Below are 112,173 nucleotides of genomic sequence, written 5' to 3'. Positions count from 1 at the left end.
TCTTCATTGGTTGTTCTTTTGTTGCCATTCCCCTTCCTATCCATGACTACCACGCTTCCCTACGCCCAGCTTTTCACCTTTGCCGAATCCGTATTCCGCGCCATGGGCTGCCCCGAGGAAGATGCCACGCTGGCCACCGAAACACTGCTATCGGCCGATTTACGGGGCGTTGATTCGCACGGCGTGGCCCGGCTGATTGGCTACGTGCGCCTCTGGGAAGCCGGCCGCATCAACGCCACGCCGCGCGTGGGCGTTACGTACGAGACGCCCAGCACGGCCGTAGTGGATGGCGACGGGGGCCTGGGGCTGGTGGTGGGCCCCAAGGCCATGCGCGTGGCCATGGAAAAAGCCCGGCAAGTGGGCACGGGCTGGGTATCGGTGAAGAACTCCAACCACTTCGGCATTGCCGGCTACCACGCCATGCTGCCGCTGGCCCACGACATGCTAGGCGTGGCCATGACCAACGCCTCGCCCCTGGTGGCGCCCACCCACTCGCTGGAACGGCTGCTGGGCACCAACCCGATTGCCGTAGCCGTGCCCGCCGCCGAACAGCCCGATTTCGTGCTCGATATGGCCACCACCACCGCCGCCAACGGCAAACTCGAAATTGCCCAGCGGAAGCAGCAACCCATTCCCGAAGGCTGGGCCCAGGACGCGGCCGGCACGGGCTCGACCGACCCCAACGCCGTGAAAAACGGTGGCGCGCTGCTGCCGCTGGGCGGGGCTACCGGCTCGCACAAAGGCTACGGGCTGGGCGCGGTGGTCGATATATTTTCGGCCGTGCTGAGCGGGGCCAACTACGGGCCCTGGGTGCCGCCATTCGTGGCCTTTCTGCAGCCGGCCGCCAACCCCGTGGGGCAGGGCCTGGGCCACTTTTTCGGGGCCATGCGGGTCGATGCCTTCCGCCCCGCCGCCGAGTTCAAGGCCGATATGGATAACTGGATTGCCACCTTCCGCGCCGCCCGCGCCACGGAGGGCCAGCGCGTGCTCATCCCCGGCGACCCGGAGCGCGAAACGGCTGCCGTGCGTCTGCTGGAGGGCATTCCGCTGCTGGAGCCGGTGCTGCGCAATTTGGAAAGCCTGGGCCAGAAGTTCGGCGTGCAGCTGTAACGCGAAGCTCTGCTTCGCGACCGAGCGTGCTAAATGGACAAAACTGGCCTACCGCTACGTGCTGTTCTCGCAAGCGCGAAGCAGAGCTTCGCGTTACAGTTGCCCGCTTGGCCAGCATCAGCAACAATGCGACGCAACTAGTTTTTCCGTAGTTTCTGGGCTGATTCTTGTTTTGCCCGCTTTTATGAAACGCTTTCTTCCGCTGTTGCTGCTGCCGTTGCTGGGGGCGGCCCCTGTTACGGCTCCCGTTCCTACGCCCGCGCCCGTCCGTCACCTCACGCTGCGCATCGACGGCAAAATAGTGCCCACCGATACGCTTAGCTCGCGCTTTTTCCTCAGTGAAGACCGGGCCCTGCGCCTCAACATCGTGCGGGCTGATGACCCCGACGGGCAGGGCCTCAACATCATCATCGACCGGTTTCCCATCAAAGTGGGCGCCTACAAGTTCCAGGAAATCCTGAGCGGCCGCAACCGGGATGCCTCCTACCGCTACGGGGTCGTGTCGGCCTACTCCAAATCGTGCTCCGACAACCCCGGGCAGGTCGTAATTACGGGCGTGAATGCCGAGCGGCACTGGCTGCGCGGCACCTACCGCTGCCAGGTGTGCGAGGTCGGCCGCGGCGCCCGGCGCTTCACGCTGGAAGGCGAGTTTGAGTTTCCGGTGGAGAAAGAATAGGTCGGGATAAATGAATACATGCACGTCATGCAGAGCGGAGCGAAGCATCTCGCCCGCTTCATTGCAGTAGTAAACCAATTGTCAGGGGTTACTTTTACAACGAAGCGGGCGAGATGCTTCGCTCCGCTCTGCATGACGTGCTTTTCCATTCAAGATTCCTTTATGCCCTCTCCCACCCTCCGTCGCCTAACCACCGCTGCTCTGCTGCTTGGCGCTGCTACCGCTGCCCAGGCCCAAACTACGGCTCCGGCCGCGCCCAACCGTTTTCTCACCGACAGCCTCGACAGCTATGTGCAGCGCGGCATGCGGCTCTGGAACATTCCGGGGCTGGCCGTGGTGGTGGTGAAGGACGGGCAGACGCTGGTGCAGAAAGGCTACGGAGTGCGCGAGGTGGGCAAACCGGCCCTCGTGGATGACCAGACGCTGTTCATGATTGCCTCCAACACCAAACTGTTCACCGGCACGGCCCTGGCCAAGCTCGATGGGGAGAAGAAAATCAGCCTCGACGACCGCGTAACCAAATACCTGCCCGATTTCCGGCTCTACGATTCCACCAGCACCCGCCTCGTCACGGTGCGCGACCTGCTGAGCCACCACCTGGGCTTCAAAACGTTTCAGGGTGACTTCACTTTCTTCAAATCCAACCTGGAGCGGGCCGACATTGTGCGCCGGATGCGGCTGATGAAGCCCACCCGCGAGTTCCGCAAGGATTACGGCTACTGCAACTCGGGTTTCGTGGCAGCCGGCGAGGTGATTCCGGCCGTGACCGGGGGCACAAGCTGGGAGGAGTACGTGCGCCAGAATCTGCTGCAACCGTTGGGCATGAAAAACACCTTCGTCTCGTCGCTCGAATTCGCCAAGCAGCCCAATATTGCCACGGCCTACTCCAATACCTTCGGGCCACTAGCCAAGGTGCAGTTCGACAACTGGGACAATATGGGCCCCTGCGCCAGCATGGCCTCCAACGTGAGCGACCTCACCCATTGGCTGCGTTTCCAGCTCGATAGTGGCCGCTACGAGGGCCGGCAGGTGCTGCCCTGGGCCGCGCTGCGTAAAACCCGCGACGCCAACACCATCATCAGCAGCCGCAAGTCGCCGCTGTTCCCCACGCACTTCGTAACGTACGGGCTGGGCGTGGAGGCCGCCGACTACAACGGCCGGCAGGTGTTCTGGCACACGGGCGGCGCCTCGGGGCAGGTAAGCAACGTGTGCTTCGTGCCCGAGGCCGGCCTGGGCCTGGCCGTGCTCACCAACAACGACAACCAAAGCTTCTTCGAGGCCCTGCGCTACCAGATTCTCGACGCCTACCTCGGCGTGCCCTACATCGACCGGAGCGCCCAGCTGCTGGCCCGCCGCCGCGCCGGCGAGCTGGCCGCCGGCCCCGACCCCACGCTGGCCCTGGCTGCCCGCGTGGCCAAGAAAGCCAAGGCCCCGCTGCCCCTTAAAGCCTACGTAGGCGAGTACAACAACGCCCTGTTCGGCCGCATCCAGGTCACGCAAAAAGGCAAGCAGCTGCTCGTCACGCTGCCCACCCACCCCGGCCTCACCGCCACCCTCGACTACATGGACGGCCAGGAGTTCCGCGCCACCTATTCCGACCTCGTGTTCGGCGTGCTGCCGGCCAAGTTCGAGGTAGAAAACGGCCGCGTGAAGTCTTTGGAGATGCGCGCCAATGACTACGTGGAAGCCGATTCGTACGTGTTTGGGAAGCTGTAAGAAGCTACAAGCCGCAAGCTTCAAGCGGCAAGCTGACTACCATAGGGCTTACGCAAAAGGGGGCCGTAGGCTTGTAGCGCGAAGCTTCCGCTTCGCGCACCGTTGAATATAACCATCTAACAATGAGCAACAATACGCGAAGCAGAAGCTTCGCGCTACAGTCGTTCTGCGTAAGTCCTATACCAGTAATCCTGAGCACAGCGAAGGACCATATCACGCTAGGGTAACCGTAACAACGGCCTGTTCTAGCGTAATAAGGTCCTTCGCTGTGCTCAGGATTACTGGTAGTCAGCTTACCGCTTGAAGCTTGTGGCTTGTAGCTTTAAAGATTACCCTTTCAAACTCGCCATGTCAATCACGAAGCGGTACTTCACGTCGGACTTCATCATGCGCTCGTAGGCTTCGTTGATGTAGTCGATGTTGATAACTTCCACGTCGCTCATCACGTTGTGCTCGGCGCAGAAATCCAGCATATCCTGGGTTTCCTGGATGCCGCCGATGAGCGAGCCGGCAATGCGGCGGCGCTTGGCAATCAGGTTGAAGGCGTGCAGCTGGGCCGCTTCGGGCGGCACGCCGAGCAGCACCATCGTGCCGTCGAGGCGCAGGCTGGCCACGTAGGGCATCAGGTCGATGGGAGCCGATACGGTATTGATAATCAGGTCGAAATAGTTGTTGATGCCTTTCATGGCATCTTTCTCCTTGGTGACCACGAATTTGTGGGCGCCGAGGGCTTTGGCGTCGGCTTCCTTGTCGGGCGAGGTGCTGAGCACGGTGACTTCGCAGCCCATGGCGGCGGCAAACTTCACGGCCATGTGGCCCAGCCCGCCGAGGCCGATTACGGCTACCCGGTCGCCGGCCTTGGCCTTCCACTGCCGCAGCGGCGACCAGGTGGTGATGCCGGCGCACAGCAACGGGGCTACGCGCGACAAATCGAGCTTCTCGGACACGTGGAGCACGAATTTCTCGGTGACCACGATGGTGTTGGAGTAGCCGCCCTGGGTGATGGAGCCGTCCTTGTCCTTGGCGCTGTAAGTGCCCACGAAGCCATTGTCGCAGTACTGCTCCAGGCCTTCGTTGCATTCGGCGCAGTGCTGGCACGAGTCCACCATGCAGCCGACGCCGGCCAAATCGCCCACGCTGAAGCTCTTCACGTGGGAGCCAACCTCCGTCACGCGGCCCACAATTTCGTGGCCGGGCACCATCGGAAACATCGAGCCGCCCCACTCGTTGCGGGCCTGGTGAATATCGGAGTGGCAAACGCCGCAGAACAGAATTTCGATGCGCACATCGTGGGGGCCCACATCGCGGCGCTCGAAGCTGAAGGGGGCGAGGGGTTCGTTGGCGGCGGGCGCCGCGTAGCCTTGGGCTGCAATCATAACAAAAGAAGAAGTAAGCGCCGGAGCCGTGCGCTCCGAGCGTGGGGAGTAAAACCGCTGCCGGCCCCGAATTGTTGCGCGGCGGCCGGTTTGCGTAGGTTGCGCACGAAAATATGCCGGCCGTGGCGTACCTTCCCCAACCAATCACCGTCTCATCCCTTTTACCCCCGCTATGGCCCCCATCCAGCCCGTTTCAACTTCCTCTACCACTACCGATGGCCCCAAGCACAACTCGCGGGGCCTGCGCATCTGGCACTGGTCCAATGCGGGGCTGGTGCTGTTTCAGCTGATGACGATTCTGTTTTTGTTCGTCATTGTGAAGGTAAAAACGCTGGCCCCCGAGTTCAGCCAGGTGCTGGCCGAAAAGGGCGTAAACCTGCCGGCCGCCGAGCTGCGCGGCCTCACGCGCATTGTGTCGCACCGCATCTGGGACTGGCACATCTGGGCGGGCATTGCCATTTCGTGCCTGCTCGCTTTCCGCGTTTTTGTGAGTTTCCGGCAGCGGGGCAGCCAGCGTACGGCGGCTAAAATTGCGGTCCTCAAAGCCCGCGCAAGCCGGGGCGACGCCGCGGCGACCAAGGGGCTGTGGGCGCGCTACGCTTACCGCGCCTTCTACGTTATCCTGGCCGTGATGGTGCTTACGGGCCTCGTGCTGGTGTTTGAGGACTACCTCGAACCCATCAAGGAGGTAGCCGAAACCATCCACGAGTACACGATGTACGTGGTGGTGGCATTCGTAGTGCTCCACATTTTCGGCGTTTTCCGGGCCGAGGTAACCGAGGAGCCCGGTCTGGTTTCCTCCATGATTAACGGCGGCGAGCCAGCCGAGGGCGTTTAGCTGTTAGCTGAAAAACGAGGAAGGCCCCGTACCCGGTTGGGTGCGGGGCCTTTCCTTTGCTTTGGATGTTGGTTTTTTGAACGAAAACTACCCGCTGATAGCTCAAAAAAGCCTACTGGTTCTTCTCGACTTGCTCCTGCGCCTCTTCGTGGGCGGAAATGGGCTTGACGGCCGGGCCGGCCGTTGCCGGGGCCTGCCAGTTTTCATGCAGCATCTGCTCCACCTGCGCCTTCAGCCGTTTTAGCGACTGACGGGAGAAACGCACCTGCAGCCGGCGGCCGAATAGCTTGAAGCCCAGCCAGTAGAAGGGGTTGCGGATGCGGCCCGTCTGCGACACGGCGTGGATGTGGCACCACACGCGGCCGGTCGTCAGGTCTTTGTGCACCAGAAACTCAATCTGCCCCCGCTCGAAGTGGCCTTCGAGGGTGCGGTAGTTGTAGCCCCACACCTGCTCCTGGCCGCCGCCGGGCAGCGGCCGGGTTTCGTCGGTGACGCCCCCGATGCGCACGCCAAACCAGAACGAGAAGCCCAGAAACTGCGCCCGCAGCACCATCACGCGCTGCGCCAGCGGCTGGTCGGGCAGAAAGATGCCGCTGATGAGGCCGGGTGGCGGAAACGAGTAGCGGCGCAGCACCTCGCGGGCGGCGGCCCAGGAGCCCCGCGCCTCGGGCGGACCGGGCGCTTCGGCGGGCAGCTCGGTTTCGTAATCGTCTACGCGCCAGCCGGTGGCGGCGGTGTAGTCGGCCAGCTGGTCGGGGTCGAAGTTGTAGCCCGTATCGGTGTAAGCTGCCAGGCGGGCCTGCTGGCGGGCGGTGAGGGCGGGGCGGTCAGACATGGGCAGCCGGGCTTTCGTCCTGTTTAATGGTTTCGACCTGCACCGGGCCCAGCTGCAGGCCTTTGCTGAAATCGGCCACGCGCTGACAGAAGGTTTCCCAGGTTTGCTGCTGCACCCGTTTGCCCAGGCCCAGCGTGTCGTAGGTGAACGCCACCAGCCCGTCGCGCGAGCGGGCCCAGGAATGAATTTCGAAACGCACAGTGTCGGGCAGCGTGGCGTGGGGGCGCAGCGAGAAGCGGATGCGGCCGGCCTCGGGGTGGTTTTCGAGCGTGGCCAGCTCGAAGAAATCGTCGCCCACTTCAGCTACGCGCACGTCGCCGTTCCAGGGGCCCAGAATCTTGATGCTGTATTCGTCGCCCACCGCCAGGCAGCCGTGCGTGCCTTTCGACTTCTCGAAATCGGCCAGCAAATCGGGCGAGAAATCGGGCAGGTGGCATTTGATGTGCTCCAGCAGCGCGGCGGCTGGCTGGCGCGGGTGCTGCACATCAAGCCAGTAGCGGCGCTCGAAAAGCGGGCCGCTGCCGGTCTGGGCGGGCTGTTCGGGTTTGGGCATGGTCATCGGAAGGCTGTTTCCTCTGCATAAACGGACCGCGCCGGAGCAGGTTATCGGGCCGCCGCGCCCGGCCCCGCGCACAACCCCGCGCCCGCGTCGGCAGTACACCCGGTTCACCCCGGCATTTCTTTCTATGGCCTACTTCCGCCCCCCCGGCCCCGCCCCCGATCCGCTGCTGGTCCGCGAGTACACCCAACTGCAGGAGCAGCTGCGCAACCAGGTACGCCTGGAGCCGCCCACCGGCGAGCTGCGCTACATTGCCGGCTGCGACTCCTCGTTTCCGACGCCCGACACGGTGCTGTCGGTGTTTATCGTGCTGGAGCTGCCCTCGCTGGGCTTCGTCGAGAAGGTGTACCACGTGGGGCCGGTGCCGCTGCCCTACATTCCGGGCCTGCTCTCGTTCCGCGAAGCGCCCAACTTGGTGCAGGCCTACGCCAAGCTGCGCCGCCAGCCCGACATCATTATGGTGGACGGCCACGGCATTGCCCACCCGCGCCGCATGGGCATTGCGGCCCATTTGGGCGTTGAGCTCGATGTGCCCACGTTCGGCGTGGCCAAGCAGCGCCTCACCGGCACCTACGAGGAGCCGGCCCTCACCAAAGGCAGCATCACGCCACTCACCGACAAAAACGGCGAGCTGCTGGGCCAGGTCATCCGCAGCAAAGACAAGGTGAAGCCGCTGTTCGTAAGCCCCGGCCACCGCTGCGACCAGGCCACCGCCACCCGCCTCACGCTGGCCTGCCTGCGCGGCTACAAGCTCCCCGAACCCACCCGCCTCGCCGACCATTGGGCCGAGGAGTTCAAAAAGGAGCTGAAGTAGCTACCCCACCCCCGGCCCGCCTTGCTCAAAGCGCAACATCCTCCGGGAGAGGGGTGCCAGCCGCGAGTTTAGGAAATCTATTTCGTTGAACGCACCCCTCTCCCGGAGGATGTTGCGCTTTGAGCAAGGCAGGCCGGGGGTGGGGTTAGGAAAGCGCCGCCAACAACGCCGCCAACGATTCGCCCGCGCCGGCTGGCAGCCCCAGCAGCCGGGCCACGGCGCGGTACACGACCTGCGGCGAAGCGGCTTCGGCCAGAATACCGCGCTGCTGGCCGGTCTGGGTTGATTTGGAGAGCTTCTGGCCGGCATCGTCGAGTAGCAGGTTGTGGTGCAGAAACCGGGTTTGGGTGAAGCCGGCCTGACCGGGCAGCCACTCTGCCAGCCACAGCTGGGCCGCCGTGCTGGTGCGCAGATCCTGGCCCCGCACCACCAGGTTCACGCCCAGCCGCTGGTCGTCGAGCAGCGAGGCTACCTGGTAGGCGGCGGCCCCATCCTTTTTGCGCACCACGAAGTCGCCCAGCTCGCGGGCCAGCGCCACCGTTTGCGGGCCCTGGGCCAGATCGGGCCACGTTAGGGTAGTACCGGGCGGCACGCGGGCCCGCCAGGCAAGGCCCGGCGCTTCGAAGGGCAGCGCCAGGGACTGGCAGGTGCCGGGGTAGCCGCCACTGGCCGTAGCGGTGCGCGCCAGCGCGGCGCGCGAGCAGCGGCAGGCGTAGAACAGCGCCGGGTGCGCGGTGTGGGCGGCCTGGAGTGCCGCTTCGTACTCGGTCAGGCGGTACTGCTGCGAGTAGTGGCGCTCGAAATCGTTGGGGCCGCTGGGGCCCTGGTCGTAGTCGAGGCCCAGCCAATCCAGGGTCCGGAAGATGTTGGCGAGGTAGACGGGCCGGAACCGGGCGCGGTCCAGGTCATCAATGCGCAGGTGCAGCGTGCCGCCCGCCCGGCGCACCAGCAGCCAGGTAAGCGTGAAGTTGACGGCGTTGCCCAGGTGCAGAAACCCGCTGGGCGTGGGCGCCAGCCGCGAAACAACGGGCGCAGACGGAAACTGGAGCATCGGGCAGGGAAGCTGACACCGGCAAAGTACGCAAATCGGCCCCGGCAGCGCCCAGCGCCGGAATAGCGAGGGTCAGGAAACTATTTTTGCCTTAATCAATGTATGTACATATATTTGCATTGTCATTCCACTGAACCTCGTCTTATGAAAACCGTTCTGCACCCGGCCGACTCGCGGGGCCACGCCAACCACGGCTGGCTCGACTCCTACCACACCTTCAGCTTCGGCGGCTACCACGACCCGGCGCGCATGCACTTCGGGGCGCTGCGGGTGCTCAACGACGACACCGTGGCCGGCGGCCGGGGCTTCGGCGCCCACCCCCACGACAACATGGAAATCGTTAGCATTCCGCTCGAAGGCACGCTGGAACACCAGGACAATGCCGGCCACCACGGCCTCATCAGGCCCGGCGACGTGCAGGTGATGAGCGCGGGCACGGGCATCGCCCACAGCGAAAAAAACCACAGCTCGGCCGAGCAGGTGCGGTTTCTGCAGATCTGGCTTTTCCCCGACCAGCGCAACGTGGCCCCGCGCTACGACCAGCAGCACTTCGCCGCCGAGGGCCGGCACAACCAGTTTCAGCAGGTGCTGTCGCCCTCGCCCGACGATGCCGGCGTGTGGGTGCACCAGCAGGCCTGGTTTCACCGGGCCGATTTCGAGGCCGGTTTCGCTGCCGATTATCAGCTGAAAAAGTCGGGCAACGGCCTGTACGTGTTCGTGCTCGAAGGCGCGGCCACGGTAGCCGGCCAGCCCCTGCAGCGCCGCGACGGCCTGGGCCTCTGGGAAACCGAAACCGTCACCATCCACGCCGACTCGGCCACCCAGCTGCTGCTGATGGAAGTGCCGATGCTGTAAGCGCGGCCCTGTCTCTCAAATCAGAAACTATTCTCTTTCAACTGATGACCAACCAGACCGCCGCCAGCCGGCATGCCACTACCGATTTTGCCGTGCTCGATGTAATCCGGCAGCGCTGGAGCCCGCGCGCCTTTGCCGAGCAGCCGGTGCCCGAGCCGGCGCTGCAGCAGGTGTTTGAGGCCGCCGCCTGGGCCCCCAGCGCCATGAACGAGCAGCCCTGGCGCTACATCTACGCGCACCGCGAAGATGCCGCGGCCTTTCAGCAGCTCTTCGACTGCCTGCTGCCCGGCAACCAGCCCTGGGCCCGCCACGCGCCGGTGCTGGTGCTGGCGCTGACCAAAACTGATTTTGCCAACGGCACGCCCAACGCCGCCGCCCTCCACGACTTGGGCCTGGCCAACAGCCACCTCATTCTGGAAGCCACCGCCCTGGGCCTGCACGGCCACTTTATGGGCGGCTTCGACGCCGACAAGGCCCGGCAAACCTTCGGCCTGCCCGCCGACCTGCAGCCCGTGGTGATGCTGGCCCTGGGCTACCTGGGCCAGGCCGAGCAGTTGCAGGAGCCCTTCCTGAGCCGCGAGCAGGCCCCGCGCCAACGCCGGCCGGTAGCCTCGTTCGCGTTTGCGGGCCAGCTGCCCAACTGATTACCGGCCGGCTTCGTGGCCAGCTCATTCATAGATAAATTATATTTCTTATTGCGCATCTGCAAGCCCCGCCAGACCGGCGGGGCTTGCTTCGTTTATAAAAACCGGGCTTTAGCACCTTATAATAACATGAGGGCTAGATATTTATTCTCTCCGTTAGCGAATCCGGTGAAATCTGCCGTTTTTTGTGAACATATTCAGGTGAGTGGCTTTTGCGATGAGAGTACATATTTTGACGCTGGCGCTGAGCGCCCTGACAGTGGGTCGGAGTCTGGCCCAGTTACTGCCTTACCAGCTGCCGCCCCGCCCGCTCGTGGCTTTGGCCGACGCGCCGCCCATGCCGCGGGCCAGCTTCTCGCCCAACGGCGAATGGCTGATGCAGCTGGATATGTACGAGCGGCCCACGGTGTTCGACCAGAGCCAGCCCGAGCTGCGCCTGGCCGGGCTGCGCATCAATACCGTGGTGAATAGCGCCAGCCGTGCGGCCCAGGTGAAAGCCCTGCGGCTGCGGCGGCTGCCCAAAGGCCTGGAGCTGCTGGTGCAGGGGCTGCCGGCCAACGCCCGCATCAGCAACCTGCAATGGTCGCCCGATAACACCAAAATTGCCTTCACCCACAGCACCCGCGACCACCTGGAGCTGTGGATTGTGGACGTGCTGTCGGCTTCGGCCCGGCTGGTGCCCAACATCTTTTTGAACGGTGCGCTGGGCATGCCCTACGAGTGGATTTCCGACAGCAAGGGCCTCGTGGTGCGTGCCGTAGTTGGTGGCCGCGGCGCGGCGCCGGTGCCCGAGCCAACGGTGGCCGGCCGCCAGTACGAGCATCCCGTTAAAACCCCGCTGGCCGAGCAGATGCTGGGCTACTACGCGCTCAGCCAGGTAGTGCGCGTGGGCCTCGACAACCGCATGGCCCCGCTGGGCCAGCCCGGCCTGATTGCCCAGGCCTCCCCCTCGCCCGACGGCCGCTTTGTGCTGGTGCGCAGCTACCGCCGCCCCTACCCCACCACGCTGCCGCTCGAGCGTTTCCCGCAGCGGGTGCAGGTGCTGGCCATGGATGGGCTGCTGGACAAGCAGTTGGCCGAGTTGCCCGCCGTTGAAACCCTGCCAGCGGGCGCGGGCGCCGTACCAACCGGCCCGCGCGAGTTTGCCTGGCGCGAAGATGTGCCCAGCACCCTGTTCTGGGTAGAAGCCAAGGATGGCGGCGACCCCGCCCAGGCGGCCCCGGTGCGCGACCAGCTCCTGACGCTGGCCGCCCCCTTCGAGGAGCCGGGCCGCGAGCTGGCGGCGTTGCCGGCCCGCTTCAGGCGCATGTACTGGAGCAGCGACCAGCTGGCGCTAGTAGAAGCCACCCGCCTGCCCGACCAGAAGCAAATCGTCTGGCCGCTTGATCTGGCCACCAAAACGCTGCCGAAACCACTGCTGGAGTATTCGGTTCGGGACGCCTATACCCACCCCGGCACCCCAGTGCTGCAGCCCAATGCCCTGGGCCGGCCCGTGCTGCTCACCGACCGCACCGGCACCGGCGTGTACCTGTTTGGGGCCGGCGCCTCGGCCGAGGGCGACCGGCCTTTCGTGGATGAGCTGAACGTGCGGACCCGCGCCAAACAGCGCTGGTGGCGCTCGGAGGCGCCCTATTTCGAGCAGCCCGTTGCCATCCTCGACCCGGTGCGGCGCGTGTTCATCACGCGGCGCGAATCCGACCAGCAGGTGCCCAACTACTACCTGCGCACCGGCCCGAAACTGGTGGCCATCACGCAGTTTGCCGACCCCTACGCGGGCGCCCTGCCCCGGACCCAGCCCCTGCGCTACCTGCGCCCCGACGGCCGGCCGCTCGCGGCCACGCTCTACCTGCCCAGCGGCTACCAAACCAGCGACGGGCCGCTGCCCACCATTCTGGAAGCCAGCCCGGCCCTGTTTGCCGACAGCACCGGCGCCAGCCAGACCCGCGGCTCGCGCTATTTGTTTGCGCGCTACGAGTGGGGCTCGCCCCAATACTGGACTGCCCAGGGCTACGCCGTGCTGCAGGATGTAGTGCTGCCCCAGCCCCCCACCGACGGCACGAGTTCGGCCGATTATGTTCAGCGGCTGACCAAGGCCGCCGCCGCCGCGCTGGCCGAGGGTCGCCGCATGGGCTTCGTCGATACGGCCCGGGTGGTGGTGCTGGGCCAGGGCCCGGGCGCTTTCCTGGCCACTACGCTGCTGGCCGATTCGCGCCAGTTTAAGGCCGGCATTGCGCTGGCCGGCCTCCACAGCCAGCCTTTGCCCAACCGGCTGCCCGGCCAGGAGCAGCTGGTGGCCCCGCTCGCGCCGGCCGTGCGCTACACCGAAGCCCCGGCCGCGCCCTTCAGCCTATCCGACACGCTGCGCCGGCCGCTGCTGGTGCTGCCCGCCGGCTTCGACAACCTGCCTGCCAGCCTGGCCGCCCGCACCGAGCAGTTCTATGGCGAGCTGCAACGGCTGGGGGGCAAGAGCGTAAGGTACGCCGCGCTGCCCGGCGAAAACCACGGCTACACGGCCCGCGAGTCGCTGATGCAGCTGCTGGCCGAAGTCAATACCTGGCTCGACACCTACCTTAAGCCCGCCACGGCCGCGCAGCCGGCCACCGACCTGCCCACCACTTCCAAGGCCGACTAAGCCGCGCCCGTGCAACCCCGCGGCCGTAGCGGGTAGTATAGGGGCGTATGCTGTTGTTTGTTTATTCTGATTTTCCGGCCGCCATCCGCGCCGAGCTTGCCCGGCAGCTGCCCGCCGGCTTCGAGGTTCATTTTGCCACCGACCGCCACAGCTCCCGGCCACCCGCCGAGCTGCAAGCGGCCGATGTGCTGCTGGGCAACCCGCCGGCGGCCTGGCTTGCGCCGCTGCCGCCCCGGCTCCGGTTCTGGCAGATTGATTCGGCCGGCATCGACCAGTACCAGCAGTTGCGGCCGGATTTTGCGGTGGCCAACATGGGCGACCTGTTTGCCTGGCCCTGCGCCGAAACCATGGTAGCCGGGCTGCTGGCGCTGCTGCGCGGCATTCCGCAGCTGGCCGTGTGGCAGGCCGAGCGGCACTGGGAAGGCGGCGCGTTCCGGCAGCGGCTGGGGCTGCTGCGGGGCCGGCGGGTGCTGGTGCTGGGCCGCGGCAGCATCGGGCAGGCGGTGGCCGAGCAGCTCGGCGGCTTCGGGTGCGCGGTGCAGTTTGCGGCCCGCACCGACCCACAGGCCCAGCTACACACCCGCGCCGACGTGCTGGCCGCCCTGCCTGCTACCGACATCGTGGTGAACTGCCTGCCCGGCAGCGCCACCGGCTACGTGTCGGCCGAGCTGCTGGCCGCCCTGCCCGCGCACGCGCTCTACGCCAGCGTAGGCCGGGGCTCGACTACTGATGAGCCGGCTTTGCTGACTGCCCTGCAGGCCGGCCGCCTCGCCGGCGCCGTGCTCGACGTAACCGCGCAGGAGCCTCTGCCGGCCGATAACCCACTCTGGGACCTGCCCAACGTGCTGCTCACCCAGCACACCGGCGGCGGCTACCCCCAGGAACAGGCCGACAGGATGGGAGTATTTCTGCGCAACCTGGAGCGCTGGCAACAAGGCGAGCCGCTGGACAACGAGGTAACGCTGGGCCGCGGCTATTAGGCCCGAACTGGCCTGCCGGACGGGCGCTGCACAACCCGGGCGCGGGCTCCGGAGTAGGAAGAACGCAGCGTCTCACCTTCTGCTGACCTCCCGCTTATGGAAACCATCCGCACGTTTACTGCCGACTCCGAGCCGGCCCTGTGGGCGCAGGTAGCCGCCGATATGGCCCGCCAGCCCGACCTGTTCGACTACCGCGCCGACCTCTGCCAGCCGCCCTACTGCGTGCGCCTGGCGCTCGACATTGATTTGGGCGGCGGTTTCGAGGGCGGCTACGAGCTGACCACGCTCCGGGCCACCGTACCCGGCCAGCCCGCTCTGCGCTTCGCCCTGCACGAGCAGGACTGGGTGCACGAAATCGGTAAGCTGCTGGGCCTGCAGGACGTGGAGCTGGGCTATGCCGAGCTGGACCGCACCTTTATCATCACCACCAACGACGCCAACGCCCTGCGCCGGCTGCTGGCCGACCCTGCGGTGCATCAGGCCCTACTGCACCACCCCACGGCCCGCCTCACGCTGGCCCCCGACTCGGAGGCAGCCGATGCGCCGCTGCTGCTGGATTTCAGCGTGGAGCGGGCCGTGGTAGAGCCCGAGCAATTGCGGGAGCTGTACCAGTTGCTGCTGCGCCTGCTCCAGCAGCTGGCTCCGCAAACCACGGCCCCGGCGGGCTAACGCCTGGCCGGCCCCCGTTCTTTCGCAGCTCACATCCTGAGTGACAAACAAGCCGGCCCTGCCCCTATCCGTGCTGGATGGTGGCGGGGCCGGCTTGCTTGGTATTTAGGCTCAAGGCGGTTATTTGCCCGGAATGATGCCGGCAAAATATAGCACTACGGCAATGCAGAATACGCCCGGAATGAACAGCGCATACACCCACCAGGGCAGGCGTCCGGAGTTGTGCTTGGGGGGCCAGTTGGTTTGGTCTTTCATGGGGCGGGGCGGGTTAGTGAATGGATAAACCCAAGATAATCAAGCAACCATGAAGTTTAGATGAACCCCGCTACAGCACCAGCTGGTGGTAAAGCTGCTCCAGGGTAGCGGCTGGGTCGTGGCAGAGGCCGGGGTGCACGGGCGAGGTTTGCACGATGGTGCTGCGCGTGGCCGTCAGCCAGCGGAAGCGCGAGGCCACCGCAAACTGCCCGATGGGCCCGCCCTCGCGCCGGCCGGCGCAAATCCGCTCGAAAGCCCGCAGCCGGGCCCGCAGGTCGTCGAAATCCAGCTGGTGGGTAGGACCGGCAAAGGCCTGCAGGCGCGCTTCGGGCAGCTGGCAGCGGGTTTCGAGGAAGCCCTGGGAGGCGCAATACAGGATGACGCCCACATTCAGAAATTCTTCGCGCTCGACGCGGGGCACCACCCGCAGCACGGCATACTCAAACAAGTGCATGGCGGGCGGTTTCAGCTTCGGCAACGAAGGTGGCGGAATCGGCCAGGCGGGCCGTGATAAACTGCACGTACTGGGCCCGCTGCTCCTCGGGGCTCACATCGGGTTCCTGCAGCCAGTCGTCGGGCACCAGGGCCACCACGGCCTCGATAACTTCGGGCGTGAGGCGGGCGTGGCCCTCGGCATCGGCCCAGCGCAGCTCGGTGGCCTGGGGCAGCAGCACGTGGTCTTTTATTTGGGGGAAAGGCCGCGGTTTGGGCGCTGCCCAGCCGGCGCCGGCGTGGTGCACGTACAGGGCCGCGCCGTGGTCGATGAGCCACAGTTCGCGGTGCCACATGAGCAGGTTAGTGTTGCGGGCGGTGCGGTCCACGTTCAGCGTCAGCGAATCCAGCCACACGATAAGCGAGGCTAGCCGGGGTTCCACGTCGAGCAGCAGCGGGTCGAAGGTGGCGGCGCCGGCCAGGAAGTGCAGGCCCAGGTTGAGGCCGGTGCTGAAGCGCAGCAGGTCCTGGATTTCCTCGTCGGGCTCGGTGCGCCCAAAGGCCTCATCCAAATTGACAAATACCAGCTCGGGCATGCGCAAACCCAGCTGCCGGGCCAGCTCGCCCACTACCAGCTCGGCAATCAGCGCCTTCAGCCCCTGCCCCGCCCCGCGGAACTTGAGCACGTATAGAAAGCCATCGTCGGCCTCGACCAGCGCGGGCAGCGAGCCACCTTCGCGCAGCGGTACCACGTAGCGCGTTACCTCCACGGTACGCAAAGCAAGTTCGGGCATAGGTAATTTGATTGTAGGGCTTGAGAAGTTGCTCGTTTGCGGGCGCAAGAACGTCATTCAAATCATCCGTTATCACCTTTACTCCGCCGTCTTCACCAGCTGTCGGTGCAGCGTCCGGCCTTTTACTTCGGCCCGCAGCCAGTAGCTGCCGGCGGCCCAGCCGGCCGTGGAGAGCAGCAGGCTGCCATCGGGTCCGCGCCGGAAGGTGGCAGTCACGGCGCGCCCCGCCGCGTCGGTGATGCGCAGCTGGCCGGGCGCCAGGGGCCCCAGCGTGGAGCGCACGCTCATTTGGTTGCGCACCGGGTTGGGCGCTACCAGCAGCTCGGCCGAGTTGGCGCGGGCGCCAGAAGTGGCCGTAACCAATCCGCTCAGCTGGTAGCGGCGCAGAAACTGCCAGATTACCTGGCTGGCGTTGATGTCGCGGTTGGTAACGCCGATGTTGATGGGCGCGCCGGGCCAGGTGTGGCCGCCCCCGATGATGCGGTAGTGCTCGACCACGCTGCCGTTGCGGCCGCCGCCGAATACCTGCCGCTCGGCCGTGCTGCCGTCGGTAGTGTTGGTGTTGGGCACCTGGGTGATGACGGGCGTGGGGCTGCAGCCGTTGCGCCGGACCCAGGCCGCTACCAGCTCCGGAATGGGCACGAACGTGCCGTTGCCTTCGTAGGGCACGGTGCCGTCGGCGGTGCCGTGGATTTCGAGCACCGGCACCGGCTGCGTGGGCGTGCAGGCCGCGAGGTGGCTGGCCAGCATGCTGCCGGTTACCGAGGCAATGGCGGCAATGCGGCCGTTGAGCCGGCAGGCCAGCTCGTAGCTCATGAAACCGCCGTTGCTCATGCCGGTGCTGTACAGGCGCTGCGGATTGACGCGGTATTTGGCGCTGATGGAGTCGATGAGGGCACTTAGGAAGCCCACATCGTCGGGGCCGCCGGCAGCGTAGGGCAGAAACGTGTTCCAGAACCGCTGGCCGGTGGGGGCCACCGTGCCGTTGGGGTGCACTACCAGGAAATTGGCCGTGTCGGCAATGGCGCGGAAGTCGCCGTACTGCTCCTGCTCGGCGGCGTTGGAGCCGAAGCCGTGCAAGTTGAGCAGCAGCGGCACGGGCCGGGTGCCGTCGTAGGCCTTGGGCACGTAGAGGCGGTAGTCGCGCACGAGGCCGCCGAAGCGGATGGTACCGGTGAGGGTTTGCTGGGCAGGGGCCGAGGGCGCAAACGCGAGCAGCAGGCCGGCCAGCAGGAGTAGTGGGCGCATCATCATCATCATCATCATGGAAAAACGGAAAAGCAGCGGATGCCACGGCCGCGGACAGGGCTGCCAGGCAGCGGCTCTATGCTAGACGCGAAAACCCGCGCTATGTTTAGCCGTTGGTAGCAGTTACGCCGTTCCACCGCTTCTCCTACTCCTTCCTTCGCCTATGGCCCGCATCGTCACGCTCACGCTCAACCCCACCATCGACAAAAGCACCACCGCCGACCAGATTGTGCCCGACCATAAAATCCGCTGCGCCGCGCCCAAGTTCGAGCCCGGCGGCGGCGGCCTGAACGTGAGCCGGGCGCTGCGGCGGCTGGGCTCCGAGTCGGTGGCCGTGTTTCCGGTGGGTGGCCCCAGCGGCCAGCTGCTGCGCCAGCTACTGAGCGCGGAGCACATTGAGCAGCGGCCCATTGAAACCGAGGGCTGGACGCGCGAGAACTTCATTGTGGTGGATGCCTCCACCGGCCAGCAGTACCGCTTCGGCATGCCCGGGCCCACGTTGCGGGCCGAGGAGCAGCAGCAGGTGTTGCAAGTGCTGCGCGAATTCAGCGAGCTGCCCGAGTTTCTGGTTATCAGCGGTAGCCTGCCGCCCGGCGTCGAGCCCGAACTGCTGACCCGCATTGCCCAGGCCGCCCGCGAGATGGGCGTGAAAGTGGTGGCCGACACCTCGGGCCCGGCCCTGGAGGCGCTACTGAAAACGGGCGTGTACCTGGCCAAGCCCAACGTGGGCGAGCTTAGCCGGATGCAGGGCGTGGAGGAGCTCGACAGCCAGGCCGTTTCGGTGGCCGCCCGCCAGCTGGTAACCGACGGCCGCTGCGAAATCGTGGTGGTATCGATGGGGCCGCAGGGCGCCTGCGTGGTATCGGCCGAGGGCTGCGACTACATCCCCGCGCCCTCGGTAAAGAAGCGCAGCACTGTGGGTGCCGGCGACAGCATGGTGGCCGGTCTCGTGCACGGCCTCAGCGAGGGCCGCAGCCTGCGCGAAACGGCCCGTCTGGGCGTGGCCTGCGGCACGGCCGCCACCATGAACTCCGGCACCGAGCTATTCCGCCAAGCCGACGTGGAGCGGCTCTACCAATGGCTGCTGCAAACTATGCCGGTGGCGGTATAAGGAGGCTTTCGGCTTCTGCGCAGATTACTGTCAGGATAGCTTAATTTGTCCTCTGCCAGTGTCCGGCAGCCATTCGTTTCCAGCTAATTTCAACCTTCTATTGATGCCTCGTTTGCACCTGTTTGTGGCCTCGTTTTCCCTGATTGCGCTGACTTCCTGTTCAGACGGCGCTAAACCAGCGCCCATCACACTAGAAGGGCGCTGGAACCAGATTAGCCACGTCGAATTCCGGTATGATGCGCAAGGCAAGCTGCTACAGCGGCTTGAACTGCCCAACCCAATCGATACGCCTTACCTGATTATCACTAAAACGCAGATAGAAGAGCACGCCAATAGCATGGTCGCGGTCTTTCCTCGACACGACTATACCAGACAGCAGAACACCCTGCGCTACCCCGACGGCACCAATCTCGAAATTCAGGAACTGACTGCCGAAACCCTCACTCTACGCGGCCCGGACTCCGTACTCGCAACAGGCCCCCTGACAGAGCCACTTGGTAAAACCGTACCGGAGAAGCGCTACACCCGCTAGAACCAGTTCGCGGCTTTCATGTCGCTACACTCGGCACAGAAGTAACCTCTTCTTCATTGTAACAAGCAATCCATCCTTCCATGTCCTATCCCCCCAAAAAGCCCGAACTGCCCGCCTGGGTGTTTCTGGCGCTGCGTTTCGGCTCGGTGGCACTGGTAGCGGTGCTGGCGTACTTCGTAGTGCGCTGCCAATAATCTGTCCTCATGCCGCTGATTGACAAAGTAGCCTGGCTCCACCTGCACGAGGGCCGCGTACTGAGCACCCGTAGCCGGGGCAAAGACCGCTACTACCTGCCCGGCGGCAAGCGCGAACCGGGCGAAACCGACGCCGAAACGCTGCTGCGCGAAATCCGTGAGGAGCTGACGGTGGCCCTGGACCCGGCCAGCCTGCAGCCGCGCGGCGTGTTCACGGCCCCCGCCCACGGCCACGCGCCCGAGGTGCTGGTGCAAATGACCCTGTACGCCGCCACCTACACCGGCACGCTGCAGCCCGCCGCCGAAATCGAAGAAGTAGTCTGGCTCACCTACCGCCACCGCCCCCAGGTTTCGGCCGTCGACCAGCTGATTTTCGACTGGCTGCACGAGCGGGGAGAATTGGTGGAGTAGCCGCTCGGCAAACCAGCCGCCATAGCCCGGTCAGGCCGCCGCCCCGCCCGCTGCCTCCGCCGACTGGCGAAACGGGCACTTATGCGTAACTTGAGTTGTAGAGGCAGCACTGTATTACTTCGCAATTTAGCATTTGTCAATTATGACGACTACTCTCGTTCTAGAGCCTACCAACGATTCCGACTTACACTTACTGCTAAGTCTGGCGCAGCGGCTGGGCGTAAAAGCTACTGCCTCACCAGCAGCAAAGCTGTCGTTGGAGGAACGAGAGCGTCGGTTTATGGCTCTGTTTGGCGCGTGGAAATCGGAGGAAACAGGGGAGGAACTCAATAAGATGCTACGAGAATCCCGCCAGAGCAACCGCCCCGACATCGAGCTATGAGCGCCGGTTATTTGCTCGACACCAATATTTGCATCCACTTTCTACGGGGAGAATACCGACTCAATGAGCGGTTTGCCGCAATTGGTTTGACGCAATGTTTTGTGTCTGAAATTACCATCGCGGAGCTGCTGTTCTGGGCGGCCAACAGCGCCCTGGTGTGGCAGGCGCGCCAGCAGCAGCAAGTGGCGGAGTTTCGGGAGTTGTTTGCGGAGCAAGTACTACCCATTGGACCCGCCCTGGAAATCTTTGCCGACCACAAAGCGGCGTTGCGACGAAGCGGCCGGCCAATTGATGATTTTGATATTCTCATCGGCAGCACGGCGGTAGCCCACGGTTTCACGCTCGTCACGCGCAATACCCGCCACTTCGCCGGCCTCGCCAATCTGCCGCTGGAAAACTGGATTGATACTCCGTAACCGCTTCCCCACCCGGTGCCCCGCCGCTGAGGAAACTGGAGCTTCTGTTAAGCTTATGAGAATGCATCATTAACGTCATCCACGGCCAGTCCCGCATCCTCACCGAGGCCAACTACCTGTAGAAGTGGGCAGGGCTAGGCGCAACCCTCGGCCCGCGCTGAAGCTACTTAGTGAAACAGGAACTTCTTCTGGACTAAATTCCTGCTGTCATTTATAGCTACCGCTTGTCAAAAAAATGACACGACTCTTTAGGCGCGCATTATAGAAATTCCCTTAAAGCTATGCAAGGCTGACGTGTTCTAATAGCGTCTTCGGTCGAAAAGTGGACGAGTTTCATTTTCGTATTTCTCCTTGAAATTATCTTTGTTGAATATCTTATAAACATCTATTAAAAAGTTGATAATGAATGTTATAGTAATTGTAAAGCAAATCAGACCAGTAACTTGATTATGAAATAAGGGAATTTTAAACAGCAAAGTATACAATGGCATAATCAACCCAAACAGTAGTATAAATATTGTGTCTAAAGAAATTGACGAATAATTTTGAGGTGAAAGTTCAAATAATATTTTATGCATTTTATTAAGCATGTTTGATATTATTTGCTCATACTCCCCAGCTTGAGACATCACAAAGTTGGCTGGGTCTTTTAATGGCAATTTCGTTTTTTCTATAGAAAAAAACGGTATTAGCTTTTCCATAACTCCAATCCAATAAGTGGAGTGAAAGCTATAGCTCCGATTCAACGCTTGCCTTAAGTAGTTGTGCCTATCAAGAGAATACCAAATCATATTGCAGCAATAATGAATATATTGCAGCTTCTCATACGAATAGGTATATTCTGAGTATTTAGAAAAAAAGCTTATTCCACTGGGGAAGTCATAAGCAAAATCTCTAATGGCGCCATATAGCTCCATTCTGCCTATATTTTCTCCTTTGACCTTTCCTTCATTGGATAGGGAGTACAATTCTGAAAAAAATTCCGAAGATTCCTTGTACTCTTGAAAGCTTCGGCCTTTTAAGTAGGTAAACTGCAACGATGAAGAACTCTCGAACATATCAAAATCTCGGATATGATAAACGAAAGCGCGGAATGCAGCGACTCGCTTACAATCTTTATTGTACTCGTTAATAATTAATTGCCTTTCATTTGCCCTTTCGATAAAAAAGGGCATTAATATAGTGAGCATCAGCGCGGTAAAAATTCCGCTTATAGTTATTAACTGTTTATGGAGCTCGTCAATATCCTCAACAAATGGCTTATTTATGTTACAAAACAGAAACACTCCTACTGAGCTTAGGATGAGCATAAGAATTATAAGTATTCTGATGCCTCTACGTTGTAAAAATATTTGGACGAATATATTCATTGAAGTTTGTTGCTACTCATAAGAAGGATGGAATATCTGACAAAGTTGCGATTTTATTGGTCCAAATCAACTTTTTTCCCGCCAAAACGTCAGCAAAAGCCCTCTCGCACCCTGTTTGCTAGCCTCGTCGTAGAACTTCTCATACCCTGAAGTTCTCACCTAACGACGACTAGCCATGAACTTTAATAACTATACCATTAAGGCCCAGGAGGCCGTGCAGAAGGCCACCGAAATAGCCGGCGGCAACCAGCAGCAGGCTATTGAAACCGGCCACCTGCTCAAGGGCCTGTTCCAGAGCGACGAGAACGTGCTGTCGTTTCTGGCCAAGAAGCTGGGCGTGAACCTCAATGTCCTCACGCCCCGGCTCGATGACATCGTGGCCGCCTACCCGCGCGTGAGCGGCGGCTCGCCCTACCTGTCGAACGACGCCAACGCGGCCTTGCAGCGGGCCACCGGATACCTCAAGGAGTTCGGCGACGAGTACGTGTCGGTGGAGCACTTGCTGCTGGGGCTGCTCGGCGGCCGCGACAGCACTGCCACGCTGATGAAGGACGCCGGCTTCAACGAGAAGGATTTGAAAGCCGCCATCCAGGAGCTGCGCGGGGGCCGCAAGGTGACCAGCCAGTCGGCCGAAGACCAGTACCAGAGCCTCAACCGCTACGCCATCAACCTCAACGAGCGGGTGCGCACCGGCAACATGGACCCCGTGATTGGCCGCGACGAGGAAATCCGGCGGGTGCTCCAGATCTTGAGCCGGCGCACCAAGAACAACCCCGTGCTGCTGGGGGAGCCCGGCGTGGGCAAAACGGCCATCGTGGAGGGCCTGGCCCAGCGCATCGTGGCCGGCGACGTGCCCGAAAACCTGGCCGATAAGCTCGTGATGTCGCTCGATTTGGGTTTGCTGATTGCCGGCGCCAAATACAAGGGCGAGTTTGAGGAGCGCCTCAAGGCCGTTATCAAGGAGGTAACCGATGCCGAAGGGCAGATTATCCTGTTCATCGACGAGATTCATACCCTGATTGGGGCCGGTGCGGGCGGCGAGTCGGCGATGGACGCGGCCAACCTGCTGAAGCCCGCCCTGGCGCGGGGCGAGCTGCACGCCATCGGGGCCACCACGCTCAAGGAGTACCAGAAGTACATCGAGAAGGACAAGGCTCTGGAGCGCCGCTTCCAGGCCGTGATGGTGGATGAGCCGAGCGTGCCCGACGCCATCAGCATCATGCGCGGCATCAAGGAAAAGTACGAGCTGCACCACGGCGTACGCATCACCGACGACGCCGTAATTGCGGCCGTGGAGCTGAGCAACCGCTACATCACCGACCGTTTCCTGCCCGACAAGGCCATTGATTTGATGGACGAGGCGGCGGCCAAGCTACGTATCGAGCTGAACTCGATGCCGGTGGAGCTCGACGAGGTGCAGCGCCGCATGATGCAGCTCGAAATTGAGCGCGAGGCCATCCGGCGCGAAGAAAACCACGACCGCGAAGCGGTGCTCAACAAGGAGCTGGCCGACCTGAGCGAGCAGCGCGACTCGCTGAAGGCCCGCTGGGAGTCGGAGAAATCGGTGCTGACCAACATCCAGACCGAGAAGGAGAACATCGAGCGCTTCAAGCTGGAAGCCGACCAGGCCGAGCGCCAGGGCGACTACGGCCGCGTGGCCGAGCTGCGCTACGGCAAAATTCAGGAGGCGGAAGCCCGCCTGAAAACCCTGCAGGACGAGGCCGCCGCCAACAAGGACGGCGGGGCCATGCTCCAGGAAGTGGTGACCAGCGAGGATATTGCCGAGGTGGTGGCCAAGTGGACCGGCATTCCGGTAAGCAAGATGCTGCAGTCGGACCGGGAAAAGCTGCTGAATCTGGAGGGCGAGCTGGGCAAGCGCGTAGCCGGCCAGACGGAGGCCATTGCGGCCATTTCGGATGCCGTGCGCCGCTCCCGCGCCGGCCTCCAGGACCCCCGGCGGCCCATCGGCTCGTTTATTTTTCTGGGCACGACCGGCGTGGGCAAAACCGAGCTGGCCAAGGCCCTGGCCGAGTACCTGTTCAACGACGACAACGCACTGGTGCGCATCGACATGAGCGAGTACCAGGAGCGCCACGCCGTCTCGCGCCTCATTGGGGCGCCTCCCGGCTACGTGGGCTACGACGAGGGCGGCCAGCTCACGGAGGCCGTGCGCCGCAAGCCTTACTCGGTGATTCTGCTCGACGAAATCGAGAAGGCCCACCCCGACGTGTTCAACATCCTGCTGCAGGTGCTCGACGACGGCCGCCTCACCGACAACAAGGGCCGGGTGGCCAACTTCAAGAATACCATCATCATCATGACCTCCAACACCGGGGCCGACATCATCCAGCGCAACTTCAAGAACCTGGACGAGCAGGACCCCGAGGAAGTGGAGGCCATCATCGACCGCACCCGCGACGCGGTGGTGGAGCGCCTACGGGAGCACATGCGCCCCGAGTTCCTCAACCGCATCGACGAAATCGTCATGTTCCAGCCCCTGAGCCGGAAGGAGATTCGCCAAATCGTGAACATCCAGTTCAAGCAGATTCAGCAGCGCCTCGACGAAGCCGGCATTCGCCTGGAGGCCACCGACGAGGTACTTGACTACCTGGGCGAAGCCGGGTTCGACCCGCAGTTCGGCGCCCGCCCGCTCAAGCGCGTGCTGCAACGGCAGGTGCTCAACGAGCTGAGTAAGGAAATCCTCAGCGGCCACGTCAGCAAGGACGCCGTGGTGGAAGCCGTGCTCGAAGACGGCGGCATCCGCTTCGTGAACGTGGAGCTGCCGGCCGTGGAGTAGTTGTAAGTTGAGTTGAAAACAGGGAGCCCCGCCGGTGTTGTGCCGGCGGGGCTTTTTGGTTGGTTCTGTTGTCGGTACCGCTGTTGCTTATTTAGCGAAGTGGCTGCTTTTCAAACGGCGGCGAATGTCGCGGGGAATGGGTTTTCCGGCGCTGTACGCGGCCACTATTTCCGCTTCGCGCGTTTTGCTGAACCGTACCAGCTTGCCGATGCCAATACCAAACGGTACCCCTCCCAGCGCCAGCGCACTAACAATGGCCCCGCCGGCATTGCCACCCGAATCGCCGCTGCTGGCGCCCCGCACAATAGCGCCCGTGGCGCCAACCCCGATGGCGGTGAATATTGCCCCGCCCGTGCGGCGTTGCGCGAACAGATTTTGAACGGCCTGGGTGCTGTCGGTGGCCGGTACCTGGGCATGAGCAGCCATGGTGCTCAGCAGCAGCGCAGCTGAGAATAGAATTTTACGCATATGGTTTATGGGGAGATGAAAAGCTGTTTTGGCTACACCCTAAAGCGCAGTTACCACCCTACTGACTTCTTTACTTTTTCCTTCGGGCCTGTTTGCGGGCGGTCTTTTCGCGCCACTGGTCGGCCTTGGCGAAGTGCCTGGGCCGGAGTAGCGCCGCATAAACCGGCGACAAGGGCGCCCCGGCGGCATAGGTGCGCTGGAACTCGTTGAGCTTGGCCATGCTGTAAGTAGAGTTGCGAGCCAGCATAAACCCCAGGCCCGCGCCGGCCAGCCCGAGGCCGGCCGCTACGGCCCCGCCCGAAGCCGGCGTGTCTACCCACTGGCCGCTGTATACATCGTACTTGCGCTGGCCGCTGGCCATCAGGCGCAAACCGGGCAGGGCCAGCGCCAGGGGCCAGTAGGCAGCGTTACGCTTCGTGATAAACAGGGCCGTAACGGCATCGAGCGTGTCGGTGCGGGTGAAGGTGGCGGGCGTTGGCGCCACGGCCTGCTGGGCCGCGGCGGGTAGTGGTTGACTCAGCGCAACCAGACAAACCGGAAGCACCCGGCACAAGCGTAAAAGCGACATAAATAATCAGCCAAAAAACAGCGCAACTTCCTGCTTTGCCGGCGAATTAGCAATGGCTTCTCGATATATTTTGGATGTAGCTGAGGCCGCAGGCTCGCCAATGGCCAAGCTGGTAGTAAGGCCAGGTAGCTCCCTAATCCGGATATTTGCCCGTTCACTGCCTTCCCCGCGCCCACATGTCCGTTTTCACTACCTTCCTCCAGCTCGGCTTTTTCCACATCTTCAACCTGCAGGCCTACGACCACCTCGTGTTTCTGCTGGCGTTGTGCGCCCCCTACGTGCTCAGCGACTGGCGGCGGGTGGTGTTGCTCGTGACCAGCTTCACGGTAGGCCATTCGCTCACGCTGGCGCTGGCCACGCTGGACTTGGTGAACTACTCGCCCCAGCTGATTGAAACGCTTATTCCAGTTACCATCATTCTTACCAGCCTGCTGAACCTGATTGGGGCCGGCCGCGCTGCCCTGCGCCGGCCCGAAACGGGTAGCGCCGCTACCGGCGGGCCGCTGGTGCTGGCGCTGCCCAACCTGCTGGCCGTGGGCTTCGGGCTGATTCATGGGCTGGGGTTTTCGAGCTATCTGCGCGAGCTGCTGGGCCGCCAAAGCCGGCCGGTGCTGGAGCTGTTCAGCTTCAATGTAGGTGTCGAGCTGGGCCAGCTGCTGATTGTGGGGCTGATTCTGGCGCTGGGCTTCGGCCTGATTCGGGGCCTGGGCGTGGCCCGGCGCGACTGGCTGCTGGTGAGCAGCGGCGCGGCGCTGGGCATTGCGCTGGTACTGCTGGTGGGGTAAGTGGTGAGGAAACAGCACGCGAGGTGCTTCGGCAGGTGCGGCATAACACCCTGTTTTTTTAGAACCTGCTGCAACCATGCGGTAGCTGTTTCACCCTTTTCCCTCAAAACTTTCTAACTTTCTAGCTCTAAACCCCCACCTGCCTTTTATGCTCAAACCTACTCTGCTGGCCGCCGGGCTGGCGGTGCTGCTGGCCCTGCCCTCGGCCGCGCAGAACACCAACTCCGGCACCGATAAATTCGCCCAGCTTGAAACGCTGCTGCCCACGCCCAACTCCTACCGCACGGCCTCCGGGGCGCCCGGCACCAACTACTGGCAGCAGCGCGCCGACTACAACATCCGCGTGCGGCTCGACGACGAGAAGCAGGCCATCAGCGGCGACGAGGACATCACCTACACCAACCTCTCGCCCGACGTGCTCACCTACCTGTGGGTGCAGCTCGACCAGAACATCCTCGACAAGAACTCCATCACGGCCGCTACCCAGGTGGGCGAAATCCAGCCCCGCATGCCCTTCCAGGCGATGGATTACATGCAGCGCGATGGATTCGACGGGGGCTTTAAGATTGGCGAGGTGAAGCTCAAGGGCGGCAAGGCTCTGCCCTACGTCATCAACCACACCATGATGCGGGTGGATTTGCCCACTCCGCTACGGCCCAAGCAGGCCGTTACCTTCAGCATCAAGTGGAGCTATAATATCAACGACCAGCTCAAAATCAACCAGCGCAGCGGCTACGAGTTCTTCCCCGAAGACAAGAACTACCTCTACGAAATTGCGCAGTTCTACCCCCGCATGGCGGTGTACTCCGACAACCAGGGCTGGCAGCACAAGCAGTTTCTGGGCAACGGCGAGTTTGCCCTGCCCTTCGGCGACTACCGGGTGAGCATCACGGCCCCCGCCGACCACGTGGTAGGCGCTACCGGCGTGCTCCAAAACCCCAACGAGGTGCTCACCAGCGCCCAGCGCCAGCGCCTCCAGCAGGCCCAGGGGGCCAAGAGTCCGGTGCTGATTGTGTCGCCGCAGGAGGCCGAGCGGGCCGAGCAGAGTCGCGCCAAAGGCACCAAAACCTGGACCTACGCCGCCAAGGACGTGCGGGACTTTGCCTGGGCTTCGTCGCGCAAGTTTATCTGGGATGCTATGGGCATCAAGCAGGGCGGCAAAAACGTGCTGTGCATGAGCTACTACCCCAAGGAGGGCAACCCGCTCTGGGGTAAGTACTCGACCGAGGTAATTGCCCACACCATCAAGGTGTACTCGAAGTACACCATTCCCTACGAGTACCCGGTGGCCATTTCGGTGCACGGCCCGGTAGGCGGCATGGAGTACCCGATGCTGAGTTTCAACGGTGGCCGCCCCGAGAAGGACGGCACCTACTCGGCCGACCGCAAATACGGGATGATTTCGGTAATTATCCACGAGGTGGGCCACAACTTCTTCCCGATGATTGTGAACTCCGACGAGCGGCAGTGGACGTGGATGGATGAGGGCCTGAACTCGTTTGTGCAGTACCTGGCCGAGCAGGAGTGGGAGCGCGACTACCCCTCGCGCCGCGGCGACCCGGCCCAGATTGTGCCCTACATGCGCACCGACAAGAGCCTGCAAACCCCGATTATGACCAACTCGGAGTCGGTGCTGCAGTTCGGCAACAACGCCTACGGCAAGCCCGCCATCGGCCTCAACATCCTGCGCGAGACCATCATGGGCCGCGAGCTGTTCGACTACGCCTTCAAGGAGTATGCCCGCCGCTGGGCCTACAAGCACCCCACGCCCGCCGACTTCTTCCGCACCATGGAAGACGCCTCGGCCGTGGACCTGGACTGGTTCTGGCGCGGCTGGTTCTACACCACCGACCACACCGACCTGGCCATTGCCGGCGTGAAGGAGTACAGCATCAACTCGCAGAACCCAGCCATCGAGAAGGCCCGCCAGCGCGAGCTGGCCGGCAAGGCGCCCAAAACCATTTCGCAGCAGCGCAACCTCACGGCCATTCCGCAGCCGCTGGTCGAGCAGAAGCCCGAGCTCAAGGATTTCTACAACCAGTACGACCCGCTGGCCACTACCCCCGCCGACCAACAGCGCTACCAGCAGGCATTGAAAACGCTGAGCCCCGAGCAGCAGCAGCGTCTGAACGGCACGCTCAACTTCTACGAAGTGAGCCTGAAAAACCTGGGCGGCCTGACGATGCCCGTCATCATGCAGCTTACCTACGCAGATGGCCAGAAGGAAATTCAGAACATTCCGGCCGAAATCTGGCGCAAGAACAACGCCGAGGTCAGCAAGGTGTTCGTGACCGAAAAGCCGGTGGTGAGCTTTGTGCTCGACCCCTACCAGCAAACCGCCGATACCGACCTGGGCAACAATGCCTGGCCCCAGCAGGCGGCGCCCTCGCGCTTCGAACTGTTCGAGTACCAACAGCGCGCCCAGCCCAACCCCATGCAGCAGCAGTCGGCGCTGCAGCAGAAGGAGCAGAAGCCGCTGAACACGCCGGCCTCCTCGGCGGGCGGCAGCACGAACTAAGTAGCCATTTTCCAGTGATTCTAAAGCAGCCGGCTCCAGGGGTCGGCTGTTTTCTTTACACGTATGCCCAAATCATCTTCCAGCCTGGAATCACTTAAGCACCAAGCCCTCGGCCCCAATTCAGAGGCGGCTTCCGAAGCCTTTGAGGCCTTGACGGCTATTGGCACAGAGGAAGTGGCGCAGTTTTACTTGGGCTTGTTGGAAACGGCTCAGCGCGGGTGGCGCTACCGGGCCGCGATGGGCCTAATGCACTTGGGCGATGCGCGGGCCGTTGCGCCGCTTCTGCGAGCCATTCAGCTGCCAGAAACCCGCGGCTGCAACGGCACGCTGGTGTACGTCCTCACGCAATTTGATTGTCGGCATTTATTGAAGGAGCTCTTCCAGATGGTCTTTCAGCAAGGTTACGAAGCGCAACTGATGGCCATGATGGCCATTGAGGACCAAGATTTCGAGTATTCCATCGAAGATGCAGCTTATATTCAGCAGCAATGGGCCGTAGCGCAACTGGCGCCGAGCGAGTCCCTGCTGGAACTGGGGCTGGAAAATATCAGAGAACTGGTAGAAGAGTTGTAGCTTTTCCTCTTCTTTCCACCACTTGAGCAACGTATTATGGGACTTCTCGACGGCCTGCTGGGCAACGCTTCCGAAACCGACACCCACGCCATTCAGCTGGAGCTGAGCCAGTTGCTGGCCCCTGGCGAAGAGGTGTGCAAATCCTACATCGTTATCCGCGACCTGCTGGTGTTCACCACCAAGCGCCTGCTGCTAATTGACAAGCAGGGCGTTACGGGCAAGAAGCGCGAGTACCTGAGCGTGCCTTACCGCAGCATTGAGCGCTACAGCACCGAAACCACCGGCCACTTCGAGCTCGATGCCGACCTGAAAATCTGGGTGCGCGGCATGGCCGAGCCCATTACCAAAAGCTTCCGCGGCGACAAGAACATCTACGACGTGAGCCGCACCCTGAGCGAGTACACGCTTTAGCGGTGAGATGGTGAACTGGTGAGATGGTGAGTTTACGTCCCGGCGGGCCGATTTGCGCCACTTGCGCCGGCGGGACGTAAACTCACCATCTCACCATCTCACCACTTCACTATCTCACCGTTCCCGCTTATGGCTATGTTTTCTGCGGCGCACATGCTGGCCCAGGTCCGGCAGCACCCGCTACTGCCGGTTTTCTACCACGCTTCTGAGGAGTACGCCCGCACGGTGCTGGCGGCGGGCTACGCGGCCGGCATCCGGTTGTTCGAGTTTACCAACCGCGGCGACGAAGCGCCGGCCATTTTTGCCCGGCTCCAGCGCTTCGTGGAGGCCGAATACCCCGATTTGCTGCTGGGCGCCGGCACCATCTATACGCCCGAGGAGGCGGGCCGCTTCATTGCCGCCGGGGCCGACTTTATCATCCAGCCCATCACCAGCCCCGAGGTAGGTGCCATCTGCCGCAGCCACGACCTGGCTTGGCTGCCCGGCGCCCAGACGCTGAATGAGGTGTACACGGCTCACCGGCTGGGCGCTACGCTGGTTAAGCTCTACCCCTCGGCCTACCTCACGCCCGCCTACCTGGCCATTCTGCGCGGCCCGCTGCCCCACGTGCCTCTCATGGCCACCGGCGGTATTCAGCCCACCGTGGCAACCATGGCCGAGTGGCAGGCCGCCGGCGCCAGCTGCGTGGGCCTCGATGCCCGCCTGCTCGATACTACCGACCCGGCGCGGCTTACAGCGCAGCTGGCGGAATTGCTGGCCGCTCTCCGGCCGGCTTAGCAGGAGCTTTCTTCCATAGCAAAGGCCTCAATCTGGCTGGATTGAGGCCTTTGCTATGAGAATAAACTGTGTTATTAGCCCCCTACTACCGGGGCTTCGGGCGCCGGAACGGGCGGGTGGTAGGTGGGCGTGGCCGCTTTGTGCTCGGCCGCCTTCACACCCTGGTACTCATCGAAATCGTGGTGCTCGTAGGGGCGGATGATGAGGCGCAGGGCCTTGTCGGAACTGAAGTAGCTGATGGCCCAGCCGACGAGCGTGACGGCCTTGTTGCGGAAGCCGACCAGCGTCATCAGGTGCACAAACAGCCAGGTAAGCCAGCCCAGGAAACCGCCGAAGTGCAGGTCGCCGGGTAAATCGACGACGGCCCGGTTGCGGCCCACAATAGCCATGCTGCCCTTGTTGATGTACTTGAACGGCTCCATTTCGTCGCCTTTCAGCAGGCGCCCGAGGTTATCGGCCAGCTGCTCGGCCTGCTGAATAGCTACCGGCGCCAGCATGGGGTAGCCCCGGGGCATTTCGTCGGTGACCATATTGGCCACGTCGCCAATAGCGTACACGTTGCGCAGGCCCAGCACCCGGTTGTAGGTATCGACGCCCACGCGCTTGTTGCGCGCCACCACCTCGGCGGGCAGCCCATCAAGCGCCGAGCCATTCACGCCGGCGGCCCAAATCAGGTTCTGGGTGCGGATAAATTCGGTGTCGGAATAGTAAAGCTTGCCGTCTTCGAAGCGCTGGGCGTGGGTGTTGAGGCGCAGGTGAATGCCCATGTCTTCGAGGTACTTCTTGGCCTGCACCTGCGACTCCTTGCTCATCGGCCCCAGCACTTCGCCACCCGACTCGATGAGGTAGATTTCCATCTTCTTCAGGTCGAGCTCGGGGTAGTCTTTGGGCAGCACGTCCTTGCGCATCTCGGCCAGCGAGCCGCATATTTCGACGCCCGTGGGGCCGCCGCCCACTACCACCACGTTCATCAGGGCCTGGCGCTGGGCCGGGTCTTCGGTGAGGATGGCCTTCTCGAAGTTCTGAAAGAGGTTGCTGCGCAGGTTCAGCGCGTTCGGGATGCTCTTGATCTGCAGCGCGTTCTGCTCGATACTGTCGAGGCCGAAGAAGTTGGTGAGCGAGCCGGTAGCCAGCACCAGGTGGTCGTAGTGGATGTCGCCGATGTTGGTTTCCAGCAGGTTGCGCGCCGGATCGACCCGCTCCACATCGGCCATGCGGTAGTAGAAGTTGTGCTGACCGGCAAAAATCTTCCGGATCGGGTAGGCAATGCTGTCGGCTTCGAGGGCGCCGGTGGCCACCTGGTACAGCAGGGGCTGGAAGTTGTGGTAATTGTTGCGGTCGATGACGACTACCTGCACCGGCAGCTTCTCCAGGTCTTTAGCCAGCCGGAGCCCGGCAAAACCGCACCCGACAATCACGATGCGGGGCTGGGTGGTTTGCGGCAGATTGGTATCCATAAGCAGGAAAATGCGTGAGGTCAAACACTTCCTTTACCCCTAAACGGCCGCCAGGGTTATGGTTGGGGTTGGGCAGTGGATGAGTGAGTTGATGAATGAGTGAACCCATTTGTCATCCTGAGCGCAGCGAAGGACCTATGCAGAAGCTAATCAATGGATATACTTTCTGTATAGGTCCTTCGCAAGCTCAGGATGACAAACGGTTTCGTTCAACCCAGCCCCTAAGCCCCTAATAATCCACGCCTTCCTTCTTCTTGAACTCGCCGGCTTTCACCTGCTTGATGAGCTGCAGCCAGCTGAAGGGGTTGAGCAGCGGGTTGTTGGTGGCCGGGGTCTGGCCGAAGCCCATGCGGCGCTGCTGGTCGAGCTGCTGGTTCTGCATGGTCTGGCGGAAGTTGCCCATGCTGGTAACGGGCAGCGTGTTAAACATGCGGCGCATCACTTTGTCGTTGAGGCGTTCGGCGGCCGTTCGGTCGTTTTCGGAGGGCACTTCCATGGCCAGAAACGCTTCCTTGAACGCCTTCTCGGTGGCGTAGGGGAAGATGCGCACTTCGGGCAGAATGGTGGCGTCTTCCTGCAGCTGCACAATCACGGAGTAGCTCTGGCGCGGGTAGCTGGCGGGCACAATCACGTACTGGTTGCGGTAGCCCAGGCTGCGAATCACGATGCTGTCGCCGGCCAGCACGGGCATCGAGAAGTAGCCGTACTCGTTGCTGGTGGTGCCGCGGCCGGCCAGGGGCACAAAAATGGCCGCGCCGGGCACGCCCAGCAGCGAATCGCCGGAGGCCACGATGCCGGTGAACTGCACCACCGGCCGCTGGCCCTGGGCGCGGGCCGCGCCGGGCGCCAGCAGCAGACCCAGGGCCAGCAGCAGCACCGTCAGCAGAAAAGAAACTCGAACCGAATTCACAACGGGCAGATAAGTCATTAGGAATACCAAAGATACGGCACTTTCGGGGGCTGCTGGCGGGTTTGGCTTAAATTCGGGCCGCCGCCGGGTTCCGGCCGCTTTTCTTCCCTCCCGCTTTCGCCTAAAGATGCGCCTCAAACACTTTACCGTTGCATTTGGCCAGCAAGTATTCCGGGCCCTGGCCGACGAAAGCCGGGTGCGCATCCTGCATCTGCTGTGGCGCAACCAGGAAATGTGTATTTCTGATCTGGAGCAGGTGCTCGACTTTTCGCAGACCAAAACCTCGCGTCAGCTGGCCCACCTGCGCAGCGCCGGCCTCGTCAGTTTCCGCCGCCTCGACAACTGGGTGTTTTACTTCATCAAAGAGGAAGCCCAGGATTTGCTGCGCCAGCTGCTGGCCTACATGGAGCGCGATGCCCAGCTGATGCAGGACCAGAAAATCTACCAAACGCTGTGGTCGAACCGCGAGCTGGCCGCGTACAAGCTCCAGAACCGGCGCTGGCAAGGCTTATAGTATGGAGTAGTTGGTATTGAGTATTGAGATAAAAATCTATCCTTTAATAACATAACTACCAATCACTTCTCCATACCAAATACTCAATACTCAATACTCAATACTCAATACTCAATACTCAATACCAAATACTACTAACCGTGAAATCAGCAGATAACGTTAGCCGGCTATTTGTATGCGCGGCCCAGAAGGATGAAATCGGGCGCGACGTGGCCAAGGCGCTGAAGTTTGAGCTGAAGAAGCAGGGGCTGAAAACGCTGTTTTCGGGCGGCCAGAAGCGCAAGGTGCGGGTACAAACCTGCAACTGCCTCGATTTGTGCAAGCACTGCAAAAAAGGCCCCGGCGCCGCCCTCATTATCTACCCCGAGGCCGTGACCTACGGCGACGTGCGCCCGCGCGACGCCGCCGAAATCGTGCACGAACATCTGGGTGAAGGCCGGGTTGTAAAGCGGCTACTGCTTGACTGATTGCGCTTTCCGAGTTGTTGAAAAACAATTCACTCCTCATCACCTGCTCACCTTTTACCTCATCACCCCCACGTGAAATACCGTCACCTTTTCTTCGACCTCGACCACACGCTGTGGGATTTTGAAACCAACGCCGACCAGACGCTGCGCCATTTGTACGAACAGCACGAGCTGAGCCGCTACGGTACGTTCACGGTCGAGGAATTCATCCGGGTGTATTCCGACATCAACCACGGGCTATGGCGGCTGTACCAGAACGGTAAAATCGGGCAGCAGCAGCTGCGGGCCACCCGGTTTCCGCGCACGTTCAGCAAGCTGGGGCTCAGCGAGGCCGATTCGCCGGCCGATATGTCGGAGCAGTTCACCGATATTCTGCCGCTCAAGTCGGCCGTGTTTCCGCATACCCACGAGGTGCTGGCGTATCTGCGGGGCAAGGGCTACGTGCTGCACCTGATTACCAACGGCTTCCGCGACGTGCAGTACGTCAAGCTGCAATCCTCGAACCTGACCGACTATTTCCAGGAGATTATCACCTCCGAGTGCTGCGGCCACCTCAAACCCGACACCCGCATTTTCGCGCACGCGCTGGAGCGCTCCGGCGCCACCGCCGCCGAGAGCCTGATGGTGGGCGACAACCTGGAGTGCGACGTGCTGGGCGCCCACAACGCCGGCCTCGACCAGGTGTACTTCAACCCCGACAAGCGCCGCCACTTCAATCAGGTAACCTACGAAATCAGCTGCCTGAGCGAGTTGAAGGGTTTTTTGTAGCTGATTTGAGCGCCTTGCGCGGCTTGGCTTAGCAGTTGGGGCCCGACAATTAACCGGCGCGGCTACCTTTGCCCGATGATTAAACTAATCGGCTTTTCGGGCCGCCGGGGTAGCGGCAAAGACACCGTGGCGCGGCTCATGCAGCAGTTGCAGCCCGAGCGCAAGTGGCACATCCGCTCGGTGGGCGAGCCTATCAAGGCCGTGTGCGCGGCGCTGGCCGGTGAGGGCACGGCGCCCTACTTTTCGCAGACGGGCAAGGCCGAAAAGCTGCCCGCGTTCGGCCGCACCCGGGGCGAGATGCTCCAGCAAGTGGGCCTGGCGCTGCGCCTCTGGGAGCCCGATATCTGGGTGCAGGCGTTCTTCTCGAAGCTGCCCACCGAGCAGTGCACGCTCATCCCCGACGTGCGCTTCCCCAACGAGGCCGACCTCATCCGCAGCCGCGGCGGCCTGATGCTGCGCGTGGAGGGCGACCCGCTGCACCAGCGCGGCGACGGCACCCGCGACGACGCCCACCCCAGCGAAACCGCCCTCGACGACTACCCACACTTCGACGCCGTGCTCCAGAACACCGGCTCCAAAACCGACCTGGAACGGCAGGTATGGGAGTTATTGGAGCGGGTGTAGTGGTGAGTTACTGGCCTGCACATGTTCCAAAAAGCTACCCTCATTTTATGGCTCAGAGCCTGGGTTTTATTCCCAGTTAGCGTAGCATTGCTGCTCGCCTTTCTAGGCCTCGCCGTTTCGCGGTGGCGGACGCTGCACGGAACTGCTGCCATTGCTACCGTGCAGGCGTTGCCGGGGAAGGTCGGTTCCGGCAAAAGCTCCCTTTACGAAGTCATTATTCGATACAGCCAGCCGCAGCAAGGTGTGCAGACAGCTCGGATAATTACTACTTCCAGCATCTTCAACAAGCTGACATTGGACATGAAGGTGACAGTACGCTACGCAGCTCAGCAGTCCGGTAAACCGATGCTGGATTCTGAGTGGAGCTTTAGTGGTCTGATGCTCATCTGGCTTCCCGCAGTTCTACTCTTCTTCTTCGATGGATGGGCGGTGAATAAGGCTTGGCGAAGGCGGCGGCCGGATGGCTATCTACCAAACTAGCCTGAACCTGACAACTCGCGCACAAGCAAAACGTCACTTCGGAATGCGCGTAAAACGAAGCCTCACGTTTTATTCCTCCTGAATTATGTGCGGACGCTATTCCCTGATTTCCCCGCCCGGCCTGGTAAAAGAACGGTTCGGGGCTGACTATACCACTGACTTCGCGCCGACCTACAACGCCGCGCCCTCGCAGCACCTGCCCGTGATTACCAACACCGCACCCGAGCAGGTGCGGCTGATGCAATGGGGCCTGGTGCCGGCCTGGGTGAAAGACCGCACCAGCGGCCCCCAGCCCATCAATGCCCGCGCCGAAACGCTGGCCGAAAAGCCCTCGTTCCGGCAGCTATTGCAGCGGCGGCGCTGCCTGGTATTAGCCGACAGCTTCTTTGAGTGGCAGCAGAAGGAAGCCCACGGCCTGCCGCCCAAAACGCCCCACCGCATCCTGCTCACCTCCGGGCAGCCCTACGCCTTCGCCGGCCTCTGGGACGAGTGGCTCGACCGCGCCACCGGCGAAATCCTGCCCACCTTCACCATCGTCACCACCGAGCCCAACGCCCTGATGCAGCCCCTGCACCACCGGATGCCCGTGATTCTGCAGGGCCCCGAGGCCGAACAGGCCTGGCTCAGCGACGCCGTACCGGCCGCCGACCACCAAGCCCTGCTCCGCCCCTACCCCACCGAGCTGATGCGTGAGTACGTCATCAGCAAGCTGGTAAACTCGCCCTCCCACAACGAGCCGGCCGTGCTGGAACCGGTGTAGTTGAGCCTGAAACCGTCTGTCATCCTGAGCGCAGCGAAGGATCTTCTTACGGAAGCACAACCTCAGCAACATCTTGTGCTTCCGTAAGCAGGTCCTTCGCTGCGCTCAGGATGACACTCGTATTACTCTACCTAATCCCGAAGCCCTACCTTTGCAGTCTATCCATTCCGCCACCTAAAAACCATCCGTTTTATGGCCAATGCCCATTTCAACGTTCCGCTACCGATAAATGAGCCCGTGAAGGGCTACGCGCCCGATTCGCCCGAGCGGATTGAGTTGCTCAAGACCCTAAAGGAGCTCAAGCAGCAGGAGCGCGATATTGCCATGCACATTGGCGGCCAGGAGGTGCGCACCGGCAAGCTCGTGCGCATGAGCCCGCCCCACGACCATAAGCACACGCTGGGTCACTTCCACCGCGGCGACGCTTCGCACGTGCAGCAGGCCATTGAGGCCGCGCTGGCCGCCCGCACCGAGTGGGCCGAGCTGCCCTGGGAGCAGCGGGCCGCCATCTTCCTGAAAGCCGCCGATTTGCTGGCCGGCCCCTACCGCGCCCGCCTCAACGCGGCCACCATGCTGGGGCAGAGCAAAAACGCCTTCCAGGCCGAAATTGACGCCGCCTGCGAGCTGATTGACTTCCTGCGCTTCAACGTGTACTACATGAGCGAGCTGTACAAGCAGCAGCCCGTTTCGTCGCCCGGCATGTGGAACCGGCTGGAGCACCGGCCCCTGGAGGGCTTCATTTTCGCCCTCACGCCCTTCAACTTCACGGCCATTGCCGGCAACCTGCCCACCTCGGCGGCCATGCTCGGCAACGTCGCCGTCTGGAAGCCCGCCGACACTCAGGTCTACTCGGCCCAGGTGCTGATGGAGCTGTTCAAGGAAGCCGGCCTGCCCGACGGCGTTATCAACCTGGTGTACGTGGACGGTCCGACGGCCGGCGAGGTCATCTTCCAGCACCCCGATTTCGCGGGCATCCACTTCACGGGCTCGACCGGCGTGTTCCAGCACATCTGGAAAACGATTGGCGAGAACATCAGCAAGTACAAAACCTACCCGCGCATCGTGGGCGAAACCGGCGGCAAGGACTTCATCGTGGCCCACGAATCGGCCAAAGCGAAGGCCGTGGCCGTGGGCATTTCGCGCGGCGCCTTCGAGTATCAGGGTCAGAAGTGCTCGGCCGCCTCGCGGGTGTATCTGCCCTCGAACCTGGCCGACGAAATTCTGGGCTACGTGAAGGAGGACCTCGCCACCTTCAAAATGGGCGACGTGGAGGACCTCTCCAACTTCATCAACGCCGTGATTGACGAAAAATCGTTCGACAAGCTGGCCAAGTACCTCGACGCCGCCAAGGCCGACAGCAGCGTGGAAATCGTGGCCGGCGGCGGTTACAGCAAGAGCAAGGGCTACTTCATCGAGCCCACCGTCATCGTCACCAAGGACCCCAAGTACGTGACCATGTGCGAGGAACTGTTCGGCCCCGTCGTGACGGTGTATGTGTACGAGGCCGACGAGTACGAGCAAACCCTGGAGGTAGTCGACCAGACTTCGCCCTACGCCCTGACCGGCGCCGTGTTTGCCCAGGACCGCTACGCCATCGACCTGGCCACCAAGAAACTGGTGCAGGCGGCCGGCAACTTCTACATCAACGACAAGCCCACCGGGGCCGTGGTGGGCCAGCAGCCCTTCGGCGGCGCCCGCGCCTCCGGCACCAACGACAAGGCCGGCTCCATCCTCAACCTGCTCCGCTGGGTGTCGCCGCGCACCATCAAGGAGACCTTCGTGCCGGTTATGGATTACCGCTACCCCTTCCTGGGCGCCGCCCCAGCCGAGGATTTGAACCGCGACAAAGGCATCTAGCCCAAAGCGCTGTTTCTTGCCTGAACTGAAAATGGCCACCCTGTCTGGGGTGGCCGTTTTCTGTTTAAAGCGGCTTGCAATTTTACTGGCTGACAGCAGCTTACTGCTCGGTCGGTGGCTGGGCCTGCATGGGCGTGATGTCCAGTTCGTCGTACACCGCGGCCACTGGTAGCGTCAGGCCCAGCTCGGGAATTTCCAGCGTGTCGGTCAGCTCCGCCAGCGGCGTGAAGGACCAGACGCCGCTTTCCTCACGCCGGAACCACTCGACCAGGCAGGTGTGCTGGGTTACGAGCACGTAGTGTTGCAACGAAGCTATCTGCTTGTACTGATTGAATTTCCAGCTCCGGTCGTGGTCGGCGGTAGATGGCGAGAGGACTTCGATGATAAGCACCGGGTGGCGCACGATGAATGGCTCCTCCACATCAGCAGCATGGCAGGTCACCAGCACATCCGGATACGTGTAGTAGCGGCCCTCCTGCACGGCCAGCTTCATGCCTTCGTCATACACCTTGCAGCCGCGCCCGCGCAGCCCGGCCCGCAGGCTGATAACGCAGTTCTGACGGATGGTGTGGTGCGTGGCCGAAGCCCCCGACATGGCAAACACCTCACCCTCGAAGTACTCGTGCCGCTGGTCGGCGGTTTCTTCCAGCGCCAGGTATTCTTCGACCGTGTAGCGGGCGGGCGCGGCAGTTTGGGGTTGGGCCATAGCAGGTAGCGTTGGGGATACTTCAAAGATAAGGCTTTTCGCTGCTGCCCGGTTCAGCGTCAATCCGGCCCGCCGCTTACTATCTGGCTGGGCCTAGCGGATGAGCTGGTAGAGTTGCTCGCGGTAGGTTTCGCTGACCGGAATTTCCTTGTCGCCGATGTAAATCGTGTTGCCGTCGACCATGCGGATTTTGCTGAGCGACACGATGAAGGACTTATGCACCCGCAGAAATGGCGGCTGGGGCAGGGTTTCAACCAAATCCTTGAGCGTGTGGTAGGTAACCAGCCGCAGTTCGGGCAAGTGGATGGCCACGTAGTTGCTCAGGCCCTCGATATAGAGGATATCGGCGTACTCGACCCGCAGAAACTTGTTCTTGCTCTCGCCCTTCACAAACATATGGTCGGCCACCGGCGCGGGCGGGGTCAGCACCGGGGCCGCTGGGGCTGCTACCGGCGCGGACGGCACCACGGCGGCCGGGCCGGGCAGCAGGGCCAGCGCCTTCTGGGCCGCCTTGAAGAACCGCTCGAACGAAACGGGCTTGAGCAGGTAATCGACCACGTCGTTTTCGTAGCCTTCGAGGGCGTATTCGGGGTAGGCGGTGGTGAGGATGACCCGGCATTTGTTGCCCGCCAGCTTGAGGAACTGCAGGCCCGTGAGCCGGGGCATCTGAATGTCGAGAAACACCAAATCAACCCCGCCCTGCTGCACCAGCGTGAGGGCTTCGATGGGCTTGGTGGTGGTACCCACCAGCGTCAGGAAGGGCACCTGGTTGATGTAATCGGCCAGAATGGCCAGGGCCGGCGCTTCGTCGTCAACTACCAGGCAACGAATCATAGAAGTGTTTAGCTATTAGCTTTCAGCTGCTAGCTGTTAGCTCTTGTTCTGACAGACTAAGGACGGCAACGAAAGTTGTGCTCTTCACTTCCGATTTATCCCTCGGCAAGTTGCAGCGAAGTAACGAATTGCGCCGCCTCCATCCCCACGCTCAGCGTGTAGCGGCCGGGATACAGCAGCTCCAGCCGCCGCCGCAGGTTGGGCAGGCCCACGCCGGTGGTGGCGTCCTTGTGGTCGCCGGAGTGAAGCGGCTGGTTGCGGACTTCGAATTGTAAGCCGCTGGCAGTCACCTCCAGCTGAATCTGAACCGGGTGGGCGGGGTCGTCGAGGGTGCCGTGCTTGAGGGCGTTTTCCACGAACGGGATGAGCAGCAGCGGCGCGATGCGGTGGCCGGTGGGGTCGCCGCGGAGCTGAAAATCCACGAAAAACTGGTCGGCAAAGCGCAGGCGGTACAGGTCGAGGTAGTTGCGCAGGTAGTCGAGCTCCTCGCTCAGCAGCACCTGGCCGTCGGGCGTGTCGGGCAGCATGTAGCGCATCAGGTCGGCCAGCTTGAGGATGGCGGCGGCCAGCGGCTTCGACACCGGGTAGGCCAGCCCATAGAGCATGTTGAGCGTGTTGTAGAGAAAATGCGGGTTGATCTGGGTTTTGAGGAAGGCCACTTCGGCCGCCCGCTTTTCATCCCGTAGCACCCGGTTTTCCCGCTCTCTTTGTAGCGCAGTCTGACTAGCCCAAATGGCCGCGCTGATTAAAATAATGGGCGTAGCGAAGTATATATTATCGCCTATGTAATAACCTACTTTAAAAGCAGTAGAACCACCTATTTGGTAGTTACCAAAACCCAGCACGGCCGGGAACAGCACTTCCTCAATAAACGCACGCAGCCCAATAAACAGCGCCACCACGCCCAGCACCGCCCCCACCAACGACCAGCCCCGCCCCGGGCGGAGCAGCCGCGGATAGATTACCAGATAGCACAGGTAAAACTCCAGAATGCGGATAAGCAGCATGGAGCCGTTGAACCACAGGGCCTGGGGCGTGGGCGAGTTGCGGCCGATGAACAGGCCCAGCAGGTTGTAGCCGCCGTAGAAAAACCAGCCCAGCAGGTGCCAAAAAAAGATGGGAATGGTCAGGAAGCGGGAAGTAGTCATACGGGTAGCAGGTTTAGGCATCAAACCTACACCGGCCTAACTGCAAGCCCTATTTTTTTATGCCACTGCCCCGGTTTGGGATGCGAACGGGCAAACCCGGCTTTTGGGGCAGTGGCAGCGTGTTTCGGGGGTTTGGTGTAATCTTTTTTCAGCGCCCGAACCGGGAGCTCACCTTTGGCTTACCCTTTCACTAAGCCCCGCTCCCGATGCGCTCCGCTACCCTGCTTCTCTCGCTGCTGCCCGCTTTCGCCACCGCCCAGATTTCTGCTCCGGCCCCAACGCAGCTTGCCGCTCCCATTACGGGCCGGGTGCTGGATGCCCAGTCCCGGCCCCTGAGCTTCGCCACCGCCGTGCTGCTGCAACTGCCCGACTCGGCCGTGGCCGCCTCGCTGGCCACCACCGAGCAGGGCAGCTATACGTTTGAGGGCGTGCAGCCCGGTCGTTACTGCGTGAAGGCGCTGATGATGAGCTACCAACCCGCCCGGAGCGCCGCCTTTGCCGTGGTAGCCGGCCAGCCCGTGGCCGTGCCCGCTTTGCGCCTGACTCCGGCCACCACCACCCTGGGCGAAGTGCAGGTAACCGGCCTGCCGCCCCGGCTGGAGCAGCGCGCCGACCGCACCATCATCAATGTGGCCCGCCTGAACACGGCCGGCACCAACGCCCTGGAGGTGCTGCAACAGGCCCCCGGCATCCGGCTCGACAAGGACGAAAACATCGTGTACCGGGGCAGCACGGGCATCAACGTGCTCATCGACGGCAAGCTTACCTACATGTCGGGCGAGGTGCTGAAGAACTACCTCAAGTCGCTGCCGGCCTCGGCCATCAGCCAGCTAGAGCTGCTGCCCAACCCGCCCGCCTCGATGGACGCCGCTGGCACCGCCGGGGTGCTCAATATCCGGCTGAAGCGCAACCAGCTGCCGGGCCTGAGCGGCACGTTCAATGTGGGCGGCGGCTACGGGCGCTTCGAGAAAAGCTGGGCCGGCACCAACCTGGCCTACAACGTGGACAAGGTGCGCCTGTACGCCCGCCTCGACGGGGGCCGCTACAACTCGTTCAACCGCCTCACCATGCGCCGCCTCATCCGCGACACGGTGTTCAGCCAGGAAAACTACTGGCGCCCCCTCACCTACACCGGCAACTACGCCGCCGGGGCCGAGGTAGCCCTGAACGCCCGCCACAGTCTGGGCCTGGGCCTGCGCGGGGCCGCCGACCAGACCACCGCCCTGAGCACCGCCAACTCCGTGACCACCGACCCGGCCGGCCGCTTCGTGGAGCGCCGCCAGCTTTTCAACCCCCAGGACGGCCACGGCGCATCGCAAGCCCTCAACCTGAATTACCGCTGGACCATCGACAGCACCGGCCGCGAACTGAGCGCCGATGCCGACCTGGTGCGCTACACCAGCGCCCAGGACCAGCAATTCCGTAACCTGGCTTCTGGGCTGGAAAACGAGGGCTTGGGCCAGGACGCTGGTAAATTACGAAGTGCCAACTCCTCGGAAACCACTATCCGGGCTGCCAAAATCGATTACGTGCACCCGTTCGCGGGCACCAAGTGGCGGGCCGAAACCGGGGGCAAAACCAGCTGGACCACCTCCGCAAGCGCCATCCAGTTCGACCAACTGAACGGCCAGCAGTGGCTACTCGACACGCTGCGCACCAACTCGTTTCAGTACGACGAGCACATCAGCGCCGGCTACTTCACGCTGAGCACCACGTTGGGCAAGCTGGAGCTGAAAGGCGGCCTGCGCGGCGAATTAACCCAATCGACGGGCAACTCGCCCACCACCGGCCAGCGCGTGCAGCGGCGCTATTTCCAGTTGTTTCCCAGCGCCTTCGCGGCCTACAAAATCGACGACCACAACCAGCTGAGCGCCTCCGTCAGCCGCCGCATCACCCGGCCGGGCTACCAGGACCTCAACCCGTTTCTGCGCTACACCGACTTCTACACGGCTCACCAGGGCAACCCGTTTCTGGCGCCCTCCCTGTCCCAGTCGGTGGTGTTCAACTACATCCACAAAGATTTTCAGGTGCTGAGTCTGAGCTACCTGCGCGAAACCAACGCCATGAACGAGGTGGTAAGCCAGAACGACCAGACCAAGGTGTCGACCACCATGCCCCGCAACCTGGGCCGGGCCACTACGCTCACGCTTAGCTCGGGCGGCCACACCACCCTCACCGACTGGTGGGGCATGGACAACGAGCTCAGCGGCAGCTACAACGTGGTTTCTACCGAACTGGAAGGCCAGCACGTCCGCCTGGCCCGCTTCGGCTGGTCGGCCAGTTCCGACCACACCTTCAAGCTGCCCCGCGAGTACCAGGTGCTGGTGGGTGGCTACTACAATTCGCCTTCGGTGCAGGGGCTGTTCTACACCCGCTCCTCGGGGCAGCTCAACCTGGGCTTCAAAAAGCAGCTGTGGGCCGAAAAAGCCAGCCTGAGCCTGCGCATTAGCGACGTATTCGCCACCAACCGCTTCCGGAGCGACCTGCGCTACAACAACGTCAACCAAACCTGGACCAACCAGTGGGAAAGCCGCCGCGTAACGCTAACCTTCACCTGCAAGCTGGGCAACGGCAAGACCCGCACCCAGCGCAACGCCGGCAGCCAGGAGGAAGAAGGCCGGGTGGGCCGGTAGGCTGATTGGGGCTATTGCACGTACCAAAACGGCCGTCCTACTCGGGGCGGCCGTTTGGTTTTTCCATGCCGGCGTTGTCGTCGGTTACCAAGGGTATGCCTAGCTCAGCGTAAATGTCGGCCAGTAACAGCCGGGTGGCCAACTCCGGAATTTCGGCGGCCTCATCGGGCATCGTCAGCACCTGGTGTTGCCAGTCGGCGGTGTCGGAGGCGCGGTGGTACCAGTCGACGGCCTGGTATTGTTGCGATACCAGTAGGTAGTGGCGCAACGAGGGCAGTTGCTGGTAGCGGAACCGCTTCCAGACCCGGTCGTAGTCGGCCGTTGAGGGCGACAGCACTTCAATTAGCAGCACCGGATTGCGCATGGTGCGCTCGGCCTGCACGTCCTCGTCGTGGCAGGTCGCCATCACGTCGGGGTAGGTGTAGAACCGGCCATCGGCTACCGCCAATTGCACGTTTTCCGAGTAAACCTTGCAGCCCTGCTTGCGTGCGGCACCTTTGAGGCTAGCAGTGCAATTGTAGCACAACTCATTATGTAAGGCCGTGGCGCCGGCCATTGCCCACACTTCGCCCTGGTAGAATTCGTGGCGCTGGTCGGCGGTTTCTTCCAGCGCCAGGTATTCTTCGACGGTGTAGCGGGCGGGAAGTTTGGGTTGCGGGGAAGCCATTTCGGGCGGAGTTTGGTTGAGGTAAAGATACGCCTTTCGTTCCCCGTCTGCTTTTAGATTTGTTCTCAACTGCGAAGGGCCTACCTTTGCCTCCCATGCCGTCGAAAGCCGGCCTTTTACCCGTTGCTGCCATGCTGCTCGCCGTTCCCGTTCAATACCAGCCCCAGGATTTTCTGCCCATCATCGTGCAATTTGTGCTGGCCATTGCCTTCGTGGCGTTTGCCATGATTGTCTCGCACCTGGTGGGGCCGCGCCGCAAGAGCGTGGTGAAGGACGAGGCCTTCGAGTGCGGCATCGAGTCGGTGGGCAACGCCCGCACCCCGATTTCGGTGAAATACTTCCTCACGGCCATCCTGTTCGTGCTTTTCGACGTCGAGGTTATCTTCATGTACCCCTGGGCCGTGAATTTCCGGGCCCTGGGCACCACGGGCTTTTTGCAGATGCTCGTGTTCCTGACCCTGCTGATGGCCGGCTTCGTGTACGTCATCAAAAAGGGCATTCTGAACTGGAACGAAAGCCGTTAGGCCAAACTTTTGCCGGCCGGCTGGTGTTGGCTCTGAGTGGAATTAATCCACTTTTTCTTCCCTGACTTTCTCGTTCTTATGGATACCCGAGTTCCTGAAATTAAAATGGTGGACGCCCCCGACGGCCTCGAAGGCGCGGGTTTCTTCGCCACTTCGCTGGAGAAGGTGGTGGGCATGGCCCGCGCCAACTCGCTCTGGCCCCTGCCGTTCGCCACCTCTTGCTGCGGCATCGAGTTCATGGCCACCATGGGCGCCCGCTACGACATTTCGCGCTTCGGCTCCGAGCGGCCCTCGTTCTCGCCCCGGCAGGCCGACTTGCTGATGGTGATGGGCACGATTGCCAAGAAAATGGCCCCCATTGTGAAACAGGTGTACGAGCAGATGGCCGAGCCCCGCTGGGTGCTGGCCATGGGTGCCTGCGCCTGCTCGGGCGGCATTTTCGACACTTATTCGGTGCTCCAGGGCATCGACCGCATCATTCCCGTCGATGTGTACATCCCCGGCTGCCCCCCGCGCCCCGAGCAGGTGCTCGACGGCCTGATGCGCGTGCAGGACCTAGCCCGCAACGAATCCATCCGCCGCCGCAACTCGCCCGAATACCAGGCCCTGCTGGCCTCGTACAATATCAAGTAAGCTGTTTTTAGAGCTTAGATAATAGAGCTTAGAACTTAGACCGTTCTGCTTTATCACTGGCTAAGCTCTAACATCTAAGCTCTAAGCTCTATAAAATGGCTGACCAGAACGAATCCATCCCGGCTCAGGAAGCCGCTCAGGCCCAGGACCCGGCCGCGCAACAGAACGCGGAGCTGCTGGCGTTGCTGCACCGCCTGTTCGGGGCCGATGCCTTCACGGATGTGGAGGAGCCCTACGGCCTGCTGACGGCCACGACCACGCGGGAGCAGATTCATGGCATCATCGCCGGTTTGCAGCAGGACCAGGAGTTGCAGCTCAACTTCCTGACCACCATGTGCGGCATGCACTTCCCCGACCGCGAAGGCCAGGAACTGGGCATGGTGTACCACCTGCACAGTCTCACGCGCAACATCCGGCTGCGACTGAAAATTTTCTTCCCCATCGCCGACCCGGTGGCCCCCACCCTGACCGACCTGTACTCGGCCGCCAACTGGATGGAGCGCGAGGCCTTCGATTTCTACGGCATCATCTTCCCCGGCCACCCCAATCTGATGCGCATCCTCAACGTGGAGGACATGGACTACCACCCGATGCGCAAGGAGTATGCCCTCGAAGACGGCACCCGCGAAGACAAAACCGACCTGTTCTTTGGCCGGTAACTTTTAGAGCTTAGAATTGAGAGCTTAGACCTTAGTCTCTCTTTTGCATAACCCTGTTTCTAAGCTCTTGACTCTAAGCTCTAAGCTCTACACCAGATGGCAGTAAACGACACGCTGGAAGGCACCCATAAAATAATTGAGGAGGCGCGCGAGCAGCAGCCGCGGCTGCACCCGCTCGCGCCCACAGTCAACGATTTCAACCAGGAGCTGACGACCCTGAACCTGGGCCCGACACACCCGGCCACGCACGGCATTTTCCAGAACATCCTGCAAATGGATGGCGAGCGGATTATTTCCGGCGTGCCCACCATCGGCTACATTCACCGCGCCTTCGAGAAGATTGCCGAGCGCCGGCCCTTCTACCAGATTACGACCCTGACGGACCGGATGAACTACTGTTCGTCGCCCATCAATAACTTTGGTTGGCACCTGACGGTAGAGAAGCTGCTGGGCGTGGAAGTGCCCAAGCGCGCCCAATACATCCGGGTGATTCTGATGGAGTTGGCCCGCATCACCGACCACCTCATCTGCAACGGCATTCTGGGCGTTGACACCGGCGCTTTCACCGGTTTCCTCTACCTCATGGACGAGCGGGAGAAGGTGTACGAGATTTACGAGGAAGTAAGCGGCGCCCGCCTCACCACCAATATGGGCCGCGTGGGCGGCATGGAGCGCGACTTCTCCGACATTGCCATCAGCAAGCTGCGTGCCTGGCTGAAGGCCTTCCCGGCCGTGATGCGTGAGTTCGAGGCCATGTTCAACCGCAACCGCATCTTCATGGACCGGGTGGTGGACGTAGGCGCCATTTCGGCTGAGCGCGCCCTCAACTACGGCTTCACCGGCCCCAACCTGCGCGCCGCCGGCGTCGACTACGACGTGCGGGTGATGAACCCCTACTCCAGCTACCAGGATTTCGATTTCGAGATTCCCGTGGGCACCAAGGGCGACACCTACGACCGGTTTATGGTGCGCAACGAGGAAATCTGGCAGAGCCTGCGCATCATCGAGCAGGCCCTGGAAAACCTGCCCGCCGGCCCCTACCACGCCGATGCGCCGCACTTCTACCTGCCCCCCAAGCAGGCCGTGTACCAGAATATGGAGGCCCTCATCTATCACTTTAAAATTGTGATGGGCGAGATTGACGCGCCCGTGGGCGAGGTCTACCACTCGGTGGAGGGTGGCAACGGCGAGCTGGGCTTCTACCTCGTATCCGACGGGGGCCGCACGCCTTACCGCCTGCACTTCCGCCGCCCCTGCTTTATCTACTACCAGGCCTACACCGAAATGGTGGTGGGCCAGACCCTCTCCGACGCCATCGTGACGCTGAGCTCGATGAATGTAATTGCCGGGGAGCTCGACGCGTAGTTTTTCTGAATACAACTGATATGGAATCGACTGCCACCGCTGCCAAACCGCAATTTTCCGAAGCCGCCAAGGCCGAGATTGAGCGCATCTGCAAGCAATACCCCGAGGAGCGCCGCAAGTCGGCCATGCTGCCGGTGCTGCACATTGCCCAGGCCGAATTTGGCGGTTGGGTAAGCCCCGAAGTGCAGGATTTGGTGGCCGAAGTGCTGGGCGTGAAGCCGATTGAAGTGTACGAGGTGTCGTCGTTCTACACCATGTTCAACCTCAAGCCGGTGGGCAAGCACGTGCTGGAAATCTGCCGCACCGGCCCCTGCATGTTGCGCGGCTCCGAGGAGCTGACGGCCCACTTGGAGCGCATCACCGGCGCTAAAGTGGGTGGTCCAGCGTCCGAAGATGGTTTGTTTACCTTGAAGGAAGTGGAGTGCCTGGCCGCCTGCGGTTTCGCGCCCATCGTGCAGGTACGCGAGAAATACTACGAGCAGCTCGATACGCCCGAGGCCGTGGATGCTATGCTCACGGAGCTGCGCAACCAGGTGCACCGCCCCGCCCTGCCCTGGGAGGAAAACGGCCTGCCCAACGCGCTGGCCAACAATTAGGCCGTTGGCTAGTAGCTGTTAGCTGCTAGCTTTTCTGCCCAGTAATTTTGTTCGTCAGATTTGTTCTGACAGCTTATTTACCTAGCTAACAGCCACCCGCTAACAGCTAACAGCTCCAAAGAAATGGGACGCAAACTGCTGACCGAACATATCAACGTTGAAGGCATCGAGACGCTCGACGTGTACCGCAAGCACGGCGGCTACCGCTCGGTGGAGAAGGCCCTCAAAACCATGACCCCCGATGAGGTGGTGGAGGAAGTCAAGAAGTCGGGCCTGCGTGGGCGCGGCGGCGCGGGCTTTCCCACGGGCCTCAAGTGGAGCTTCCTGGCCAAGCCCGAGGGCGTGCCGCGCTACCTCGTCTGCAACGCCGACGAATCGGAGCCGGGCACCTTCAAGGACCGGCAGCTGATGTCGAAACTGCCCCACCTGCTGATTGAGGGCATGATTACGAGCTCATACGCGCTGGGCGCGAACACCTCGTACATCTACATCCGGGGCGAGCTGCTGTACGTGCTGCGCATCCTCGAAAAAGCCATTGCCGAAGCCTACGCGGCCGGTTTCCTGGGCAAGAACATCCTGGGTTCGGGCTACGACCTAGATTTGTTCGTGCATCCGGGCGGCGGCGCCTATATCTGCGGCGAAGAAACCGCGCTGCTCGAAAGCCTGGAGGGTAAGCGCGGCAACCCGCGCAATAAGCCGCCATTCCCGGCTGTGCAGGGCCTGTACGCCCGCCCCACGGTGGTCAACAACGTCGAATCAATTGCGGCCGTGCCGGTGATTGTAAACGAGGGCGGCGACGAGTACGCGAAAATCGGCGTGGGCAAGAGCACCGGCACCAAGCTGTTCTCGGCCTGCGGCCACCTCAACAAGCCGGGCATCTACGAAATCGAGCTGGGCCTGCCCGTCGAGGAGTTCATCTACTCCGACGAGTACTGCGGCGGCATCTGGAAGGGCCGCGACCTGAAAGCGGTAGTGGCAGGTGGCTCCTCGGTGCCGATTCTGCCCAAGGAACTCATCCTCAAAACGGCCGCCGGCGAAGACCGCCTCATGACCTACGAGTCGCTGAGCGACGGCGGATTTGTAACGGGTACCATGCTCGGCTCGGGCGGCTTCATTGCCATGGATGAGACGACCAGCATCGTACGCAATACCTGGAGCTTCGCCCGTTTCTACCACCACGAAAGCTGCGGGCAATGCTCGCCCTGCCGCGAGGGCACCGGTTGGCTCGAAAAGGTGTTGCACCGCCTCGTGCACGGCCACGGCCAGAGGCACGACATCGACCTGCTGGTGAGCGTGGCCAAGCAGATTGAGGGCAACACCATCTGCCCGCTCGGCGAAGCCGCCGCCTGGCCCGTGGCCGCCGCCGTGCGCCACTTCCGCGACGAGTTCGAGTGGTACGTAACGCACCCGCAGGAGGCCACCAAGCCCGGCGCGGTGTACCCCGGCCAATTAGTTAGAGCGTAGATTTGAGAACTTAGAGCTTAGAGAAGAAGATAGGAGCCAACGATTCTGCCCGAATCTAAGCGCTAAGTTCTCAAATCTAAGCTCTCAATACAGACCCAATGGCTAAAATAACCTTCGACGGCATCGAGATAGAAGTTCCGGACGGGACGACTATTATGAATGCGGCCCGCCAGATTGGCGGCAGCATCGTGCCCCCGGCCATGTGCTACTACACGCCCCTGAAAGGCTCGGGCGGCAAGTGCCGCGCCTGCCTGGTAAAGGTGGCGGCCGGCTCGGCCAAGGACCCGCGCCCCATGCCCAAGCTGGTGGCCTCGTGCATCACGGCCGTGCAGGACGGCATGGTGGTGGAAAACACGACCAACGACAGCGTGCTCGACGTGCGCAAGGGCATCGTGGAGATGCTGCTCATCAACCACCCGCTCGATTGCCCCGTCTGCGACCAGGCCGGCGAGTGCGATTTGCAGAACTTCACCTTCGAGCACGGCCTGAGCACGACCCGCTACGAAGAGGAGCGCCGTACATTCGAGAAAATCGACATCGGCCCGCTCATTCAGCTGCACATGACGCGCTGCATCCTGTGCTACCGCTGCGTGTACACCGCCGACCAGATTGCCAAGGGCGACCGGGTGCACGGCGTGCTGGGCCGGGGCGACGCCGCCGAAATCGGCACCTACATCGAGAACATCATCGACAACGACTTCTCGGGCAACGTGATTGACGTGTGCCCCGTGGGCGCCCTGACCGACAAAACGTTCCGCTTCAAGCAGCGCGTGTGGTTCACGAAGCCCGTCAACGCCCACCGCGACTGCCCAAAATGCGCGGGCAACGTGGTGCTCTGGTACAAGGGCAACGAGGTGCTGCGCACCACTGCCCGCAAGGACCAGTACGGCGAGGTGAAGGAGTGGATTTGCAACGAGTGCCGCTTCGAAAAGAAGGAAACCTCCGACTGGACCATTGAAGGACCGGCCCACATCGACCGTTCTTCCGTAATTTCGGCCAACCACTACGAGTTGCCCGTGCTCAACCAGTCCGTCATCGACGACCTGCCCGCCAGCACCCAGCGCGAATTGGAGAAGAACCCGCCACTCAAATTAGGATCGTAAATGAGCTGTTAGCTGACAGCTATTAGCTGTTAGCTCTCCGTGCTTTATGCTCCATTGTTGAACATAAGCTAACAGCTAATACCTGTCAGCTAACAGCTTAAAATAGGAATGCTCGAACTACCCGCTCTCGGCTGGCAATCCATCGTCATCTTCGTCGTTTTCGCGCTTTCACTGCTGATTGCGACCTACTGCACCTACGCCGAGCGCGTAATTGCGGCCTTTTTGCAGGACCGCGTGGGCCCCGACCGCGCCGGCCCTTTCGGGCTGCTGCAGCCGCTGGCTGATGCCGTGAAGATGTTTACCAAGGAGGAATTCTTCCCCGGCGGCGCCAACAAGGCGCTGTTCGTGGTGGGCCCCTGTCTGGCCATGATTACGGCCCTGATGTCGTCGGCGGTTATTCCGTTTGGCAACACGATGAGCTTCGGCAACAACGCCTTCTTTCTGCAAGGCATTGAGGTGAACATCGGCATGCTCTGGATTTTCGGCGTCGTGTCGCTGGGCGTGTACGGGGTGATGATTGGCGGTTGGGCTTCCAACAACAAGTTCTCGCTGCTCGGCGCCGTGCGGGCCGCTTCCCAAAACATCAGCTACGAGCTGGCCATGGGCATGTCGCTGATTGCGGTGCTCATGATTTCGGGGACGCTGAGCCTGCGCGAAATCACGCTGCAGCAGTCGGTGGCCGGCGAGTGGCAGATGTGGAACATCGTGAAGCAGCCCATCGGCTTCATCATTTTCCTGGTCTGCGCCTTCGCCGAAACCAACCGCACGCCTTTCGACCTGCCCGAGTGCGAAACCGAACTGGTGGGCGGCTACCACACCGAGTATTCGTCGATGAAGCTGGGTTTGTACCTGTTTTCGGAGTACGTGAACATCTTCGTGGTGTCGGCCGTGATGAGCGTGCTGTACTTCGGCGGCTTCAACTTCCCCTTCCAGTACGAGTTGCGCGACTGGTTCGTGAACAGCCAGGGCTGGGAGCTGGACTCGGCTCAGAATCTGATTACCATTCTGGGCACGGTGGGCCTGTTCCTGAAGATTTTCGCCTTCATCTTCTTTTTCATGTGGGTGCGCTGGACCCTGCCGCGCTTCCGCTATGACCAACTCATGCGCCTCGGCTGGACCATCCTCATCCCCCTAGCCGTGTTCAACATCGTGCTTACCGGTGGCCTGATTCTGTTTGGCGTAATCTAAGTAACTTAAGGTTTCAACCTTAATCTGTTGCGTTATGGCTGACGACCGTTTAGTGGAGATTATGGCCGATATGCTGGATGAGCTGCGTGGTTTAAAAAAAGTCACGGAGGGCATGGCTAGTGACATAACCGAACTCAAAGTGCAACAGGGTAAAACCAATGTTGCCCTCGGCGAAATGCGCCTATCCAACATGAAGCTGGCCGAGCGTATCGAAGAAATCGTCAACCTCGACCAGCGGGTGCGGACGCTCGAAAATATTGTCCTGCCGAAGGCCTCTTAGGCTTTTGAAACAGAATAGAATAACGACCTCATGCAACTCACCAACCGAGCCAAGGTATTAGAAAAGAAGCCCATGACGCTGGCCGAGCGGGCCTACCTGCCGGCCATCTTCCAGGGCCTCAGCATCACGATGCGCCACTTCTTCATGAAGAAGGCCACCGTGCGCTACCCCGAGGAGGTGCGGCCGTTCTCGGGCTTTTTCCGGGGCCTGCACGTGCTCAAGCGCGACGAGCAGGGCCGGGAGCGGTGCACCGCCTGCGGCCTGTGCGCCGTGGCCTGCCCCGCCGAAGCCATTACGATGGTAGCCGGCGAGCGGAAGAAGGGCGAAGAGGGCCTCTACCGCGAGGAGAAGTACGCCGTCAGCTACGAAATCAACATGCTGCGCTGCATATTCTGCGGCCTCTGCGAGGAAGCCTGCCCCAAAGCGGCCATCTACCTGCAGCCCGACAAAATGGCCCCGCCCCGCTTCGAGCGCGACGAGTTCACCTACGGCAAGGACCGCCTCGTGGAGCCCGTGTCGCCCGACGAGCGGAGCGTGCGCGGCATCCAGCTCACGCCCGAACAGGCCGACAAGCTCCGCGCCCGGATAATGTAGTTGTTGGTTTTTAGCTGTCAGTTGTCAGTCCAAATAGGCTGTCATTGACTGCTAAACCACCGCTAACAACTGACAACTAAAACCTGACAACTGCCGATGCATCCATTATTTCTCTTCCTCTCGTTCGTGGCGCTGCTGAGTGCGCTGGGCGTGGTTTTCGCCAAGAACCCGGTGCACAGCGTGCTGTTCCTGATTCTGACGTTCTTCTCGCTCTCGGGCCACTACCTGCTGCTGAACGCCCAGTTCTTGGCGGCCGTGAACATCATCGTGTACGCCGGCGCCATCATGGTGCTGTTCCTGTTCGTGATAATGTTCCTGAACCTGAACGTGGACACCGAGCCGCATAAGCCGGCGCTGGCCAAGATTGCCGCCGCCGTGGCTGGTGGCTCATTGCTGCTCATTCTGGTGGCCGCCCTCAAAGACGTACTGCCCACCGGCGTAGCTACCGGCACCGCGTTTAACTCACAAATCGGCATGGTCGACCAGCTCGGCCTCAAGCTCTACACCGACTTCCTGCTACCCTTCGAGTTGGCCTCGGTGCTGTTCCTGATTGCCATGGTGGGCGCCGTAATGCTCGGCAAGCGCGAAACCGGCGAGCGGAATTTCTAGGATTTCGGCTGATTTCAGCAAATAAAAAACGCGGCGGCTGATTTCTTAGCCGCCGCGTTTTTTATGCCCGACCAATAAGAAAGTACGATGCATTTTATAACTAACGATTTGAGCCGAATCAGTTTTCACGACTCATCGATCGAGAAAACAAGTCGTAATTCTAATGAATTGACATTGTATTTCGACTGGGCTAAGATTCAGGACTACGAGAAAGGTTATCACCCTAAAGACATAGTTGTTGGCGAGTCCTACTTACTTCTGTCTGGAGTAACATCCGAGGTATTCCTGAAACACCAAGATATGCTTGGTCCGGGCCAAGTTGTAGGCCCACCACAAGTGCATGTACCCATAGATGTTGAAACAGCCTTCAGCCTGATAGGTCACGATGAGTTCAGCACTCATACATCTGGTCAATTCTTATCACTGAGTGGAATGTATGAAGGGGTAGAAGGCGTTTATTGGCTGGAACAATCATGTTACAGTAGAGGAGTGGCAGCAAGGCGCCATCCCTGACTAAAGCCAGCAGCGGCACCTGATTCCTCAGGTGCCGCTGCTGGCTTTATACTGTTCAGCTAATAATCCGTCGGCCCTACTCGAAGTGGTAGAGGAATGTGATGACGCCGGTGTAGGCGGGTTTCTTGTTGCCTTCGATTTCCATTTTCACGCCGATGTTGGCCTTGGCAATGCCACGAAGGTCCTTTACGGCCAGTAGCGTGGCGTGCAGACGTACGGGCGTGTTCACGAGCACGGCCTGGTTGAAGCGGAATTCACTGATTTCGTAGTTCACCTGCATCTTCAGGTTTTCGACCTGCACCAGCTGGTTCCAGAAGTAGGGCAAGAGCGACAGCGTGAGGTAGCCGTGGGCAATAGTGCCGCCGAAGGGCGACTCGGCCGCAGCCCGCACGGGGTCGGTGTGAATCCACTGGAAATCGAGGGTGGCGGCGGCGAACTGGTTGATTTGCTCCTGGGTGATGGTGTGCCAGGGCGTGATGCCCAGCTGCTGGCCCTCGTGCTGCTGCAGCTCGGCCAGGCTGCCAATGGTAATGCTCATAAGAAAAGGTAAACGGAGAAGAGAGGCCCGAAGATACGGTTTAGCGTTGGAAGGGATTTTTAACCTGGCGGGCAGCCCGCGGGGTGGCCCCGGCCCGCGGCAGTTTGGGGTGCCGCGCTTCTGGCTCCGGCAGCAGGCCAGCCTCACGCAGCGCCTTGCGCAGGAAGGCCAGCTTGCTGTACTTACTGAATAGCCCTTCGGCAAAAAGGGCTACCTGCTCTTCCAGCACCGGCACTTCGCGCAAAGCTTTCAGCCACTCTGCAATATGGTCGTACAGTTCAACCGAGCGCAGGGAGGTCTGGTCCAGATAGTTTTCTACCCGCTCCATCACGGCGTCGAGCGTGATTTCGGGCTGGTGCCGGGCGGCCAGCGCCAGCAGCTCGGGCAGCGCCTGCAGGTCGAACACCGGCGGCGGCGTGCCCCAGGCAGGGCGCTTTTTGGGCGTATGCCAGACGGCTTGCAGCAGCAGCGGCAGCACTTCGGCCACCCGCTGCTCGTGGGCCAGCAGCCGCGCCCGGAATTGCAGCGGGAAGTTATTCATTAACCGGAACGAGGACGGCGCCAGCGCCCGCTTCACAAACTGCGCCCGTTCCGTATCGGTCCAGATGTCGGCCAGGGTTTCGTAGTCGGCGAAATCGTGCTCCTGCTCCAGCCGGTGCATGAGAGCCTTGAGGTAGAGCGGCCGGCTGGCGGCCGGCGACAGATAGGCCAGCACGAAACCGGCCACCAGCGCCTTGCTTTCGGCGGGTCCGAAATGCTGGGTGGCCAACTCCACCAGCTCGGCGGTGCGGGCCTGCTCGTGGTAGAAGTGCAACAGCCGGGTAAGCAGCGGCGCGGTGTAGTGCTGCGTGAGCTGCCGGCGGGCCAGCGGCTCCCACGCGGTCCAGTCGTGGCAGCCGGCGGCCAGCGCCGCTTGCAGCGACAGCGGCAGGCGGTGCGTGTGGGGCTGCAGCACCGGCCGCAGCACTGGTGCCATGGCAGGGTTGGCGGCTACGGCCAGCAACAGGGCCAGCTCGGCGTCGGGGAGCGGTGGGCTCGTGCTTTGCGGAGCTGCACTGTAGGGGTCGGGGCGGCGGCTCCGCGGGGCGGGTACGAGGGGCGGGGTGGCGGCCAGCGGCTCCAGCACCGCCCGCACGAATACCGGCAGGCAGCGCTGCACCTCGGCGGGGTCGAAGGGCTGGGTTTCCAGCAGCGCCGTTGTGCCCGTTTCCGCCAGCAGCGCCAGCCACGTATCGGCCACCTGCCGGGCGTAGTAGTTGCCAAAGAACAGGTTGTAGGTATCGGCGGCAGGTTTTTTCAGGTCGATGATGGCCAGCCAGGCCCCCTGCCAGCGGCGCAGCCCCTCGGCCAGCCGCCCCGCGGCCAGCGCCTCGCGCAGAGCCGCCGCGGCGGGCCCCAGCACCGGCGCCAGCACCTGCCCGATGCGGTCCGCCAGCTCCGCCAGAAACCGTCCTGTTGGTCCGAAGCTGAACACGATGCGGGGCAGGCGGCCCTGCTCGTCGGCCAGCGTGAGGTGGTCGAAGCGCAGGCAGTTAAGGGGTCGGCGTAGCGCGTCGCGCAGCTCGGCCAGCTGGGGCAGCGTGGCGTCGGCAGCAAGGCAATCGGACGGCAGCGGCGGCCCCACAAACTGGGTGAGAAAGGCGCGGGCCAGCGCCGGGTTCTGGCGCAGCTGCAGGGCCAGAAACTTCAGCTGCTCGGGCTTCGGCACGTCGCGCAGGGCTGTTTCCAGCTCCGAGGCCGAAACGGGTTCGGGTGCGGTTTCGGGCGGGGCCGTTGGCTCGCCGGCCGCCAACGCCGGTTCGGGTTTGCGGCCCGCCATTGCGCTCAGCGGGCCCTGGCCGTTAGCCGGCTGCTGTTCCTGCCTTTCCAGCACCGCCAGTCCCACGGCCACGCAGTGCTTGCAGATACCCTCATAGTTGTAAGGGCAGTTGCACCAGAAACTGGGGCCGTCGTCCGTGTCCAGCCCGATTTGCACGTCGTACTCGTCGGAGCCGCTGACGATGGCCGTGTACTCCTGGTCGTCGGGCCGGTAGCGCAGCCGGTGCACCGCCCCTTCTTCGAAATACGCCCGCCCCTTGCTGAAGCTGGCGGCATTGGCTTCGGCGCGGATATGGGCAAGGATAAGCATGGCGGAGGCGGGGTTGGGGTGGTAGGGCGAAAATACGGTTTTGCGGTTTGGTCTGGGCGTCGTCGCCCTCCACGTGCGCCTCACCCCCCGGCCCCCTCTCCAAGGGGAGAGGGGGTGCGTTCAACGGCTGCCGTTACTACCGCCTATACATACTGTCGTGTGGCACCCCCTCTCCCCCTGGAGAGGGGGCCGGGGGTGAGGCACCACGCCAGAACGAAACGACGCCAGCCCCCCCAAACAAACTGCCCAAACAGTGGCCTTTTCCGATTTTCAGGATACCTTTGCCCTCCATTGCCCCGGCCCCATCCCGCCGTCGGGGCCTTTGCTTGCCGTTAGCCCCCCCGCATGGACCAGAACATACCGCAGGTTATCCAGACGGTTCCCCTTCAGTACTACGTCTTTTTTGCCACGGCGCTCTTCAGCATCGGGGTGCTGGGCGTGCTTACCCGGCGCAACGCCATCATCATCTTCATGAGCGTCGAGCTGATGCTCAATGCCGTGAACGTGCTGCTAGTGGCCTTTTCGGCTTTCCGCGCCGACCCCAACGGGCAGGTATTCGTGTTCTTCATCATGGCCGTGGCCGCCGCCGAAGTGGCCGTGGGCCTGGCCATCATCGTGATGATTTACCGCAACATCCAGAGCACCGACGTTAATCTTTTGAGTCGTTTGAAATTCTGATTCGCCCTGTCATCCTGAGCGGAGCGAAGGACCTATACAGAAGGTGTCACTTAACGTTATCTTCTGTATAGGTCCTTCGCTCCGCTCAGGATGACAGCTCTGCTTCTGCATCCCTAATCATGCAAGAAACCGTTCTACCCGCTGCCGGCGCCCCGTACTCGACGTTCCTGTACGTGCTGATTCCGCTGCTGCCGTTTCTGGGCTTCCTCATCAACGGCCTGCTCAACCGCAAGCTGTCGGCCACTGTGGCGGGCCTGATTGGCTCGGCCGCCGTGCTGGGCTCGTTCGCCATTTCGGTGTTTCTGTTCCTGAACTTTCAGTACCAGTACACCGTGCCGCTGTTCGACTGGATTTCGGTGGGCACCATGCAGATTCCGTTCAGCTACCAGATTGACCAGCTGAGCCTGATTATGCTGCTGCTGGTAACCGGCGTGGGCTTCCTGATTCACCTCTACAGCATCGGCTACATGGCCCACGACGAGAACGTGGGCAAGTTTTTCAGCTTCCTGAACCTGTTCGTGTTTTCGATGCTGGTGCTGGTGCTGGGCTCCAACTTCCTGATTCTGTTCATCGGCTGGGAAGGCGTGGGGCTGTGCTCCTACCTGCTCATCGGCTTCTGGAACAAGAACACCGCCTACAACAACGCCGCCAAAAAGGCCTTTATCATCAACCGCGTCGGCGACCTGGGTTTCCTGCTCGGCATCTTCCTGATTTACCTCACCTTCAACTCGGTGCAGTTTGGCGAGGTGTTCCAGAAGGCCGCCCTCGGCCAGTTTGGCACCTACGGGCCGGGCGTGGTAACGGCCATTACGCTGCTGCTGTTCGTGGGCGCCACCGGTAAATCGGCGCAGCTGCCGCTCTACACCTGGCTGCCCGACGCCATGGCCGGCCCCACGCCCGTTTCGGCCCTGATTCACGCCGCCACCATGGTCACGGCGGGTATCTACATGATTCTGCGGGCCAACGTGCTCTTCACCCTGGCCCCCGATACGCTGGAGGTCATTGCCATCATCGGCGCGGCTACGGCTCTGTTCGCGGCTACCATCGGACTGGCGCAGAACGATATCAAGAAGGTGCTGGCCTACTCCACCGTGTCGCAGCTGGGCTACATGTTTCTGGCGCTGGGCGTGCTGGGCTACAGCACCTCCCTGTTCCACGTGCTCACCCACGCCTTCTTCAAAGCCCTGATGTTCCTGGGCGCGGGCTCCGTGATTCATGCCATGAGCAACGAGCAGGACATGCGCCGCATGGGCGGTTTGCGCAAGGCGCTGCCCATCACGTTCATCACCTTTCTGGTGGGTTGTCTGGCCATTTCCGGCATCCCGCCCTTCTCGGGCTTCTTCTCCAAGGATGAAATCCTGCTCCACGCCTTCCAGCACAGCAAAGTGCTCTATGGGGTTGGCCTGTTCACGGCGTTCCTGACGGCCTTCTACATGTTCCGGCTGCTGTTCCTCACGTTCTTCGGCGAGTTCCGGGGCACCGAGCAGCAGCGCCAGCACCTGCACGAGTCGCCCGCGTCCATGACGCTGCCGCTCATCGTGCTGGCCCTGCTGGCGGCCGTCGGTGGCTTTATGAACGCGCCCTTCTTCCTGGGCGAAGACAAGGCCTACCTGGCCAACTACCTCGCCCCGCTGTTCACTTACTCGCAGAAAATCAACCCGGCGGCCTTTACCCTCGCCGTTGACCACGGTACCGAGCTCATGCTCATCGCCCTCTCGGTGGGCGCGGGCATGCTGGGTATCATCGTCGCCTACATCATGTACGTGAGCCGCGGCGTACGCCCGGCCGAGGACGACGCCCCGCGCGGCTTCCTCGACAACCTGGTGTGCCACAAATACTACATCGACGAGCTGTACAACGCCCTGCTGGTGCGCCCCATCATGTGGCTCTCCCGCGGCCTCTACCGCTTCGTCGAAAACGGCATCATCGACCCCATCGTCAACGGTTTCGGCCGCGTAACGATGGGCGGTGGGCAGCTCCTGCGCAACGTGCAAACCGGCTCCGTGGAAACCTACCTCCTGCTGATGGTCGTGGCCATCGTGCTGGTGATGGCGCTGAACTTCGGGAAGTTTTAGAGCTAAATTTAGATTGTTATGAGTGATTTAGAAGTAACTGCATCCATATTAGCCGTAATATCTTTTGTTTTTATATTTAAGCAGCTTACTATAATCAATGATGGTTTTGATAAAAGAGCTTTAAAATTTTATATACTCTTTTCATCCAATGAAGTAAATTCTAAAAGTGAAATATCATTCAAAGATGTCTTCTTTATGACCTTAGAAGATTATCTTAAACGTTACTATCTATTATTACCACATAGAAAGAGTTCTGTGAGAAATTATTTAGTAGAACATTTCGACAACATCTCAAACAACCAAGAATCTAATCTTCAAGAGTTGATTAAGGAGGTTTTAATAGGAAATTTCATGCATAAAAAATCTTATGCATCTGGTCAATCATGGGTGTTAGTAAGTGAGTATAAATTAGATTTTTTAAAAACTGCAGCTCAAGGGGCTGTATTGAGAGCATACAAAAATGCAAAGCATTTATCTAGTTGAATTTATATTAAAAAGCCATAACGCCTAAAACCGCACTCTCACAGTAAAGCATGCTGACTGTCCTTCTTCTACTCTGGCCCGTGACGGCCGCCCTGCTGCTGCACTTCTTCAAGGGGAAGGCGGCGCGGGTGGCGGCGCTGGGCGCGGCTCTTCTCGAATTTGCGCTGGCGCTGTACGCCGCCGGTTTCTCCGGGGCCAACCTTGCCCGCGGTGGTGATATCAGCCCCAAGTTCGAGTTCAATTTTAGTTGGATTGCCTCGGCCGGCATCAACTTCCATGTGGGTATGGATGGGCTCAGCCTGCTGCTGGTGCTGCTCACTACGCTGCTCGTGCCCATCATTCTGCTGGCCGCTTTCCGCCGCAACTTCGCCAACGAGTCGGTGTTTTATGCGCTGGTGCTGTTCATGCAAACCGGCCTGATTGGCGTGTTCACGGCCCAGGATGCCTTTTTGTTCTACTTCATGTGGGAGGTGGCCCTGATTCCGATTTACTTCCTGGCCGGCGTGTGGGGCGGGGCCGAGCGGGCACGCATCACCTTCAAGTTCTTCCTCTACACCATCATCGGCTCGCTGTTCATGCTGGCCGGCTTCGTGTACCTGTACTTCCAGACCGGCCCCACGGTCGACGGCCTCTCGGCCCACAACGCCTCGCTCAGCGCCTTCTACAACCTCAACCTGCCCGCCGAAACCCAGCTGTGGGTGTTCTGGCTGATTTTCGCGGCCTTCGCCGTGAAGATGCCCATCTTCCCCTTCCACACCTGGCAGCCCGACACCTACACCGACGCCCCCGCCCCGGCTACCATGCTGCTGGCCGGCATCATGCTGAAAATGGGCATCTACGGCTGCATGCGCTGGCTGCTGCCCGTCGTGCCCCTGGGCGTTGACTACTGGCAGAACCTGGTTCTCATTCTGGCCATCATCGGCATCCTCTACGGCGCCATCATCGCCATCCGCCAGCCCGACATGAAGCGGCTCATCGCCTACTCCTCGCTCTCGCACGTGGGCCTGATGATTGCCGGCGTCTTCTCGCTCACCCAGCTCGGCATGCAGGGCGCCAGCATCCAGATGCTCGCCCACGGCATCAACGTAGTGGGCCTGTTCTTCATTGCCGACGCCATTGAGCGCCGCACCGGCACCCGCAACATCGCCGACTTGGGCGGCCTCACCCGCCAGGCGCCGGTCCTCACGGTGTGCTTCCTGGTGCTGCTGCTGGGCACGGTGGCGCTGCCGCTCACCAACGGCTTCGTGGGTGAATTCCTGCTGCTGGCCGGCGTGTACCAGTACAACGCCTGGCTGGGCGCGGTAGCGGGCCTCACCATCATCCTCAGCTCGGTCTATCTGCTGCGCATGTTCCAGCGCGTGATGCTCGGCCCCGATTCCACCCACTCGGCCACCTTCACCGACCTGACCGGCGCTGAGCTGGCCGTGCTGGTGCCGCTTATTCTGCTCGTATTCCTGCTGGGCCTGTTCCCCAACATGTTCCTGCACCTGTCGGAAGGCAGCGTGCTGGGGATTTTGGGCGAGGTAGCAAAACGGTAAGTAGCGCGAACTTTGTAGTTCGCGTCCCCGCGCCTTTAGCATATTAGCCGCACGACCGAACCGGCAGCCGCGCGAACTACAAAGTTCGCGCTACATTGAGACGACATGAATTCAATTATTCTGCTTTCTGCGCTGGGCCTGGGCAACCTGTTTCTGGGTTTCCGCCGCTCCAACCGGCTGCTGCTGCCCGTGATGATGCTCATCCTGGGCCTGGTGCTGACGGTGAACTTCCTCGACTGGAACCAGGGCCCGCAGTCGTTCTTCAGCGGCATGCTCACCATCGACAACTTCTCGGTGGCCTTTACCGGCATCGTGCTGCTCACGGCGCTGGTACTCGTGCCCTTCTCGCAGAAGTACGTGCTCGACGGCGAGGCCAACCTGGCCGAATACTACTCGCTGCTGCTGTTTTCGATGGTGGGCGCCATCATGCTGGTGAGCTACAACCACCTGCTGATGCTGTTTCTGGGCATTGAAATCCTGAGCGTGGCCATGTACGTGCTGGCGGGCTCCGATAAGCGCAACATGCGCTCGAACGAGGCGGCGCTGAAGTATTTCCTGATGGGCGCCTTCTTCACCGGCATCCTGCTGTTCGGCATGGCCCTGGTGTACGGCGCCACCGGCACGTTCGAGCTGAGCAGCATCAGCTTCGCGGCCCAGAACCCCGTCAATGCCTCCCTGCGGCCCATGCTCTACATCGGCATGCTGCTGATGCTGCTGGGCATGGCCTTCAAGGTCGGCGCCGCGCCGTTCCACTTCTGGACGCCCGACGTGTACGAGGGTACGCCCACCTTCTTCACCGCTTTCATGAGCACCGTGGTAAAGGTGGCCGGTTTCGCGGCCTGGCTGAAGCTGCTGGTGCAGGCTTTCCCGGCCGCGTCGGCCCAGGGTGTGTGGCTGCCCACGCTCACGGCCATGTGCGTGCTTACGCTGCTGGTGGGCAACGTGGGCGCCGTAGCCCAGACCAGCGTGAAGCGCATGCTGGCCTACTCCAGCATCTCGCACGCCGGCTACCTGCTCATCGCGCTGGTAGCGTTCAACGGCGCGCTCGAAGGGGCCACGGCCAACGGCATCATGTTTTACATGCTCGCCTACTCGGTAGCTACCGTAACTGCTTTTGCCGTGCTGAAGCTGGTAGCCGATGCCCGCCACCGCGAAGATTACGCCGGCTTCAACGGCCTGGCCAAAACCAACCCGCTGCTGGCCTTCTGCCTCACGCTTTCCATGCTGAGTTTGGCCGGCATTCCGCTCACCGGCGGCTTCTTCGGCAAGTTCTTCGTCTTTATGTCGGCCGTCGAAAACGGCTACATCGGCCTCGTGGTTTTCGCCGTGGTGATGTCGATGGTGAGCATCTACTACTATCTGCGCCCCATCATCGCGATGTACATGCGCGACGCCGACGACGCGGATTCGGCCGTGCCCGTGCCGGTAACCACCTTCCAGTCGGGCGCGCTGCTGGTGCTGGCCTTGCTAACGGTGCTGCTGGGTGTGCTACCGGGCCTGATTGCCGGCGTGCTGTAAGCGAATTCGTTGCTGCGCATTTCTACCTGAATTCCTAACACCCCTGCCGCCTGGCAGGGGTGTTTTGTTTGCGGGTTAGTGTACCTTATCCGCGAGAAAATCAGAAATAGGGTACAAGCGCGTACCTTATCGGGCAGAAAATAAAAAATAAGGTACAATCCCCGGCCCTCGTGCCTGCTTGCAATCCTTACATTAGTTGCCAATGAAACTCATCGTTACGCTGACTGCTGCCCTGCTAAGCTTCTCGCTGGCGGGGGCAGCCCAAACGTCGGCGCCGCTTAGCTTGCCCGAGGAAAGCTTTGAGCAATTCTGGCAAGCCTTCCGCGACAACTACGCTTTCTTCCCGCTGAAAAAGGTGGATTGGGATTCTACCTACCGCGTATCACGCCCCCAGGTAACCGCCCAAACGCATCCAGACTCGTTGGTGTTGTTGTTTGAGCAAATGGTGCAGCCCTTACACGACGGGCACATCACCATTTCGCGGGGCGAAGCCGTTATCTACAAGGGTGAAAGCCGGCGCAACGCATTTAAACAGGCTTTCAAAACTATCCAGCCCGATTTCTGGCGGGTGGCCTATGCTGACCTGCGGCAGGCGGGCTTCGGGCCGATAAAGGGCACGGGGCCAACTTTCAAGGGCAAGCAGGTAATTTACTCCAGCCGCAACGGCGCCGTTGGCTACCTCCACCTCAGCCGTAACTTCGCCGATATTACCGGCGCCATCGGTACCGAGGCGCAGGAGCAGGCCGACCAGCGGAAGCTGGAGAAGCTATTTGCGCAGGCCCTGAAGCCGCTGGCCGGCTGCCAGGTACTAATGCTGGACCTACGCGACAACGGCGGCGGCCACAGCGGCTACGAGCTGGCGGGCCACTTTGCCGCAGAGCGCTACCTGGCCAACTACAAAGCCCTGCGCCAGCCCGGCGGCTACGACCAATTCTCTGAGCTCCAGCCTTACTACGTAACTCCCTTGCGCGGCCCGCGCTTCCTCGGCCCGCTGGTAGTGCTCACCTCCGACCAGACTGCCAGCGCGGCCGAAGACCTGACGATTTCCCTGGCCCAACGCCCTGAAGTGACGCTGGTAGGCACCGCCACCAAGGGCATGCTTTCCGATATGCACAGCGTACACCTGCCCAACGGTCTCGACATCACGCTTTCAAACCAGCGCTACACTACGCCCACCGGCCAGCAGCTGGAAGATGTGGGCGTGCAGCCGGATATAAGGATGGAGAACACCGCTGCCGATCTGAGCCAGGGCCACGACCCGGTGCTTAAAAAAGCGCTGGAAGTGGCGCGGCAGAAAATCAGCCACTGATTGCTACGGTGTAGGTTCCCCTTCCTTTTAAGTAAGGGCTCAGCTTACAGGGCAAATGATGCGCCGTCGTGCTGCACTCGTGGGCCGGTGTCGACGCCTGGCCTACCGGACAGCGCCCTATCCAGAGCGAGGGCTGCCCGGCGCTGAATCCGCTGGTGCTCGACTCCGTTGCGGCGGTGATAGAAAGCTCCGCTAAGCTCCTGCTGATTGGGCTGAATTAAGGGCTGGTTACGATTTAGCAGATGCGGAATCCTGATGTCTCAGCCGACAGCCAGCCAACGCCGCCGGGCTACCCAAACCCAGAATACGCTGAAAGCCACTATTCCAGCCGCGACGGGGGTTCCGGCAGCTACGCTCAGTGCCGTATTTATCGGCAGCCACGCAGCGCCAACCATTGCCACGGCTCCGCCAACTACCAGCAGCCGGGCTACCAGCCGATAGGCCCGCACCAACAGGTCGCCGTAGCGGCGCATAAAGGGCGTGTTGAACGTCAGTTCCGACTCCATGTACTCCCGGCGGCTCAGGGGAAGCAGGTAGTTGCCCATCAGCAGGATGAACAGCCCTCCGTAAGCCGGCATCCAACGGCTTGTATCAGTCGTGTCAGGATGCGTGCTGGAGTAGATAAAATAACAGTATACAGCGTTCATAAAACCAGTTCCTATCAGTGCCAGCTTATGATAGTTACGGTTATGAATGAGGCGCACAAAGCCAGGCTTATTTCGTCGCATGCGTTTGAAATCGTTCAGTACCTGCCAGGCAGCAAGTGGTACGTACATCAGCATCCATACGGGCAGGCGCCCACGCCCGGTAGGCCCGGCGGGCAGCACGATGGCCCAGTAGGCCAGATAAAACGCGGGCACCAGCAGCCATAGCAGCAGCAGGATTTTCTGGCGAGTAGTCAGTAGCGGCTTCAGCATAACCGTCATGGCAGAGAATTATAGCGGATGAGATAGAAAAATCAGGATTTGAATTGGAGCAGCCAGCCCAGCACCTCGTCCAGCACGGTCATATTAAGCGTGTAGGTGATGAACTGGCCTTGCTTGTCGCTGGTCACGAGGTCGGCCTGGCGAAGCAAATCGAGGTGGTGGCTGATGGTGGGCTTGGAGAAGGCAAAGTGCTCGGCTATTTCGCCGGCCGTGCGCGGCTGCTCCCGCAGCAGCTCCAGCATGGCGCGGCGGGTGGGGTCGTTCAGGGCTTTGAAGAGGGCGTTCAAGAATAGGCTATTCTGTAGTTAGGCAAATATCTAATTACTTTTCCAGGAAGCAACTAGCCCCACTAAAAAAATCTGTACTGCACTCATCTGGAATAAAATACCAACGGCGGCTCCTGATTCCTCAGAGGCCGCCGTCATAATTCCGACGAAGAAGCACCGCTTACTTCCCAGGCACCACGTCCGTTTTGATGCTCCGCTCTTTCAACTGCGCGTCCGAAATTTCCGAAGGCGAATCAATCATCACATCTCTACCCGAATTGTTCTTGGGGAAGGCGATGAAGTCAAGGATGAAGTCGGCGCCACCGAAGAGGCTGCAGAGGCGGTCGAAGCCGAAGGCGGTGCCGCAGTGGGCCTGGAGATGCAGTTATTCCTTTTGCCGCAGCAGGTTTTCAATATCGTTGTAGTCCCGCGGGCGGCCAGCGGCCTTTTTAGCTTCGAGCAACTGCTGGTACTGAATCAGGCGCACCGTGACATCCTCCACTTCCCGAATGGAGGCGACGGCGTAGGCGTCCTCGAAGGCTAGCCCTTTCAACTCCGTAATAATGTCAATGGCCACCGGCGGCCGGCCAAACGTGAAAACATCCATTGCTGGGTTGTCCAGAAAGTTAGGGCGCGTCATGTCGAAAGTCGGCATTCCAAACTGCTGGAAAGCCCGCACCAACCGCTCGTAGTTATCGGCTGACCGCTCCACCCAAATATCCAGGTCGCCGGTGGTGCGGCTGTAGCCGTGCAGGATAACCGAATAGCCTCCGACCAATACATACTTCACCTCAGTGGCCCACAACGCCCGCAGGAAATCCTGAAAGTCAACGTTGAATAGGTTTCCCATTTCAATTAGTGTGTTTGCGCGTGGCAAAGGCCGTACGGTCCATTCGGGGCGGGTTGTTGAGGTCGTAGCCATAAGCCACGCTGTTGAGGTAAGCCGCCGCCCGCAGCCGCTCCGCCATTGTAGCGGGCTGCTGCCGGGCGTGGTAGCGGGCGTTTTCTTCGTGAGTGCCGGCGTGGAAGGCGGTGCGGTCGAGGCGGAAAGACATATCGTGAATATACGAGAGAAGGCCCCTACACAACGGCGGCTCCTGATTCCTCAGAGGCCGCCGTTGGTATTCAAGAAAAGAAGCGCCGCTTACTTCCCGGCCGCCACGTCCGTTTTAATACTCAACTCCTTGAGTTGCGCCTCTGAAATTTCCGAAGGCGAGTCAATCATCACGTCGCGGCCGGAGTTGTTTTTGGGGAAGGCGATGAAGTCGCGGATGGAGTCGGCGCCGCCGAAGAGGCTGCAGAGGCGGTCGAAACCGAAGGCAATGCCACCGTGGGGGGGCGCGCCGTACTCGAAGGCGTCGAGCAGGAAGCCGAACTGGGCTTTGGCTTCTTCATCACTAAAACCGAGCAGGCTGAACATGCGGGCCTGCACGGCGCGGTCGTGGATGCGGATGGAGCCGCCGCCCACTTCCACGCCGTTAATCACCATGTCGTAGGCATTGGCCCGCACCTGGCCGATGGTGTCGGGGTTATCGAGCAGGGCCATATCCTCGGGCTTGGGCGAGGTGAAGGGGTGGTGCATGGCGAAGTAGCGGCCTTCTTCCTCGATGTACTCGAGCAACGGGAAATCGACCACCCACAGCGCCGAGAACGTGTCCTTGTCGCGCAGGCCGAGGCGCTGGCCCATTTCGAGGCGCAGCTCCGAGAGGGCCTTGCGGGTTTTGTCGGCCGGGCCGGCCAGCAGCAGCAGCAGGTCGCCGGGCTGGGCAGCAAAGGCAGCTTTCCATTGCTGCAGCGCCTCCTGGTCGTAGAACTTATCCACCGACGACTTCACGTTGCCGTCGGCCTCCACTCGGGCGTACACGAGGCCGGTGGCGCCAATCTGGGGGCGTTTTACGTATTCGGTCAGCTCGTCGAGTTGCTTGCGGGTGTAGCTGGCGGCGCCGGTGGCGCAGATGCCCACCACCAGCTCGGCGGCCTCGAACACCGGGAAGTTGTGGCCCTTGGCGACGTCGTTTAGCTCCACGAACTTCATTTCGAAGCGCGTGTCGGGCTTGTCGTTGCCGTAGTAGCGCATGGCGTCGGCGTAGGTCATGCGGGGCAGCGTCCCGATTTCCAGCCCTTTCACCTCCCGGAACAGGTACCGGACCAGCCCCTCGAAGGTGCTCAGGATGTCTTCCTGCTCCACGAACGACATTTCGCAGTCGATCTGGGTGAATTCGGGCTGGCGGTCGGCGCGCAGGTCTTCATCGCGGAAGCACTTCACGATTTGGAAATACCTATCAAACCCCGACACCATGAGCAGCTGCTTGAAGGTCTGGGGGCTCTGGGGCAGGGCGTAGAACTCGCCGGGGTTCATGCGCGAGGGCACCACGAAGTCGCGGGCGCCTTCGGGCGTGCTCTTGATGAGCACCGGCGTTTCGACTTCGATGAAGTCCTGGCCGTCGAGGAAGCGGCGGGTGGCCTGAGCCACGCGGTGGCGCAGCATCAGGTTCTGGCGGACGGGGTTGCGGCGCAAATCGAGGTAACGGTACTTCATGCGCAGGTCGTCGCCGCCGTCGGTGTCGTCCTCAATCAGGAAGGGCGGCAGCTTGGCGGGGTTGAGCACCTGGAGGCTCTCGACCCGGATTTCAATGCCGCCGGTGGGCATTTTGTCGTTTTTGGAATGGCGCTCGGCCACGGTGCCGGTGACGCAGAGTACGAACTCGCGGCCCAACTGGCGAGCCTGCTCGCGCACCTCGGCCGTTTCCACGCCTTCTTCGAGAGCCAGCTGGGTGATGCCGTACCGGTCGCGCAGATCCACCCACAGAATGCCGCCTTTGTCGCGGGTGCGCTGTACCCAGCCGCAGAGCGTAACAGTTTGGCCGATGTGTTCGGGGCGTAGTTCGCCGCAGGTGTGGGTTCGGAGCATAAATCTAATTTTTGGCGAAGATACTGGATTCGCAGACGTCGTTTCCCGCAGAGGCGCGCCGAGGGTTTCGCAGCGGTGCGCGGAGGTCGTTCTCGGCGCACCGCTGCGAAACCCGCTGCGCACCGCTGCGGGAAACGCCAGTTACCCGGCCCGTTAACCGCCGCTATGGCCCGGTTGGTTGAAAAGCCAGGCCAGCTTATCCATAAACTTCTATGTTTGTTAAAACCCCTATCCCTATGGAATTACGCATCGAGCACCTCTCCAAAACCTACGCCAACGGCACCCAGGCCCTGCGCGACGTCAACCTCACCATCCCGACCGGCATGTTCGGGTTACTGGGCCCCAACGGCGCCGGCAAATCTAGTTTGATGCGCACGATTGCCACTTTGCAGGAAGCCGACAGCGGCAGCATTATGCTGGGCGATTTAGATGTTTTAAGAGACAAGGACGCCGTGCGGCGGGTACTAGGCTACCTGCCCCAGGAGTTCGGCGTGTACCCCAAGATTTCGGCCGAGCAGCTGCTCGACCATTTCGCCGTGCTCAAGGGCATCTCCGACAGCAAGCAGCGGCGCGAAGTGGTGGCGGGCCTGCTCCAGCGCACCAATCTCTACGAAGTGCGCAAGAAAAACCTGGGTGGCTACTCGGGCGGCATGAAGCAGCGGTTCGGTATTGCGCAGGCCCTGCTGGGCAACCCCCGCCTGATTATCGTGGATGAGCCCACCGCCGGCCTCGACCCGGCCGAGCGCAACCGTTTCCACAACCTGCTGGCCGAAATCGGGGAGAACATCATCGTGATTCTGAGCACCCACATTGTGGGCGACGTGAGTGACCTGTGCCGCAACATGGCCATCATCAACAAAGGCCAGGTACTGCTGACCGGCGACCCGCTGCTGGTGATGCAGGAGCTGCGCGGCCAGGTGTGGCGCCGCGAAGTCGACAAGGAGCAGCTGCCCGCCCTCCTGCAGGAGCAGCAGGTAATTTCGACCCGTCTGTTCGCGGGCCGCACCATCGTGCACGTGGTGGCCCCCCAGCAGCCCGGCTCCGACTACGACGCCGTGGAACCGACGCTGGAAGACGTGTACTTCGCCCGCATCGCCCAGGCGGAGCAGACGGTGGAGGTTGAGGTGTGATTATTTGTCATCCTGAGCGGAGCGAAGGACCTATACAGAAGCTAGCATTTGACATTACCCTCTGTACAGGTCCTTCGCTCCGCTCAGGATGACAAGCGGTTTCCCTCCCCCCCTTCTAACTCCTAGCTTCCTCAGCTCCTAGCTTCTCAAAAAATGTTTCTACAGATATTCAAGTTTGAAATCTGGTACCGGCTGCGGCGGCCGGCTACCTACATTTATTTCGGCATCCTGCTGGCGTTGTCGCTGCTGATTACGCTCATGACGGGCGGCTTCTTCGAGAGCCTGACGGCGGTGGTGGGCACGGGCAAGGTGCACCTGAATTCGCCGTATACCATCAACAGCCTCACCAATGCCCTGGTGCTGCTGCCGGGCATTCTGCTGGTGTCGGCCATGTTTGGGCCGGCGGTATTGCGCGATTTCGACTCGCAGATGCACCCGCTGCTTTACACCTCGCCCATCAGCAAGTGGGGCTATTTGGGCGGCCGGTTTTTTGGAACCCTGGTCGTGACGGTGCTCATGATGAGCGGCATTGCGCTGGGCCAAATCATTGGGGCGCTGTTTCCGGGCATTCCGGCCGACCGGCTGGGCGAGTTTCACCTGAGCTACTACCTGGTTCCCTACCTGACCTATGTGCTGCCCAACGTGCTGCTGACGGGCGCCATTTTCTTTGCCCTGGCCACCCTTACGCGGCAGGCGCTGAGCACCTACGTGGGCAGCATCGTGTTTCTGGTGCTCTACATCGTCGCCCAAAGCCAGCTTTCCGACCTCGACAACCAGACCGTGGCTTCCCTGCTCGACCCGCTGGGTAGCGGCGCCAACTCGCTGCTGACCAAATACTGGACGCCCGTGGAGAAAAACGTGCGCCTCATCTGGCCTACCGGGCTAATAGGGCTCAACCGGCTGCTGTGGATGGGCGTGGGCCTGCTGCTGGTGGGCTTCTGCTACCTGCGCTTCCGCTTCGAGCAGGGCGCTACGGGCAGCGCGGCCCCGCGCCGGATTCGGCCGGCTTCGGCGGGGGCGCTGGGCGTGGTGGCGCCGGCCCCAGTGGCCGTTGCATTGCCGGTCGTGGACCAGCACTTCGGCTTCGCCCAGTATTTCAGCCAGTACCTGCGCCTGACCTGGCTTAGCCTGCGCGACGTGCTGCGCAGCCCCTACTTTATTGCCATTGTGGTGGCCGGACTGGCCTTTCTGCTGGCGGCGGCGCTGCAGATTGGCAAGATTTACGACACCACGACCTTCCCGATTACGGCCCAGGTGATTGAGATTCTGTCGGGCTCGTTCTCGCTGTTCGTGCTGGCTATTGTTACGTTTTATGCCGGCGAGCTGGTGTGGAAGGAGCGCGACGCCCGCCTCAACCAGCTGCACGACGCGCTGCCGATACCGAACTGGGTGCCGTTTGCCAGCAAGCTCACGGCCCTGTTGCTGGTGCCGGTAGTGCTGCTGCTCGTGGTGATGGTGTTCGGCATCATCACCCAACTTGCCAGCGGCTACACCCACCTCGAAATCGGGCTGTACCTGCGCTGGCTGTTCGGGCTGAAGCTCATCGACTACTGGCTGCTGGTGGTGTTGGCCGTGGTGGTGCAGGTCGTCGTCAACAACAAATACCTGGGCCACTTCGTGATGGTGCTCTACTACGTGTTCAGTTTGTTTGCCAGCCAGCTGGGGCTGGAGCACAACCTGCTGATTTACGGCGGCGACCCGGGCATCAGCTACTCCGACATGAACGGCTTCGGCCATTTCGTGGGGCCTTTCCTGTGGTTTAAGCTGTATTGGGCGCTGCTGGCCGTGGCCCTGGCCGTGGGGGCCAACCTGCTGTGGGTGCGCGGCACCGAAACCGACTGGCGCACCCGCCGGCATCTGGCCGGCCGCCGCTTTTCGGGCCCGGCCCGGGCGGCGCTGGTAGTGGCCCTGCTGGGCTTCGTGGCCGTCGGCGGCTGGATTTTCTACAACACCAACGTGCTCAACACCTTCCGCAGCAGCAAGGCCCGCCAGCAGCTTACCGTCGATTACGAGCAGAAATATGGCCGCTTTCGCCGCACGCCCCAACCGCGCATCGTGGCCGTGGATGTGAACGTGGATTTGTACCCCACCAAGCAGGAGGCGCACGTGCGGGGCCAGTACTGGCTGCGCAACAAAACGGCTCAGCCCCTCGATACGGTGGTGCTCAATATGCCTTCCAATGAGGAAGTGAAGATTCGGAAAATGCAGCTCGGCGCAGGCGGCGCGGCCACCGTGCTGGCCGACTCGCTCATGGGTTTCTACGTGCAGCGCCTGCCCCGCCCGCTGGCCCCCGGCGACTCGCTGGCCCTGGACTTCGACCTGTATTATGATGCGCCCGGCTTCGAGCAGCGCACCGGCCGCACCAGCCTCGTGGCCAACGGCACGTTCGTGAATAACGGCAACCTGCCCCACATCGGCTACAGCGAAAACGCCGAGCTGAGCGAGCCCAGCGCCCGCAAAAAGTTCGGCCTCAAGCCCAAGCTGCGCATGGCCCGCCTCGAAGACACCACCGCCCGCGCCAATACCTACATTGCCTCCGACGCCGACTGGGTGCGCTTTGCCGCCACCGTAAGCACCGTGCCCGACCAGCTTGCCCTGGCCCCCGGCTACCTGCAGAAGGAGTGGACCGAAAACGGCCGCCGCTACTTCCGCTACGCCATGGACGCCCCGATTCTGGATTTCTACTCGTTCCAGTCGGCGCGCTACGCCGAGCGCCACGCCAAATGGCAGGGCGTCGATATCACGATTTACTACCAGCCGGGCCACGAGTACAACCTGGGCCGCATGGTGCGCGGCGTGCAGGATGCGCTGAGCTACTACACCAAAAACTTCGGACCCTACCAGCACCGGCAGCTGCGCATCGTGGAGTTTCCGGGCTACGCGGCCTTCGCCCAGGCGTTTCCGAATACCATTCCGTTCTCCGAAAACATCGGTTTCATTGCTAAAGTCGATACCACCGACCCCAAAGACGTGGACTACCCCTACTACGTGACGGCCCACGAAGTGGCACACCAGTGGTGGGCCCATCAGGTAATCGGGGCGGCGGCCCAGGGCGGCACGCTGCTTTCGGAAACCCTCTCGCAGTACTCGGCCCTGATGGTGATGAAGCAGAAATACGGCCCCGAGCGGATGCGCAAGTTCCTCAAGTACGAGCTGGACTCCTACCTGACGGGCCGCGCCACCGAGCGCATTGCCGAGCAGCCGCTCTACCGCGTCGAAAACCAGCAGTACATCCACTACCGCAAGGGTTCGGTGGTGATGTACGCGCTGGCCAACTATATCGGCGAAGACAAGGTGAACCAAGCCCTGAGCCAGTATCTGAAGGAAGTGAAGTTCCAGCAGCCGCCCTACACCACTTCGCTCGATTTGCTGCGCGACCTGCGCCAGGCCACGCCCGACTCGCTGCAGTACCTGCTTACCGATATGTTCGAGCGCATTACGCTCTATGAGAACAAGGCCGATTCGGTAAGCGCCACCAAGCTACCCGACGGCCGCTACCGGGTGGATATGGTGCTGAGCGCGAAGAAGGTATACGCCGACAGCGCCGGCAACGAAACGCCCGCTAAGCGTATGAACGACCTGATTGACGTGGCCGTACTCGGTCAGCAGAAAATCAACGGCCAGTGGCAGGATATACCCTTGTACCGCCAGAAGCGCCGTTTCCGCACCGGCACCACCCGCCTGAGCGTCGTCGTACCATCCAAGCCCGCCAAAGCCGGCATCGACCCCTACAACCTGCTCATCGACCGCACCCCGGACGATAACGTGAAGACGGTGGTGGTGAAGAAGTGAGGTTTTTTTAGCTGCAAGCGACAAGCCGCAAGCTACAGGCGGCAAGCTGATGTTGAACGTCAGCTCGCCGCCTGTAGCTTGCGGCTTGCAGCTAAAAATTTGGCCTGACTTCTGTATTAGGCCCGGCAGTCCTGTTTCTGACTCCGATTTTCCCTGCCATGCAACGCCCTCTCCTCCTCGCTTTCGCCGCTTCGCTGCTTGCCTTCTCCACCGTGCAGGCCCAGACGGCGCCGACCAAAATCAAAATGAAAACCAAGGCCGCCAACGGCACCGAGGTGAAAACCAAAACCGACGTGGAGCCGCTGGTGCTCGACGGGCCGATTCGGCGGGTGGAAACGCTGTCGGGCATCGATATTTTTCCGGCCTCAACGGGCAAGAGCATCATGCTGAGCTTCACCCAGCAGTTCACCCAGCCCGGCATGCTCACCGTCACCAACTATAAGAAGCAGGCCATCTACTCGACGCCGCTCGACCCGCAAACCAGCACCGGCGCGCCGGTTGATTTGGGGCGGATTCCGGCCGGCAGCTACCTGGTGGAGGCCAAAACCGGCAACTACGTGTACTGGAAAAAGGTGATGGTAAAGTACCCTGCCGCGCCCGTGGCCCGCAAAAAGCGGCGCTAGCGGCCTGCGTGGCCCGGCCCTTTCGGCGGGGCGTGCAACTGGTTGAGGCTCCGAAGTCGTTTGGGCTTCGGAGCTTTGCGTTTCTGGCGGGCCCGGTTGGGCCGGCCGCCTTCTTACTTCTGCTATGAACTCTGTTTCGCGTTTTTTCCGCTTCGTACCGCTGCTGGGCCTGCTGCTGGGCCTGCTGGCTTTTGCCGGTCCCGGCCTCAAGAAAACTACCATCGCCAAGAACCTGACGATGGGCGTACCCGACGGCTTTGCGCCCCTGCCCGACGATGGCATTGCCGCCAAGTACCCGGCCCAGCGCCGTCCGCTGGCCGTGTTCACAAGCCCCAATGGGCAGGTGGGCCTGAGCGTGACGCAGAAGCCCACCAACTTCAGCAACCGCGACTACGCCCTGCTGCTCAAAATTTACAAGGCCAGCATCCAGAACATGTACGGCAAGGTGCAGTTTCTGCGTGAAGACATCCACACCATCAACAAGCGCGACTTCGTGGTGCTGGAGTTCGTCTCGACCGTGACCGACAACCGGCGCGGTGGCAACCTGGCTGCCATCCGCAAGTACCAGCTGGTGCAGTACGCCATCGAGGGCGAGCAGCTCTTCGTGTTCACCTTCGATGCCCCCGCCCAGGAGCAGGCCAAGTGGCAGCCCATCGCCCGGGCGGCCATGGAAAGCGTGGTGATGAAATAATTCAGGGCTTAGGAACTTAGGTGTTAGGGCTTAGATGTCGTTTCATTTTACACTTTTAAACCACAAGCCTGAATATCACCTAAGCCCTAACACCTAAGTCCCTAAGCCCTAAAGATGACCCTTTCCCTGTATTCCGACGAGCAGTATATGCGGGAGGCGCTCAAGCAAGCGCGCTACGCGCTGGCCGAGGACGAAATTCCGATTGGGGCCGTGGTCGTGCTCGATAAGCGCATCATCGCCCGCGCCTACAACCAGACCGAGCGCCTGCAGGACGTAACGGCCCACGCCGAAATGCTGGCCCTGACGGCCGCGGCCAACCACCTCGGCAACAAATACCTGCAGGAGTGCACGCTCTACGTAACGGTGGAGCCCTGCGTGATGTGCGCCGGGGCCAGCGCCTGGGCCCAGGTGCGGCGGGTGGTGTTCGGGGCCCCCGAGCCCAAGTTTGGCTACCGCCGCCACGGCCGGCTGCTGCACCCCAAGGCCGAGGTGGTGAGCGGCGTACTGGCCGCCGAAAGCGAGGAGCTGATGCGGGAGTTTTTCGCTCAGAAGCGGAAATAGGCTACTTTTAGCCCGCTGCCGTAACCCTGGCCCCCGCGCCGGGGTTGTATATAGGTAGTATCGAGTAGCTGGTATGGAGTAGTGAGATGATGTTCAGATAACCCATCAGGACAAAACAAACATCATCTCACTACTTCATACCAGCTACTCACTACTAAATCTCAACCCTTAACCCTTTCTACTATGGCTTTCGAACTGCCCGCCCTTCCGTATGCTTTTGATGCTTTGGAGCCGCACATTGATGCGCAAACCATGCAGATTCACCACGACAAGCACCACCAGGCCTACGTCACCAACCTCAACAACGCCATTGCCGGCACCGATATGGAAGGCAAGAGCCTGGATGAGCTGATGCGCAACATTGCGGCGGCCCCTATGGCCGTGCGTAACAACGGCGGCGGCCACTGGAACCACTCTATGTTCTGGCAGGTGCTGAGCCCCAACGGCGGCGGCGAGCCTACCGGCGCCGTAGCCGAGGCCATCACCAAGTCGTTTGGTTCCTACGAGAAGTTCAAGGAAGAATTCACCAAGGCGGCCGGCACGCGCTTCGGCTCGGGCTGGGCCTGGCTCTGCAAGGAGTCGGATGGCTCGCTGAGCATCTGCTCGACGCCCAACCAGGACAACCCGCTCATGCCCGACACCGGCTGCAAAGGCACCCCGCTGCTGGGCCTCGACGTGTGGGAGCACGCCTACTACCTTAAGTACCAGAACAAGCGCCCCGACTACATCCAGGCGTTCTACAACCTCATCAATTGGGATGAGGTGAACCAGCGCTTTCAGGCCGCTTAATTTCGTTTTTCGTTGCTTGTTTTTCGTTTTTCGGCTCAAGCCTACCGGCGCCGATAGCACCGCATAGCCAGCAACGACCACAAAAAAGCCTCCGCTCCTTTTTGGGGCGGAGGCTTTTTTGTGGCTGATTTTTACGCGGGCCGCAAACCTTTTGGGGCGAAACTGACTTTAAGGGCAATCAATGTATCTACATCATTTTGTTTTCCATGTCTGACAAGCTCTTTTCGCCCGCCCAGCTCGGGCCGCTTACCCTTCGCAACCGCATCATAATGGCTCCCATGACGCGCAGCCGCTCGCTGGGCAACGTGCCCGGCCCGCTGGTGGCCGAGTACTACGGCCAGCGCGCTTCGGCCGGCCTCATCATTGCCGAGGGCACGGCGCCGGCCGCCAACGGCTTGGGCTACGCCCGCATTCCGGGCCTTTTCAATGAAGAGCAGGCGGCCGGCTGGAAGCTGGTGGCCGACGCCGTGCACGCACGCGACGGCCGTATTTTCGTGCAGTTCATGCACACCGGCCGCATCGGCCACGACCTGAACCTGCCCGCAGGCGCCGAAGTGGTGGCGCCCTCGGCCGTGGCCGCCGCCGGCCAGATGTGGACCGACCAGCAGCAGATGCAGCCCCACCCCACGCCCCGCGCCCTGACCACCGCCGAGGTGAAGGACTTGGTGCAGGAGTTTGCCAAGGCCGCTAAGCTGGCCGTGGAGGCTGGGCTTGACGGTGTGGAGCTGCACGCGGCCAACGGCTACCTGCTCGAACAGTTCCTCAACCCCCACAGCAACCAGCGCACCGACGAGTACGGTGGCTCGGCCGAAAACCGCGCCCGCTTCGTGCTGGAAGTGGCCGATGCCGTGGTGGCCGCCATCGGAGCCGGGCGCACCGGCCTGCGCCTCTCGCCCTGGGGCACGTTCAACGATATGGGCACCTACGAGGGCGTGAACGAGTTCTACGAGTACCTGGCCACCGAGCTGCAGCGCCGCAACCTGGTGTACCTGCACCTCATCAACCCCGAAACGCCCGACGCGCCGGCCGCCGTGGCCGAAACTGTGCCGCGCCTCCGCCGTGCCTTCACCAACACGCTTATCCTGAGCGGCGACTACAACGCCACCCGCGCCGAAGCCGAGCTGCAGAGCGGCCGCGCCGACCTTATCGGCTTCGGACGTCCCTTCATCAGCAACCCCGATTTGGTGGAGCGCATGAAAGCCGGCGCCGAGCTGACCCAGGGCGACCAGGCCACCTTCTACGCCCCCGGCCCCGAGGGTCTGCACCAGGGCTACACCGACTACCCGGCCCTGGCCGAGGCACAGGTGTCCTGAGCTGTTAGCTGTTAGCTGTTAGCTAAAAACCGTCATCCTGAGCAAAGCGAAGGACCTTATCAGGTTAGAACGACATCGTAACAACGACTCGTTTTAACGGGATAAGGTCCTTCGCTTTGCTCAGGATGACAGCGGCCGGTCAGCTGGCGGCTTGTGGCTTGCAGCTCGCAGCTCGCAGCTTGTAGCTAGCTCTACTTAGCGCAGGCGCCGCGCAGGTCGATGAACACGATGCGCCAGCGGCCCCCGGCCCCGGCCGATTTAGAGAAGTGGAACTGGTAGCCGGTGGTGGTTTGCAGTACGCCGCGCACGCAACGGCCCACGGCGGCTTGGGCCTGGTTGCGGGTGGCCTGGTTTAGCGTGGCCGTCTGCCAGAAATCCTGGGCCCGGAACTGGGTAGAGGGGCCGTTGAAGCAGCCTTTTTGGGCGAAAGTGCCGGCCGGGCAGTTGGGTTCGGGCAGGCGTTCCACTACCTGAGGCGTCGGGCAGTCCATCAGCTTTTTGTCGAGGCTGAACAGCGGCTTATCGGTTTGGGTGAGCAGGTTTTTCACGTCGGCCACGCGGGTAATCTGGGGTTTACCGCCGGACTGCTCCAACAGCCAGAGGCCGTACTCGGGGTCGATGAGCTGGTTGAAGGTTTCGGCATCGTGGCCGCGCAGGCTGCCTTCCAGAATCACCCAGGCGCCGGCCACGCTGGTATCGGCGGGCAGCACGGCTTTTTCGGTGCCGACGGTGGCCGGGTCGGGGTCGGGCACGTCGGCCGAGGTCAGCACCTGGGCCTCCTGGCCCGTGGCGCGGGGCTCGTCGGGCATGCCGTTGGGGTTTTTCGTGTCGCCGCAGGCAGTCAGCAGGAAAGCGGCCAGAGCCGGGAGTAGCAGAGGAAAGCGCATAAGTGGAGGTTTAGAAGTCGAGGAGAAAGAACGGTATGCGGTGGGGCTTACCCCGCCCCTACACCCACGCTACATCCTTGCGGAGCCAGGCTTGGGTGGCGGCTTCGGGCGAGTCGGGGGCTATTTGGAAATCGTAGTGCCACTCGCACTGGGGCGGCAGGCTCATGAGGATGCTTTCGGTGCGGCCGCCGGTTTCGAGGCCGAACTTGGTGCCCCGGTCGATGGCCAGGTTGAACTCGGCGTAGCGGCCGCGGCGCACCAGCTGCCACTGCTTCTGGGTTTCGGTGTGGGGCTGGTCGCGGTTGCGGCGCATCAGCTCGGCGTAGGTGCGGCCGTACACCTCGCCCACGTCCTGCACGAAGGCAAACAGCTCCTCGAACGAGCCGTCGCGGCCCACCGTAAGGCGGTCGAAGAAGATGCCGCCCACGCCGCGGGTTTCCTGGCGGTGGGGCAGGAAGAAGTACTCGTCGGCCCACTGTTTGAAGCGCGGGTAGTAGCTGGCGTCGTGCCGGTCGCAGCTGATTTTGATTTGTTCGTGAAACCAGCGAGCCTGGGCCTCCTCCACGTAAATGGGCGTCAAATCGAGCCCGCCGCCAAACCAGGCCTCGCCGTTGCCGGCCTCGAAGTAGCGCACGTTCATGTGCGAAATGGGCACCAGCGGGCTGCGCGGGTGCTGCACCACGCTCACGCCGGTGGCGAAGTAGCCGGGGTCGGGCATGAGCAGCTGCCGGGCCGCCGCGTCGCTCATGCGGCCCGACACGGCCGAGAAGTTCACGCCGCCCTTTTCCAGCACGTCGCCATTGCTGATAACGCGGGTCAGGCCCCCGCCGCCGCCCTCGTGCTCCCAGGCATCCTGCCGGAAAGTGGCGCCGCCATCGGCCATTTCGAGCTGCCGGCATAGCCAGTTCTGAAATTCGCGCATCCAGCTTTCCACCGCAGTGCGGGCCGGAATAAGGTCGTGGGCGGAAGTGGTGAGGGTTGACATAGCGGGGTAAGCTTTGGGGTGATGATAGAGTATTCAGGCCGGTGTAGAGACGCGTATTTGCGTCTCGTCGTTGAACGACCGGCAGCAGAACAGATAGGTGTTGGACGCCCAGCGTCAGCAACGACGAGACGCGAATACGCGTCTCTACAGCCCGGCTATCTTGGCCAGCGTGCGGGGCGTTTGAGACTCCGTTTGGGCGAGGCGCTCGGCGCATTTGTCGCAGCAGGTAACGGCGGCGGCCGGCGCGGTGGCGGGCAGCACCAGCACCGGAATGCAGGTGTGGTAGGCGCGGGTGGCCGTGTAGCAGGCATCGAAGTAGCGCAGCAGCTCGGCCTGGCTGGCGGGCGCAATCAGCAGCAGCTGGGCCTGGGTGCGGGCGCAGAAGTCGCCGGTGCCTTCCAGCGGGGCGTCGTCTTCGAGCAGGTGGCGGTTGATGGCCGGCCAGGTGAGCTGGGCGGCGGCGCGGCCTAGGGCCAGCTGCAGGGCGCGGCGGCGGCTTCGCTCCTGGGGCGCATAGAACTGCACCAACTCCAGCGGGGCCGGGAAGGCCTCGGCCAAAGCCGAAGCGCGGGGCAGCACGGCCAGCGGCAGGGCGCTGAAATCGGCGGCGAAAACCAGGCGGTTGGGCAACGAACGGCGGCCCGGCGGCACAATCAGCACCGGGCAATCGACCAGCTCGCGGATGGCGGCGGCGTGGTTGCCGGGGGCTTCGGCGCGGCCGCAGTCCACGTGTTCGAGGCCCATCACCAGCATATCGGCCGCGCAGCGGGCCGCCTCGGCGCGCACGTAATCGTGGAGGCAGCCGCTGTGCAGGCGGTAACGGTAGCGAATGCGGCGGCCGTCCTGGCGGGTGAGCTGCTGGTAGCGCAGGCGCTCAACCAGGCTCCGCAGGCGCTGCTCCTCGGCGGCCAGCACGCTGGCCGTAGTGGTGGCCGACTGGGCCTCGGCGGGCGCGGGGTGGCAGTAGAGCAGCACGATTTCGGCGGGCCAGCGCACGGCCAGCTTGTTGGCGTAGGCGAGGGTGTGCTCGGCGGCGGCAGTGTGGTCGAGGGAAACGAGCAGGGTTTTCATGGGCTGGCGGGAAAGGATGCGTGGGAGAGAGGAGAATGGCTGATGAGAAAGCACGGCCACCAGCGGCCAGCGCAGCATCAGGAATGAATCGGGGAATGAACTCAGTGGCAGATGGTGACGGTGGTAGCGGGCCGCTCGGCGGGGGCGGCCGCGGCCGTGGCGGCGGGCAACTGCGGGCTCAGGTACGGGATGCCCAGCCCCAAACCGCGCAAAATGAACAGGGCGGCCAAGCCCAGGGCCAGCACCGGCACGGCCCGCCGCAGCCGCCCGCGCCACACCAGCGGCACGAGGTGCCCGGTGAGCGAGAGGGCCAGCATCAGCGGCAGCGTGCCCAGCCCAAACAAAGCCATGTAGGCCGCGCCGCCCGCCAAGCCCGGCGCGCTCAGGGCCCCGGCCAGGGCCAGGTACACCAGCCCGCAGGGCAGCAGGCCGTTGAGCAGGCCAGTAGTATACAGTGCGCCTAGCGTAGGTTGCTGGTAGAAGTAGGCCAGCCGATTTTTCACTTTCGCCAGCACCGGCGCGAGGCCCAGCGCCCCGGCCGCCCGGCTCAGATACCGCTCGGGCGTAAACACCAGCACCAGAATCAGCAGGCCCGAGAGTAGCGACAGGCTCTGCTGCCAGCCGGCCAGCTGCAGGCCCTGCCCCAGCCCCCCGGCCACCGCCCCCAGCGTGGCGTAAGTCGTCACCCGGCCCAGGTTGTAGAGCACCCGCCCCAGCACGTAGCGCCCGCGCGACTGCCCCGCGCCCGGCAACGCCAGCGCAATGGCCCCGCACATGCCCACGCAGTGGAAGCTGCCAATCAACCCGAATAAAAACCCGGCCCAGAGCATGCGGTGAGGTGGTGAAATGGTGAGGTGGTGAGTTGATGTTTCAGGGCCCGGTTATGCGCAGCCAAAGCAGTAGCCCTTGTCGGCTGGTTCCCCCTCTCCTTTTTCGGAGAGGGGGCCGGGGGGTGAGGCGCAACGTTGCTCTACTCTTCAATCGACAGCACTTCTTCCAAAAAATAAGGCTGGTTGTTGGCAGTGAACTGCACGCGCAGGCGCCAGAGGCCGGGCGCCAGGCGGCTGGTGTTGAGCTGCTGGCGGGCGGGCTCGCCGGTGGGCTGGAAGGGCAGTGTGAAATCGAGCTTTTGGTTGGAGGGGCGGAAGAACTGCAGCGTGCCCTCCACGGCCTGGCCGCGCAGCGAAGCGGGCAGCTCCAGCGTGAGGCGGTGCGCAGCGGCATCCAGCGCCACCTGCACCGGGGCGGGCAGGGCGTTGGCGCGGGCCACGGCCTCCATGCGCTGGCCGTGGCGCAGCTCCTGCTGGTAGTAATCGGCACTCACCAAATCAACGCTCGTGCGCATGGCCTGCTGCACCATATAGCCGATGTAGCCGGCAAACAGCACGAACGTGGCAATGATGTAATAGGGCCAGTAAGAAGTCTTTTGCTGCGCCATGAGGCTGGGGGAAGTGAGATGCTGAGACATAGGGCTAAGGAGTATAGGGTAGTAGGTATTTGAAAAAGAACGGTGTCATGCTGAGCGAAGCCGAAGCATCTCGCGGGCAATGCTAACTCTGTCGGCTGGCTCCCCCTCTCCTTTTTCGGAGAGGGGGCCGGGGGGTGAGGCGCGGCGCCTGCAACGAAGCGGTAGAGATGCTCCGCTTCGCTCAGCATGACCCGTTCTTTTCACCAAATCACCAACTCACTGTACCGGGCCCAGGAACTTGGTGCTGGTTTCGGCGATGAGCTCGTCGCCGCTGTAGATGCCGATGCGCAGGGGCTGGTTGGTTTCGTGCAGGGCGGCGCGGGGCAGCTCCACGAAAAACACGCTTTCGGTGAGGCCCTGGGCGGGCAGACGCAGGCCGCCTTCGGGGGCGCCCACCACCGTGAGCGTGCCGCCAGCCGGCTCCAGCACCCGCAGCGAAATCGGGTAGGGCTGGTTGGTTTTGTTGATGACGGAGATGTTGTAGAGGTTGCGGATAGTGCCCTGCTCGGTTTTCTGGTAGAGCTGGCCCGGCGTGCGCAGCACGGTGGCCGCCACGTTGGAGCGCGAAAGCAGCAGGAAGCCCAGCGCAATAGTCAGCACGCCTAGCACGCCCGAAAGGGCCTTCATGCGGCCGGTGAGGCGGAATTTGGTGCCGCGGGCAATGTCGTTTTCCGAGGCGTGGCGGATGAGGTTGGGCGGCAGGTTCACCAGCTCCATGATGTTGTTGCAGGCGTCGATGCAAGCCGTGCAATTGGTGCATTCGAGCTGCTGGGCGCCGTTGCGGATGTCGATGCCGGTGGGGCACACCTGCACGCACTGGTGGCAGTCGATGCAGTCGCCGGCGAGGCGCTCCTCGTTTTTGCGCAGCTTGGCGCGGGGTTCGCCACGCTGGTAGTCATAGGCTACTACGAGGCTGTCCTTGTCGAGCAACACGCCCTGCAGGCGGCCGTAGGGGCAGGCAATGGTGCACACCTGCTCGCGGAAGCGGGCAAACACCCAGTAGAACACGCCCGTGAACAGCACCATCGACGAGAGGCCGCCCAGGTGGGCCGTTATCGGGTCGGTGATAATCTGGATGAGCGCTTCGGTGCCGATGATGTAGGCCAGGAACGTGTTGGCAATCAGGAACGACAGGGCCAGGAAGATGACGTGCTTGGCCGTTTTGCGCCAGAGCTTGTCCCAGTCGAGCGGCCGACGGTCGAGGGCCTTTTGCTGGGGCGCGTCGCCCTCAATCCAGTACTCGATGCGCCGGAACACCATCTCCATGAAGATGGTCTGGGGGCACACCCAGCCGCAGAACACCCGCCCGTACACGATGGTGAACAGGTAGATAAACAGCACGAAGGCCATGGCCGCAATCAGCAGGATAAAGAAATCCTGGGGCCAGAAGATCTGGCCGAAGATGATGAACTTCCGCTCGGGGAAGTTGAGCATCAGCACCGGCAGGCCCTTAATGCGCAGCCAGGGGCCGCCAAACAGCAGGGCCAGCAGGCCGTAGCTGATCCACTTGCGGGCCTCGTAGAGGCGGCCGCTGGGTTTCTTGGGGTACAGCCACACGCGCTTGCCCTCGGCATCCACCGTCGAGATGGAGTCGCGGAACGAGTCGTCGGGTTGATAAGGAGCGGTGGACATGAGGGGTATGTTTAAGGGGCTTAAACTGTCATGCTGAGCGAAGCAAAGCGTAGCCGAAGCATCTCGCGTGCAGTGCTAATCCTGACGCAAGAGTTAGCGTGGCAACGTCAGCACGCGAGATGCTTCGACTTCGCCTCCGGCTTCGCTCAGCATGACGGTTCTTGCGTATGGTTCTGCCTAGCGGGCGGCTACGGGGGCGCCGGCGGGGGCTTCCTTCTCGCCCTGGGGCTCTTTGGCGTTGGGCGGGTTGGTGCCGCGGATGGATTCGATGTAGGAGGCTACCTGGAGCATCTGCTTGCCCGAAAGCTTGCCCTTCCAGGCCACCATGCCTTTGCTGGTGACGCCGAACTTGATGGTTTTGTACACGTGGTTGATTTCGCCGCCGTGCAGCCAGTAGTCGTCGGTGAGGTTGGGGCCTACTTTGCCCTCGCCCTCGGTGCCGTGGCAGGCCGCGCAGTTGGTCACGAACAGGGCCTTGCCGGCTTCTATATCGGGGCCCGCGGTGAGGGCGGTGTAGGTGGTGAGCTTGTTGGGGTCGTTGTCGTCGGCCGAAACGAGCAGGGCGGCCTGCTGCATCTCGGTTTCGTACTCGGCCAGCTGCAAATCGCCGGTGTAGGTGACGTGGTAGAACACCATGTAGCCGATGGCAAACACGATGGTGAAGTAGAAGCCGTACTTCCACCACGGCGGCAGGTCGTTGTCGTACTCGGTGATGCCGTCGTAGGCGTGGCCCATCAGCTCGTCCTTGTCTTTGCCGGTTAGCAGGGCGGCGTCGCCCACGAGCAGGCCCAACACTTTGCCGCTCCAGGTGTCGTGCACCGTGGGCAGGTTATAGAGGGCGCGCAGCTGGGGCTTCATCTTGACCACAATCAAGACGAAGAGCAAACCGAACACGAGCAGCACCAGCGCCAGCGTAGCCAGCAGAAACCAGAACAGCATCAATTGGCCGCCCGAAGCCGCGGCGGTGGGGGCGGCTGCCGCAGCCGCATCGGCGGCCGGCGCGGCATCCTGGGCAACGGCGGCCAGGGCGGGGGCTAGCAGGGCGGCCGGCAGCAGCGCCCGGCGCAGAGAAAAGAGCGTTAGCATAAAACAGGTTCCTCGACTTCGAATGAATGAACGGGCACGGCGGCCGGAGCCGACGCGGCCACTACCGGAGCAGCTGGGGGGGCCAGCCCTACGGCCAGGGCGCTGGCCGGAGCCGCGGCGGCGGCTTCGGTTTCGGCCTGTTCGGCTTGCCAGCGCATGGCTGAGGCGGCCGAGCCGACGGTCATGATGAGCATCACGCCCACCACGCCGAGGCCGGCCAGCAGCAGCCACAGCAGCACGTTGGGGCCAGCGGCGGCAGCGGCGGGGGCGGCGGGGGCCGTTTGGGCGGCGGCGGGCAGGGTGGCCAGCAGGCCGGCGGCGAGCAGCAGCACGCGGCGGGGGCCGGCGGCGGTCAGGAGCGGGCAGGTTACCATGGCTTGGCGTTGTAAAAGGCAGCGGCTTCGGCCTCGTCGGTGGCGGCGTCGGCCGCGTCGGGGCGCAGGGGCATCTGGCTCATATCGTGCAGGTGCTGGCGGTTGGCGATGAGCACGTACACGAGCAGGCCGAGGAAGAACAGGAAGAATATGACGAACGAGATAAGCGGGTATATCTCGATGCCGGCAATCGAACGCAACACTTCTTTATGCATGACGAAGGGGGTGTTAGGGAACTGAGGGACTTGGGGGCTGAAGGGGCGTCATTCAGAGCGCAGCGAAGAATCTCGCTCGGACTCGTTGCACTGCTGATTGTTCAATAGCATCAAGCGAGATTCTTCGCTGCGCTCTGAATGACGTTCTTCTAAGCTCTTGTGCCTTGGCCGGGGGGCCGTTCCGGCTTACTGGCCGGCCGTTTCGGCGACGGGCTTCACCTTGATGTCGGTGCCGAGGCGCTGCAGGTAGGCAATGAGGGCCACAATCTCCTTGTCCGATTTCACGTCGATGTCCTCTTTCTTCAGGTCGGCCGCAATCTGGTCGGCCTGGCGGCGGGCGTCGGCTTCGGCCTGCTTATCGTAGCCGGCGCGGTAAGGCGTGCCCAGCTTCTGCAGCGCCCTGATTTTGGCCGGCAGTTCGGCGTAGTCCGTCTCGTTCTCATACAGCCACGGGTAGGGCGGCATGATGGAGCCGGGCGACATGCTGGTGGGGTCGAGCATGTGGTTGTAGTGCCAGGAGTGCGGATACTTGCCGCCGAGGCGGTGCAGGTCGGGCCCGGTGCGCTTGCTGCCCCACAGGAAGGGGCGGTCGTACACAAACTCGCCGGCTTTGCTGTACTCGCCGTAGCGCTCGGTTTCGGAGCGGAACGGGCGCACCATCTGGGTGTGGCAGTTCGAGCAGCCTTCCTTGATGTAGAGGTCGCGGCCCTGCAATTCGAGCGCCGAGTAGGGTTTCACGGCCGCAATGGTGGGCACGTTGCTCTTGATGAGGAAGGTGGGCACCATCTCCACGGCCCCGCCGATGGCAATGGCCACGGTGGCCCAGATGGCCATCTGGAAGGGACGACGCTCAATCCAGCGGTGCCAGTGGCCCTCGTTGGCGTGGGGGTCCTGGTCGGCGGGCAGCAGCGGGGCGGCCTGAGCCTTCTCCTCGGCCAGCAGCGAGCCGGCTTTGGCGGTCTTCACCAGGTTGTACACCATCAGGAACACGCCGCTCAGGTACAGGATGCCGCCGATACCGCGCAGGTAGTACATGGGCACAATCTGCAGCACGGTTTCGAGGAAGTTGGGGTACTGCAGCATCCCCTCGGCGTTGAACTGCTTCCACATCAGGCCCTGCGTGAAGCCGGCCCAGTACATCGGGATGGCGTAGAACAGGATGCCCAGCGTACCAATCAGGAAGTGCAGGTTGGCCAGCTTCTTCGAGTGCAGCGGCGTGCGGTAGAGGCGCGGCCACAGCCAGTAGAGCATGGCAAACGTGAGGAAGCCGTTCCAGCCCAAAGCCCCTACGTGCACGTGCGCTACAATCCAGTCGGTAAAGTGGGCAATGGCGTTCACGTTCTTCAGGCTCAGCATGGGGCCCTCGAAGGTGGCCATGCCGTAGGCCGTGATGGCCACCACCAGGAACTTGAGCACCGGCTCCTCCCGCACTTTGTCCCAGGCCCCGCGCAGGGTCAGCAGGCCGTTGATCATGCCGCCCCAGCTGGGCGCGAGCAGCATCACGCTAAAGGCCACGCCCAGGCTTTGCGCCCAGTCGGGCAGCGAGGTGTAGAGCAGGTGGTGCGGACCGGCCCAGATGTAGATGAAAATCAAGGACCAGAAGTGGATAATGCTCAGGCGGTACGAGTACACCGGCCGGCCGGCGGCCTTGGGCAGGAAGTAGTACATCAAACCCAGGTAAGGGGTGGTCAGGAAGAAGGCCACGGCGTTGTGGCCGTACCACCACTGCACCAGCGCATCCTGCACGCCGGCGTAGGCCGAGTAGCTCTTCATGAAGCTCACCGGAATGGCCATCGAGTTGACGATGTGCAGCACGGCCACCGTCAGGAAGGTGGCGATGTAGAACCAGATGCCCACGTACAGGTGCCGCTCGCGCCGCTTGGCAATCGTGCCGAACATGTTCCAGCCGAACACCACCCAGATAATAGTGATGAGGATGTCGATGGGCCACTCCAGCTCGGCGTATTCCTTGCTGGTGGTGAAGCCCATGGGCAGGGAGATGAGCGCGCTCAGGATAACGAGCTGCCAGCCCCAGAAGTGGAGCTTGCTCAGGGCCTTGGAGTACATGGGCGTCTTGCACAGGCGTTGCAGCGAGTAGTAAACGCCCATGAAAATACCGTTGCCCACGAAGGCGAAAATCACGGCGTTGGTGTGCAGCGGCCGGATGCGCCCGAAGGTGGTAAAGGAGGTGTGCAGGTTGACATCGGGCTGGGCCAGCTGGAAGGCGGCCATGATGCCCACCAACATCCCGGCAATGCCCCAGAACACCGTGGCCAGGCCAAAGTCGCGGACAATCCGGTTGTCATAAAAGAAGGTGTCCACGGCCCGCTCCTGGTCGGGATGAACCAGGACGGAGTCGGACGCGGCCGGCGGTAGCGGTGTTGCGGCTTGCATGGAGGGGACTGACTAAGTAAAGAATGTCCCAAAGGTCCCCCACGCCCCCCGCGCATCGCATGACGCCGGTTAGCCGCCCGCTTGATTTGTATCAGGAAGCGAGGCAACGGTGCCGCCGCCGGCTTGCTCTTCCCGAGCCTACGTTGCCCAGGCTATCATTTTCGACGCACCGAACAGCGCTTTCGCTTTACCGGAAGGCGTCTTCGGTGCGTTGGTTGGTGTCTTCGTCGCATCGAAGACGCCTTTCGGTGCGTTGGTTGCTGTCTTCGGTGCGTTGGTTATCGTTTTCGATGCACCGAAAGGCGTCTTCGGTGCATCGGACGGAGCTTTCGACGCATCGAAAACGCCATCCGACGCATCCAAAACGCTGTCCGGTAAATCGGAAATGGCCTTCACGGCCTGGAAACGCACAAACGCCTTATCGGGCCGGGGTTTGCCTCTCCCCTAGCGCAGCGGCGGCTCCTCGTCCTCGAACAGCATGCGCACGGAGGGCGTGTAGGTATCGTCGTACTGGCCCGAGCGCACCGACCACAGGAAGGCCCCCAAAAAGAGCAGCGCCACCAACAGGCTGATACCGATAAGCAAATAGATGATGGTCATGGCAGAAAGGGTTAGTGAGCTGCAAGCCTCAAGCTACAAGCTGTAAGCTATGGGCAAGAAGCTTGCAGCTTGTAGCTTGAGGCTTGCAGCTCAAAGACAAAGTTTGGCCGCCGCCCGGCGCACCAGCACGGTGGCCACCAGCATCACGCTCAGCGAGCTGATGGGCATGAGGATGGCCGAGACGATGGGCGTGAACAAACCCTGCACGGCCAGCGTGAGGCCGAAAGCGTTGTAGCAGAACGAGAGCACGAAGGTGGCCAGCACCACCCGCAGGCAGGCCCGCGAGAAGCGCAGGAACGTGGCCAGCCGGCCGAACTCGGCCGCGTCGAGGATGGCGTCGCAGGCGGGCGAGAAGTTGGTGAGCGTGTCGGTGAGGGCCAGGCCGGCATCGGCGGCGCGCAGGGCCCCGGCGTCGTTGAGGCCGTCGCCCACCATCACCACGGTATGCCCGTTGGCCCGTTCGGCGGCAATGTAGGCCAGCTTATCGGCCGGCGACTGGCGGAAGTGCAGCGCGGCGTCGGGGCCGAGCATGGCGCGCAGGCGCGCTTCCTCGGCGGCCGTATCGCCCGAGAGCACGGCCAGCCGGTAGTGCCCGCCCAGGCCGGCCAGCACCTCGGGCAGGGCCGGGCGGTACACGTTGGGGAAGGTGTAGTAACCCGCCGGCTCGCCCTCAAACGCCACGTACACCCGCGTTTCGGGCGCGTCGAAGTAGCGCGAAGCTTCTGCTTCGCGCCCATCAGGCGCCGTGTCGCTCAACAAGTCGCGAAGCGGAAGCTTCGCGCTACTATCGTTCGGCGCGTCGCGAAGCGGGAGCTTGGCGGTACTGCCGGTGAACCCGGCCGCCCCCAGGCGCACCGTTTCGCCCGTGTCGGCGGTGGCTTCGAGGCCCTGGCCGGAGGTTTCGTGGCAGTGGCGCAGGGGCCGGGCCGGGCCATTGGCCTCGCGGGCCAGCCGCTGGCTTAGCGGGTGGGTTGACTGGGCGGCGGCCGTCGTGAGCAGGCTCAGCTCGGCGGCCGTGAGGGGGCGGCCGTGGTACTGCACGGCGGCCTGGTGCGGGTCGGTGAGCGTGCCGGTCTTGTCGAACACCAGCGTATCGGCGCGGGCCAGCGTTTCGATGACGGCCGAGTTTTTCAGGTAGAACTTGTGGCGGCCCAGCACTCGCACGGCCGCGCCCAGGGCAAACGGGGTGGCCAGCGAGAGGGCGCAGGGGCAGGCAATAATCAGCACCGAGGTGAAAGCCCGCCACATCATGGCCTGGTCGCGCGGGCCCCAGTAGAGCAGCGTGCCCAGCGCCAGCGCCAGCGTGATGCCCACGAAGTAGCGGCCCACCCGGTTGGCGTAGGTTTCCAGGCCCTGGTGGCGGCTTTCCTTGGCGAAGGCCGGGTTGTTCCACAGCTGGGTCAGGTAGCCCTGGCTGACTTCGCGCACCACTTCCAGCTCCACGGCCTCGCCCAGCTGCCGGCCGCCGGCGTACACCAGCTCGCCCGAGGCCCGCGCCACCGGCGTACTCTCGCCCGATACAAAGGAGTAGTCAATCTGCCCGTCGCCGCGCAGCAGCACCGCATCGGCCGGCACCACCTCCTGGTGGCGCACCCGAATCCGGTGGCCCACCTGCAGCTCCCGCACCGAGATGGACTTGTCGCCCTCGGGGGTGAGCTGGGTGACGGCCACCGGGAAGTAGGACGTAAAGTCGCGGTCGAAGCGCAGCGCGTCGTACGTGCGCTGCTGCACCCAGCGGCCAATCAGCATAAAGAACACCAGCCCGGTAAACGAGTCGAAGTAGCCCGGCCCCTGGCCGCTCAGCGCCTCCCAGCTGCTCACCCCAAACAAGGCCAGCAGCCCCAGGCTAATCGGAAAGTCGAGGTTGATATACCGCTGCCGCAGCCCCTGCCAGGCCGAGCGGAAGAAGTCGCGGGCGCTGTACAGCAGCACCGGCAGCGCCAGCGCCAGACTCAGGAGCCCAAAGAAGCCCCCGAACCCGGCCTGCAACTCCTCGACAAACGAGAAGTAGTCGGGCAGGGCCAGCAGCATTACGTTGCCGAAGGCGAAGGCCGCCAGCCCCAGCTGGTAGTAGAGCGTGCGGCTGGCGCGGTGGGGCTGGGCGCCCAGCTCGGCCAGCGTAATCTGGGGCTCGTAGCCCACGGAAGCCAGCAGGGCCACCACATCCTTGAGCGAGGTGCGGGCGGTGAGGTAGGTGATGGTGATTTCCTTGCGCAGGAACTGCACCCGCGCCTCCACGATGCCCGCGTTCAGCTTGGGCAAGTGCTCCAGCAGCCAGATGCAGGACGTGCAGTGCATCTGGGGCACGCTCACGGTCAGGCGCGCCCGCTCCTCCGAGCGGAAGCTCAGCAGCTGGGCCTGCACGCTTTCCGAGTCGAGGTAGTCGAAGCGGCCGGGCAGTTCCACTTCCTTTACTTTGAGGCCGGGGCGCTCGTCGAGGTTGTAGTAGGTGCACAGGTTGTTGGCCGCCAGCAGCTCGTACACCGTGCGGCAGCCGGCGCAGCAGAAGGGCTGGCCGGCCAGCTCCAGCGGCTCGGGCGGGCAGGCGTCGCCGCAGTGGGCGCAGGCAACGTCGGTAACGGTAGCTTCTTCGAGAACGGTGGGCATATATGGAGCGGTTAGCTGATAGCTTTTAGCGGGTAGCTTGTTTTCTATCGGCTGAGGCGAACAAGCGGGCAGCGGTACAACTGACAGGTTGCCCGCCCGTGCTTTCTACAAAGCTCCGCCCGCCCGCGCCCCCGTCCGATGACCAACCTCATGCCGGGGCTTGATTTGCGTCAGCGCGCCCGCACCGTTTGGCTGGCACCTTTGTTTGGTTGGTAACGATGAGACGCCATGGGTCGCGTCTCATCGTTGCTGATGTTGCCCGTCAGACGTCGCCGTTCACCGCTGAGACGCGATGGGTCGCGCCGCTACGCCATTCGACCGTCACCTTTATTCCTGCTCCATGTTCTCTCGTCATTCCTGGTCGTTTCTGCTGGTGGCCGCGCTGTTGTTCTGGGCGGGGCTGGTGGCGGGCATTTCGTTTCTCGAAGCGCCGCTCAAGTTCACCGCGCCGGGCATCACGGTGCCGCTGGGGCTGGGCATCGGCCGGCTGGTGTTTCAGGCCCTCAATAAGGTAGAAATCGGGCTGGCCGTGCTGGCCATCGTGGCCGCCTTCCGCCTGAAGGTGCCCGCCAACCTGGCGCTGCCGCTGGGCTTACTGGCCGCCGTGCTGGTAGTGCAAACCGCATGGCTGCTGCCGGCCCTCGATGTGCGGGCCCTGGCGCTGCTGGCCGGCCGCACCCCGCCCGCCAGCGACCTGCACCATATCTATATTGGCGCCGAAGTGTTCAAGCTGCTCCTGCTGCTGGGCACCGCCAACCGCGCCTTCGCCCTGCTCAGCCGCCCCGCCGAAGCCTGGCGCCTCCGGCAGGCAGCTTGAACAGTGCCCCCCCCCGACCCACCTTGCTCAAAGCGCAACATCCTCCGGGAGAGGGGTGCGTTCAACGAAGTATAGTTCTTGAACTCGCGGCTGGCACCCCTCTCCCGGAGGATGTTGCGCTTTGAGCAAGGTGGGCCGGGGGTGGGGTGAACGTCAGACTAAGATTTTCAACCCTTCTTACAACCCTCCCCGCTCATGCCTTCCAACAACACGCTGCCCGATATCCAGTCCGAAGCCGACATCAAGGTGCTGGTCGACACCTTCTACGACCGCGTGAATGCCGACCCGCTGCTGGGCCCCATCTTCAACGACGTGGCCCACGTGGACTGGGCGGCCCACCTGCCGCGCATGTACGACTTCTGGAGCAGCCTGCTGCTGCACACCGGCCGCTACCAGGGCCAGCCCTTCATGAAGCACATCCCGCTGCCCATCGGCAGCGGCCACTTCCAGCAGTGGCTGCACCTGTTCTGCCGCACCGTCGATTCGCTGTTTGCCGGCCCGGTGGCCGACGAGGCCCGGCTCCGCGCCGGCAGCATCGCGCACGTCTTCGAAACCCGCCTGCGCATCATCAACACGCCTCTTTCCACCCAGTAAGCGGTTGGTTAGTTGTTAGAAAGAACGTCATTCAGAGCGAAGCGAAGAATCTCGCGTGCCAAAGTAATCCTGCCATCAGGAAGTTACCAATGCACGCGAGATTCTTCGCTTCGCTCTGAATGACGTTCTATTTGGTATCCAGTAGCAGCGGCGGGCCTTACCCCAGGCGGAGGCGGGCTTCGATGGCCTCGGCCTGGGGCAGGCCGGGCTGGCGCCACAGTTCCACGCCCTGGCGCACCAGCACGCAGGCGGGCAGCGCCGCCGGCTGGCCGCTGAAGCTGCGCACCACCGTGGGGTGGGTGGCCTCGTCGATTTTCAGTACGCGCACGCCCGGCCCCAGGCGGGCCTGCAGGGCCCTGAGCGCGCCCGCGCTCAGGGCCGGCGCCTGGCCCGCCCCGGCCGGGGGCAGCAGCACCAGCAGCACGGCGGCCTCGGGCACCAGCGTAGTAGGGGTAGCAACAACTGACATAAGCCAAAACGGGTAACGTAAGAGCTGTAAAAGTACCAGCCCGCCCCCCTCCCATTCCATGAGGTTTGTCAGTCCCCCGCTTGACCTTCCTCAGAAAGCCCGCCCGCGCCGCCTTATTTTTGCCGAACTTTGTGCATTAGCTGCGCCCCGCAACGCCCCCGCCCCGCCTGGGCTGCCGCAACGTAATGTGCGCCTCAATTATCCCGTTTCGATGTTTTCCCACGCCCTGGCCGACCTGCTGCTCTCCCAAACTCCCGACTTTGCGGGGCTGGCCGACCCGGTTACCGGCCGGCTGCTGCGCATAAACCAGGCGGGCGTGGAGTTGCTGGGCTACACCTCCGAAGCCGAACTGCTGGCCGCCGATGCCCCTTCGCCGCTGCCGCCCGAGTGGCCCGCGCTGCTGGCCGAAGCCCGTAGCACGGGCTCGGCCGAGTCGGTGGTGCAGCTTGGGGCGTCCGGTGTGCGGGCCCGCCTCACGCTGCTGCCCCTGGCCCCTGCCGACCCCGCCGCGCCGCTGCTGCTGCGGCTGCAGCCTCTGCCCAGCGGCGGCTGCCCGGTGGCCGAGGGGTTGCGGCTGCAGCGCGCCGAGCAGGCCCTGGCCAACAGCCACGGCCGGTTCGAGGCCGTGGTGTCGCACGCCACTATTGGCATTATCGTCTGCAACCGGGCGGGCGACATCGTGTCGGCCAACCACATGGCCCACCAGCAGTTCGGCTACCCGCCCGAGGGCCTGCTGCGCGCCAACATCGACGCGCTGGTGCCGCCCGCGCCCGGCCGCAACCACCAGCAGCTGCGCGAATCGTTCAACGCCGACCCCCAGGTGCGCGCCCTCAACTCGCACCGCGGCGACCTGCAAGGCCAGCGGGCCGACGGCTCGGTGTTTCCGGTGGAGGTGAGTCTGAGCTATTTCTACCAGGAAAACGAGCTGTACGTGGTGTCCTACGTCATCGACATTACCGATAAGCGGCAGGCGCGGGAGGCGCTGGTGGCCGAGCGCCTGCGCGTGGAGCGCCTCAACGCCGACCCGGAGCAGAAAGTAGCCGACCGCACCCACGCCCTGCTGAGCACGTTGGAGCAGCTGGAGCAGCGCAAAGACGAGCTGGCCAAGGCCCTGCAGGCCGAGCAGGAACTGGGCGAGCTGAAGTCGCGCTTCGTGAGCATGGCCTCGCACGAGTTCCGCACCCCCCTTACGGCCGTGCTCACCTCGGCCTCGCTCATCGAGCAGTACCCGGCCGGCGAGCAGCAGGGCAAGCGCCTGCGCCACATCGAGCGCATCCGCCAGTCGGTTAATCACCTGAATGATATTCTGGAAGAGTTCCTGTCGGTGGGCCGGATTGAGGAGGGCAAGGTGGCCGCCCGCGCCGCCCGCCTGGAGCTGGCCGAGCTGGTGCGCGACACGATGCTCGACGTGCAGGGCCTGTGCAAGCCCGGCCAGCGCATCGAGCCCGACCTGCAGGCCTGCCCTTCCGCCATCTGGCTCGACGCTTCGCTGCTGCGCAAAATCCTGGTTAATCTGCTCTCCAACGCCCTCAAATACTCGGGCGACGACTCGGTGGTGCGCCTGCACGCGGCCTGCGCCGGCGGCTGGCTCACGCTGCGGGTCGAGGACGAAGGACTGGGCATTTCGGAAGAAGACCAGCAGCATTTGTTCGAGCGGTTTTTCCGGGCCCGCAGCGTCAGCAACCTGCCCGGCACCGGGCTAGGCCTGTATATTGTGGGCCGCTACGCCGAGCTGCTGGGCGGCACCGTCGACCTGCAAAGCCAGCTCGGCCAGGGCACTACCGTCACGCTAACCATCCCCTATGAAAGTCATTCTACTGATTGAGGACCACGACCTTATCCGCGAGAACACGGCCGAGCTGCTGGAGCTGGCCGGCTACGAGGTGCTCACGGCCGCCAACGGCAAGCTGGGCGTCGAGCAGGCCCTGGCCACCCGCCCCGACCTGGTTATCTGCGACATTATGATGCCCGTGCTCGACGGCTACGGCGTGCTGCACATCTTCAACCAGAACGAGGAGCTGCGCGGCATCCCGTTTATTTTCCTGACGGCCAAAACCGAGCGCCAGGACTTGCGCAAGGGCATGGAGCTGGGCGCCGACGACTACCTCACCAAGCCCTTCGACAGCAACGAGCTGCTAAATGCCGTGGCCGGTCGGCTGGCCCGTTTCCAGCAGCTGCAACCCCCACCTGCCCCCGAGTACGAACCCACGTCCGCCGGCCTCGATGCGTTTCTGCACGACGCCCAGGCCACGGGCCAGCTCGATACGCTGGAGAGCCTGGCCGCCGACCGCCGCACGCACGAGCTGCCCCGCAAGCAGATTATCTACGCCGAGGGCGACGAGGCCAGCCGCTTGTATTTCGTGGAGGCGGGCCGGGTGAAAACCACCAAAACCACCGCCGCCGGCAAGGAGCTGATTACTGGCCTCTATGGCCCCGGCGACTTTTTCGGCTACCAGCCCCTGCTCGAACACACCGCCCACCACGACTCAGCCCTGACGCTCGAAGACACCGTGCTGCGCTATATTCCGGCCGCCGACTTCAGCCAGCTGCTTTCCCGCAACCCCGAGGTGGGCCGGCAGTTTGTGCGCCTGCTGGCCGGCCGGGTGCGCGAGCAGGAGGAGCTGCTGCTCGATATGGCCTACAACTCGCTGCGCAAGCGCGTGGCCGACACGCTGCTGCGCCTGCACGAGCAGCAAACCACCGCCCAGCCCGCCGCCGAGCCCCTCATCCAACTCTCGCGCGAAGACATGGCCGCCCTCATCGGCACCGCCCCCGAGTCGCTGAGCCGCATCCTGAGCGAGCTGCGCCAGGACGGCAGCATCGAGCTCACCAACCGCGACATCCGGGTACTGCACCCCGAAAAGCTGCGCCGCGCCAACTGGTAGCGGGTCAGGGATTAGGATTAGGGAAAGAACGTCATTCAGAGCGAAGCGAAGAATCTTGCGTGCTACTGTTGAACGACAACCGTTATAACGACTCCGAGCGAGATTCTTCGCTTCGCTCTGAATGACGTTCTTTTCTGAATGACGTTCTTTTCAGCTCCGGCGGATATTACCGGCCAACCGCTCCCAACTTTACTTATATTTGAACCCCTGAGCCGGACCCACCCGGCCCGGACAGCCGGCCAACAACTCTAGGAGGCGTTGGCGGCGGCTTTTCCCACGCTCCAAACTGCCCCCACCGCATGAGTACCAAGTTGCGTCTCATTATTCTGAGTTTCCTTCAGTTTTTCATCTGGGGCTCGTGGCTGATTACCATCGGGGCCTACTGGTTCCAGACCAAGCAGTGGTCGGGCTCGGAGTTCGGGGCCATTTTCTCCACGATGGGCATTGCCTCCATCTTCATGCCCTCGCTTATGGGCATCGTGGCCGATAAGTACATCAACGCCGAAAAACTCTACGGCGTGCTGCACCTGCTGGGCGGCGTAGTGCTGTGCACGATTCCGCTGGTAACGGACCCCAGCACCTTTTTCTGGGTGATTCTGCTGAACATGGTGTTCTACATGCCCACGCTGGCGCTGTCGATTGCCGTGTCGTACTCGGTGCTCAAGCGCGAGGGCTTGGATGTGGTGAAGGACTACCCGCCCATCCGGGTGTGGGGCACTATCGGCTTCATCGTGGCCATGTGGACGGTGAGCTTGCTGGGCTTCGAGAAGTCGGCCAGCCAGTTCTACGTGGCGGCCGGCGCGGCTTTCCTGCTGGGTTTCTACTCGTTCACGCTGCCCAAGTGCCCGCCGCTGGCCCGCGACACGCCCGGCCGCTCGGTGGTCGATGCGCTGGGCCTCAAGTCGTTTGCCCTGCTGCGCGACTCCAAGATGCTGGTGTTCTTCCTGTTTGCGCTGCTGCTGGGGGCGGCCCTGCAGCTCACCAACGCCTACGGCGACACCTTCCTGCACGATTTCGACCAGAATCCGGCTTTCAAGGACACGCTGGCCGTGAAGTATCCGGCCATCATCATGTCGATTTCCCAGATTTCGGAAACGCTCTTTATTCTGGCCATTCCGTTCTTCCTGCGGCGTTTCGGCATCAAGCAGGTCATGTTTTTCAGCATGATTGCCTGGGTACTGCGCTTCGGCCTCTTTGCCTACGGCGACCCGGGTGCGGGCCTGTGGATGATTATCCTCTCGTGCATCGTGTACGGCATGGCCTTCGACTTCTTCAACATTTCCGGCTCGCTGTTCGTCGAAACCCAGACCACTCCGTCCATCCGGGCCAGCGCCCAGGGCTTATTTATGATGATGACCAACGGCTTCGGCGCCGTATTGGGCAGCTCCGTCAGCGGCGTGGTGATTGAGCGCTACTTCACCGACGCCAACGGCGTGAAGGACTGGCACAACATCTGGCTGACGTTTGCGGCCTACGCGCTGGTTATTGCCGTGCTGTTCATCTTCCTCTTCAAGCACAAGCACAACCCCAGCCAGGTTGATGAGCGGGTAGAAGACGTAGAGCCGCTGCTCAGCGTCGAGCAGGCATAATATTTTGAGCTGTTAGCTTATAGCTGCTGGCTATTAGCATCGTTCTAAAAACCAACGACCTCGACAAGCTTACACAAAAGAGCCCGCCTGGCGCATTGCCAGGCGGGCTCTTTTGTGATTTACGAGTTGATTACAGAACTAAAAAATCAGCGTAATCAGTGCAGAAATCAGCGCAAATCAGTGATTAACCGAAGTAGAACTCGCCTTCAATCTGGGCGTTTTCGTCGGAGTCGGAGCCGTGCACGGCGTTGGCTTCGATGCTCTTGGCGTACTTCTTCCGGATAGTGCCCTCCTCGGCGTTGGCGGGGTTGGTGGCGCCAATCAGGGTGCGGAAGTCGGCTACGGCGTTGTCCTTTTCGAGGATGGCGGCCACGATGGGGCCCGACGACATGTATTTAACGAGGTCCTGGTAGAAGGGACGCTCCTTGTGTACTTCGTAGAACTGGCCGGCCCGCTCGGGGGTCAGCTGCACTTTCTGAAGCTCCACGATGCGGAAGCCGGCCGCCTCAATCATGCCGAGGATACCACCAATGTGGTTGTCCTGCACGGCGTCAGGCTTAATCATGGTGAAGGTGCGGTTGGTGGCCATAAGGCGGGTTGGGTTAGTTGAAACAGAAGGCGTTTTTGCGGGCACAAAAGTAACAGGAAATAGTGAGTTGGCTGGTAGTGCCTGAATAAAACGGTCATTCTGAGCGAAGGCGGAGCCGTAGCCGAAGAATCTCGCGTGCAGTAGTAACCCTGTTGTCAGGAATTACTGTGGCACGCGAGATTCTTCGCGCTGCTCAGAATGACCGTTCCTGTTGCTCACCGCTGGCAACTGACTACTGGCAACTGTTATCCACTACCTTTGCGCACCTTTCCGGGAGGCGGTTTGTTGGAGAGCGGAATATTTCCGAATTTTGCCGCCTTTGCATTCGGCCTAACCGGCCCACTTTCAGTTACCTATCCGTAGGAAATGTCGCAAATTGCTGAGTTAAAGGAGCTGCTGGCCCAACCCCGGCAGGTTTTCATCACCACCCACCACAAGCCCGATGCCGATGCGCTGGGCTCGTCGCTGGGTTTGGCGGGCTACCTGCGTAAGAAGGGCCACCGGGTAACGGTGGTAACGCCCTCCGACTATCCCGATTTTCTGGCCTGGATGCCCGGCAACGACGACGTAGTGGTGTACGACCCGCGCCGCAACGACGCCCGGGTGCGCGAGCTGGTAAACGAGGCCGAGGTGCTGTTCTGCCTCGATTTCTCCTGCCTGAGCCGCATCAACGAGCTGGGCGAGTACGTGCGCAACGCGCCGGGCACCAAGGTGCTCGTCGACCACCACCAGCAGCCCGAGCACTTCGCCCAGATTGAGTTTTCCAACCCCAAAGCCGCGGCCACGGCCGAGCTGATTTTTGAGATTATCCGCGACCTGGGCGACCAGGACCTGATTGACAACGGCATCGGCGAGTGCCTGTACGCGGGCATCATGACCGATACGGGCTCGTTCCGCCACCCCAGCACCTCGCGCAACGTGCACCTCATTATTGCCGAACTGCTCAGCGCTGGCATCAACACCTCCGAGGTGCACCGCCGCATCTACGACTCGCACTCGGAGGAGCGGCTGCGCTTTCTGGGCTTCGTGCTGAAGGATAAGCTGACGGTGCTGCGCGAGTACAACACGGCCTACATTGCCATTACGGCCGACGAGCTGCGCCAGTACCACTCCAAAACCGGCGACACCGAGGGGCTGGTCAACTTTGCGCTCAGCATTGAGGGCATCGTGTTTGCTGCCATATTCATTGACCGCAGCCAGGCCGTTAAAATCTCCTTCCGCTCGGTGGGCGACTTCTCGGCCAGCGAGTTTTCGCGCCGCCACTTCAGCGGCGGCGGCCACCACAACGCCGCCGGCGGCATCAGCCACGAGGCCCTGCCCGCCACCCTCGACCGGTTCCTGGAGCTGCTACCCGACTACCAGGTAGAGCTGCTGGGCGCCCCGCTGAGTGCCCCGGCCCCGGTGGCGTAATTCGGCGTACCTTCGTCGCCGGAATAGTGTGCGAGCGGTGCCAGGCGTGGTAAATGCGCCCAGCAGCCGGGCTTTTACCGGCTGAAACCGGCGCTGTTTTCCGCATTCCGCACCTTATCCACATCGGCCAGCCGGTTTTCCACATTCCTCCCCATTTCCACACCACATACGCTCCTTCATGTTTTCAACCCGTAACCTTCTGAGCCTGGCCCTGGCGGCTGGCGTCGTGAGCCTGGCTTCCTGCAACAAAAACGCGGATTTCAGCAAGACGCCCTCGGGAATTGAGTACAAGATTTACAAGAGCACCGGCCCGGGCAAGTACGACGCCAAGGACGTGAGCAAAGACGGCGACGCGACTTATAAGGACCGCATCGGCAAAATTATGGCCCTGCACGTGGAGTACCGCACGGCCAAAGACTCCATCCTGTTCAACTCGCGCAAGCAGCAGATGGGCTTCCCGGTGCGCGTGCCGCTTGACACCGTGCGCAAAGCGCAGCGCGGCGGCCTCGAGGAAGCCATCAGCCTGCTCGAACCCGGCGACTCGGCCGTGTTCCGCTTCAACGTCGACACCATTTTCGCCAAGTCGTTCCGCCAGCCCGTGCCCCCGTTCATGAGCAAGGCCGGCAAAACCATGACCATGTACGTGAAGGTGGACAAGGTGCAGCCCCAGGCTGAGGCCATGGCCGACGTGCAGAAAATGCAGGTGGAGCAGCAGGCCAAAATGGCCGCCCACGCCGAGGAGCAGCTCAAGAAAGACGACGCAACGCTGCAGGAGTACGCCAAGAAAAACAACCTGACGGTCAAGAAAGACCCTTCGGGCGTGTACTACGCCATCACCACGGCCGGCCCCGGCCCCAAGCCCAAGGCGGGCCAGATTGTGTCGGTGCTTTACAAAGGTTCGCTGCTCGAAAACGGCAAGGTGTTCGATTCGTCGGAGAAGCAGGGCAACAAGCCGTTTGATTTCGCCATCGGTCAGGGCCAGGTGATTCCGGGCTGGGATGCGGGCATTGCCCAATTCCCGAAAGGCTCGAAGGGCCTGCTCCTGATTCCGTCGTCGCTGGCCTACGGGCAGCGCGGCGCCGGCGCCGATGTACCGGCCGACGCCATCCTGCGCTTCGACGTGGAACTGGTTGACATCAAGAACGCCCCGGCCCAGCCGGCCGGTGGCCAGATGGACGAAGCCGAAATCCGCCGCCAGATTGAAGCCATGCAGCGCCAGCAGCAGGGCAAATAAAACGGCCGCGTGCGCGTTTAGCTGAAGCCCCCGGCCCTGTGTTGCAACCCGGCCGGGGGTTTTTGTATCCTGCCCTCGGGCTTCCTTCGCTTTCCACGTTTTACTGATGACAACTTTCCTGCCACCACTTCTGCGCAGTGCCGGCCGCCGGCTGGCGCTGCTGCTGCCCGTGCTGCTGCTGGCGGCCTGCCAGAACAACGAGCCCGCCCCCGACAACACCGATTACCCTGCCCGCGACAAGGCCCTGATTACCGATTATATCAAGGCCAACAACCTGCCCCGCTTCGAGGAGCGCCCCTCGGGCCTGTTCGTGGCCGTTACCGAGCCCGGCACCGGCGACCCGGCGGTGGCCGGCCAGCAGCTAAGCGTCTTGTACACCGGTTACACGCTCGACGGCAAGGTGTTCGACTCGACGGCCAGCCGCGGCAATCAGCCCTTCGTATTTACCGTGGGCCGGGGCCAGGTAATTGCCGGCTGGGACGAGGGCTTCGTGGGCCTGCGTCCCGGTAGCAAGGCCATCCTGCTCATCCCCTCCGACCTGGCCTACGGCGCCCGCAGCAACGGTCCGATTGCAGCCCATTCGGTGCTGCGCTTCGATGTGGAGCTGCTGAGCGCCCAGTAACGCCTTTTTTCACCAACGCTTTTGCCCGTATGAATTTTCGCCTTTCCCTGCTCCCGCTTTTCCTGCTGACGCTGCTTTTCGCCTTCGGTGCCTGTAAAAAAGGCTCGGATAGTGAGGAGCCCGACAGTGCCTTCTATCGTGACCGTGACAAAACCTTGATTGCCGACTACATCCGGGCCAATAACCTGACGGGTTTTACAGAGGATTCGACTGGCGTATATGTATCTATAACGGAGCCGGGCACGGGCCCGCTGCCCACATTGGGCAAAACCGTTGTGGCCAAGTACACCGGCACCACGCTCGACGGCAAAGTGTTCGACCAGACCCAGGCCGCCATCATCGGCTTCCCGTTTGTGCTGGGTGCCGGCCAGGTTATTGAAGGTTGGGAGGATGCTTTCCCGCAGCTGAACAAGGGCGCCAAGGCCATTCTGATTATCGAGTCGGAGAAGGCTTACAAAGGCGCCGCATCGGGCACTATTCCACCCCATTCGGTGCTGCGCTTTGATGTGGAAGTAGTGGATATTCGGTGAGCCGGCCTTGCGGCAACGTTACTCTTTTGCTAAATGACGATGAAGAAATCAACCTTACTCCTGTTGCTGCTGGCGTTGCTGGTGGGGGGCACGCTTTCAGTGGGCTGCAAAAAGCAGGTGAACCCCTACGAGATTGACCCCAAAATTATCGAGGCCCAGAAAAAGGCCGATAACGACACCATTCAGGCCTACCTGACGCGCCACGGCATCACCAACTACCGGCGGCTCGAATCGGGCATTTACTTAGTGCCCCTCACCGACGGCCCGGCAGCCAATCCGCTCATCAAGGCCGGCCAGAAAGTAACGGAGAACTACGTGGGCAGGCTCATCAATAAGAAGAATGAGTCGCAGGTATTCGATGCCTCCAGCACCAACCGCACCGACTGCGGCTGCTACAGCTTCTATGTAGGGCAGGTAAGCCAGCAGGCACCTACCGGCGTTCAAATGGCAGTTACAGAAATGCGGCAGGGCGACCGGAAGCAGGTACTTATCCCCTCGTACCTGGCCTATAGTTTTAGCGGTGCGGGGGCTGTACCAGCCAGTACGCCCGTATTGTTCGATATAGAAATTCTGGAGGTAGAGTAAACAGCGGAGCGATGCGGCAGGTGCTGATTGGGACGGCGTTACTACTGCTGGGCAGCTGGCCCCTGGCCGGTCATGCCCAGCGTACGCTCACCACGGCCCTGCCCGCATCCCAGCCCGACAGCTTGCTGGCCCGCGCCATCACTACTGCTTCGGGCCTGCGCTACGCCCTGCGGCAGCCGGGCGCCGGCCCACCGGCCCGGGTTGGCAGCCGCGTTACGGTTCACTACACCGGGTTTCTGGCCGCCGACGGACGCCTGTTCGATACTTCGGTGCAGCAGGGTGGGCCGCTGAAAGTGCGGGCGGGCCACCACGAAGTCATCAAGGGCTTCGATGAGGCGTTGTTGCTGCTGCCCCAGGGCAGCCGGGCGCGCGTCTGGATACCAGCGCGGCTGGCCTACGGCGCCAAAGGCCGCCTCGACCCCGATGACGATGCCGGCCGCCGCTACCTCATTCCACCCAACGCCGACCTCATCTTCGAGTTGGAAGTGCTGAAGGTGAAGTGAGAAACGATACGACGGTCGTTCTGCGTTGGCGGAACGACCGTTCTTTTTATTCCTTTCTTTGCAGCAGTGCCTGAGCGGCGCATCGTTTTTCTTCCAGTTGCTTTCAAGTATGCGTTATTCTGTGCGGGTGTTGGGGTTGGTGAGTGCCGGGCTGCTGACGGCGGCGGGGCTGGTGGCCTTTCAGGGCAAGCCCGCGCCGTTTCATAAATTGAAGTCGGGGCTGGAATACCGCATCTACCGCCTCGAAAAGGGCCGCTACGTGCTGCGGCCGGCCCTGCCCCCTACCGGCGACCCAACCTACGCCAGCCGCCTGGGCCGCATCCTGAGTTTGCACCTGCAGTTCCGCACTGCCAAGGATTCGGTGCTCATGCACTCGCGCCGCCAGAACGAGAACCAGCCCGTACGCGTGCCGCTCGACACGCTCCGGCCCGGCCAGGGCGGCTCGGTCGAGCAGGCGCTGGCGCTGCTGCAGCCCGGCGACTCGGGCGTGTTTCGCCTCAACCTCGATACGGTATTTGCTAAGTCGTTCCGGCAGCCCGTGCCCGGCTTTATCCGCCGCGCCGGCCCCACGATGCTGGTCTTTGCCAAAGCCGTAAAAATTCAGACGCCGGCCGAAGTAGAAGCCGAGATGCGCCAGGATGCCGGCCGTCAGCAGGAACTGGCCACCGCTAAAGCCGCCGAGCAGGCCCGCCGCGACGAGGCCCTCATTCAGGCCTACGCCAAAGAGCACAACCTGCAGCCCCAGAAAACGCCCGGCGGCGTGTACTACGTGGTTACGCGCCCCGGCAGCGGCCCGGTGGCCCAGCCCGGCCAGACGGTTTCGGTGCTGTACCGGGGACAGTTGCTGAGCGGCCAGGAGTTCGACGCTTCGGCTAACCACGGCAACAAACCCATCGAGTTTCCGCTGGGTGCCGGCCGCGTGATTAAGGGCTGGGACGAAGGCCTCGCGCAGCTGTCCAAGGGCGCCAAAGCCACGCTGCTCATCCCCTCGGCCCTGGCCTACGGCCCCCGCAGCCCCGGCGAGTCCATCCCCGCCAACAGCGTGCTGCTGTTTGAGGTGGAGCTGGTGGATGTGAAGTGAGAAGTGAGAAGTGAGAAGTGAGAAACGGTACGTCATTGCGAGCAGCGCGAAGCAATCCGTTCGTACAAAATGACAAGTATTACCAAGCGCAAAGCCCCTGACGCCAGCACAGACGTCAGGGGCTTTCTGCTTATCAGGGCTTGGCACGTTGCTCCCGCAGATTGCTTCGCTTCGCTCGCAATGACGTTCCCTTTTCTCACCTCTTACTTCTCACTTCTCCCTCAATCCCTACAACTCGGCCAGCACTTCCGAGAGCACGGCCAGGGAGCGGATGTCGCCGAGGCGCTCGACGTGGAGCTGGTAATAGCGGATGAGCACGCCCAGCAGCTCGCGCCGCACGCGGCCGTTGGGAATGCCCGCCGCGGCCGGCGTTTTAATCAGGGCGTCGAAATACTGGTCGAACTCGCGGCGCAGGGCCGTGGGGCCGTGGTGGGTACCCGCCGCGGCATCGGTGGCAAAGGCTACCTGGGTGGTGATTTCCTCGCCCGTTTCGGGGCCGAAGCCCAGGTAGTGGCTGAGTTGCAGCAGAAACACCAGCGCAAAGTTCTCGAAGCCCGCTTCCTGCCGGTCGAAAGCCAGCACCGAGTCGTGCAGAAACGTGAACAGCGGCTCGTTTTCCTCTTCTTCCAGCAGCACCCGGCTCACAATTTCCGACAGCAGCAGCGCGATACTGCTCTTGCGCACATCGTAGGGCAAGGTGCGGAACGGCTCGGCGCAACGGAACTCCGAAAGCCGTGTAAGGCCGCCGTTGCGCGAGGTGTAGGCCACCAGCTCCAGCAGCGTGAGGGGCTGAAACAGGGCAATGCGGCCCGGCGGCTTGGCCTTGCGCACCCCGTTCACGAGGTAGCTCTGCAGCCCCAGCCGTTCGGTATAGATGCGGGCGATAATGCTGGTTTCGCGGTAGCGAATGTGGCTCAGCACGATGCCCCGGGTTTTTATGAGCATTTTTTTGAGAAGCTAGAAGATAGAAGTTAGGAGCTGGAAGTGGGCTGTGAGAGGTAGAAGACAGAACGTGTCATTCTGAGCGAAGCGGAGCGTAGTCGAAGAATCTCGCGTGCCAAAGTAATTTCTGACGGCTGGATTAGTGTTGCACGCGAGATTCTTCGACTTCGGCTGCGCCTCCGCTCAGAATGACACGTTCTGTTTTCCACCTCTCACCTCCTACTTACTCACCACGGCCACCTTGCTTACGCAGCCGTTCTTGCCGTCGGCGTCGGCCGAGAGTACCAGGTACACGCCCGAGCGCACGCGCTGGCCGTTGTAGTCGGCCAGGTTCCAGCTTACGGTGCCGCCGTTGGCGCGGGTCTGGTACACGAGCCGGCCCGCCACGTCGGTAATTTTCACGCTGGCGTTGTTGGCCAGGCCCGAAATAGTCACCGGCCCGGCGTACTCGGGGCGGACGGGGTTGGGGTACACGCTGGCGCAGCTGGGCTTGCCTTCGGTCACGGTAGCGTCGCCGCGGTAGCTGACCACGCCGGCATCCGTCACGGCGAATACCTCGCCCGTTTTGTCGTTCACGGCCACATCCACGATGGTATTGGAGGGCAGCGGGCTGTTGTCGGTGGTGAAGTGCAGCAGCACCTCGTTGGCATCGGCCGTAAACAGCCACAGCCCGTTTTCGGTGGCGAACCACTTGCGGTTGGCCCCATCAACGGCAATGGCGTTTATTTTCCGGTTGTCCAGCGTGGCGTAGCCGACCTCGTTCTTAGCGCCTCTGTCAACGTAAGGCAGCTGAAAGCCGGTGGTTTGCTGCGGGTCGAAGGCGCCGCCGGGATTCGGGAAGTAGGCCGGGCCCTTGTTGGTGGCAATCCAGATGTCACCCACGCGGTCCTTCACCACGTCGTAGATGTCGTTGATGTCGCGCAGGGGGGCATTGCCACTATCGTCCGGGCGGCCCACGGCCTGGGTGTAGTAGCTGGTTTCGCGGGTTTCGGGGTTGTGCACTACCATGCCCTGGCCCGAATTGGGCGCCCGCGCCCGCGACACCCACGCCGCGCCGGCATCGTCAAGGGCAATGCGGTCGAGGTTCTCGCTGCCCACGAAGTAGTCGATAATGCGCCAGCTGCTGGCCACGGGGTCGAACACGAACAGGCCCGACTGGCCGGTAATCTGGTGGCGGTTGACCACCCACACGTGGTTTTCGGCGTCGGTGGCCAGGTCGGTTACGCGGGTGTAGTTGGGGTCGGCAATGGCGCTGCGCAGCGGGTTAGGCAGGTTGCTGGTAGGGTTGAAGAGCCGGAACTCGCCGGGGCCCTTCCACTCCAGCAGCCCGTTGCCGTAGCTGCCCACGTACAGCGTGCCGTCGGCGGTGCGGGCGCCGCGGGTCAGGTCCTGGGGGTTGGGATACTGCGCCGGGTCGGGTAGCGTGGCGGGCGTGATGTTGGTCCACTGGCCCTGCTGAAACTCGTAGAAGCCCCGGAAAAAGCCGCGCTGCAAGTAGCGGTCGGTGAAGCCGCCCGTGAACACGTCCACGGTGTTGGTGCGGGCATCGGCCAGCACGCTGAATGCCTGGGCGCCGGCGGGCGCGTTGCGCAGAAACTGCTCGGCCTGCTGGCCATCGGCCCCGATGCGCAGCAGCCCGTTCTCGAAATCGGCCACGTAAAAGCGGCCTTCACGACTGCGCACGGCGGCCTGCGGGTTGCGCAGCAGTGCCGGCCGCAGCGCTAGGCGCTGGGCACCGGTAGCCACATCGAGCACCGATACCTGGGCAGACTCGGTTATCAGCAGCCCGGCCGGCGAGGGCGTCAGCTGCCGGAACTCGACGCCCACCGGCGAGCCGGCCAGCGGCTGCCAGCTGCCCGGCGCGGTGTAGGCATACAGCCGGTCGCCGTTGCGGCCGGCCACCACGCGGCCCTGCTGCACGGCCAGCGTGCGGTAAGGGTCGCCGGGCAGGGCGGGCAGGTCGGTGGTCCAGGTGCGGTAATCGATGGGGTTGCCGGCCAGGGCCGTGCGCATCAGGCCGTTGGAGGTGGCGGCGAACAGCGTGCCGCCGGCCACGGCCGTGGCGTACACCCGCACCACCGTGCCCCCGGGGCCGATGTTGGTGTACGAATCCCGGATTTCGCGCTTGTCGAGGTCGAGCACTACAATGCCGAAACTGGCCGCCAGGTAGGCCCGCCGGCCCGTAACCTGCACCTGGTACACGGTTTTGCCGCCGTTGATGTCCTTGCGGAAGATGTCGTTGAGGTTGCTGATTTTCCCGTCGGAAAGGCGCAGCAAATCGAGGTTGGCGTTCTGGTACACCACCAGCACCTGCTGGCCCACCGAGTCGTAGGCCAGCGTGCGCACGCCCACGTCGCTCAGGCCGTCGCGCCGCGAAAGCAGCGTGGTGGTCCCCAGCTCCTTATCGAGGTAGAAGAAGGCATCCTGGGCGGCCACGTACACCCGCTTATCGGCCTCGGCCAGCGCCAGCGCGCGGTTGCTGGGCAGGTGCAGCTGCCACTCGCCGTAGCCGGCCGCCGCCGATTGCGCCCGGGCCGGGCCGAACGGCAGCAAACTCAGCAGCGGCAGCAGAAAAACCAGCAGCCGCGCCGGGCGCGGGCGTAGTATTGGCATCATGGGCAGAAAAGCTAAAAGCGCAACGGATTGACTGGCAAGATAACGCGCCCGGCCCGGCTTTCGTGCGGGCAGACCGGGCCGAAAAACCGCTTAGCGCTTGCCCTTCATGCCCTCCTGAAAGCAGACCCGGCAGCGGGCCTCGTAGGCGTCGGTTTCGCCGAGCAGAATCTTGTCTTCGGCGGCCGTTACGCGGAACGAATAGGAGGCCAGCTCGCCGCAACGCACGCAGATGGCGTGTACTTTGGTGACGAACTCGGCCACGGCCATCAGGGCGGGCATGGGGCCGAAGGGCTGGCCCTGGAAGTCCATATCGAGGCCGGCCACAATCACGCGGGTGCCACCGTTGGCCAGCTGCACGCACACATCCACCAGCGACTCATCAAAGAACTGGGCTTCGTCGATGCCCACCACGTCGCAGTTGGCGGCCAGCAGCAGGATTTCCTGGGCCACCGGCACGGGCGTGCTGCGGATGCTGTTCTGGTTGTGCGACACCACATCTTCGGCGTGGTAGCGGGTGTCGAGGGCGGGCTTGAAGATTTCGACGCGCTGACGGGCAATTTCGGCCCGTTTCAGCCGCCGGATAAGCTCCTCAGTTTTGCCCGAAAACATGGAGCCGCACACGACTTCAATCCAGCCGCGGCGGGCGTTGCTACCGGGGCGCGTACCAACGCGGGGTTCAATAAACACGGGCGGAGTCAATGGGTGAATAGGTGGGTAAGAGAATACAAAAGAACGTCATTCAGAGCGAAGCGAAGAATCTCGCTCGGAGTCGTTATAACGGTTGTCGTTCAACAGTAGCACGCAAGATTCTTCGCTTCGCTCTGAATGACGGGCAGTTATCCCGTTCACCCCTTCATTTACTCCTTCACCGAATATACCATGTGCGGGAGCTGGGTGGCGCGGGGCACACGGCCACTTACCTGGCCGGTGGGCAGGCGGGTCTGGCAGCTCAGGCGCTCGTCGGGGCGGAGGCGGCCGGCGGCGCGGTAGCGAAGCTCGGGGGCCGTGGGCTCGCTCAGCAGCTCGGCCCCGCTGGTGATGCGCAGCCGGCACGTTACGCAGCGGCCGCGGGCGCCGCAGGCGTGCTGCCAGTCGTGGCCCGCGGCCTGGATGGCGGCCAGCAGCGTGGCCCCGGCGGGCACCGGAATGGCCACGCCGGCCAGGTTTTCGACAATCAGAGTGGGCATCTTTCTGTAAATTGCTCGCTGAACCAGGCTTTCGAATGAATACCAAATATAGCCACGCTCAGCGTGAACAATACGGCCGGCTGCTGGCAGCGCGGCTCTGCGACCAGCATTTCGGGGCCCGCCCCACGGCCACGCTCGACGGCCCGGCGGTGCTGCGCTTCACCCCCATCCGGCAGGTAAACCTGTTTGTAGTGCAGGCGCTGCTGGGCAAATGGACCGCCGAAATGGCCCAGCTGCGCAGCGCTTACTTCGACTTCGAGGATGCCGACGTGCGCCAGGCCCTCACCCAGTTCATGAACGTGCTGTCGCGGCGCATTCGCCTGAGCCGGCCTACCTACGAGCCCCTGCTGGCCCAGGCAATTGCCGACACGCTGGCCGGCGCCCTCGACCCCACCGACACGCTGGCTGCCAAGCTGCTGCCCGCCGAGGCCGGTCTGCGCACGCCCGAGCAGCTGCGCGAAGGCCTGCGCTACCTCGACACCAACAAGGCGCTGTTTGAGGGCTTTATCGATGCGCTGCCGGCCGGCCAGGAACAGCCCCGCGACTACCTCATCAGCCACTTCCGCCAGCACCTCGAAAACCACTCCGGGCAGGTGGCGCCCGTAACGGCGCTGGTCGCCCAGTTCAACGAGCTGCTGCCCCTCACCGAAACCGACCTGCGCGAACCAGCTCCGACAGCTGCGGCCGCCACGCCGGCTCAGCCAGCACCCGCTGCAACTCCTGTTGCGCCTACCCCAACTCCCGTGGCGGTTGCCGCGGCCCCGGCTGCGCCGGTGGCTCCGGTAGCTCCGGTAGCTCCGGCCGAACCAATTACCAAAGCGCCGGCCACCGCCGCCGGGCCGGAAACTGCCGGGGCCGCCGTGCCGCTCTACGCCAAGCTGAAGGCCGAGCAGTCGGGCGCGCCTTCGCTGAGCGACACGCTGCGCGCCGCCGACCGCGGCACCACGCTGGCCGAAAAGCCGCCGCATGTCGAGTCGTTGCGCGAGGCCATTTCCATCAACCAGCGCTTCAGCTTTATTAATGAGCTGTTTGGGGGCGAGAACATGCGCTACCACGCCGCCATTCAGCACCTCGACACGCTGCCCGACGCTGTTGCCGCTAAGCGCTACGTAACCGAAAACCTGGCTGCCGAGCAGCAGTGGGTGCGCAAGGACGAGCACGTAAACAAGCTGTTACGGCTGATTGACCGCAAGTTCAGCGCCTGATTTCCCAGGTGAGCCCGCCGCCTATGCCCTCTGCCCTTCCGTCGTTGCGCTGGCCTCATTGGCTGCTGGTATACCTGTTGGGTCTGGGCCTGGTGGCCGGGCCAGCCTACCCCATGTACCGGCACTACGATTTCTCGCACTCGCTCGACACGCGCAGCTACCTAAGCGTGGCCCGGGGCGAGTTTGAAGGCGTGAGCCTGACGCGGCGCTACCGGCCGCTGGTGCCGGCCGCCGCAGCCGCCGTGGCTTGGCCGCTGGAACAGGTGTACGCCCGCATCTGGCCCGAGCGCCCCGGCTCCGAATGGCCCCTGCGGCTGGGTTTTTACGTAGTGAACTGCCTGCTGATGGCCGGGGCGGGCCTGGTGATGTTTCGCACCTGCCAGCTGTGCGGGGCTTCGCCGCTGGCGGCCGCGCTGGCCCTGGCGGCCGTTTTCACAAGCCGCTGGACGGTGTACATGGCCGGCCTGCCGCTGGTCGACAGCCTGTACCTGCTGGTATTTGCGCTGGCCTTTTATGCGGTGCGCGCGGGCTCGGCAGGGGCCGCGGTGGCCGTGTTGTTGCTGGCGCTGCCGGCCAAGGAGTCGGGCCTTATGCTGGTGCCCTGGCTGCTGTGGTACGGCCGCCACGCCCTGCGCTGGCCCTGGCAGCTGGCGTGGCTGGCGCTGGGCGCGGCCGCCTGGCTGGCCCTGCGCCTCTGGATTGACCAGCAGGCCGGCATCCCACCGGCCGCCAGCGTCAGCAATGCGCTGGGCCACCTCGAAAACCTGAGCTACTCGCTGCGGCGGCTGTTTTCGGTGAAGGGCACGGGCGAAATCTTCAGCATCTTCGGCTTCTTCAGTCTCGCTTTGCTGGCGGGTTTGCGCAACCGAACGGTCCGCCAAAGCTGGCTGCCCGCCGTGGGCTGGTCGGGCGCTTGGCTCCTGGTAATTGTGGTGGCCCACATGCTGCTTTCGGGTGATTTAGGCCGCATGGGCTACCTGGCGGCGCCGGTTTTCGCGGTGGCTTTCTCGCTGATTATCAGCCGGGACTCACTGTTTAGCTGGTTGAAACCAAGTCAGGCCGAACGCACCAGGATATAAAGCCAAATAGTCAGTTTGGCATTTTCTTAGTACCGCTCCAGATCCTGCTTGCGGGCGGCGTCAATGGCCAGCAGAATGAACAGCAGCGTGGTAAACGACCACAGCGAGGAGCCGCCGTAGCTGAAAAACGGCAGCGGAATGCCTACTACCGGCGCCAGCCCGATGGTCATGCCGATGTTGATGCAGAAGTGGAAGAAGATGATGCTGGCCACGCAGTAGCCGTAGGTGCGCCCAAACACCGATTTCTGCCGTTCGGCCACGTACACAATGCGCCCCAGCAGAGCCATAAACAGCACAATGGTGGTCGTGGTGCCCACCCAGCCCCACTCCTCGCCCACGGTGCAGAAGATAAAGTCGGTGCTTTGCTCGGGCACGAAATCGAACTTGGTTTGGGTGCCCTGCAGAAAGCCTTTACCGGCCAGTCCGCCCGAGCCGATGGCAATTTTCGACTGCGTGACGTTCCAGCCCACGCCCAGCGGGTCGGCCGAGGGGTTGATCAGGATTTCGATGCGCTTGCGCTGGTGGTCCTGCAGCACATTGTTGAAGAAGAAATCCACCCCGAACACCATGCCGATAATCACCGCCCACGCGCCCAGGCTCAGCGGCAGATGGTGGCGCAGCGTGCGCCAGTTGGCCGCCAGCGCCACGGCCAGCAGCACCGTGAAGCCCGCCACCAGCCACAGCTTGGGCACGAGCAGCGCCAGAATCAGGATAACGGCCCCGGCAGCCAGAATCAGCAGGATGAGCGGCGACATACCCTCGCGGAAGTAGGCCAGCAGGAAGGCGGCAAACACCAGCGCCTGGCCCGTTTCGTTGGCCGCAATGATGAGCACCGGCGGCAGCAGCGTGAGGCCGGCCAGCACCAGCTGGTCGCGGAAGCTTTGCTGGCGCAGGTTGATGCCGGCCAGGTAGCGCGAGGCGGCCAGCGCCGTGATGAACTTGGCAAACTCGGCGGGCTGCACCCGCACCGGCCCCAGCTCCAGCCACGAGCGCGAGCCGGCAATGGGCCGGGCAATGAAGGGCGTGATAATCAGCAGCACAATCATCAGCCCGTACAGGCCGTAGGCAAATGTGTCGTAGGCCTTGGGGTCGATGACGAGCAGCACCACAATCAGCACCAGCGCCGTGCCAATCCAGACAATCTGCTTGAACCAGTTGTAGTCCATCAGCTGGCTGAAGCTGAGCGTGCCAAATGGATTATCGGGCGCGTCGGGCGAGTAGCTGGCCGCGTACACGTTCAGCCAGCCCACGCCCACCATCAGCAGGTAGAGCAGGACCGTCACCCAGTCGATGCTGCGGTTGTAGCGGGCGGGAGTGTTCAATTTTGAATTTTGAATTTTGAATTTTGAATTTTCCCGTTCAGAACCGCAACGGCATTATTCAAAATTCAAGGGCAGAACGAACAGACTTGTAAAGAGCATAATTCATAATTCATAATTCATAATTCATAATTCATAATTCATAATTCATAATTCATAATTCATAATTCATAATTCAT

Annotated in this window: 110 protein-coding genes and 1 pseudogene; 66 read left to right on the top strand and 45 right to left on the bottom strand. The window is 62.3% G+C overall.

Features of this window, described 5'->3' with window-relative positions:
* Positions 1-42 precede the first annotated feature (42 nt).
* From H145_RS0107215 to H145_RS0107205, 3 genes are all read left to right on the top strand, one after another.
* Positions 43-1,110, top strand: coding sequence for an Ldh family oxidoreductase (locus H145_RS0107215; RefSeq protein ID WP_019947472.1), 1,068 nt, complete (start codon positions 43-45; stop codon positions 1,108-1,110).
* Between the two features lie 184 nt (positions 1,111-1,294).
* Positions 1,295-1,786, top strand: coding sequence for a hypothetical protein (locus H145_RS0107210; protein ID WP_019947471.1), 492 nt, complete (start codon positions 1,295-1,297; stop codon positions 1,784-1,786).
* A 162-nt stretch (positions 1,787-1,948) separates the two neighbouring features.
* Complete coding sequence (locus H145_RS0107205) at positions 1,949-3,502, top strand: serine hydrolase (RefSeq protein ID WP_019947470.1); 1,554 nt, start codon at positions 1,949-1,951, stop codon at positions 3,500-3,502.
* Between the two features lie 329 nt (positions 3,503-3,831).
* On the opposite strand, the gene H145_RS0107200 is transcribed toward H145_RS0107205, so the two are convergent.
* Positions 3,832-4,878, bottom strand: coding sequence for an NAD(P)-dependent alcohol dehydrogenase (locus H145_RS0107200; RefSeq protein WP_019947469.1), 1,047 nt, complete (start codon positions 4,876-4,878; stop codon positions 3,832-3,834).
* Positions 4,879-5,050: 172 nt separating this feature from the next.
* Between H145_RS0107200 and H145_RS22630 the strand changes: the two genes are divergently transcribed.
* Positions 5,051-5,716, top strand: coding sequence for a cytochrome b/b6 domain-containing protein (locus H145_RS22630; protein ID WP_019947468.1), 666 nt, complete (start codon positions 5,051-5,053; stop codon positions 5,714-5,716).
* A 112-nt stretch (positions 5,717-5,828) separates the two neighbouring features.
* On the opposite strand, the gene H145_RS0107190 is transcribed toward H145_RS22630, so the two are convergent.
* Together H145_RS0107190 and H145_RS0107185 are read right to left on the bottom strand one after the other, a co-directional pair.
* The gene (locus H145_RS0107190; protein WP_019947467.1) at positions 5,829-6,551 is read right to left on the bottom strand and encodes a DUF1990 domain-containing protein; all 723 of its coding nucleotides are present in this window, start codon (positions 6,549-6,551) and stop codon (positions 5,829-5,831) included.
* The gene (locus H145_RS0107185) at positions 6,544-7,104 is read right to left on the bottom strand and encodes a DUF1990 family protein (RefSeq protein WP_157541320.1); all 561 of its coding nucleotides are present in this window, start codon (positions 7,102-7,104) and stop codon (positions 6,544-6,546) included. The genes H145_RS0107190 and H145_RS0107185 overlap by 8 nt, the downstream gene beginning before the upstream one ends.
* Before the next feature lie 133 nt (positions 7,105-7,237).
* Here H145_RS0107185 and nfi point away from each other — a divergent pair, with 133 nt between their 5' ends.
* A complete protein-coding gene (gene nfi / locus H145_RS0107180) occupies positions 7,238-7,924 on the top strand; it encodes a deoxyribonuclease V (protein WP_019947465.1) in 687 nt (228 codons plus the stop codon).
* Positions 7,925-8,069: 145 nt separating this feature from the next.
* On the opposite strand, the gene H145_RS0107175 is transcribed toward nfi, so the two are convergent.
* Positions 8,070-8,975, bottom strand: coding sequence for a glutamate--tRNA ligase family protein (locus H145_RS0107175; protein WP_019947464.1), 906 nt, complete (start codon positions 8,973-8,975; stop codon positions 8,070-8,072).
* A 144-nt stretch (positions 8,976-9,119) separates the two neighbouring features.
* Here H145_RS0107175 and H145_RS0107170 point away from each other — a divergent pair, with 144 nt between their 5' ends.
* From H145_RS0107170 to H145_RS22625, 5 genes are all read left to right on the top strand, one after another.
* A complete protein-coding gene (locus H145_RS0107170) occupies positions 9,120-9,830 on the top strand; it encodes a pirin family protein (protein WP_019947463.1) in 711 nt (236 codons plus the stop codon).
* A 44-nt stretch (positions 9,831-9,874) separates the two neighbouring features.
* Positions 9,875-10,474 carry a nitroreductase family protein gene (locus H145_RS20340; RefSeq protein WP_019947462.1) on the top strand — a complete coding sequence of 200 codons (600 nt, stop codon included), beginning with the start codon at positions 9,875-9,877 and terminating at the stop codon, positions 10,472-10,474.
* A 217-nt stretch (positions 10,475-10,691) separates the two neighbouring features.
* On the top strand, positions 10,692-13,106 hold the full coding sequence (locus tag H145_RS0107160) for a S9 family peptidase (protein WP_071595139.1): 2,415 nt from the start codon (positions 10,692-10,694) through the stop codon (positions 13,104-13,106).
* A gap of 47 nt (positions 13,107-13,153) precedes the next feature.
* A complete protein-coding gene (locus H145_RS0107155) occupies positions 13,154-14,086 on the top strand; it encodes a D-2-hydroxyacid dehydrogenase (protein WP_019947460.1) in 933 nt (310 codons plus the stop codon).
* Positions 14,087-14,182: 96 nt separating this feature from the next.
* Positions 14,183-14,755 carry a hypothetical protein gene (locus H145_RS22625; RefSeq protein WP_019947459.1) on the top strand — a complete coding sequence of 191 codons (573 nt, stop codon included), beginning with the start codon at positions 14,183-14,185 and terminating at the stop codon, positions 14,753-14,755.
* Positions 14,756-14,875: 120 nt separating this feature from the next.
* Here the strand turns inward: H145_RS22625 and H145_RS24870 are convergent, their stop codons facing one another.
* The 4 genes from H145_RS24870 to H145_RS20330 form a co-directional block, all read right to left on the bottom strand.
* Positions 14,876-15,010, bottom strand: coding sequence for a hypothetical protein (locus tag H145_RS24870; RefSeq protein ID WP_019947458.1), 135 nt, complete (start codon positions 15,008-15,010; stop codon positions 14,876-14,878).
* A 70-nt stretch (positions 15,011-15,080) separates the two neighbouring features.
* A complete protein-coding gene (locus H145_RS0107140; protein ID WP_019947457.1) occupies positions 15,081-15,464 on the bottom strand; it encodes a DUF3037 domain-containing protein in 384 nt (127 codons plus the stop codon).
* Positions 15,451-16,236, bottom strand: a complete 786-nt coding sequence (locus H145_RS0107135; protein WP_019947456.1) for a HipA family kinase — start codon at positions 16,234-16,236, stop codon at positions 15,451-15,453. The genes H145_RS0107140 and H145_RS0107135 overlap by 14 nt, the downstream gene beginning before the upstream one ends.
* Positions 16,237-16,314: 78 nt before the next feature.
* A complete protein-coding gene (locus H145_RS20330) occupies positions 16,315-17,484 on the bottom strand; it encodes an extracellular catalytic domain type 1 short-chain-length polyhydroxyalkanoate depolymerase (protein ID WP_169513169.1) in 1,170 nt (389 codons plus the stop codon).
* A gap of 163 nt (positions 17,485-17,647) precedes the next feature.
* Here H145_RS20330 and H145_RS0107125 point away from each other — a divergent pair, with 163 nt between their 5' ends.
* The 4 genes from H145_RS0107125 (at position 17,648) to H145_RS0107100 (ending at position 20,530) form a co-directional block, all read left to right on the top strand.
* Positions 17,648-18,595: a 1-phosphofructokinase family hexose kinase gene (locus H145_RS0107125; protein ID WP_019947454.1), complete on the top strand. Its 948-nt coding sequence runs from the start codon at positions 17,648-17,650 to the stop codon at positions 18,593-18,595.
* Between the two features lie 103 nt (positions 18,596-18,698).
* The gene (locus tag H145_RS0107120) at positions 18,699-19,127 is read left to right on the top strand and encodes a hypothetical protein (protein WP_019947453.1); all 429 of its coding nucleotides are present in this window, start codon (positions 18,699-18,701) and stop codon (positions 19,125-19,127) included.
* Positions 19,128-19,330: 203 nt separating this feature from the next.
* Positions 19,331-19,732 carry an NUDIX hydrolase gene (locus H145_RS0107110; RefSeq protein ID WP_019947451.1) on the top strand — a complete coding sequence of 134 codons (402 nt, stop codon included), beginning with the start codon at positions 19,331-19,333 and terminating at the stop codon, positions 19,730-19,732.
* A gap of 378 nt (positions 19,733-20,110) precedes the next feature.
* Positions 20,111-20,530, top strand: coding sequence for a type II toxin-antitoxin system VapC family toxin (locus H145_RS0107100; RefSeq protein WP_026351319.1), 420 nt, complete (start codon positions 20,111-20,113; stop codon positions 20,528-20,530).
* Positions 20,531-20,829: 299 nt separating this feature from the next.
* Here the strand turns inward: H145_RS0107100 and H145_RS0107095 are convergent, their stop codons facing one another.
* On the bottom strand, positions 20,830-21,840 hold the full coding sequence (locus H145_RS0107095) for a hypothetical protein (RefSeq protein WP_157541318.1): 1,011 nt from the start codon (positions 21,838-21,840) through the stop codon (positions 20,830-20,832).
* Between the two features lie 235 nt (positions 21,841-22,075).
* Between H145_RS0107095 and clpB the strand changes: the two genes are divergently transcribed.
* Positions 22,076-24,697: an ATP-dependent chaperone ClpB gene (gene clpB, locus H145_RS0107090; protein WP_019947447.1), complete on the top strand. Its 2,622-nt coding sequence runs from the start codon at positions 22,076-22,078 to the stop codon at positions 24,695-24,697.
* An 87-nt stretch (positions 24,698-24,784) separates the two neighbouring features.
* Here the strand turns inward: clpB and H145_RS0107085 are convergent, their stop codons facing one another.
* Entirely contained in the window at positions 24,785-25,165 is a 381-nt protein-coding gene (locus H145_RS0107085) for a hypothetical protein (protein ID WP_019947446.1), read from the bottom strand.
* A 70-nt stretch (positions 25,166-25,235) separates the two neighbouring features.
* Positions 25,236-25,733 (bottom strand): hypothetical protein, encoded by a 498-nt coding sequence (locus tag H145_RS0107080; RefSeq protein ID WP_157541316.1) that lies wholly within the window; start codon positions 25,731-25,733, stop codon positions 25,236-25,238.
* 176 nt (positions 25,734-25,909) lie between these two features.
* On the opposite strand from H145_RS0107080, the gene H145_RS0107075 reads away from it, so the two are divergent.
* From H145_RS0107075 to H145_RS0107055, 5 genes are all read left to right on the top strand, one after another.
* Positions 25,910-26,518 carry a HupE/UreJ family protein gene (locus H145_RS0107075; RefSeq protein WP_019947444.1) on the top strand — a complete coding sequence of 203 codons (609 nt, stop codon included), beginning with the start codon at positions 25,910-25,912 and terminating at the stop codon, positions 26,516-26,518.
* Between the two features lie 148 nt (positions 26,519-26,666).
* Positions 26,667-29,036: a M1 family metallopeptidase gene (locus tag H145_RS0107070; RefSeq protein ID WP_019947443.1), complete on the top strand. Its 2,370-nt coding sequence runs from the start codon at positions 26,667-26,669 to the stop codon at positions 29,034-29,036.
* A 63-nt stretch (positions 29,037-29,099) separates the two neighbouring features.
* On the top strand, positions 29,100-29,609 hold the full coding sequence (locus tag H145_RS0107065; protein ID WP_019947442.1) for a HEAT repeat domain-containing protein: 510 nt from the start codon (positions 29,100-29,102) through the stop codon (positions 29,607-29,609).
* Positions 29,610-29,645: 36 nt separating this feature from the next.
* Complete coding sequence (locus H145_RS0107060; RefSeq protein ID WP_019947441.1) at positions 29,646-30,020, top strand: PH domain-containing protein; 375 nt, start codon at positions 29,646-29,648, stop codon at positions 30,018-30,020.
* A gap of 129 nt (positions 30,021-30,149) precedes the next feature.
* Positions 30,150-30,797, top strand: a complete 648-nt coding sequence (locus tag H145_RS0107055; RefSeq protein WP_071595138.1) for a beta/alpha barrel domain-containing protein — start codon at positions 30,150-30,152, stop codon at positions 30,795-30,797.
* Between the two features lie 74 nt (positions 30,798-30,871).
* On the opposite strand, the gene H145_RS0107050 is transcribed toward H145_RS0107055, so the two are convergent.
* Both H145_RS0107050 and H145_RS0107045 read right to left on the bottom strand, forming a co-directional pair.
* Positions 30,872-32,254 (bottom strand): NAD(P)/FAD-dependent oxidoreductase, encoded by a 1,383-nt coding sequence (locus H145_RS0107050; protein ID WP_019947439.1) that lies wholly within the window; start codon positions 32,252-32,254, stop codon positions 30,872-30,874.
* A 229-nt stretch (positions 32,255-32,483) separates the two neighbouring features.
* Positions 32,484-33,164 carry a carboxypeptidase-like regulatory domain-containing protein gene (locus H145_RS0107045; protein ID WP_157541314.1) on the bottom strand — a complete coding sequence of 227 codons (681 nt, stop codon included), beginning with the start codon at positions 33,162-33,164 and terminating at the stop codon, positions 32,484-32,486.
* A gap of 127 nt (positions 33,165-33,291) precedes the next feature.
* Here H145_RS0107045 and H145_RS0107040 point away from each other — a divergent pair, with 127 nt between their 5' ends.
* The 7 genes from H145_RS0107040 to pruA all read left to right on the top strand — a co-directional run bounded on the left by H145_RS0107040 (position 33,292) and on the right by pruA (position 38,634).
* Positions 33,292-33,678: a metalloregulator ArsR/SmtB family transcription factor gene (locus H145_RS0107040; protein ID WP_019947437.1), complete on the top strand. Its 387-nt coding sequence runs from the start codon at positions 33,292-33,294 to the stop codon at positions 33,676-33,678.
* Positions 33,679-33,818: 140 nt separating this feature from the next.
* Complete coding sequence (locus H145_RS20325; protein ID WP_019947436.1) at positions 33,819-34,145, top strand: (2Fe-2S) ferredoxin domain-containing protein; 327 nt, start codon at positions 33,819-33,821, stop codon at positions 34,143-34,145.
* 72 nt (positions 34,146-34,217) lie between these two features.
* Positions 34,218-34,913 (top strand): YjjG family noncanonical pyrimidine nucleotidase, encoded by a 696-nt coding sequence (locus tag H145_RS0107030; protein ID WP_019947435.1) that lies wholly within the window; start codon positions 34,218-34,220, stop codon positions 34,911-34,913.
* 75 nt (positions 34,914-34,988) lie between these two features.
* On the top strand, positions 34,989-35,537 hold the full coding sequence (locus H145_RS22620) for a hypothetical protein (RefSeq protein WP_019947434.1): 549 nt from the start codon (positions 34,989-34,991) through the stop codon (positions 35,535-35,537).
* A 21-nt stretch (positions 35,538-35,558) separates the two neighbouring features.
* On the top strand, positions 35,559-36,017 hold the full coding sequence (locus tag H145_RS0107020; protein ID WP_019947433.1) for a DUF3592 domain-containing protein: 459 nt from the start codon (positions 35,559-35,561) through the stop codon (positions 36,015-36,017).
* 85 nt (positions 36,018-36,102) lie between these two features.
* A complete protein-coding gene (locus tag H145_RS0107015) occupies positions 36,103-36,777 on the top strand; it encodes an SOS response-associated peptidase (RefSeq protein ID WP_019947432.1) in 675 nt (224 codons plus the stop codon).
* Positions 36,778-36,969: 192 nt separating this feature from the next.
* The gene (pruA, locus tag H145_RS0107010) at positions 36,970-38,634 is read left to right on the top strand and encodes an L-glutamate gamma-semialdehyde dehydrogenase (RefSeq protein ID WP_019947431.1); all 1,665 of its coding nucleotides are present in this window, start codon (positions 36,970-36,972) and stop codon (positions 38,632-38,634) included.
* 100 nt (positions 38,635-38,734) lie between these two features.
* Here the strand turns inward: pruA and H145_RS20315 are convergent, their stop codons facing one another.
* The 3 genes from H145_RS20315 to H145_RS20310 form a co-directional block, all read right to left on the bottom strand.
* Positions 38,735-39,340: a Uma2 family endonuclease gene (locus H145_RS20315; RefSeq protein WP_019947430.1), complete on the bottom strand. Its 606-nt coding sequence runs from the start codon at positions 39,338-39,340 to the stop codon at positions 38,735-38,737.
* Positions 39,341-39,433: 93 nt separating this feature from the next.
* A complete protein-coding gene (locus H145_RS0107000) occupies positions 39,434-40,174 on the bottom strand; it encodes a LytR/AlgR family response regulator transcription factor (RefSeq protein WP_019947429.1) in 741 nt (246 codons plus the stop codon).
* Between the two features lie 95 nt (positions 40,175-40,269).
* Entirely contained in the window at positions 40,270-41,322 is a 1,053-nt protein-coding gene (locus H145_RS20310) for a sensor histidine kinase (protein ID WP_019947428.1), read from the bottom strand.
* A gap of 206 nt (positions 41,323-41,528) precedes the next feature.
* Here H145_RS20310 and H145_RS0106990 point away from each other — a divergent pair, with 206 nt between their 5' ends.
* Positions 41,529-43,955, top strand: a complete 2,427-nt coding sequence (locus H145_RS0106990; RefSeq protein ID WP_019947427.1) for a TonB-dependent receptor domain-containing protein — start codon at positions 41,529-41,531, stop codon at positions 43,953-43,955.
* Positions 43,956-43,992: 37 nt separating this feature from the next.
* Here the strand turns inward: H145_RS0106990 and H145_RS20305 are convergent, their stop codons facing one another.
* Positions 43,993-44,622 carry a Uma2 family endonuclease gene (locus H145_RS20305; protein ID WP_019947426.1) on the bottom strand — a complete coding sequence of 210 codons (630 nt, stop codon included), beginning with the start codon at positions 44,620-44,622 and terminating at the stop codon, positions 43,993-43,995.
* A gap of 131 nt (positions 44,623-44,753) precedes the next feature.
* Here H145_RS20305 and H145_RS0106980 point away from each other — a divergent pair, with 131 nt between their 5' ends.
* From H145_RS0106980 to H145_RS0106930, 11 genes are all read left to right on the top strand, one after another.
* On the top strand, positions 44,754-45,146 hold the full coding sequence (locus H145_RS0106980) for an NADH-quinone oxidoreductase subunit A (RefSeq protein WP_019947425.1): 393 nt from the start codon (positions 44,754-44,756) through the stop codon (positions 45,144-45,146).
* Positions 45,147-45,224: 78 nt separating this feature from the next.
* On the top strand, positions 45,225-45,779 hold the full coding sequence (locus H145_RS0106975; protein WP_019947424.1) for an NADH-quinone oxidoreductase subunit B: 555 nt from the start codon (positions 45,225-45,227) through the stop codon (positions 45,777-45,779).
* A 95-nt stretch (positions 45,780-45,874) separates the two neighbouring features.
* On the top strand, positions 45,875-46,438 hold the full coding sequence (locus tag H145_RS0106970; protein WP_019947423.1) for an NADH-quinone oxidoreductase subunit C: 564 nt from the start codon (positions 45,875-45,877) through the stop codon (positions 46,436-46,438).
* Between the two features lie 96 nt (positions 46,439-46,534).
* Positions 46,535-47,803: an NADH dehydrogenase (quinone) subunit D gene (gene nuoD, locus H145_RS0106965; protein ID WP_019947422.1), complete on the top strand. Its 1,269-nt coding sequence runs from the start codon at positions 46,535-46,537 to the stop codon at positions 47,801-47,803.
* A 20-nt stretch (positions 47,804-47,823) separates the two neighbouring features.
* Positions 47,824-48,399 (top strand): NADH-quinone oxidoreductase subunit NuoE family protein, encoded by a 576-nt coding sequence (locus H145_RS0106960; RefSeq protein ID WP_019947421.1) that lies wholly within the window; start codon positions 47,824-47,826, stop codon positions 48,397-48,399.
* Positions 48,400-48,522: 123 nt separating this feature from the next.
* Positions 48,523-49,863 (top strand): NADH-quinone oxidoreductase subunit NuoF, encoded by a 1,341-nt coding sequence (nuoF, locus tag H145_RS0106955; protein ID WP_019947420.1) that lies wholly within the window; start codon positions 48,523-48,525, stop codon positions 49,861-49,863.
* A 98-nt stretch (positions 49,864-49,961) separates the two neighbouring features.
* Positions 49,962-50,966: a 2Fe-2S iron-sulfur cluster-binding protein gene (locus tag H145_RS0106950; protein ID WP_026351316.1), complete on the top strand. Its 1,005-nt coding sequence runs from the start codon at positions 49,962-49,964 to the stop codon at positions 50,964-50,966.
* 108 nt (positions 50,967-51,074) lie between these two features.
* Positions 51,075-52,154: an NADH-quinone oxidoreductase subunit NuoH gene (nuoH, locus tag H145_RS0106945; protein WP_019947418.1), complete on the top strand. Its 1,080-nt coding sequence runs from the start codon at positions 51,075-51,077 to the stop codon at positions 52,152-52,154.
* A 34-nt stretch (positions 52,155-52,188) separates the two neighbouring features.
* Positions 52,189-52,434, top strand: a complete 246-nt coding sequence (locus H145_RS0106940; RefSeq protein ID WP_019947417.1) for a hypothetical protein — start codon at positions 52,189-52,191, stop codon at positions 52,432-52,434.
* 30 nt (positions 52,435-52,464) lie between these two features.
* Positions 52,465-53,028, top strand: a complete 564-nt coding sequence (locus H145_RS0106935) for a NuoI/complex I 23 kDa subunit family protein (protein WP_019947416.1) — start codon at positions 52,465-52,467, stop codon at positions 53,026-53,028.
* A 96-nt stretch (positions 53,029-53,124) separates the two neighbouring features.
* Complete coding sequence (locus H145_RS0106930; RefSeq protein ID WP_051102983.1) at positions 53,125-53,637, top strand: NADH-quinone oxidoreductase subunit J family protein; 513 nt, start codon at positions 53,125-53,127, stop codon at positions 53,635-53,637.
* A 589-nt stretch (positions 53,638-54,226) separates the two neighbouring features.
* Here the strand turns inward: H145_RS0106930 and H145_RS0106920 are convergent.
* Both H145_RS0106920 and H145_RS0106915 read right to left on the bottom strand, forming a co-directional pair.
* Positions 54,227-54,688: a MaoC family dehydratase gene (locus H145_RS0106920; RefSeq protein ID WP_019947413.1), complete on the bottom strand. Its 462-nt coding sequence runs from the start codon at positions 54,686-54,688 to the stop codon at positions 54,227-54,229.
* Between the two features lie 40 nt (positions 54,689-54,728).
* Positions 54,729-56,816 carry an SWIM zinc finger family protein gene (locus tag H145_RS0106915; protein ID WP_019947412.1) on the bottom strand — a complete coding sequence of 696 codons (2,088 nt, stop codon included), beginning with the start codon at positions 56,814-56,816 and terminating at the stop codon, positions 54,729-54,731.
* Positions 56,817-57,161: 345 nt separating this feature from the next.
* On the opposite strand from H145_RS0106915, the gene nuoK reads away from it, so the two are divergent.
* The 6 genes from nuoK to H145_RS0106890 all read left to right on the top strand — a co-directional run bounded on the left by nuoK (position 57,162) and on the right by H145_RS0106890 (position 64,417).
* Complete coding sequence (nuoK, locus tag H145_RS0106910) at positions 57,162-57,494, top strand: NADH-quinone oxidoreductase subunit NuoK (RefSeq protein WP_019947411.1); 333 nt, start codon at positions 57,162-57,164, stop codon at positions 57,492-57,494.
* Between the two features lie 119 nt (positions 57,495-57,613).
* A complete protein-coding gene (nuoL, locus tag H145_RS0106905) occupies positions 57,614-59,569 on the top strand; it encodes an NADH-quinone oxidoreductase subunit L (RefSeq protein ID WP_019947410.1) in 1,956 nt (651 codons plus the stop codon).
* A gap of 18 nt (positions 59,570-59,587) precedes the next feature.
* The gene (locus H145_RS24020) at positions 59,588-60,052 is read left to right on the top strand and encodes a hypothetical protein (RefSeq protein WP_157541310.1); all 465 of its coding nucleotides are present in this window, start codon (positions 59,588-59,590) and stop codon (positions 60,050-60,052) included.
* 50 nt (positions 60,053-60,102) lie between these two features.
* Positions 60,103-61,590: a complex I subunit 4 family protein gene (locus tag H145_RS0106900; protein WP_026351313.1), complete on the top strand. Its 1,488-nt coding sequence runs from the start codon at positions 60,103-60,105 to the stop codon at positions 61,588-61,590.
* A gap of 105 nt (positions 61,591-61,695) precedes the next feature.
* On the top strand, positions 61,696-63,108 hold the full coding sequence (locus H145_RS0106895) for an NADH-quinone oxidoreductase subunit N (protein ID WP_019947408.1): 1,413 nt from the start codon (positions 61,696-61,698) through the stop codon (positions 63,106-63,108).
* Positions 63,109-63,310: 202 nt separating this feature from the next.
* Entirely contained in the window at positions 63,311-64,417 is a 1,107-nt protein-coding gene (locus tag H145_RS0106890) for a S41 family peptidase (RefSeq protein ID WP_019947407.1), read from the top strand.
* Between the two features lie 260 nt (positions 64,418-64,677).
* Here H145_RS0106890 and H145_RS0106880 read toward each other — a convergent pair whose 3' ends face one another.
* The 6 genes and pseudogenes from H145_RS0106880 to aspS all read right to left on the bottom strand — a co-directional run bounded on the left by H145_RS0106880 (position 64,678) and on the right by aspS (position 68,520).
* Positions 64,678-65,334 (bottom strand): hypothetical protein, encoded by a 657-nt coding sequence (locus H145_RS0106880; RefSeq protein WP_205619300.1) that lies wholly within the window; start codon positions 65,332-65,334, stop codon positions 64,678-64,680.
* A 41-nt stretch (positions 65,335-65,375) separates the two neighbouring features.
* The gene (locus H145_RS0106875; protein WP_019947404.1) at positions 65,376-65,630 is read right to left on the bottom strand and encodes an autorepressor SdpR family transcription factor; all 255 of its coding nucleotides are present in this window, start codon (positions 65,628-65,630) and stop codon (positions 65,376-65,378) included.
* 160 nt (positions 65,631-65,790) lie between these two features.
* Positions 65,791-65,979: pseudogene (locus H145_RS25015) on the bottom strand (aspartate--tRNA ligase); the annotation flags it as partial.
* 15 nt (positions 65,980-65,994) lie between these two features.
* On the bottom strand, positions 65,995-66,459 hold the full coding sequence (locus H145_RS0106865; RefSeq protein ID WP_019947403.1) for a hypothetical protein: 465 nt from the start codon (positions 66,457-66,459) through the stop codon (positions 65,995-65,997).
* A gap of 1 nt (position 66,460) precedes the next feature.
* Positions 66,461-66,664, bottom strand: a complete 204-nt coding sequence (locus H145_RS0106860) for a hypothetical protein (RefSeq protein ID WP_019947402.1) — start codon at positions 66,662-66,664, stop codon at positions 66,461-66,463.
* 89 nt (positions 66,665-66,753) lie between these two features.
* The gene (gene aspS / locus H145_RS0106855; protein WP_019947401.1) at positions 66,754-68,520 is read right to left on the bottom strand and encodes an aspartate--tRNA ligase; all 1,767 of its coding nucleotides are present in this window, start codon (positions 68,518-68,520) and stop codon (positions 66,754-66,756) included.
* Positions 68,521-68,756: 236 nt separating this feature from the next.
* On the opposite strand from aspS, the gene H145_RS0106850 reads away from it, so the two are divergent.
* The 7 genes from H145_RS0106850 to H145_RS0106820 all read left to right on the top strand — a co-directional run bounded on the left by H145_RS0106850 (position 68,757) and on the right by H145_RS0106820 (position 77,419).
* Positions 68,757-69,650, top strand: coding sequence for an ABC transporter ATP-binding protein (locus tag H145_RS0106850; RefSeq protein WP_019947400.1), 894 nt, complete (start codon positions 68,757-68,759; stop codon positions 69,648-69,650).
* A gap of 153 nt (positions 69,651-69,803) precedes the next feature.
* The gene (locus tag H145_RS0106845; protein ID WP_019947399.1) at positions 69,804-73,442 is read left to right on the top strand and encodes an ABC transporter permease/M1 family aminopeptidase; all 3,639 of its coding nucleotides are present in this window, start codon (positions 69,804-69,806) and stop codon (positions 73,440-73,442) included.
* A gap of 158 nt (positions 73,443-73,600) precedes the next feature.
* Positions 73,601-74,065, top strand: coding sequence for a hypothetical protein (locus H145_RS0106840; protein ID WP_019947398.1), 465 nt, complete (start codon positions 73,601-73,603; stop codon positions 74,063-74,065).
* A 124-nt stretch (positions 74,066-74,189) separates the two neighbouring features.
* Entirely contained in the window at positions 74,190-74,756 is a 567-nt protein-coding gene (locus tag H145_RS0106835; RefSeq protein ID WP_019947397.1) for a hypothetical protein, read from the top strand.
* A gap of 114 nt (positions 74,757-74,870) precedes the next feature.
* Complete coding sequence (locus tag H145_RS0106830) at positions 74,871-75,317, top strand: nucleoside deaminase (protein ID WP_019947396.1); 447 nt, start codon at positions 74,871-74,873, stop codon at positions 75,315-75,317.
* A 183-nt stretch (positions 75,318-75,500) separates the two neighbouring features.
* Positions 75,501-76,106 carry a superoxide dismutase gene (locus H145_RS0106825; RefSeq protein ID WP_019947395.1) on the top strand — a complete coding sequence of 202 codons (606 nt, stop codon included), beginning with the start codon at positions 75,501-75,503 and terminating at the stop codon, positions 76,104-76,106.
* Positions 76,107-76,312: 206 nt separating this feature from the next.
* Positions 76,313-77,419, top strand: a complete 1,107-nt coding sequence (locus tag H145_RS0106820; RefSeq protein ID WP_019947394.1) for an alkene reductase — start codon at positions 76,313-76,315, stop codon at positions 77,417-77,419.
* Positions 77,420-77,610: 191 nt separating this feature from the next.
* Here the strand turns inward: H145_RS0106820 and H145_RS0106815 are convergent, their stop codons facing one another.
* The 13 genes from H145_RS0106815 to H145_RS0106760 all read right to left on the bottom strand — a co-directional run bounded on the left by H145_RS0106815 (position 77,611) and on the right by H145_RS0106760 (position 90,738).
* Entirely contained in the window at positions 77,611-78,306 is a 696-nt protein-coding gene (locus tag H145_RS0106815; protein ID WP_019947393.1) for a hypothetical protein, read from the bottom strand.
* Between the two features lie 58 nt (positions 78,307-78,364).
* Positions 78,365-79,291 carry an oxygen-dependent coproporphyrinogen oxidase gene (gene hemF / locus H145_RS0106810; RefSeq protein ID WP_019947392.1) on the bottom strand — a complete coding sequence of 309 codons (927 nt, stop codon included), beginning with the start codon at positions 79,289-79,291 and terminating at the stop codon, positions 78,365-78,367.
* A gap of 144 nt (positions 79,292-79,435) precedes the next feature.
* Positions 79,436-80,362 (bottom strand): universal stress protein, encoded by a 927-nt coding sequence (locus H145_RS0106805; RefSeq protein ID WP_019947391.1) that lies wholly within the window; start codon positions 80,360-80,362, stop codon positions 79,436-79,438.
* A gap of 101 nt (positions 80,363-80,463) precedes the next feature.
* Positions 80,464-81,192, bottom strand: coding sequence for a sulfite exporter TauE/SafE family protein (locus tag H145_RS0106800; RefSeq protein WP_019947390.1), 729 nt, complete (start codon positions 81,190-81,192; stop codon positions 80,464-80,466).
* Between the two features lie 140 nt (positions 81,193-81,332).
* Positions 81,333-81,830, bottom strand: a complete 498-nt coding sequence (locus H145_RS0106795; protein WP_083937705.1) for a FixH family protein — start codon at positions 81,828-81,830, stop codon at positions 81,333-81,335.
* A 216-nt stretch (positions 81,831-82,046) separates the two neighbouring features.
* Positions 82,047-83,462, bottom strand: a complete 1,416-nt coding sequence (gene ccoG / locus H145_RS0106790; protein WP_019947388.1) for a cytochrome c oxidase accessory protein CcoG — start codon at positions 83,460-83,462, stop codon at positions 82,047-82,049.
* 177 nt (positions 83,463-83,639) lie between these two features.
* Positions 83,640-84,548, bottom strand: a complete 909-nt coding sequence (locus H145_RS20300; protein ID WP_019947387.1) for a cbb3-type cytochrome c oxidase N-terminal domain-containing protein — start codon at positions 84,546-84,548, stop codon at positions 83,640-83,642.
* Positions 84,542-84,922: a hypothetical protein gene (locus tag H145_RS24010; RefSeq protein WP_019947386.1), complete on the bottom strand. Its 381-nt coding sequence runs from the start codon at positions 84,920-84,922 to the stop codon at positions 84,542-84,544. The genes H145_RS20300 and H145_RS24010 overlap by 7 nt, the downstream gene beginning before the upstream one ends.
* Entirely contained in the window at positions 84,916-85,137 is a 222-nt protein-coding gene (locus H145_RS20295; protein ID WP_019947385.1) for a hypothetical protein, read from the bottom strand. Before H145_RS20295 ends, H145_RS24010 begins: the two co-directional genes overlap by 7 nt.
* A 186-nt stretch (positions 85,138-85,323) precedes the next feature.
* The gene (ccoN, locus tag H145_RS0106770) at positions 85,324-87,531 is read right to left on the bottom strand and encodes a cytochrome-c oxidase, cbb3-type subunit I (protein WP_026351311.1); all 2,208 of its coding nucleotides are present in this window, start codon (positions 87,529-87,531) and stop codon (positions 85,324-85,326) included.
* Between the two features lie 138 nt (positions 87,532-87,669).
* Complete coding sequence (locus H145_RS24005; protein ID WP_205619299.1) at positions 87,670-87,942, bottom strand: hypothetical protein; 273 nt, start codon at positions 87,940-87,942, stop codon at positions 87,670-87,672.
* 33 nt (positions 87,943-87,975) lie between these two features.
* Entirely contained in the window at positions 87,976-88,131 is a 156-nt protein-coding gene (ccoS, locus tag H145_RS0106765; RefSeq protein WP_019947383.1) for a cbb3-type cytochrome oxidase assembly protein CcoS, read from the bottom strand.
* Positions 88,132-88,221: 90 nt separating this feature from the next.
* A complete protein-coding gene (locus tag H145_RS0106760; protein ID WP_019947382.1) occupies positions 88,222-90,738 on the bottom strand; it encodes a heavy metal translocating P-type ATPase in 2,517 nt (838 codons plus the stop codon).
* Between the two features lie 340 nt (positions 90,739-91,078).
* Between H145_RS0106760 and H145_RS20290 the strand changes: the two genes are divergently transcribed.
* Together H145_RS20290 and H145_RS0106750 are read left to right on the top strand one after the other, a co-directional pair.
* Positions 91,079-91,555, top strand: coding sequence for a hypothetical protein (locus H145_RS20290; protein ID WP_019947381.1), 477 nt, complete (start codon positions 91,079-91,081; stop codon positions 91,553-91,555).
* A 195-nt stretch (positions 91,556-91,750) separates the two neighbouring features.
* Positions 91,751-92,149 carry a group III truncated hemoglobin gene (locus tag H145_RS0106750; RefSeq protein ID WP_019947380.1) on the top strand — a complete coding sequence of 133 codons (399 nt, stop codon included), beginning with the start codon at positions 91,751-91,753 and terminating at the stop codon, positions 92,147-92,149.
* Between the two features lie 157 nt (positions 92,150-92,306).
* On the opposite strand, the gene H145_RS20285 is transcribed toward H145_RS0106750, so the two are convergent.
* Entirely contained in the window at positions 92,307-92,618 is a 312-nt protein-coding gene (locus tag H145_RS20285) for a hypothetical protein (protein WP_019947379.1), read from the bottom strand.
* Between the two features lie 211 nt (positions 92,619-92,829).
* Between H145_RS20285 and H145_RS0106740 the strand changes: the two genes are divergently transcribed.
* The 3 genes from H145_RS0106740 to H145_RS0106730 all read left to right on the top strand — a co-directional run bounded on the left by H145_RS0106740 (position 92,830) and on the right by H145_RS0106730 (position 97,092).
* Positions 92,830-94,443, top strand: a complete 1,614-nt coding sequence (locus tag H145_RS0106740; RefSeq protein WP_019947378.1) for a sensor histidine kinase — start codon at positions 92,830-92,832, stop codon at positions 94,441-94,443.
* The gene (locus tag H145_RS0106735; RefSeq protein WP_019947377.1) at positions 94,421-95,503 is read left to right on the top strand and encodes a response regulator; all 1,083 of its coding nucleotides are present in this window, start codon (positions 94,421-94,423) and stop codon (positions 95,501-95,503) included. The genes H145_RS0106740 and H145_RS0106735 overlap by 23 nt, the downstream gene beginning before the upstream one ends.
* Positions 95,504-95,802: 299 nt before the next feature.
* Positions 95,803-97,092 carry a nucleoside permease gene (locus H145_RS0106730; protein ID WP_019947376.1) on the top strand — a complete coding sequence of 430 codons (1,290 nt, stop codon included), beginning with the start codon at positions 95,803-95,805 and terminating at the stop codon, positions 97,090-97,092.
* 184 nt (positions 97,093-97,276) lie between these two features.
* On the opposite strand, the gene H145_RS0106725 is transcribed toward H145_RS0106730, so the two are convergent.
* A complete protein-coding gene (locus H145_RS0106725; protein WP_019947375.1) occupies positions 97,277-97,681 on the bottom strand; it encodes a nucleoside-diphosphate kinase in 405 nt (134 codons plus the stop codon).
* A 366-nt stretch (positions 97,682-98,047) separates the two neighbouring features.
* Between H145_RS0106725 and H145_RS0106720 the strand changes: the two genes are divergently transcribed.
* The 7 genes from H145_RS0106720 to H145_RS20260 all read left to right on the top strand — a co-directional run bounded on the left by H145_RS0106720 (position 98,048) and on the right by H145_RS20260 (position 103,646).
* Positions 98,048-99,091: a DHH family phosphoesterase gene (locus H145_RS0106720; protein ID WP_019947374.1), complete on the top strand. Its 1,044-nt coding sequence runs from the start codon at positions 98,048-98,050 to the stop codon at positions 99,089-99,091.
* A gap of 178 nt (positions 99,092-99,269) precedes the next feature.
* The gene (locus H145_RS20280; RefSeq protein ID WP_019947373.1) at positions 99,270-100,325 is read left to right on the top strand and encodes an FKBP-type peptidyl-prolyl cis-trans isomerase; all 1,056 of its coding nucleotides are present in this window, start codon (positions 99,270-99,272) and stop codon (positions 100,323-100,325) included.
* 106 nt (positions 100,326-100,431) lie between these two features.
* Complete coding sequence (locus tag H145_RS20275; protein ID WP_019947372.1) at positions 100,432-100,947, top strand: FKBP-type peptidyl-prolyl cis-trans isomerase; 516 nt, start codon at positions 100,432-100,434, stop codon at positions 100,945-100,947.
* A gap of 29 nt (positions 100,948-100,976) precedes the next feature.
* On the top strand, positions 100,977-101,477 hold the full coding sequence (locus H145_RS20270) for an FKBP-type peptidyl-prolyl cis-trans isomerase (RefSeq protein ID WP_019947371.1): 501 nt from the start codon (positions 100,977-100,979) through the stop codon (positions 101,475-101,477).
* A 39-nt stretch (positions 101,478-101,516) separates the two neighbouring features.
* Positions 101,517-102,062 carry an FKBP-type peptidyl-prolyl cis-trans isomerase gene (locus H145_RS0106700; protein ID WP_019947370.1) on the top strand — a complete coding sequence of 182 codons (546 nt, stop codon included), beginning with the start codon at positions 101,517-101,519 and terminating at the stop codon, positions 102,060-102,062.
* Positions 102,063-102,073: 11 nt separating this feature from the next.
* The gene (locus H145_RS20265) at positions 102,074-102,565 is read left to right on the top strand and encodes an FKBP-type peptidyl-prolyl cis-trans isomerase (RefSeq protein WP_019947369.1); all 492 of its coding nucleotides are present in this window, start codon (positions 102,074-102,076) and stop codon (positions 102,563-102,565) included.
* Positions 102,566-102,674: 109 nt separating this feature from the next.
* On the top strand, positions 102,675-103,646 hold the full coding sequence (locus tag H145_RS20260) for an FKBP-type peptidyl-prolyl cis-trans isomerase (protein WP_157541304.1): 972 nt from the start codon (positions 102,675-102,677) through the stop codon (positions 103,644-103,646).
* A 228-nt stretch (positions 103,647-103,874) separates the two neighbouring features.
* On the opposite strand, the gene recO is transcribed toward H145_RS20260, so the two are convergent.
* The 4 genes from recO to H145_RS0106670 form a co-directional block, all read right to left on the bottom strand.
* The gene (gene recO / locus H145_RS0106685) at positions 103,875-104,591 is read right to left on the bottom strand and encodes a DNA repair protein RecO (RefSeq protein ID WP_019947367.1); all 717 of its coding nucleotides are present in this window, start codon (positions 104,589-104,591) and stop codon (positions 103,875-103,877) included.
* Between the two features lie 216 nt (positions 104,592-104,807).
* Positions 104,808-107,204 (bottom strand): type IX secretion system anionic LPS delivery protein PorZ, encoded by a 2,397-nt coding sequence (gene porZ, locus H145_RS0106680; protein ID WP_019947366.1) that lies wholly within the window; start codon positions 107,202-107,204, stop codon positions 104,808-104,810.
* Between the two features lie 90 nt (positions 107,205-107,294).
* Entirely contained in the window at positions 107,295-107,891 is a 597-nt protein-coding gene (locus tag H145_RS0106675) for a thymidine kinase (protein ID WP_026351310.1), read from the bottom strand.
* Between the two features lie 170 nt (positions 107,892-108,061).
* Positions 108,062-108,391, bottom strand: coding sequence for a 2Fe-2S iron-sulfur cluster-binding protein (locus H145_RS0106670; protein WP_019947364.1), 330 nt, complete (start codon positions 108,389-108,391; stop codon positions 108,062-108,064).
* Between the two features lie 35 nt (positions 108,392-108,426).
* Here H145_RS0106670 and H145_RS0106665 point away from each other — a divergent pair, with 35 nt between their 5' ends.
* Positions 108,427-109,596, top strand: a complete 1,170-nt coding sequence (locus H145_RS0106665) for a hypothetical protein (RefSeq protein ID WP_026351309.1) — start codon at positions 108,427-108,429, stop codon at positions 109,594-109,596.
* Between the two features lie 23 nt (positions 109,597-109,619).
* Positions 109,620-110,675, top strand: coding sequence for a hypothetical protein (locus H145_RS0106660; RefSeq protein ID WP_157541301.1), 1,056 nt, complete (start codon positions 109,620-109,622; stop codon positions 110,673-110,675).
* Positions 110,676-110,701: 26 nt separating this feature from the next.
* On the opposite strand, the gene rodA is transcribed toward H145_RS0106660, so the two are convergent.
* Entirely contained in the window at positions 110,702-111,997 is a 1,296-nt protein-coding gene (gene rodA / locus H145_RS0106655; RefSeq protein ID WP_019947362.1) for a rod shape-determining protein RodA, read from the bottom strand.
* Between the last annotated feature and the right edge of the window lie 176 nt (positions 111,998-112,173).

Origin of the sequence: Hymenobacter aerophilus DSM 13606, from assembly GCF_000382225.1 — a bacterium.
Lineage (GTDB): Bacteria > Bacteroidota > Bacteroidia > Cytophagales > Hymenobacteraceae > Hymenobacter > Hymenobacter aerophilus.
Note: the sequence above shows the minus strand (reverse complement) of the source record. Positions and strands in the feature narration are given on the sequence as shown.

Bases quoted from the DNA above. Each gene is read 5' to 3' on its own strand.
- H145_RS0106665 (WP_026351309.1), top strand. From the start codon at position 108,427: ATGAATACCAAATATAGCCACGCTCAGCGTGAACAATACGGCCGGCTG.
- H145_RS0107175 (WP_019947464.1), bottom strand. From the start codon at position 8,975: ATGCTCCAGTTTCCGTCTGCGCCCGTTGTTTCGCGGCTGGCGCCCACG.
- H145_RS0107065 (WP_019947442.1), top strand. From the start codon at position 29,100: ATGCCCAAATCATCTTCCAGCCTGGAATCACTTAAGCACCAAGCCCTC.
- H145_RS0106980 (WP_019947425.1), top strand. From the start codon at position 44,754: ATGCTGCTCGCCGTTCCCGTTCAATACCAGCCCCAGGATTTTCTGCCC.
- H145_RS0107155 (WP_019947460.1), top strand. From the start codon at position 13,154: ATGCTGTTGTTTGTTTATTCTGATTTTCCGGCCGCCATCCGCGCCGAG.
- H145_RS24870 (WP_019947458.1), bottom strand. From the start codon at position 15,010: ATGAAAGACCAAACCAACTGGCCCCCCAAGCACAACTCCGGACGCCTG.
- H145_RS0107120 (WP_019947453.1), top strand. From the start codon at position 18,699: ATGCCTCGTTTGCACCTGTTTGTGGCCTCGTTTTCCCTGATTGCGCTG.
- H145_RS0106820 (WP_019947394.1), top strand. From the start codon at position 76,313: ATGTCTGACAAGCTCTTTTCGCCCGCCCAGCTCGGGCCGCTTACCCTT.
- pruA (WP_019947431.1), top strand. From the start codon at position 36,970: ATGGCCAATGCCCATTTCAACGTTCCGCTACCGATAAATGAGCCCGTG.
- H145_RS0106835 (WP_019947397.1), top strand. From the start codon at position 74,190: ATGAACTCTGTTTCGCGTTTTTTCCGCTTCGTACCGCTGCTGGGCCTG.
- H145_RS0107055 (WP_071595138.1), top strand. From the start codon at position 30,150: ATGGCTATGTTTTCTGCGGCGCACATGCTGGCCCAGGTCCGGCAGCAC.
- H145_RS0107080 (WP_157541316.1), bottom strand. From the start codon at position 25,733: ATGTCGCTTTTACGCTTGTGCCGGGTGCTTCCGGTTTGTCTGGTTGCG.
- H145_RS0106960 (WP_019947421.1), top strand. From the start codon at position 47,824: ATGGAATCGACTGCCACCGCTGCCAAACCGCAATTTTCCGAAGCCGCC.
- H145_RS0107140 (WP_019947457.1), bottom strand. From the start codon at position 15,464: ATGCACTTGTTTGAGTATGCCGTGCTGCGGGTGGTGCCCCGCGTCGAG.
- H145_RS0106815 (WP_019947393.1), bottom strand. From the start codon at position 78,306: ATGCGCTTTCCTCTGCTACTCCCGGCTCTGGCCGCTTTCCTGCTGACT.
- nuoL (WP_019947410.1), top strand. From the start codon at position 57,614: ATGCAAGAAACCGTTCTACCCGCTGCCGGCGCCCCGTACTCGACGTTC.
- H145_RS0107160 (WP_071595139.1), top strand. From the start codon at position 10,692: ATGAGAGTACATATTTTGACGCTGGCGCTGAGCGCCCTGACAGTGGGT.
- H145_RS0106795 (WP_083937705.1), bottom strand. From the start codon at position 81,830: ATGTCTCAGCATCTCACTTCCCCCAGCCTCATGGCGCAGCAAAAGACT.
- H145_RS0106760 (WP_019947382.1), bottom strand. From the start codon at position 90,738: ATGCCCACCGTTCTCGAAGAAGCTACCGTTACCGACGTTGCCTGCGCC.
- H145_RS0107040 (WP_019947437.1), top strand. From the start codon at position 33,292: ATGCGCCTCAAACACTTTACCGTTGCATTTGGCCAGCAAGTATTCCGG.
- H145_RS0106850 (WP_019947400.1), top strand. From the start codon at position 68,757: ATGGAATTACGCATCGAGCACCTCTCCAAAACCTACGCCAACGGCACC.
- H145_RS0106975 (WP_019947424.1), top strand. From the start codon at position 45,225: ATGGATACCCGAGTTCCTGAAATTAAAATGGTGGACGCCCCCGACGGC.
- H145_RS24010 (WP_019947386.1), bottom strand. From the start codon at position 84,922: ATGGTAACCTGCCCGCTCCTGACCGCCGCCGGCCCCCGCCGCGTGCTG.
- H145_RS0106735 (WP_019947377.1), top strand. From the start codon at position 94,421: ATGAAAGTCATTCTACTGATTGAGGACCACGACCTTATCCGCGAGAAC.
- H145_RS0106730 (WP_019947376.1), top strand. From the start codon at position 95,803: ATGAGTACCAAGTTGCGTCTCATTATTCTGAGTTTCCTTCAGTTTTTC.
- H145_RS0106720 (WP_019947374.1), top strand. From the start codon at position 98,048: ATGTCGCAAATTGCTGAGTTAAAGGAGCTGCTGGCCCAACCCCGGCAG.
- H145_RS20290 (WP_019947381.1), top strand. From the start codon at position 91,079: ATGTTCTCTCGTCATTCCTGGTCGTTTCTGCTGGTGGCCGCGCTGTTG.
- H145_RS20305 (WP_019947426.1), bottom strand. From the start codon at position 44,622: ATGGCTTCCCCGCAACCCAAACTTCCCGCCCGCTACACCGTCGAAGAA.
- H145_RS0107015 (WP_019947432.1), top strand. From the start codon at position 36,103: ATGTGCGGACGCTATTCCCTGATTTCCCCGCCCGGCCTGGTAAAAGAA.
- H145_RS0107000 (WP_019947429.1), bottom strand. From the start codon at position 40,174: ATGATTCGTTGCCTGGTAGTTGACGACGAAGCGCCGGCCCTGGCCATT.
- H145_RS20275 (WP_019947372.1), top strand. From the start codon at position 100,432: ATGACAACTTTCCTGCCACCACTTCTGCGCAGTGCCGGCCGCCGGCTG.
- ccoN (WP_026351311.1), bottom strand. From the start codon at position 87,531: ATGCAAGCCGCAACACCGCTACCGCCGGCCGCGTCCGACTCCGTCCTG.
- H145_RS0106895 (WP_019947408.1), top strand. From the start codon at position 61,696: ATGAATTCAATTATTCTGCTTTCTGCGCTGGGCCTGGGCAACCTGTTT.
- H145_RS0107200 (WP_019947469.1), bottom strand. From the start codon at position 4,878: ATGATTGCAGCCCAAGGCTACGCGGCGCCCGCCGCCAACGAACCCCTC.
- nuoD (WP_019947422.1), top strand. From the start codon at position 46,535: ATGGCAGTAAACGACACGCTGGAAGGCACCCATAAAATAATTGAGGAG.
- H145_RS0106845 (WP_019947399.1), top strand. From the start codon at position 69,804: ATGTTTCTACAGATATTCAAGTTTGAAATCTGGTACCGGCTGCGGCGG.
- H145_RS0106825 (WP_019947395.1), top strand. From the start codon at position 75,501: ATGGCTTTCGAACTGCCCGCCCTTCCGTATGCTTTTGATGCTTTGGAG.
- H145_RS0106990 (WP_019947427.1), top strand. From the start codon at position 41,529: ATGCGCTCCGCTACCCTGCTTCTCTCGCTGCTGCCCGCTTTCGCCACC.
- H145_RS20310 (WP_019947428.1), bottom strand. From the start codon at position 41,322: ATGACTACTTCCCGCTTCCTGACCATTCCCATCTTTTTTTGGCACCTG.
- H145_RS0106880 (WP_205619300.1), bottom strand. From the start codon at position 65,334: ATGCTGAAGCCGCTACTGACTACTCGCCAGAAAATCCTGCTGCTGCTA.
- H145_RS0107190 (WP_019947467.1), bottom strand. From the start codon at position 6,551: ATGTCTGACCGCCCCGCCCTCACCGCCCGCCAGCAGGCCCGCCTGGCA.
- H145_RS0106950 (WP_026351316.1), top strand. From the start codon at position 49,962: ATGGCTAAAATAACCTTCGACGGCATCGAGATAGAAGTTCCGGACGGG.
- aspS (WP_019947401.1), bottom strand. From the start codon at position 68,520: ATGCTCCGAACCCACACCTGCGGCGAACTACGCCCCGAACACATCGGC.
- H145_RS0106865 (WP_019947403.1), bottom strand. From the start codon at position 66,459: ATGGGAAACCTATTCAACGTTGACTTTCAGGATTTCCTGCGGGCGTTG.
- H145_RS20315 (WP_019947430.1), bottom strand. From the start codon at position 39,340: ATGGCCCAACCCCAAACTGCCGCGCCCGCCCGCTACACGGTCGAAGAA.
- H145_RS0107135 (WP_019947456.1), bottom strand. From the start codon at position 16,236: ATGCCCGAACTTGCTTTGCGTACCGTGGAGGTAACGCGCTACGTGGTA.
- nfi (WP_019947465.1), top strand. From the start codon at position 7,238: ATGGCCTACTTCCGCCCCCCCGGCCCCGCCCCCGATCCGCTGCTGGTC.
- H145_RS0106725 (WP_019947375.1), bottom strand. From the start codon at position 97,681: ATGGCCACCAACCGCACCTTCACCATGATTAAGCCTGACGCCGTGCAG.
- H145_RS0107095 (WP_157541318.1), bottom strand. From the start codon at position 21,840: ATGCTCATCCTAAGCTCAGTAGGAGTGTTTCTGTTTTGTAACATAAAT.
- hemF (WP_019947392.1), bottom strand. From the start codon at position 79,291: ATGTCAACCCTCACCACTTCCGCCCACGACCTTATTCCGGCCCGCACT.
- H145_RS20295 (WP_019947385.1), bottom strand. From the start codon at position 85,137: ATGCATAAAGAAGTGTTGCGTTCGATTGCCGGCATCGAGATATACCCG.
- H145_RS0107205 (WP_019947470.1), top strand. From the start codon at position 1,949: ATGCCCTCTCCCACCCTCCGTCGCCTAACCACCGCTGCTCTGCTGCTT.
- H145_RS0107125 (WP_019947454.1), top strand. From the start codon at position 17,648: ATGGCCCGCATCGTCACGCTCACGCTCAACCCCACCATCGACAAAAGC.
- nuoH (WP_019947418.1), top strand. From the start codon at position 51,075: ATGCTCGAACTACCCGCTCTCGGCTGGCAATCCATCGTCATCTTCGTC.
- H145_RS0106805 (WP_019947391.1), bottom strand. From the start codon at position 80,362: ATGAAAACCCTGCTCGTTTCCCTCGACCACACTGCCGCCGCCGAGCAC.
- H145_RS0107185 (WP_157541320.1), bottom strand. From the start codon at position 7,104: ATGCCCAAACCCGAACAGCCCGCCCAGACCGGCAGCGGCCCGCTTTTC.
- H145_RS0106915 (WP_019947412.1), bottom strand. From the start codon at position 56,816: ATGCTTATCCTTGCCCATATCCGCGCCGAAGCCAATGCCGCCAGCTTC.
- clpB (WP_019947447.1), top strand. From the start codon at position 22,076: ATGAACTTTAATAACTATACCATTAAGGCCCAGGAGGCCGTGCAGAAG.
- H145_RS20285 (WP_019947379.1), bottom strand. From the start codon at position 92,618: ATGTCAGTTGTTGCTACCCCTACTACGCTGGTGCCCGAGGCCGCCGTG.
- H145_RS0107050 (WP_019947439.1), bottom strand. From the start codon at position 32,254: ATGGATACCAATCTGCCGCAAACCACCCAGCCCCGCATCGTGATTGTC.
- H145_RS22620 (WP_019947434.1), top strand. From the start codon at position 34,989: ATGATTAAACTAATCGGCTTTTCGGGCCGCCGGGGTAGCGGCAAAGAC.
- H145_RS0106935 (WP_019947416.1), top strand. From the start codon at position 52,465: ATGCAACTCACCAACCGAGCCAAGGTATTAGAAAAGAAGCCCATGACG.
- porZ (WP_019947366.1), bottom strand. From the start codon at position 107,204: ATGATGCCAATACTACGCCCGCGCCCGGCGCGGCTGCTGGTTTTTCTG.
- H145_RS0107210 (WP_019947471.1), top strand. From the start codon at position 1,295: ATGAAACGCTTTCTTCCGCTGTTGCTGCTGCCGTTGCTGGGGGCGGCC.
- H145_RS0107215 (WP_019947472.1), top strand. From the start codon at position 43: ATGACTACCACGCTTCCCTACGCCCAGCTTTTCACCTTTGCCGAATCC.
- H145_RS0107110 (WP_019947451.1), top strand. From the start codon at position 19,331: ATGCCGCTGATTGACAAAGTAGCCTGGCTCCACCTGCACGAGGGCCGC.
- H145_RS0107070 (WP_019947443.1), top strand. From the start codon at position 26,667: ATGCTCAAACCTACTCTGCTGGCCGCCGGGCTGGCGGTGCTGCTGGCC.
- H145_RS0106940 (WP_019947417.1), top strand. From the start codon at position 52,189: ATGGCTGACGACCGTTTAGTGGAGATTATGGCCGATATGCTGGATGAG.
- H145_RS0107085 (WP_019947446.1), bottom strand. From the start codon at position 25,165: ATGCGTAAAATTCTATTCTCAGCTGCGCTGCTGCTGAGCACCATGGCT.
- H145_RS20340 (WP_019947462.1), top strand. From the start codon at position 9,875: ATGACCAACCAGACCGCCGCCAGCCGGCATGCCACTACCGATTTTGCC.
- H145_RS0106920 (WP_019947413.1), bottom strand. From the start codon at position 54,688: ATGAGCATTACCATTGGCAGCCTGGCCGAGCTGCAGCAGCACGAGGGC.
- H145_RS0106830 (WP_019947396.1), top strand. From the start codon at position 74,871: ATGACCCTTTCCCTGTATTCCGACGAGCAGTATATGCGGGAGGCGCTC.
- H145_RS0106700 (WP_019947370.1), top strand. From the start codon at position 101,517: ATGAAGAAATCAACCTTACTCCTGTTGCTGCTGGCGTTGCTGGTGGGG.
- nuoK (WP_019947411.1), top strand. From the start codon at position 57,162: ATGGACCAGAACATACCGCAGGTTATCCAGACGGTTCCCCTTCAGTAC.
- H145_RS0106890 (WP_019947407.1), top strand. From the start codon at position 63,311: ATGAAACTCATCGTTACGCTGACTGCTGCCCTGCTAAGCTTCTCGCTG.
- H145_RS22625 (WP_019947459.1), top strand. From the start codon at position 14,183: ATGGAAACCATCCGCACGTTTACTGCCGACTCCGAGCCGGCCCTGTGG.
- recO (WP_019947367.1), bottom strand. From the start codon at position 104,591: ATGCTCATAAAAACCCGGGGCATCGTGCTGAGCCACATTCGCTACCGC.
- H145_RS0106740 (WP_019947378.1), top strand. From the start codon at position 92,830: ATGTTTTCCCACGCCCTGGCCGACCTGCTGCTCTCCCAAACTCCCGAC.
- ccoG (WP_019947388.1), bottom strand. From the start codon at position 83,462: ATGTCCACCGCTCCTTATCAACCCGACGACTCGTTCCGCGACTCCATC.
- H145_RS0106970 (WP_019947423.1), top strand. From the start codon at position 45,875: ATGGCTGACCAGAACGAATCCATCCCGGCTCAGGAAGCCGCTCAGGCC.
- H145_RS0107170 (WP_019947463.1), top strand. From the start codon at position 9,120: ATGAAAACCGTTCTGCACCCGGCCGACTCGCGGGGCCACGCCAACCAC.
- H145_RS20300 (WP_019947387.1), bottom strand. From the start codon at position 84,548: ATGCTAACGCTCTTTTCTCTGCGCCGGGCGCTGCTGCCGGCCGCCCTG.
- H145_RS0106860 (WP_019947402.1), bottom strand. From the start codon at position 66,664: ATGTCTTTCCGCCTCGACCGCACCGCCTTCCACGCCGGCACTCACGAA.
- H145_RS0106750 (WP_019947380.1), top strand. From the start codon at position 91,751: ATGCCTTCCAACAACACGCTGCCCGATATCCAGTCCGAAGCCGACATC.
- H145_RS0106840 (WP_019947398.1), top strand. From the start codon at position 73,601: ATGCAACGCCCTCTCCTCCTCGCTTTCGCCGCTTCGCTGCTTGCCTTC.
- H145_RS0106660 (WP_157541301.1), top strand. From the start codon at position 109,620: ATGCCCTCTGCCCTTCCGTCGTTGCGCTGGCCTCATTGGCTGCTGGTA.
- H145_RS0106800 (WP_019947390.1), bottom strand. From the start codon at position 81,192: ATGCTCTGGGCCGGGTTTTTATTCGGGTTGATTGGCAGCTTCCACTGC.
- H145_RS24020 (WP_157541310.1), top strand. From the start codon at position 59,588: ATGAGTGATTTAGAAGTAACTGCATCCATATTAGCCGTAATATCTTTT.
- H145_RS0106930 (WP_051102983.1), top strand. From the start codon at position 53,125: ATGCATCCATTATTTCTCTTCCTCTCGTTCGTGGCGCTGCTGAGTGCG.
- H145_RS20265 (WP_019947369.1), top strand. From the start codon at position 102,074: ATGCGGCAGGTGCTGATTGGGACGGCGTTACTACTGCTGGGCAGCTGG.
- H145_RS0107020 (WP_019947433.1), top strand. From the start codon at position 35,559: ATGTTCCAAAAAGCTACCCTCATTTTATGGCTCAGAGCCTGGGTTTTA.
- ccoS (WP_019947383.1), bottom strand. From the start codon at position 88,131: ATGACCATCATCTATTTGCTTATCGGTATCAGCCTGTTGGTGGCGCTG.
- H145_RS0106900 (WP_026351313.1), top strand. From the start codon at position 60,103: ATGCTGACTGTCCTTCTTCTACTCTGGCCCGTGACGGCCGCCCTGCTG.
- H145_RS0106670 (WP_019947364.1), bottom strand. From the start codon at position 108,391: ATGCCCACTCTGATTGTCGAAAACCTGGCCGGCGTGGCCATTCCGGTG.
- H145_RS0107075 (WP_019947444.1), top strand. From the start codon at position 25,910: ATGTCCGTTTTCACTACCTTCCTCCAGCTCGGCTTTTTCCACATCTTC.
- H145_RS0107060 (WP_019947441.1), top strand. From the start codon at position 29,646: ATGGGACTTCTCGACGGCCTGCTGGGCAACGCTTCCGAAACCGACACC.
- H145_RS20260 (WP_157541304.1), top strand. From the start codon at position 102,675: ATGCGTTATTCTGTGCGGGTGTTGGGGTTGGTGAGTGCCGGGCTGCTG.
- H145_RS0107100 (WP_026351319.1), top strand. From the start codon at position 20,111: ATGAGCGCCGGTTATTTGCTCGACACCAATATTTGCATCCACTTTCTA.
- nuoF (WP_019947420.1), top strand. From the start codon at position 48,523: ATGGGACGCAAACTGCTGACCGAACATATCAACGTTGAAGGCATCGAG.
- H145_RS20280 (WP_019947373.1), top strand. From the start codon at position 99,270: ATGTTTTCAACCCGTAACCTTCTGAGCCTGGCCCTGGCGGCTGGCGTC.
- H145_RS20270 (WP_019947371.1), top strand. From the start codon at position 100,977: ATGAATTTTCGCCTTTCCCTGCTCCCGCTTTTCCTGCTGACGCTGCTT.
- H145_RS20330 (WP_169513169.1), bottom strand. From the start codon at position 17,484: ATGCGCCCACTACTCCTGCTGGCCGGCCTGCTGCTCGCGTTTGCGCCC.
- H145_RS22630 (WP_019947468.1), top strand. From the start codon at position 5,051: ATGGCCCCCATCCAGCCCGTTTCAACTTCCTCTACCACTACCGATGGC.